The sequence below is a fragment of the Variovorax sp. Sphag1AA genome, from assembly GCF_014192575.1.
In the GTDB taxonomy this organism is placed as follows: Bacteria; Pseudomonadota; Gammaproteobacteria; order Burkholderiales; family Burkholderiaceae_C; genus Variovorax.
This window is the reverse complement of record NZ_JACHYC010000008.1, coordinates 227,913-337,687: the sequence shown is the minus strand read 5'-3', so window position 1 is coordinate 337,687 and position 109,775 is coordinate 227,913. Positions and strand designations below refer to the sequence as shown.

Genomic DNA, 109,775 nt, shown 5'->3' with positions numbered 1-109,775 from the left:
AAGTGAACCCGCGCAACGCGGTAACCTGCAGCGGCGGGTAGTGGCTGGCGAGCGCTTTCACCGATGCGTCCATGCAGGCGAACATGGCGCAGGCGGCGAGCATTGCGGAGATGCTGCGCAGGTTGCCGGGGTGGGTCATCAGGTATCGGCCCGGAGGCGGTAGGTCCATCGGTACGGGCGACACGTACAACTTGACGCCCTGCTCGACCTAGGTTGACGAGAGCGGGCGAGGAAGCCCACGTTGATGTTCGTGCAAGGGAGAACATCTCGCCTGCGTTAGTGACTCTTGTGCGCGGACCGCTATTCTCGGGGCGCTCCCGATCTCGGCTGCCAGCCGCTGAACTTCGCGTCGGCGGGGTTGCCGCCGAAGGTGGCGGTAAGTTCGCGCGCGTAGAAGGAAGCTCCTTCTCCCAGTTCCTCAACGAGTTTGCGCAGTGCCGGCACTACCAGCTCGCTTGCGTTGAAGTGCTTCTGGTACAGCGAGCCGAGGTGTAGCACCTTTGAGCCCAGGCGATAGCATCCGTCCGCGTCGCGAAGGACGTACCCGAACTTTTCAAGCGACTTGATCAAGCGCAGCAGCGTGCTCTTGTAGAAGCCGGTGCGTTTGGACAAGTCGGCGAGCGTGGTCTTCTCTTCTGTCAGGGCGTCGAGAATCGTCAAGGCGCGATCGACCGCCGCCACGCCGGTTTCATCATTCATGCGTTCCTCCAAGGTTGACATCGCGTTCTATCTGCATCGCAAAAAGCACTATTTATTCCAGTGGGCGTCTATTGTCTTCCGCGTTTGGGAATTCATATGGTCATGCGCGACGCCATCGGCAACTTGAGGACTTGGCGACGCAGCCACAGCGCGAAGTCCCAATCGACCCCATCACGCGGTCGCGCGACACATGACAAATCGCGCAGCCAGCCGGAACAGGGGCGATCCAAAGAGTCACGCCTTGCGTATAGGCAGCATGGCAAGCCTTTCATCCGCGTTGATCAACTGGGCCGAGCAAGGCTGGGTGTCCGATCAAGTGGCTCGCGCCGGCATCCGCAGGCTGATCCGTTCGCGGCTCGCTGAGGTGCAAAGGGGTGCGACGGATGAGGCGGATCGAACCCAGCACTTCGTCGAGCGCATGCGAACCGCCGCACTCGCGCTATTGCCGGAAAGGGCCAACGAGCAGCATTACGAACTGCCGCCGGAGTTCTTCGCCACCGTCCTCGGTCCTCACCGCAAATACAGCAGCGCCTACTGGCCGCAGGGGACTACAACGTTGTCGAACGCAGAGCAAGCCGCGCTCGCGCAGACCTGCGAACGCGCGCAGCTGGCCGATGGTCAGAACGTGCTTGAACTCGGCTGCGGATGGGGATCACTGACGCTCTGGATGGCCGCGGCGTATCCACGAAGCACAGTCACGGCGCTGTCCAACTCCTGTTCCCAGCGCCGCTTCCTCGAAGCCGAGGCAGGCCGTCGGGGGCTCGACAACGTTCGCGTCATCACCTGCGACATCAATGAGTTCGACACCGCGGAGCGCTTCGATCGCGTGGTCTCGGTCGAGATGTTCGAGCACCTGCGCAACTGGCCTCGCGCCTTCGCGCAGGTCGCGCGCTGGTTGGATCCAGGTGGAAAGTTCTTCCTGCATGTGTTCGCGCACAGGTCGGTGCCGTACGCATTTGTCGAGCGTGACGCCAGCGACTGGATGAGCCAGCATTTCTTCTCCGGCGGGATGATGCCGAGCGACGATCTCGCGCTGCACTGCCAGGACGACCTGCGGCTCGTGCAGCGCTGGCGGTGGGACGGAACGCACTACCAGCGCACCGCCGAGGAATGGCTGAGCAGAATGGATGCCAACCGCGCCGAGCTGCAACCGCTGTTCTGCGCCATCTACGGAAGTGCCGCCGCTGTGTGGTGGATGCGTTGGCGACTCTTCTTCATGGCGGTAGCGGAGCTGTTCGGCTTCGATCGTGGCCAGCAGTGGTGGGTGAGCCACTATCTTTTCGAGAAGCGCGAATGAAGCTGCAGATCGCTCTCATAGCACTTGCGTTCTGCCTCGCCCTGGGCGTGCTCACATGGCTTTGCAGCCTGGTCCGCAAGGATGCCAGCCTCGCTGATCGCGCCTGGCCGGTTGCGGTCGGGGGTGCGGGCTTGATTCCGGTGTTCCTGCTACCGGGTGCGCCCACCCAACGGGCCATCGTCATGGCGCTGCTCGGCACCGCATGGGCCCTGCGATTGGGCGTCTATGTCACAGCGCGCAACTGGGGCCACGGTGAAGATCGCCGCTATCGCGACATGCGATTGCGCAATGAACCGGGCTTCGGCTGGAAGAGCCTCTATCTCGTGTTCGGACTCCAGGCCGTGCTCGCGTGGATCGTGGCGGCCCCCTTCCTCGCTGGCGCCGTGGGCGAGCACCCTTGGGGATGGCCCGACACCGTGGGCGCAGCACTCGCCGCCTTCGGCATTGCGTTCGAAGCGATCGGCGACGCGCAGCTCGCGCGCTTCAAGGCCGATCCCGAGCATCGCCGCCGAGTGATGGACCGCGGACTGTGGCGTTACACGCGGCACCCAAACTACTTCGGCGAATGCTGCGTCTGGTGGGGCCTGTGGCTGATGGCGGTGCACGGCGCTGGGTGGAGTGGGGCGTGGAGCATCGTGTCGCCTGTCGTGATGAGCCTGCTGCTGCTCAAGGTCTCGGGCGTCTCCCTGCTCGAAAAGGACATCGCGCAGCGCCGACCCGCGTACCGGGACTACATCGCGCGCACCAATGCCTTCCTGCCGTGGCCGCCGCGACGGACGGCTGGATGAACTGGAGATCGATGGCATGTCCGTCCGGCAGTTCTTCGTCGCCTATCTCGCCGCCGCCATGACCATGCTGGCGCTGGACGCGGTGTGGCTGACCGGCATGGCCAACCTGCTCTACCGCCCGCAAATCGGTCATCTGATGTCGGAGCGCTTCGCGCTCGCACCGGCGCTCGCTTTCTACGCCATCTACATCGCGGGCGTGGTGGTGTTCGCGGTGAGCCCGGCCGCGGTTCGGCGACGTGTGCGGCTGGCCTTCTGGCGGGGCGCCTTCCTGGGGCTGCTCGCGTACGCCACTTACGACCTCACCAACCAGGCGACCCTGAAGCAGTGGCCCTGGTTGCTGACCCTTGTCGATCTGGCGTGGGGCACTTTCCTTACTGCCGTGGCTTCCGCCGCCGGGTGCCGCGCAGCGATGGCTGCGGCGGCCGCGCCTCGTGGCGATGGGTGAGCCGCGCGCGCCCGGCCCCTACATGCCCATCAGCGTCCCGAGCGTTCGCGCGATCACGCCCTGGAACATCAGGCCGCCTTCGATGCTGGCCAGGCAGATGCATTCGCCGCTGACCTGCACTTCCGGCTGATGCAGTACCGTGCCGTCGGTTTCGTCGAAATCTCCGACGGCGAACAAGTCGCGCCCGTCGTGGAAGCGGCCATGCAGGACCTGCGTGAGTTCGCAGCCACCATGCGTGTGCATCGCGAGTTTCTTGCCCGCGCCCATGCGAAGCAGGAAGACCTTGGCCATCGGATCGGACGGCACTGACACGCGGCTCCATCGCATGCCGGGGCCGATCCAGCGCCAAGGCGTGGCGCTGCAAACGCTCAGCGCGTCCGGCCAACGCATGCCTTCGGGCGCGCTGGGAAGCCCGCCGCCGCGCTCTGCCGGTGCGGACTTCAGCGCAGGCGCTTCGATGGCGGCCATCGTCCTGGCCAGTGCGTCGGGAGCCAGCGCTTGCGGCTCCAGCGCATCGAGCAAAGCCCCGCCGGCGGCTTCGAGAACCAGCAGCCGATCGCGGCAATGCGCGCACGCCTCCAGATGACTCGTCACCAGCAGTGCGGCGCCTCCGGAAAGGCTGCCCGCGGCGAGGCCCAGCAGAAGGTTGTCGGCGGGATGGTGATGGATCATGGCTCGAGACCGTCGAGCAATCGACGCAGATGATGGACCGCCAGCCTCACGCGCGACTTGACGGTGCCCAGAGGGATGCCAAGCTCGCTCGCGATGCGCGCGTGCGGCCGTTCTTCGAAAAAGGAAAGGCGCAGGATCAGCGCCTGCTCCTCCGGCAAGCGCGCCAGCGCCATGCGCACGCGCGACTCGCGTTCGTGCGCGAGGACCTGCTCGTCGAGCGCGGGGGATGTGTCGGGATGCGCTTCGGAGTCGTCATGCAGGTCGACGACCACCGGATGATCGTGTCGCCGGAAGTAGTCCACCCGCACGTTGCGGGCAATCGTGAAGATCCAGGTGGACAGGCCGGCGCGATCAGGGTCGAAGCTCGTGGCCTTGCGCCACACGTTGACCATGGTTTCCTGCGCCAGCTCTTCAGCCAGCGCGTCGCTGGTGCCGCAGCGGATCAGGTAGGACTTGATCCTCGGTGCGAAATGCTTGAACAGCGCGGCGAAGGCCTGCCGGTCGGCATCCCTTGCCACGGCCAACGCCAGGCTGTTGAGTTCTTCGCTCGTCGGCATGTCCCCCCGCCGTGGATGCTTTGGCACGATCGACAGCCAGGGCGAGCGCTGGGCTGCCGGAATCGGTGGCTGGTGAACCCTGTCCATGCGGCTCTTACGTGCCGCGCGGGCGATTAGATCACAGGGTTCACAGCAAGGGATCCAAACGCTGAGCGGCTGCGTACAAGCCAACATGCCCCTAGCTGCCGACACTGACAAGCGCCACCGGACCCGGGCAACGCCGCCGCTCGATGTGGCCGTGATCGGAAGTGGCATTTCCGGCTTGTCGGCAGCCTGGCTGCTGTCGCAACGCCATCGGGTCACCGTGTTCGAGGCCGACCGCCGCGCCGGGGGGCACAGCAATACGGTCGACGTACCGGGGGCGAACGGTGCGCCGGTGCCGGTCGACACCGGCTTCATCGTCTACAACGAGGCGGCCTATCCGAACCTGACCGCCCTGTTCGCGCACCTGGGCGTGGAGACCGACGCTTCGGACATGTCCTTCGGCGTTAGCCTCGACCGTGGCGCGCTGGAGTATTCGGGCACCGATCTGCGCGGGCTCTTCGCGCAGCGCCGCAACCTGGTCAACCTGCGCTTCTGGTCGATGTTGCGCGACCTGGTGCGCTTCTATCGGCAAGCGCCGGCCGACGCCGGCGGCGTGGGGCTGATGCCGCTCGATCTGTACCTGGACTTGCGAGGCTACGGGCGTGCGTTCCGCGAGGACCATCTCTATCCGATGGCCGCCGCCATCTGGTCGACCCCGGCTGCCCGCATCGGCCAGTACCCGACCGAATCCTTCATTCGCTTCTGCGAGAACCATCAACTCCTCAGTTTCGGCAACAGGCCTTCATGGCGCACGGTGCGCGGCGGAAGCCGGCGCTACGTCGAGAAGCTGATGCAAGCTGTCGGAAGCCGGCTTCGCCTCGCGAGCGCGGCGCTGGAGGTGCGCCCCGCGCAAGATGGCGTCTGGGTCCACACCGAAGGGCGCGGCCAGGCCGAGCGCTTCGATGAGGTGGTGATCGCGACACACGCCGACCAGGCCCTGCGCCTGTTGCTCGACGCGAGTCCCCTTGAGGCGAGATTGCTCGGCGCATTCCGGTACAGCCGCAACCACGCCGTACTGCACACCGACCCGACGCTCATGCCTCGCCGCGCCCGCGTATGGTCCAGCTGGAACTACACCGCCGATCGAGGGGACGCGAAGGGGCCTTGCGTCACCTACTGGATGAACAGGCTTCAGCGTCTGCCGGGCGTGTCACCGCTGTTCCTCTCGCTCAACCCTTTTCGCGAGCCGGACCCGCGCAGTGTGATCCGCAGCGAGCTGTACGAACACCCGCTCTTCGATGCCGCCGCGATTCGCGCACAGCGCGAACTCTGGTCGCTGCAGGGCCGCCGGCGTCTCTGGTTCTGCGGCGCGTACTTCGGCGCCGGCTTTCATGAAGACGGATTGCAGGCCGGGCTCGCTGTCGCCGAAGCACTGGGAGGCGTGCGCCGGCCATGGGACGTGGCAGCCGAGTCGGGACGCATCCACCTGCGAGCGCCACTGGCGACGGCCTCATGAGCACTCGCTCGGCCTTCTATGCCGGCAGCGTCGCGCACTGGCGCGTGCGTCCCGCATCGCACCGCTTGCGCTACCGCGTCTTCTGGCTGCTGGTGGATCTCGACGAGCTGCCGAGTCTTGCGCAACGTCTGCGCCTGCTTTCCGTGGACCGCTTCAACATCTTCAGCCTGCATTCGCGCGACCACGGTGCCGGCGACGGGCGCACATTGCGCGACCACATCGAGCGCCAGCTGCGTGCCGCGCAGCTTCCCACTGGCGGCACGATCCAGTTGCTGTGCATGCCCCGTGTTCTCGGGTATGTGTTCAATCCCCTGAGCGTGTATCTCTGTCGTGGTCCGCAAGGAGAACTGCAGGCCGTCGTCTATGAAGTCAACAACACCTTCGGTGAGCGGCACAGCTATCTCATCGAGGTCCCGCTTGCAGCCCGTTACGAGAAGCGCATCACGCAGCATTGCGCCAAGCAACTTCATGTGTCGCCCTTTCTCGACCTCGACATGCGCTATCGCTTCGACATCGAGCCGCCCGGCCCCGACAGGGAAGGGTTGAAGCTCGCGATCACGGCAAGCGATGCCCAGGGGCCCATGCTCGTCGCACACATGGAGGCCCAACGCCGGCCACTGACCGACCGGGTCCTGGCGTTCGCGTTCTTCACCTATCCGCTGCTCACGCTCAAGGTCGTGGCGGCGATCCACTGGGAGGCGCTCCTGCTGTGGCTCAAGGGCATCCGCCTGCGGCCACATCCCGGCGATGCCGTTGCCGAGGTCTCCATCACCAGGAACAAGGACTCGTGATGACGTCATCCGAGCCATCGAAGGCAACTCCCGCGACGCCCGCAACGCTCGAGCCTCGGTCTGGTGGCCTCGTCGGTTCGGCAATGCAACCGCTGCGGCGGCTTGTGGAACGCTTGATGAAGCGGATGCACGCAGGTGCAATGACGGTCGAGCTGCCAGACGGGAGCCGCATCGAGGGCCGCGGCATGCTCGCAGGCCCGCATGTCACTGTGGTGTTGCATCGGTGGCGCCCGTTGCTGCGACTGGTGCTGCAAGGCGACATCGGTTTCGCGAGGTCCTATCGCGACGCAGACTGGTCGACCCCGGACCTCACGGCCCTGCTGCTGCTGGCCCTGCGCAATGAGTCGCACTGGATGGCTGCGATCAGGGGATCGAAGGCGATGCGTGGCATCGATCGCCTGCGGCATCTCATGCGCCGCAATACGCGTCGGGGAAGCCGCGAGAACATTTCCTTCCACTACGACCTGGGCAACGAGTTCTATGCGCAGTGGCTCGATCCCGAGCTGATCTATTCCAGCGCGCTGTGGCGCTCCGGCGCCGAATCGCTCGAGGAGGCCCAGGCGAACAAGCTTGCGCGCATCGTCGAACTGCTGGATCTCCCAGCGGACGCCTCCGTGCTGGAGATCGGATGCGGCTGGGGCGCGCTGGCAGTCGCACTCGCACGGGATCGCCGAGCGCACGTGACCGGGCTGACGCTTTCAACCGAACAACTCGCGCACGCCCGACTGCGTGCCACCAAAGAGGGCGTGCAGTCACTGTTGGACTTGCGGTTGCAGGACTATCGCGATGTGCGCGGGACCTACGACCGCATTGTTTCCGTCGAAATGCTGGAGGCGGTCGGCGAGCACTTCTGGCCCGGCTATTTCGACACGCTGCGCCGGCGATTAAAGCCGGCTGGCCTCGCGGTGCTGCAGGTCATCACTATCGACGACACGCAGTTCGCGCACTACCGCGAGAGCGCCGACTTCATCCAGCGGCTGATCTTCCCAGGGGGCATGCTCCCATCATGGGGCGCTCTGCAAGCGCAGGCCCTGCGTGCGGGCTTTGCAATCGAGCGGGTGGAGTCGTTCGGAGAGAGCTACGCGACGACGCTCGTGCATTGGCGGCAGCGTTTCATCCATGCCTGGCCAGCGATCGAAGCAATGGGGTTCGATGCGCGATTTCGCAGGCTCTGGGAGTACTACCTCTGCTATTGCGAAGCCGGCTTTCGCGCTGGTCGCGTCGATGTGGGGCTCTTCACCTTGCGACATCGCGATCCAGGGTAGCGCGCGCCAGATCAGACCTTTGCGCGTCCCTTCAAGCCCTTTGAAGCGCTCGTGTAACCACCCCCACCGCCATCCACGAAATGCACGTGAAGACTGTCGGAGGGCGACAACACCAGGCACGTCATCAGCGCGGTATCCGAGCAGTGCATCCCGTAACGCAGGCCACCCGCCTGCGCCCTTTCGGACAGATAGCGTTGAACGTCACCGACGCAGGCATTCGGGCAGTCGATCACCAGACAGAGCGTCTCGTCGTGCTTGCAGAAATCGGTGTTCGTGACGATCTCGCGGCGATAGCGTTCCGGGTCAAAGTTTCCGATCGGCTTGCCGCGAGCCAGCACAAGGCGGGCCAGGAGCGTCTCCGCCAGCACGCGCGCGGTCCATGCAATCAGGGAGCCGCCGCGGCGGCGCGCCCGTGCCTCCAACATGAAACCTTTAGGCGGCCAGCGCGCCCGCAAGGTGGCCAGGCTGACAGGGTTCGCCTGCGTCTCCGGACCGGCAATCCGCATGATCTCGGCGTGTATCGCGCCAAGATCATCCGACCCGCAAACGATCAACGTCAGGATCGTTCCGCGGCTCGAATGCAGCGTGTCCCAGCGACACGACAAGCCTTCGAGGTTGACTGGCTGCCCGTCGTCCAGCGCTTCCGGGATGACGCAAAGCTGGGTCAGTTCGCTGTTCCCGCGTCCCTTCACGGCAGCGTCGAGCAGTCCGACGCCGCCACCCAGGAACACGCCGAAGCTGTTTCCGGGCGTCGGCTCGAACCTGCCAACCCGAACGTCGCACCCAAAGCGTCGCAAGATCTCCACCGATACCAGGCCCACGCGCAAACTGAGGCCGAAGTCTCGCGCAGCCTGCCGCCGAACGCGTGCAAGCTCGACACGGGCCTCCTCGATCTTTGTCGGAGGAACGAGCACGACCGCGCCATCCCCGCCGAAAAGAAACGGAATTCGGAGAGGCGCGCAAAGGTTGCGTAGACCCGCGATGCCCATGGCGGCCACGAAGTTCACCGACTTGTGAAGCCCCTTTTCGACGGCGACGGTGGAATCGACGACATCGGTCACCACGAGCGCCCAGTCATCAGGCGCAGGCCGGTATTGGTGCGGGTCGAAGGTATTCCTCGCACTCTCGAGCAGGGGCAACTCCGCAAAGAAGTTTGCGGAGACGTTCGCTTGATCCGCAACGTTGGCGTTCATGTGGATGCCTCGAAGCCACTGCCGAGTGCGGCCCCGCACAGGTCCAGCACATTTGCGCCAGTAGATGCATCGGTGCGGCGCTCAAGACGGTGCCGATGCACCGTGATCGCGAGTTCCATTGAACCCGTGCCGACTTCCAGCGCCAGCAAATGCCCGCCGTGCGCGGCGAAGCTGCTGTCGCAAGCCACCGCATGCAGATGGGGCAGGGGCTCGCCGTCCTTCCAGGCGAGGCTTCCGACGAGGCTGCCGATCTCGACGTTGTCGAAGCGGCGCGGGTTGAACCTGCGCTGCTGCGCATCCCAGAAGCCGAAGGTTGCATGGCCGAAGCCGAGGCCGACGAGGCTCGCGCTCGGGATGTTCATGCTCCGCGTCAGGTCGACCAGGTTCGCGAAGACGTCGTCCCCCTGGCGAAGCACCATGAGGTAGCCGCTGTCGGTGGCCATGAAGCGGGTGGCGTCGGGTGCGGTCATTGGATCGTCTCCTGGGTGCGGAAAGGCTGATATCTCGTTTTGAGTCTATGACGCATCGCCGCCATTTCCTACTCTTGCGCCATCGCGTCGCAGGGTGCGACACGAAAACAGATCAGGAGACAGCGATGCCTTTGTTTCTCAACGAAGTCTGGCTCGGGGACATCAAGCCCGAGGTCATGGAGGAGGCGGTGGCCTTCTTCGGCAATCTGAGTGTCGGCACCAAGCCCGACAACCTTCCGCCCGACCTGCGCATGGTCGCGGGCCCGTGGCTCTCGGCGGAGGAGGCGAAGGTGATGTTCATCTTCGAGATCGACGACCCGTCGACCATGTTCGATGCCTACGCCGAGCGTGTGGTGAGTGGGCTCTTCGCCCGACGCAAGCTCACGCTGCTTTCCGGGTGGGACCAGATGAAGGCCTACACCGATCGCGTGACGACGGCCTGAACACCAAACAGAGACAAGGAGAAACCGAAATGCCCAAGTTCTTCAACGAAGTGTGGCTGCGCGACATGTCGCCCCGGACGATGCAAGGCGTCGTCGATTTCCTCGGCAAGCTGCGCGTCGGCGTGAAGCCGCACAACCTGCCCGGCGACCTCAAGCTGCTGGCGGGCCCATGGCTTTCGAACGAAGAGGCGAAGGTGTACTTCGTCTTCGAGATCGACGACCCGACTGAGACCTTCGAGGCTTTCGCTGAGCGCGTGGCCGACGGACTCTTCCTCAAGCGGCGGCTGACGCTGATCCAGGACTGGGACGGCGCGAGGAGCTTCTCGAAGTACCTCAGCAACCGCAAGACGGCGACTGTCTAGTCCGAGAGAAGAACGCACAAGAGACCGGCAAGAGACCAACGACAGGAGACAAATCATGAGTGGATTCGATAAAGGGCGCCGCCTGGTGCTCGGGCGAGGTGTTGCCATCGCGGCCGCGACAGCGGCGCCGGCGTTGATGCTGAGTACACCGGCGCGCTCGGCGGGGCAGACCTTCAACTACAAGCTGGGCATCGCGCTGGCGCCCACCCATCCGACTACCGCGAACCTGACGGCGGCCGCCGCCGAGATCGGCCGCGCGTCCAGTGGCAGGCTCAATATCCAGGTGTTCCCCAACAGCCAGTTGGGCAGCGACACCGACATGATCTCGCAGGTGCGTTCGGGTGCGATCGACTTCGTGAGTACCGCGGGCCTCATCTGGGGCACGCTGGTGCCGGCGGCATCGATCAGCGGCGTCGGATTCGCATTCCCGAGCTACGACCATGTCTGGAAAGCGATGGACGGCGATCTCGGCGCGCACATCCGTGCCGCCTTCGCGAAGGTCAACCTGATTCCCCAGTCGAAGATCTGGGACCACGGCTTCCGCCAGGTGACCAGCAGCAGCCGGCAGATCCAGTCGCCGCAGGACCTGAGCGGCTTCAAGATCCGCGTGCCGCTCAGTCCCGCGCTCACTTCGCTGTTCAAGGCCTTTGGCGCCGCGCCGGCCGGCATCAACATGGCGGAGACCTACACCGCGCTGCAGACCCGTGTGGTCGACGGCCAGGAGAACCCACTGACCATCCTGGAGACGCAGCGGCTCTACGAGGTGCAGAAGTACTGCTCGCTGACCTCGCATGTGTGGGACGGCTTCTGGCTCGTCGGCAACCTCCGCACCTGGAATGCGCTGCCCGAGGACCTGCGCCAGATCGCATCGACGACCTTCGATGCCTACGCCGTCAAGCAGCGCCAGGCGGTCGATGCGCTGAACACTCGCCTGCGCGATGAGCTCAAGGGCCGCGGCATGGTGTTCAACCAGCCCGAGCTCGACGGCTTCCGCGCCTACCTGAGCAAGGCGGGCTTCTACAGCGACTGGAAGAAGAAGTTCCCGGCGGAAACCTGGGCCCTGCTCGAGAAGTACGCGGGCCAACTCGCGTAGCCCTCTTCATCCATTTCCTCAAGTGATCGATTCGGTCTCCGGCTCCGTGCCGGCGACCGCGGCAGAACTCACTCACGACTTTTAAGGAGACATCATGAAAGCATTCGTTCGACTCGCAACCTTCGGCGCTTTGGCCTTGGCCATCACTTCGGTCACGCCGGCTGCAGTGGCGCAAGACCTCAAGGGCAAGTACATGAAGACGCCTACCGGCTACCTCATGGTGCTTCGCCGGGGCGACAACGTCCTGCAAAACCTCGAGCAGCTCGCGCAGGCGGAGAAGATCCCGAGCGCCAGCTTCACCGGCATCGGCTTCATGTCGGAAGCCACCTTCGGCTTCTACGACTTCGCCCGCAAGCAGTTCGACCCCAAGACCTTCCGCAATGTCGAGATGGCGAACATGACGGGCTCGATCGCGTGGAAGGAGGGCAAGCCCTCGATCCATGCGCACGGCACGGTGACCGACGGTACCTTCAACGGCGCGGGCGGTCATCTGCTGGGGCTCACGGTCGGCACCGGCTCGTGCGAAGTCACGGTGGTCGTGCACCCGGAGCGGCTGGAGCGCTTCGTCGATCCGGAAATCCAGGCCAACGTCCTCGGCCTGCCGCAGCCGCAGTGAAGGAGCGCGGCCATGTCTACGCATGCGGTCGAGATTCATCGGCGGCTCGTCGATACGCCTGAAGCGGGCGCGCCCGCGGGGGTTCTTCAACTGGCCGACAAGGCGCTGGGCATGCTGTGCGAAGTGCCGGCGGCCCTGCTCGTGCTCGCGGAAATCGTCGTGCTCTTCAGCGGCGTCGTCAGCCGCTACCTGCTGCACAGCCCGCTGGTGTGGGCCGACGAACTGGCATCGCTCCTCTTCATCTGGCTCATCATGTTCGGTGCCGCGGTCGCGTTCAGGCGTGGCAGCCACATGCGGATGACTGCCCTGGTGGACAAGGCGCAGCCGGCCACGCGCAACTTCCTCGAACTCGTCGCGACTGTCGCTGCGATGACCTGGCTTGCCCTGGTGGCGCATCCGGCGTTCGAGTTCGCGAGCGAAGAAGCCATGGTCACCATGCCCGCACTCGATATCTCCAACGCCTGGCGCGCGGCGGCGCTGCCGGTCGGCATCGGGTTGATCCTGCTGATGAGCGTGGTGCGGCTGCTCGCCACGTCCAGCCGCCGCATGGCGCTGGCCGCGGTGCTCGTCTGCGGCGCGATCGTGGGCGGGCTGGTAGCGCTGCAGCCCATGCTGCAGGGGCTCGGCAATGCAAACCTGCTGGTGTTCTTCGTGGTGATCGTCGGGTTGCTGGTGTTTGCCGGCGTGCCGATCGCGTTCTCGTTCGGCCTTGCCACCTTCGGGTATCTCGCGCTGACCACGTCGACGCCGACCATGGTGATCGTCGGTCGCATGGATGAAGGCATGTCGCACCTGATCCTTCTTTCAGTGCCGCTCTTCGTGTTCCTCGGCGTGCTGATCGAGATGACGTCGATGGCGCGGGCGATGGTGCAGTTTCTCGCCAACCTGCTGGGGCATGTGCGCGGCGGCCTCTCGTACGTGCTGATCGGCGCGATGTACCTCGTGTCGGGCATCTCGGGTTCCAAGGCGGCCGACATGGCTGCGGTGGCGCCGGTGCTCTTCCCCGAGATGAAGGAGCGCGGCGCGAAGGACGGCGAGATGGTCGCGCTTCTGTCCGCGACCGGTGCGCAGACCGAGACCATCCCGCCGAGCCTGGTGCTCATCACGATCGGCTCGGTGATGGGGATCTCGATCGCGGATCTGTTCACTGGTGGATTGCTTCCGGGCGTGGTGCTCGCGGCCATGCTCGGTCTCGTGGTGTGGTGGCGCGCCCGAAAGGCTGGCGGGCCGACCGTGGCACGGGTGCAGTGGCGCACCGTGGGCAAGAGCTTCGTCGTCGCGCTGCCGGCACTCGCACTGCCTTTCGTGATCCGCGCCGCTGTGGTGGAGGGCGTCGCGACCGCGACCGAGGTCTCGACCATCGGCATCGTCTACGCGGTTTTGGCAGGCCTGCTTGTGTATCGCAAGTTCGACCTCCGCCGCGTGTGGCCGGCATTGATCGAAACGGCGGCGCTGTCCGGCGCGATCCTGCTCATCATCGGCACGGCGACCGGCATGGCCTGGGCGCTGACGCAGTCCGGCTTCTCGAGCGACCTCGCGGCCGCGATGGCAGCGCTGCCGGGAGGCGCGATCGGCTTCATGGCGGTCTCGATCCTGGCCTTCGTCCTTCTGGGCAGTGTGCTCGAAGGCATACCCGCCATCGTGCTCTTCGGGCCGCTGCTGTTCCCGATCGCGCGCCAGCTCGGCATCCACGACGTTCACTACGCGATGGTGGTCGTGCTGGCGATGGGCATCGGCCTCTTCGCGCCGCCTTTCGGCGTGGGCTACTACGCAGCCTGCGCGATCAGCCGCACCAGCCCGAGCGAAGGCGTGCGGCACATCTGGCTCTACATGGCTTCGCTGTTCATCGGCACGGTGCTGGTGGCGGCGGTGCCGTGGATCTCCATCGGTTTTCTCAACAGGTAACGCTCCCATGAAATTCACAGCCTTCGTCGAATACAACCGCGAGCCCGAGCGGATCGCGGCAACGCGGCCCGCGCACCGGGCCTATCTGCAGGATCTGCTGCAGCAGGGGCGGCTGGTGCTGGCCGGCCCGTTCGCGGACGGCAGCGGTGCGCTGTTCGTCTACGACGTTCCCAACGAGGACGAGGCCACGAAGCTGGCCGCCAACGATCCGTTCGCCAAGGCATCGCTGTTCCGCAAGGTCGTCATGAAGCCGTGGACTCCGGTGTTCTCGAATCCCCTCCATCTGACACCGGCGCTGTGAGGCTCGCATGAACACATCGACGATCGAACGCATGGCTGCCGCGCTGCGAACTGCGGCGCAGGAAGGCCGGCCGATTTCACCGCTGCGCGACGAGTTGGCTGCGATGGGTGTGGACGGCGCCTATGCAGTGCAGGATCTCAACACCGCCTTCCATCTCGAATCCGGCCGCCGTCTCACCGGCCGCAAGATCGGCCTCACCTCGAAGTCGGTGCAGCAGCAACTCGGCGTCGATGCGCCGGACTTCGGCATGCTGTTTGCCGACATGGAGCTTGCGCCGGACGAGGCCATCGCCGTCGGCCGCGTGCCGCAGCCGAAGGTCGAAGCCGAAGTGGCAGTGGTGCTCGAACGCGACTTGAAGGGCGAGCAGATCACGCTGTCGCAACTGATGTCTGCCGTGGCCTATGTGCTGCCGGCGGTCGAGATCGTCGGCAGCCGCATCCGCGACTGGGACATCCGTCTGCTCGACACCATCGCGGACAACGCTTCGTCGGGCCTCTATGCATTGGGCACTTCGCCGAAGAAGCTCTCGGAAGTGGACCTGCGCACCTGCGGGATGCTCATGGAGCGCAAGGGCGAGGTCGTCTCGCTCGGCGTAGGAGCAGCGTGCCTCGGGCACCCGCTCAATGCGGCGCTGTGGCTCGCCCGCAAGATGGCCGAGGTCGGTCGTCCGCTGCAGGCCGGCGACGTGATCATGACCGGTGCGCTCGGCCCGATGGTCGCGGTCTCGCCCGGCGACGTCATCGACACCACCATTGCCGGACTGGGCGCCGTGAAGACGGCGTTCGCTGCGGCTTGAATGAGGAACACCCCAATGTCCAGCAAGAAGACCAAGGCCGCGATCATCGGCAGCGGCAATATCGGCACCGATCTCATGATCAAGATCCTGCGGCACGGCAAGCATGTGGAGCTTGCCGCGATGGTCGGGATCGACGCGGCCTCTGAAGGCCTTGCAAGAGCGCAGCGCCTCGGTGTCGCGACGACGCATGAGGGCGTCGAGGGCCTCGCGCGGCTGGCTGCGTTCGGCGACATCGAGCTCGTGTTCGATGCCACCAGTGCATCGGCGCACGTCTTCAATGACCGCTACCTGCGCGAACGCAAGGCCGATCTGCGCATGGTCGACCTGACGCCCGCGGCCATCGGCCCGTACTGCGTGCCGGTCGTCAACGGGGACGAATGCCTGGACGAGCTCAACGTCAACATGGTGACCTGCGGCGGGCAGGCAACGATCCCGATCGTCGCCGCTGTCTCGCGCGTGGCGAAGGTGCGCTATGCGGAAATCGTCGCGAGCATTTCGAGCCGCTCGGCGGGCCCGGGCACGCGGGCCAACATCGACGAGTTCACCGAAACCACCTCCAGAGCCATTCAAACGGTGGGCGGTGCGGAAAGCGGCAAGGCGATCATCGTGCTCAATCCGGCGGAGCCGCCGTTGATGATGCGCGACACCGTCTACACGCTGAGCGAGATCGCCAGCGAGTCGCTGATCGCCGAATCGGTGAAGAAGATGGTCGACGCCGTGCAGCGCTACGTGCCCGGCTATCGGCTGAAGCAGGACGTGCAGTTCGATCGCGTGCAGGGCCTGAACATCCCGGGCATTGGCCTTGTCGATGGCCTGAAGACCACGGTGCTGCTGGAAGTGGAGGGCGCAGCCCACTACTTGCCGTCGTACGCGGGTAACCTGGACATCATGACCAGTGCCGCGCTCTCGACCGCCGAGCGCATCGCCGAACGAATCAACTCGGGAATGTCCCAGGCGGCCGAGCCCGCCCTCTGAAGGAGACGAACGTGAACGGCAAGAAGATCTATGTTTCGGACGTGACGCTGCGCGACGGCAGCCATGCGATCCGTCACCAGTACAGCATCGAACAGGTCCGCACCATCGCGAAGGCGCTGGACGCGGCCGGCGTGGACTCGATCGAGGTCGCGCATGGCGACGGCCTGCGTGGATCGAGCTTCAACTACGGATTCGGCGCGCACACCGACGTGGCGTGGATCGAAGCTGCCGCCGAGTCGGTGAAGCACGCGAAGATCACCACGCTGCTGCTTCCGGGCATCGGCACGGTGCACGACCTGAAGGAAGCGCATGCGGCAGGTGCGCGCATCGTGCGCGTCGCCACGCATTGCACCGAGGCCGATGTCAGCCGGCAGCACATCGAGACCGCGCGCCAGCTCGGCATGGAGGCGGTGGGCTTCCTGATGATGAGCCACATGACCACGCCTCAGAAGCTGGCCGAGCAGGCGCGGCTCATGGAGAGCTACGGTGCGACCTGCTGCTACGTGGTCGACTCCGGTGGGGCACTTGGCATGGAAGACGTGCGCCATCGCATCCGCGCTTTCCGCGACACGCTTCGTGCAGAGACGCAGATCGGCATCCACGCGCACCACAACCTCTCGCTGGGCGTGGCGAACTCGATCGTGGCGGTGGAAGAGGGTTGCGACCGTGTCGATGCCAGCCTCGCCGGCATGGGCGCGGGCGCCGGCAACGCGCCGCTGGAGGTGTTCATCGCCGCCGCGGACCGGCTCGGCTGGAACCACGGTTGCGACCTGTTCGCGCTGATGAATGCGGCCGAGGACATCGTGCGGCCCTTGCAGGACCGCCCGGTGCGGGTCGATCGCGAAACGCTGGCGCTGGGCTATGCGGGTGTGTATTCGAGCTTCCTGAGGCACTCGGAAGTGGCCGCGGCCAAGTACGGCATTCCCGCGGTCGACATCCTCGTCGAGCTCGGCAAGCGGCGGATGGTGGGCGGCCAGGAGGACATGATCGTCGACGTGGCGCTCGACCTGCTCAACCGGCGCGCGTCAGCTTCCGTATGAGGTCGATGACCGTGCGGCTGGCCTGCGTCAGCGGCCGCTGTGCACTGGTCGCGAGCACCAGCGTGCGGGTCAGCTCGGGGTCGACGATGCGGCTGATGGCGATGCGGCCGAGCTTCATGTCGACCTCCACCGCCTGCCGCGTCAGAAAGCTGTAGGCGGCGCCGCTCGCCACGATCTCGCGCATCGCAGTGAGCGAATCGACCTCGATCTCGGTGTTCAGCGATACGTCCGCCTTGCGGGCTGCATCCAGCAGCATCATGTACAAGCCGTCGGGCGCGCCCGGCAGCACGAGGGGCAGGCGCGATGCATCGGCGAAGCGGCATTCCGGTTTCGACACTTGCGGATCACCTGCGCGGCCGACGAGGTACAGCTCGTTGGTGACCAGCGGCTCGTCGGTCTTGTGGATGTTGTCCCCGTAGCGCGAGAACACGCCGACGTCGGCGCGGCCGGTGGCGAGCGCGTCCTCGATGTTGCCTGCGAAGCCTTCCATCAGCCGCAGGTCGATCTTCGGGAAGTCGGCCCGCACGCGCTGGAAGAGCGGACCCACCAGCGTGTGCGTGATCGACGCCTGCACCGCGAGCCGCACAGGCCCGCTGGGCACATCGGAGCGGTCGCGGATGTCGCTCTTCAGTTGCTCGAACTCGCTGAGCAGCGCGCGCACCCTCGGCATGATCGACTGGCCGAACTCGGTCAGCACCACGCCGCGCCCGGTGCGGTAGAAGAGCTTGGCGCCGAACTCGTCTTCCAGTGCCGCGATGTGCTTGCTCAGCGCGGACTGGGCAATGCCGCGCGACGCGCAGACCTTGCTCAGGCTGCCCGCCTCGACGATGTCCACCAGCAGTTGCAGGCGCTTGAGGTCCATGGGGGTGCGTCAGTGCGCGATCAGTCCCACTGCGGCGCGATGCCTTCGGGGCTCGCGAGGCGCTCGTTTCGATCCAGCGCGGCGATGGCGGCCATGTCTTCGTCGCTGAGACGGAGTTCCGCAGCCTTCAGGTTGCTCTGCAGGTTCTCGCGCCGCGTCGAGGAAGGGATGACCGAATAGCCCTGTTGCAGTGCCCAGGCCAGGGCGACCTGCGCAGGCGTGGCCTTGTGGCGTTCGGCGATGGTCTTCAGCACCGGGTCTTGCACCGCCTTGCCGTAGGCGAGCGTCATGTACGAGGTGAGGTGAACACCTTGTTCGCGCGCGAAGGCGGCGAGCTTGCGGTTCTGCAGGTAGGGGCTGATCTCGACCTGGTTGGTAGCAATCTGCTCGCGCCCGGCCAGCGCGATCGCTTCGCGCAGCAGCGGGATGGTGAAGTTCGACACGCCGATCTGCCGGGTCAGGCCCTGGGCCTTTGCTTCAGACAGGGCCTGCAGCGTCTCGGCCAGCGGCACCGCGCCGCCGGGCGAGGGCCAGTGGATCAGGGTCAGGTCCACATGGTCGGTGCGCAGCTTCGCGAGGCTTTCGCGCAGGCTCGGAATCAACTTGGCCGGTGAGAGGTTGTCGATCCAGATCTTGGTGGTGAGGAACAGCGACGAGCGCGGCACGCCGGATTCGGCAATCGCCTGGCCGATGTCGGCCTCGTTGCCATAGATCTGGGCGGTGTCGATCGCGCGGTAGCCGACATCCAGCGCATTGCGCACGGAATCGATGACGGTCTGGCCTTTCAGGCGGAAGGTGCCGAGGCCGAAAGAGGGAATGCTCATGGGAACTCCGGTAAAGCAGCGAGTCTCGCGGTTTTCGCCATTGAGAAAAAGTCACCTATAAAGCAAACACATTTGATCTGAAATCAACAATGAAGACCACCCTCGATGAACTTCAGGCGCTGGTGTCGGTAGTGGACACCGGCGCCCTCTCGCGGGCCGCCGAGCAGCTTGGCATGACCGTCTCGGCCGTCAGCCGCACTCTCGCGCGGCTGGAAGAAAAGCTGCAGGCCACCCTCCTGCGCCGCACCACGAGGCGCCTGGAGCTGACCGACGAGGGCGAGGCCTTTCTCGCACGGGCGCGCCAGATTCTGGCCAGCGTGGATGCAGCAGAGGAAGACATGGCGATGCGCCGCGAGCGGCCTGCAGGGCGCCTGCGGGTCGATGCGGCCTCACCCTTCATGCTGCATGCGGTGGTGCCGCTGGTGGCCGGCTACCGGGCGCGCTATCCGGAAGTGGTGCTGGAACTCAACAGCAACGACGGCCTCATCGACCTGCTGGAACATCGCACCGACGTCGCGATCCGCATCGGGCGCCTCAAGGATTCGACCCTGCACGCGCGGCCCATCGGCAGCAGCCGCCTGCGCGTGCTGGCTTCACCGGACTACCTCGAACGGGTGGGGCGGCCACGCACCGTTGCAGACCTGCGCCGGCATTGCCTGCTGGGCTTCACGCAGCCCGCATCTCTCAATGAATGGCCGCTGGCGGACAAGGACAAGCTGCCCTTGCACATCAAGCCTGACGTTGCCGCATCCAGCGGCGAGACGCTGCGGAAGCTGGCGCTCGAAGGCGTGGGCATCGCTTGCCTCGCGGACTACATGACGCATCGCGATCGGGCCGAAGGGAAACTCGTGCCGCTGTTCGCAGCCCGCACGCTGGATGTCCGGCAGCCGATCAACGCGGTGTACTACCGCAATACAGCGCTGACCGCGCGCATCGCCTCATTTGTGGACTATCTCGCCGAACAGTGGAATGCGGGGACGGGCGGGTGCGGTTGATGCGCGAAGCGCGAGCGCTCTCCGGCGCTGCGCGCCCACCACGGTCACCGCCGCACAGCACACGAGATTGAGCATGGCGATGGACGTGAAGAACAAGTCGTGGATGACGATGGAACCGTAGGCCACGGCGGTGGCGTTGGCCACGACCCATGATCCCCAGGTCAGCAGGGAAATGTCGCGTGCGCCGTCCGTGCTGCGCCAGACCGCCATCAATTGGGGCACATAGGTGACGACGCGCGCGGCGTTGGTCAGGATGTAGAGCCACGCGATCATCGAGTCTGCTGGCAAGGAGGTGGGGACGGTGAGCAAGGTCATAGGTTCCGGGGATTCAGCTTCCCCGCAAGACTAGGCGAGTTGCGTTCTCGTCGCGTCATATGAACCGATGACTGGTACGCAGAGCACCTCCAATGGCTCCGACCGGCCCCTGACGCTGATGACCTCGGCCACGCCCAGCGCCTGCGCCGCGCCGGCCTGTTCCGCGGCAAAGAGCGATACGACCAGCCGTGCGGCGGCATGCTTCGAATAGTCCTGCAGCCGGCTCGCGGTGTTCACCACTTCGCCGACGGCGGTGAAGGTCGTCGTATCCATGTAGCCGACCTCGCCGACGGCAGCACGCCCGGCATGCAGGCCCATGCCGAAGTCCAGCCGATTGCCGAACTGGCTCTCGAAGCCGATGCGCCATTCGTCCAGCCGTCGGCTGATCAACTCGGTCGCGCTGAGGGCCTGGCGACAGGCTGTCTGCAGGTCGACATCGAGGCCGAAGATGGCCATGACGCTGTCGCCGATGAACTGGTTCGGCAAGCCGCCACTCTCGCGAACCGCCTCGCCGACGATCGCGAAGTAGTGGTCGAGGACGTAGGTGAGGTCGGCGGGCCACTGCCGCTCGGAAAGCCCGGACCACCGCCGCAGGTCGACGAAGAGGATGGCAACGTCGCGTTCCGAACGCGAGTGCGACGCCGGAATCCCGCGACGAATTCCCGACGGAGCGGCGAACAGGGGCGTGACGGTCAGGTCGCCCTGCGGACGCAGCTGGCAGGCAAGGCGGACATCGGCAGGAGCATTCACACGGGCGAGCGTGTGCAGCTCTTCCCGTCCGGCGTCGCCGATGTGTTCCGCGGGCCCGCTCACGCGGATGCGGCAGGTCGAGCAGCGTGCTCGCCCGCCGCAGCTCGACATGTGTGCGATGCCGTGCGCGCGGCTCGCTTCGAGCACGGTCCAGCCCCGCGGTACCCGTATCTCGCGATCCGGGTAGCGGAGAGTGACCCAGGTTCGGCCGGCGCCTCGGGCGACGAACGCATGGTAAAGCTGACGGGCCGCAAGCAGCGCCAGCAGCGCCGCGCCATAGATCCATGCAAAGCGCTCTCGCGCGGCATCGATGGCCGTCGACTGGGCGAGCGAGAGCGATCGCGCCGACTCCGGTCGCAGCCCGATCCATTGCAGTTCACGCCCCATCGAAAGGAAGCCGAGAGCAGCCAGGACCGGCAACAGCACCGCCAGCGCAAACCACAGGTAGAAGGTGCGGCGATAGCCCGCCCGCGCGCGCAATGCGAGGTGCAGGCCAAGGCAGCCATGCAGCCACACGGCAACCAGCATGGACAGCTGGAAGCTCGCACCCGCGGGAGTCCAGAGGCCGCCCACGACACGTGCATAGGAGCCATCGATCCCGAAGACTTCATAGGCCCATCGCATCGCCGTCAGATGGCTGGCAAGAAGAAGCGGCAGCGAGAAACCCAGCACCAGCCGCAGCGCTTCGATGAACGGCATGCGCAAGCTGCGGCGTTCCCACAGTGCGATGGCTGCCAGGGTGATGTGCGTGATGGCGGCCCCGTACAGCAGGACCGTTCCCGGCGCGCTGTGCCAGAACGCGCGAAATCCGCCCAGTACCGTCTCGGCGGTTCCGAGCGACACCAGCCCCAGCGCGTGGTTGGTGAGGTGCAGGGCGGCATAGGCCATCAGGACGAGCCCGCTCGTCCATCGCAGATCGCGCCTGGAAGGAAATGTCGACAGAAAGCGGGAACGGCCGTCCATGAATACGCTCAGAAGGGGTTCGAGCATAAGCCTGACCCTTCCCGCATGTTCATGACCGATACCGATCGCTCCACCCTCGCGCTGCGCCGCATATCCCTGCTCCAGGACCTGCCCGAGGAGCGTCTCGATGCGGTGGCCAGGCAATGTGTCTGGAAGACCATCGATGCGCAACAGCTCCTCATGGCACGCGACGATGACCGCCAGGAGGTGTACTTCCTGGTCTCGGGCTCGGTGCGCGTGACGACCTATTCGGTGCAGGGCCGCCAGGTGACCTTCCGCGATTGCGTTGCAGGCGCTGTGATCGGCGACCTTGCCGCGATCGACGGGCTGCCCCGTTCCGCGGACGTCATGACGCTCGAAGCAAGCGTGGTCGCGAGCCTCGACCGCAACACTTTCCTGAAGCTCTTGCGCGCGGAGCCTCAGCTCGCGGAACGCATGATGAAGCGGCTCGCCTTGCTGGTGCGCCAACTGACGGAGCGCGTGGTCGATGTGAGCACGCTGGGCGTGCAGGGTCGCCTGCACCTCGAATTGGTCCGGCTGGCCCGGCTGGCAGGCGTGACGGACAACGTCGCGAGGCTCGCGCCGGCGCCGCGGCATGCCGCGCTGGCCAGCCAGATCAGCACGACGCGCGAACAGGTCACGCGCGAACTCAACGCGCTGGTACGCAGCGGCATCCTCATCAAGGAGCTGAACGCGCTGGTGATCGCGGACATGGCGCGCCTCACCGCGCAAGCGGCGCCTGCGCGGGAGGGCGCGGGCTAGTGTCGCGGGCTAGTGTCGCGGGCTCAGTTGAAGCGGCCTGTCTTGCCTCCGGCACTCAGGCTCCCGGCGCCCAGCAACATCACGGCCAGTGCGCCGAACAGATAGAGACCCTGCAGTTCGAGCGCCCAGCCGCCTTGCTTCGTAAGGGAGAACAGGCTGCCCATATGCACGAGGGCGAAGGCCACCAGCATGTTGAAAGACACAACGGCTGCGGCTGCGCGCGTACCGAGACCGATGATCATCATCACCGGAGCGATCACTTCACCGATGTAGACGAGATAGCCAAGCGCGCCCGGCAGGCCGGCGCGTTCCAGCATCGTCACGACGAAGCCGGGGCCGGTGGACAACTTGTCGATCCCGTGAAGCAGCACCAGAAATGCCACGGCGACGCGGAGCAGCAACTTGCCGGCATCTTCGAGTCGGGCGGAGGTGTCTGGCGCGAGGATGCCAACGGGGCCGTTGGCGCTGGCAAGAGAAAGCTTCTTCACTGTCGATATTCCTGAGTCGTATTGGAAAAACAGCGAGCTTAGAAAGGCGCATCGCGATGCGCAGTGCGTTTTGGCACAGGTTTGAGGATTTAGCGTCGCCCAATGAGCCCGTGGGCTTCGGAACCCCTTCGTCAAACCAATCGCTTGCAGTGCTCTTCAAGGCACTCACGAAATGCCGTCGCACCAGGGGACAGCGAACGCGCAGCGCGAATCGCCAGTTCGATCTGTCGGTAGACCACGGGCTTGTGCAACACCCGAAAGCGCACTCGGCTCGATCGCATCAACTGCCCCACATAGGCCGGCACCACCGTCACGCCCAGTCCTGCTTCGGCCAGGCCCACGGCGGTTCCGATGTGCCCGACCTCGAAGCGCGGGGTGATGGCGACGCCCGTCTCATGCAGATAGGGATCGACCAGTGCGCGATAGCCGCTGTGGTGTGACATCGCGATCATGGGCAGCTGCTGGAGATCGGCCCATGTGACGTCCTTTCGCCGTCGCGCGAGCGGCCAGGTGGCGGGCACCATGACGCCCATGCGGTGCTTCAGCATCGGAACACGCTGCAAGTCTGCATCCAGCTGGGGAAAGACGCCGAGGCCGAAGTCAGCGTCGCCCGACTGGACCATTCGCACGATCTGGTCCGTCGGCAGATCGGCCAGGTGCACCGTGACGCCGGGGTAGCGCTCCTGGAAGCTGGCGATCACGCGCGGCAGGTAGGTCGCCGACAGGAACGGCGTGGCCGCGATGGTGACCCGGCCGCGCCGGCGCGACACCAGATCCTGCGCATTGGTCACGACCTGTTCGACGTCGCCGAGGATGCGCTCCGCACTGCGCAGCAGTTCGCTGCCGGCCTCGGTGACCGCGATCTGCCGCGTGGTGCGGTCCACGAGTTGCAGGCCCAGTTGCGTTTCGAGCTCGCGGATCAGGAGGCTCGTCGCCGATTGGGTCAGGTGCAGCTTGCGGGCCGCCGCGGTAAAGCCGCCCGACCGCACGACCTCGACGAATGCGCGGAGCTGCCGCAGGGTGATGTTCATGCGGCGGCAGTATAGGTTTCACCCCGCGGTGGACGCGATCAGAACGCGTGGCGAATGCCGAGGTCGTAGCCCGTGGAGTCCTCGTTGACCGCACCCGGCACGGTACTGGAGACGGACAGCTTGGCGCCGTTCTTGTTGCGGATGCGCGCGACAGTGGCGTAGAGCGCCGTGCGCTTCGACAGGTTGTGCACGTAGCCCAGCGCGATGTTGCTGGCCTCCGGGCGGCCGGGCCAGTCGACCCGCACACTCGAATACGCCGCCTTGATCTCGCCGACCCCGACCGGGATCGACACGCCCAGCGTGTAGCCCTTGCTCGTGTTCTCCGTGGTCGCGGTGTCGTAGGTCTCGTGCGAGTACTCGCCCATCACCATCACAGGCCCGAGGTCGTAGGAGCCGCCGAGGTTCACGCTCGTGACATCGGGCACCGAGGCGGTCGCCGGATTGGCGCCATTCACCTTCCCGGCGGCCAGCGCGACGTTGACCGGCCCGTTGCGATAGCCGACGCGGCCGCCGTAGTAGCGACCCTGGCGGTTTCCCGGGTCCGACTGTTCATCGAGTGCGTACTGCACTTGCCCATACACCCCGCCGAGATTGGGCGGGAGGAAGTAGGCAATGCTGTTGTTCGTGCGGAAGTAGGTCGGGTTGTTTGCCGCGCGGGTGGCGGTGAAGGGCGCGCGGCCCGCAGCAGTGCTGCTCATGCGCTGCAGCGACACGACGTGCGTGCCCACGCCGACGGCGCCGAACGGATCGAACCAGTCGTTGAAATAGGTGGGCGTGTAGTCGCGGCCGAGGCGAATCTCGCCCCAGCGATCTGCAAGGCTGACCGTCGAACGCCGGGAGAACGAGAAGCCGCTGCTGCCGTTGCCATCGTCGAGCGAAAGCGGCGCTTCGAGCCAGAAGGATGCGCTCATGCCGCCCCCCAGATCCTCCGTGCCGCGAAACCCGAGGCGGCTGTTGCTGTTGCCTGAACTCGACAATGCGGTCTGGCTGCGAGGCCCGCTTGAGTAGTGGCTCACGGCCACGTCCGCGACACCGAAGATGGTCACGGAGGATTGCGCCGTGGCGGCACCGGCGGCCGCCGCAACAGCCAGGGCGATGGTCAGCTTTTTCATGGGTAGGTAGTTCCCTCGTCGTTGTTGATGGAGTGCTTGTTCTTCAGAGGTTGAAGAACGACTTGGCGTTGGACCGGAAGATCTGCTCGCGGGCCGTGCCGTCGAGGAAACCGCATGAGCGCACCAGCCCGCCGGGCTCCTGCTCGCCAAGAGGAAAGGGCGCGTCCGTGCCCAGCATCACGCGGTCATGGCCCAGCACGTCGGTCAGCAGGCGCAGTGCGCCGGCATCGAACACGGCGCTGTCGGTGTGGAGACGCCGCGCATAGGAGGAAGGAAGCTCGGGGCAGTCCTGGCGAACGATGTCGCGGTGCTTCCATGCGTTGTCGACACGGCCCAGCGTGTAGGCGAAGCTTCCGCCGCCATGCGCGAAGCAGATCTTCAGCGACTGGGGAATGCGCTCGAGCGCGCCCGAGAGAATCAGCGAGAGCATGCCCAGCTGCGTTTCGGCAGGCATGGCCACCAGCCAGGGCAGCATCCATTTGCGCATGCGACCCTCGCTGCCCATCATGTCCCACGGGTGAACGAAGACAGGCACTCCCCGCTCGGCGCAGAAGCACAGGAAGTCGACCATGTCCGGATGGTCGAGATCCTTCTCGCCGATGTGGTTGCCGATCTGCACGCCGACGCACCCGGCCTTCATGGCGCGCTCGGTCTCCGCGCACGCAAGTCGGATGTCCTGCATGGGCACCTGCGCCATCGCCTTGAGCCGGGTCGGATGCGCGGCGCAGAACTGCAGTGCCTTCTCGTTCATGCGCGAGGACCACTCGGCCGCGGCGTGCGCGTCCCACGCGTAGCCGAACATCACCGGCGTGGCGCAGATGATCTGCAGCTCGATGCCCGCTGCGTCGAGTTCGCGAACGCGCGTGTCCGGGTCCCAGAGTGCGTCGTGCACAGGCCGGAAAGGCCGCTCACCCACCATGATCTGGCCCGATCGACTTTCGGCGCCGATCTGCAGCCATGGCGCCCGTTCAGCCTGCACGCCACGCGCCTCTTCCCGGCTGATCGTCGGGAAGAAGTGCGAGTGGATGTCGATCATGCGGCGCTCCTTGCCGCGTCGTAGCGTCGATGCCAGGCCTGGTAGTCGCGGCCGGGGTGGATCTCGCCGCAGTGGCTGCAGCGCCTTGCCTCGTCACTGCTCGCATAGAAGCGCTCGTAGAGCGGTGGCAGGTCGTTGACGATGCTCTCCAGCAGCACCTCGTGGCGCTGGATCACATGGCCGCAGTTCGCGCAGCTCCACTGGAACGCATCGACTTCGCCCTTCGGCCGCCGGCGCTCGATGACCAGGCAGAGGCTTCCGGCTTCCGGCCGCTGGGGCGAGTGCAGCGTGTGAGGTGGCATCAGGAAGATGTCGCCTTCCTTGAGGTCCACGCGGTCGTAGCGTCCGTCCGCCCACATCAGGAGGTGGGCGTTGCCCTTGAACTGGTAGAAGAATTCTTCCACCGGGTCGTCGTGGAAATCGCTGCGTCCGTTGGGGCCACCGACCACGGTGACCATGAAGTCGCTGTCCTGCCAGATCTGCTGGTTGCCGACAGGCGGCTTCAGCCGATGGGCGTTGTCGCCCAGCCAGCGTTGGAAGTTGAGCGGGGGTCCGTACTTGTACATGGTGCTTCCTCGGGTGATGTCAGCTGCTCGCGGCCAAGGGCCGATAGGCCACGGCCTTGATCTCGATCAGCAGGTGGGGATGGGGCAGTTGATGGACTGCCACGGTGGTGCGCGTTGGCCCGTCGTAGTCGAAGTACTCGGCCCACGCTTCGTTGTAGCCACCGAAGTCGTTCATGTTGACCAGGAAGACTTGCGTCTCCACGAGGTCGGAAAGACCGGCGCCTTCGCTGGCCAGGATGTCGCGGATGTTCTCGATCACCGCGCGTGTCTGGGCGCGAATGTCGAGTTGGGTCACGCCCATCTCGTCGACTTGCACGCCGACGAAGCTGTTGTCCGGCCGCCGCGAACTCGTGCCCGAGACGAACAGGAAATCGCCCGCGCGCTTGACGTGCGGAAACCGCCCGCGCGGCCGGGCCTTGCCTGCGACAACGCTCATGCCGCTCCCCCTGAAGCGACGAAGGCCACGCTGCCGAGCGATGCGCTGCCGGTGCCGATGCGGCATTCGACATGCACGCCACTCTGCAGGGCTTCGGCAGCGGTCGCCGCGCCGGCCATGATGAGCGACCCGGCGGGCAGGCTCATCCCGGCGCCATGCAGCAGGCGAGATGCCTGGACGATCGAGCGCATCGGTTGGCCGAGGATCGCGCGGGTGGAGCCCACCTGCACATCGCGGCCGTCGAACTGCAGGCGGACGCCGGCATTGCCCAGCGCTTCGAAACTGCGCGACCAGCTGCCCACCACCAGTCCTGCCGACGAACAGTTGTCCGCCACCACGTCCTCGAGGCTGAACCTGAAGTTGCGATAGCGCGAATCGATGATCTCCATCGCCGGCGCCACCGCCTCGATGAAGTCCGCCGCTTCGAGCGAAGTCAGTGGCCCATCGATCGCCCTGCGCGTAAGGAAGCACACTTCGGGTTCGACACGCGGATGGATGTAGCGGCCGAGGTCGACCACACCACCGTCCTCTTCGATCATCCCGTCGGTGAGCAGCCCCCAGATCAGGCTGTCGATGCCCATCTGGACCATCTTGGCGCGGCTCGTGAAGCCGAGCTTGATGCCCTTCAGCACCTCACCCCGCGAGATGCGATGCGCGATGGAGGCGCGCTGGATGTCGTAGGCCTGCGCCAGCGTGAAGTGCTCCGCGGGAAACTGCTCGATCGCCTCGCGACCGAAGGCGGCGCTGTCGAGCAGCGCGGCTGCGTCGTCAATGAGGCTCATGCGGCCTCCTTGCCGGCTTTCGCCAGAAGGTCCAGCGCGACGTCGACGATCATGTCTTCCTGTCCGCCCACCATCCGGCGCCTGCCCAGCTCCACCAGGATGTCGAAGGCCGACAGGCCGTAACGCTTCGCCGCGGCTTCGCTGTGCAGCAGGAAGCTCGAATACACGCCCGCGTAGCCGAGTGCCAGCGTCTCGCGGTCGACGCGCACCGGCCGCACCTGCAGCGGTCGCACGATGTCCTCGGCCGCGTCGATCAGCTTGCGGACGTCGCAACCGTGATCGAGGCCCATCCTGTCCACCGCCGCGATGAACACCTCCAGCGGCGCATTGCCGGCGCCGGCGCCCATGCCGGTCAGGCTCGCATCCACGCGATCGCAACCATGTTCGAGCGCCACCATGCTGTTGGCCACGCCCAGGCTCAGGTTGTGGTGCGCGTGGATGCCGGTCTGCGTCTCGGGCTTCAGAACATCCTTCAATGCCTTGAAGCGATCCGCCACGTCGTACATGTTCATCGCGCCGCCGGAGTCGACCACGTAGACGCACTGGGCACCGTAGCTCTCCATCAGCCGCGCCTGCTCTGCCAGGCCCTGCGGCGTGTTCATGTGGCTCATCATCAGGAAGCCCACGGTGTCCATGCCGAGCTTGCGCGCGTGCTCGATGTGCTGGCGCGAGATGTCGGCCTCCGTGCAGTGGGTGGCCACACGCACCACGCGGGCGCCGGCGTCATAGGCTGCGCGCAAGTCGTGCAGCGTGCCGATGCCGGGCAACAGCAGCGTCGCGACCTTCGCACGCTGCACTGTGCCGGCCACGGCCGCGATCCACTCCAGGTCGCTGTGCGCACCGAAGCCGTAGTTGAAGCTCGAACCGCTCAATCCGTCGCCGTGCGCGACCTCGATGCTGTCGACGCCCGCCTCGTCCAGTGCCTTGGCGATGCGTGCCGCGTCCGCGAGCGAGTACTGGTGGCGCACGGCGTGCATGCCGTCGCGCAGGGTCACGTCAGAGACGTAGATCTTCTTCGTGCGCTTCATGCGCTCCTCCTCTGCGCACCCAGACGGCGCTCGGCCATCCGCTCGCCAGTGGCGAGAGCAGCGCTCGTCATGATGTCGAGATTGCCCGCATAGGCAGGCAGGTAGTGGGCCGCGCCCTCGACTTCGAGAAACACCGACACCTTCAGGCCCTGGTCGATGCGCTCGAATTGCGTGCGCTGCTTGAGCCGGTAGCCCGGCACGTAGGCCGAGACCTCCTTGACCATCTGCACGACCGAGGCCTCGATGGCTTCCGGGTCGGCGCCCAGGTCCGCGAGGCAATACACGGTGTCGCGCATGACCAGCGGCGGTTCGGCGGGGTTCAGCACGATGATCGCCTTGCCGCGCGCGGCACCGCCGACTTCGACGATCGCCTTCGAGGTCGTCTCGGTGAACTCGTCGATGTTGGCGCGCGTGCCCGGTCCTGCCGACTTGCTCGCGATGGAGGCGACGATCTCAGCGTAATGCACCGGCGCGATCCGCGAGACCGCACGGACGATCGGAATCGTCGCCTGGCCGCCGCAGGTCACCATGTTCACGTTGGGTGCGTCCAGATGCGCATCGAGGTTCACGACCGGAACCACGTACGGCCCGAGCGCCGCGGGGGTGAGATCGATCACCTGCTTGCCGTGCTGCCGGAGCAGCGCGTCGTGGGCCACATGCGCGCCTGCGCTCGTCGCATCGAACACGATGCCGATGTCGTCGAAGCAGGGCAGCCCGAGGAGGCCTTCGATGCCGTCCGACGTCACCGCCAGTCCCAGCCGCTGCGCACGTGCGAGGCCGTCCGATTGCGGATCGATGCCCACCATCGCGTCCATCGAAAGATGGCTTGCGTGGCGCAGCGCCTTGATCATCAGGTCGGTGCCGATGTTGCCGCTGCCGATGATGGCGGCCGACACCTTTCGCGCGCCGCTCATCGTGCTTCTCCCGCTTCGCCGAACACTGCGCTGACGGAACCGAGTCCTTCGATCGAGGCGCTGAACACGTCATTGGGTTGCGCAACAACCATCGGCCCGAGCGCGCCGGTCATCAACACATCGCCGGCCTTGAGCGGCGTGCCGAGGCGCGCCAGGGTGTCGGCCAGCCACACCGCGGCGTTCAGCGGATTGCCGAGGCAAGCTGCGCCGGCGCCCACCGACACCTGATCGCCACGCCGTTCCATCGCCATGCCGCAACCAGCCAGATCCAGACGCGAGAGACGCACCGGTCGGGTGCCGAGCACGAACAGGCCGGACGATGCGTTGTCCGCCACCGTGTCGGCCAGGCGGATGTCCCAGTTCGCGATGCGGCTGCCGACGACCTCGATCGCCGGCAGCGCATACGCAGTTGCCGAGATCACGTCGGCGACCGTGTGCTTCTCGTGCGCCAGGTCGCGTTCGAGGACGAGGGCGATCTCTGCTTCCACCTTGGGTTGCATCAGGCGCGACCACGCAATCTCCTCGCCGTCGCCAACCGCCATGTCGGCAAAGAGCGCGCCGAAGTCGGGCGAGTCCACGCCGAGCTGACGCTGCACTGCGAGCGAAGTCAGGCCGATCTTTCGCCCCACCAGCCGACCGCCCGCGTCGAGACGGCGTTGCGTGTTCGTCTGTTGGATTGCGTAGGCCGCGGACAGCAGGTCGCCGCTTTCGGCAAACTGCCCGATCCGGTCGCGCACCGGCGCGATGGGTTGGCCGGATCGCTCGGCCTCCCGGAGTTCGTCGGCAATCAATGCCAGACGCAGGTTCATGTCGTTTCCTTGAAGTGTTGAATGCGGCACGCTCAGACCTTGATGCAGACGTTGGTCGTCTCGGAATAGAAGTCGAGCGAATAGCGGCCACCTTCGCGGCCGATGCCGGAAAGTCGGGTGCCGCCGAAAGGGGTGCGAAGGTCGCGCGAGAACCAAGTGTTGACCCAAACGATTCCCACGCTGAGCCGCGGCGTCACGCGGTGCGCGCGAGAAAGATTGGTGGTCCACACCGAACTGGCGAGGCCGTAGGCGGTGTCGTTGACGCGGCGGATGACTTCGTCCTCGCTGTCGAACGGCGAGATGTGGCACACCGGCCCGAAGACTTCCTCGATCATGCAACGCGCGGTGTCTGGCAAGCCGGTCCAGATCGTCGGCTGCACGAAGGCGCCGTCGTCGCGTTCGTCGCCGAAGACCGGCACACCGCCCCCGGTAACGACCGTCGCGCCTTCCTCCACTGCGAGCCGGTAGTAAGACAACACCTTCTCGCGGTGCTCCCGCGAAATCAGCGAGCCCATGAAGACACCGGGTTCGTCGGGCCAACCGATCTTCAGCGCCTCGGTCCTCGCCTTCATGGCCGCGATGAAACGATCGAAGATGGGACGCTCCACGTACACGCGCTCGGAGCAGAGGCACACCTGCCCTGAATTGGTGAAGGACGAGCGGATGACGCCTTCGACTGCGGCGTCGAAGTCCGCGTCCGCGAACACGACCGCGGCGTTCTTGCCGCCGAGCTCGAAGGAGATGTCCTTCACACCATCCGCGGCCGCCTTCATGATCGCGGCGCCGGTGCGCGATTCGCCGGTGAACGTCACCGCATCGATGCCGGGATGCCGCGTGAGCGCCTCGCCGGCCGAGCCCGGCCCGAAGCCGTGCACGACGTTGAACACGCCGGCTGGCACGCCAGCTTCGTGAAAGACCTCCGCCAGCAGCGTGGCGGACGAGGGCGTCTCCTCCGAGGGCTTGCACACGATCGCGTTGCCGCAGATGAGCACGGGCGCCGCCTTCCACGTCAACGACAGCAGCGGAAGGTTCCACGGCGAAATGCTTGCAACCACGCCAAGGGGCTTGCGCAGCGTGTGGTTCAGCAGCTTCGTTCCGTCGGGCAGGAAGGTCTCGAAGTAGTCGCCGTGCGCGACCTTGCCCAGATCGGCGAAGGTCCTGAAGTTCGCGATGCCGCGATAGACGTCGAGTGAGCGGGCCTGTTCGAGCGGGCGGCCCGTGTCCGCGATCTCGGCAGCGAGGAACTCGTCGAAGCGGCGCTCGATGCCATCGGCCACCGCATGCAGCACCTTCGCGCGCTCCTGCACATTGGTGCGTCCCCATGCGCCTTCGACTGCACGGCGTGCGCTGCGCACTGCGCGATCGACCAGCGCTTCATCGGCTTCGTGCACCTTCGCGAGTACGCGGCCGTTCAGGGGGCTGACGTTGTCGAAGGTCTTGCTGCTCTCGACGAACTCACCGTCGACATAGTTGCGAAGGCCACTCAGAGTGGGCGGAAGCGAGAAGACGGATGACACGGTGACAAACCCCAACTTGTGATGCGGCGGGAGTCTAGAGATCCGACCTATTCTTGAATAATGAGAAGTTGGGCGTGATGTATAGCCATGTGGAATACATGACGTGACTCACTTCCGTCGCGGGCCGAGGGCCTCCGCGGCCTCTTCGACCGCCGAGAGAAAACGGCGCGTTGCGGGCGTCGGCTCGAGGTCCGCACGGATCGTGTAGCCCACTCCGCCGAAGGTTCCCAGACCCTCCATGGGTAGCACTGCAAGCAATCCGGACTTCGCGAATCGCATCGCGGCCGACTGCGGCATCAGCGCGACCATCGATCCCGCGCGAAGCAACTCCAGGTTGGTCAGAATGGAGATCGACTCCACCGGCTGACGCGGCAGAGACAGCCCCTGCTGCTCGAAGAAATGCCTGACGGCACCGTAGGCCACCGAGTCGGAGGTGGGCACGATCCACTCCTGCTCCTGCAGATCCGCCGCCTGGATCTTGCGGCGCCGTGCGAGCGGATGCTGCACGCCGACGACGACGCGCAAGGCCTCGTCGTACAGCGGCACATGGGTGAGGCGAGCGCGGTCGGCTTCGTGCAGGCCCGCGGAAGATGCACCGGGTAGAGCGCCGACGACGACGTCGAGTTCGCCGCGTGCCAGGGCCGGAAACAACGCCGAGTTGGGTCCGACTCGCACCGTGACCGCGACATCGGGCGCCGCCTGCCTGAGCCGGGTGATTGCCTGCGGCAGGAGGGTCGCTGATGCCGCGATCAGCGTACCGACGATCACATGGCCGGAGACGCCCGTCTGCGAGGCGTTGAGGTCTTCCGCCAGGTAGCGCAACTCCGCCAGCATGGACTTCGCATGTCGCTCGAACAGGCCGCCGAAGTCGGTCAGCGCGACGCCGTATTTGCTCCGCACGAAGAGTGCGCCACCGAGTTGTTCTTCGATTTCGTGGACGGCCTTGCTGACTGCCGGCTGCGTCATCGCGAGCTCGCGAGAGGCGGCGAGGATGGAACCCGCCTCCACGACCTTCTCGAAGATGAGCAACTGCTGAAAGCGAAGACGACGGGCGATGGACTGGCGCGAGTGCCGTGTGGTGCGAGTCAAGAGAGCTCCCGAGGTGGCGGCGGTGCGCCGCAGCGGCGGGATTCTAAGAATGAGATCGCTGATTCTTCGATGATTTCAACTTATGGATCTATGAGATTAAATCGTTTGCTCAATGGATCGCCTGCGGTTGAAATCCATGCCGACCCACACCAGGAGAATTGAAGATGCGATCCATTTCCCGCCGCTTGCTCGTCAGTTCGACGATTGCATGCGCAGCCCTCTTTTCCGTCGGCGTCCAGGCGCAGGCTCAAACCCAGGCGAAGGTGCAGTCGGCGCAACTCGCAGAGCTGCTGAGCAAGCAGGCCATCACCGAGCTGCTCTACAAGTACCCGCGTGCGCTGGACCGGCTGGACCGCGAACTGCTGATGTCGATCGGACATCCCGACGCCAAGGTCGAATTCGGCAAGTCGGTGTTCCCCAACTGGGCCGCTTACACCGACTTCATGATGAAGGCCCACGGCGAGATGGAGGGCAACAACCACCGCATCACCAACATCCTCATCGAGGTCAAGGGCGACACCGCGGTCAGCGAGTCGACTGGCACCGCCACGCTGCTGGTCAAGAAGGAAGGCCGCGACGATGTGTACGAAGAGCGCTGGATGCATTCGCGCTACCTGGACAAATGGTCGCGTCGCAACGGCAAGTGGGGACTCGACAGCCGCCAGACGGTGATGGACTACCGCCGCGTGCTCGACGTGCCGGCCGCCATCGTGAAGAGTGGCTACGTGATGGGCGCACGCACGGGTCGCGACGATCCTTCGTACAAGCTGTTCGGCAGCCACTGAGGTAGCGCAGGAATGAACAGAGCAAGATGGCAACCGAACTGCGGCCACCTGGGTTGCAGCTCCCGTCGCGGGTTCCTTCGCTCGCTCGCCGCGCTCGGCGCGACCGCTGCCGTGCCCGGCGCCGGTGCGCTCGCACAGGCGGTTCAATCCGCACAGCCAGCGCCGGCGGTCAATGTCCCGCGCATCGACTTCCATCACCATTTCTTTTCGCCGGCGTGGGTCAAGCTCGTCGAGTCGAAGAATTCGGTGAAGCCGGTGCTCGGCTTCGAGCAGTTCAAGACCTACACGGTGGCGCAGGACATCGAGTCGATGGACCGCGGCAATGTCGAGAAGGCGTTCCTCTCGGTCACGCAGCCGGGCGTCTGGTTCGGCGACGTGGCCGAGACGCGCAAGGCGGCGCGCGAGCTCAATGAATATGCCGCGCGCCTCAAGTCCGACTACAAGGGGCGCTATGGCCACTTCGCGGTCTTGCCGCTGCCGGACGTGGAAGGCACGCTGCGCGAGATCGAATACGCGTTCGACACCCTGAAGGCGGACGGCGTCGGCCTGCTGTCGAGCTATGACGACAAGTGGCTGGGCGACAAGTCCTTCGCGCCGGTCTGGGAAGAGCTCAACCGTCGCAAGGCGATCGTCTACACGCACGCCACGGCACCCAACTGCTGCTCGTGGGACTTCCAGCCGGGCATCCTGCCGACCTTCGTCGAGCTGGGTTCCGACATGGCGCGCGCGATGGTGAGCCTGATCCACAACGGCACCGCCAAGGCGACGCCGGATGTGCGCTACATCTGGTCGCACGGCGGCGGCAGCATCTGGGCGCAGCGCTACCTGGTGGGCGAGACCACCGAGAGTCTCGCGCGCAAGGCGCCGGCCGACTCGCGGCTGCATCACTTCCGCCGCTTCTACTACGACACCGCCGCGGCGGCGGATGCGGTGCACATCGGCATCCTGAAGATGATCGTGCCGACGTCGCAGATCGTGTTCGGGTCAGACTATCCGTGGGTCGAGCCGCACCGCATCTCGGCCGGGCTGCAAACTTCGGGGCTGACGCCGGAAGAGCTGCGCGCGGTCTACCGCGACAACGCATTCCAGCTGATGCCGCAACTGCGCGGTTGAATATCTCTCTCTTGTTTCCTTGGGCTTATCGATGAAGTTGTTCAGGTTTCTCGCGGCGTTGTGCCTGTCGCTGCCGATGGGAGTCTTCGCGCAGGGCTTTCCGAGCCAGACCGTGAAGATCGTGGTCCCCTATGCGCCGGGCGGCGGGGTGGATGTGCTTGCCCGCACGCTGGCCGACAGGCTGCAGAAGAAGTGGGGCAAGCCGGTGATCGTCGACAACAAGGCGGGCGCCTCCACCATCATCGGCGCGTCCGCGGTGGCGAAGGCGCCTGCGGACGGCCACACGCTGCTGCTGACCAGCGAGGCCACGATCACCAGCAATCCGTTCCTGTCCCAGTCGCTGCCGTACGACCCGGTGCGCGGCCTCGCGCCCATCTCGCGGCTCGTGAGCCTGCCGCAGATGGTGATCGCCAATCCCTCGGTGTCGGCGAACACGATGGACGAGCTGGTGGCGCTGGCCAAATCGAAGCCGAACGGCCTGAGCTATGCGTCGTACGGCTCGGGCAGCCTGCCGCATCTGCTCTTCGAAGGGCTCAGGCACCGCAGCCACATCGACCTCAACCATGTGCCGTACAAAGGCATCTCGCCGGCGGTGCTCGCCGTGCTGTCCGGCGAGGTCGACCTGACGCTGGCCGGCGTTCCAGGCGCGCAGATGCACATCGCGACGGGCAAGTTGAAGCCGATCGCGGTGGGGCGCGCGGAACGTCTTCCGAGCCTGCCGAACGTGCCCACGCTGAAGGAGGCGGGTTACGCCGACATCGACCCGCACGAATCGTGGTTCGGCCTCTTCGCCACCGGCGGCACGCCGCCTGCCATCGTGCAGAAGATCTACGCCGACGTTGCTGCGATCACTGCGGACCCCGCGTTCCGCGAGACGCAGGTGACGGCCCGCGGATTCGACCCCGTGTTCTCGACGCCCGACGACTTCGCGAAGTTCATCCAGGCGGACATGGCCCAGAAGGAACGTCTGATCCGCATCTCCGGAGCAAAAGCGGAATGAGCACGGGCAGCGAGCTCGTCATCCGCGGCGGACACGTGCTCACCATGGATCCGGTGCTCGGCGACATGCCGTGCGCGGATGTGCTGGTGCGCGACGGCCAGATCGCGGCGATCGGCCCTGATCTCAAGGCGGACGGCGCCAGGGAAGTGGACGCGCGCGGCATGATCGTCATGCCGGGCTTCGTCGACACGCACTGGCATCTGTGGAACAGCTCGCTGCGCGCGCTCGTCCGGGGCGACGATGCGGTGCGCGGCTACTTCCCGGTCACGCTGGGCATCGGGCCGCTCTTCACGCCCGAGGACAGCTACCGTTCCGTGCGCCTGGGGCTTGCGGAGGGCATCGCCTCCGGCATCACGACGGTGAACAACTGGTCGCACAACACGCGGAGCCCGGCGCATGCGGATGCCGAGATCCGCGCGATGAACGACATGGGCGTGCGCGGCAGGTTCTCGTACGGCTGGGCACAGGAGAGTCCGCTCGACCGGCCGATGGATCTAAATGACCTCGCTCGCGTGCAGCGCGGCGGCCTGCCCGAGGGCGATCTGCTGACGCTCGGCGCGGCGGTGCGCACACCGGTGTCCAACCCGCGCGGCGTGGTTCCCATCGACGTCGTGGCGGCGGAGATCGAGGGCATCCGCGAGCTCGGGCTGCCTGTCACGATGCATGCGCGGCCCGGCGTGGTGTCGGTGCTCGACCAGCACGGCCTGCTGGGGTCCGACCTGCAGCTCGTGCATCCGCAGGGCATATCGCCCGACGAATGCGTGCGGCTCGCCGAAAGCGGCACCTCGATGACCTGTTCGCCGGTCATCGAAGTCCACTATGCGCAGGCGACGCGTGGCGAAATCCAGTTCCAGGAGCTTCTCGAAGCCAGGGTGCGGCAGAGCCTGTCGGTCGACAGCTCGGCGGCGTCGGCCAATGCGGACTTCTTCAGCTGCATGCGTGCACTGCTGTGGTCGCACAAGCAGCGCTTCGGTGCGCGCATCCCGCTGTCGCCGAAGCGGCTGCTCGAGCTGGCCACGATCGACGGCGCTCACGATCTCGGCATCGCGGACCGCGTCGGATCACTGGTGACCGGCAAGCGGGCGGACATCATCGTCGTGCGCACCGGGGACCCGAACATGGCGCCCGTCGTCGATCCCGCCTATTCGCTGGTGTATTCGGCACAGCCCGCCAACATCGACACCGTGATGGTCGACGGGCGGATCCTCCTGCGGCATGGCCGATTCATCGCGTGCGACCACGAACGGATCGTGCACGAGGCATGCGACTCCGTGCGCACATTGTCTGCACGCGCGCCGCGGCACCTTTGCGTGGATGCGTGCTGCTGCTGATGCGGCCGCGTCCGACTTCTTCCTCAGCAACGCGACCTGAACCGTCGCATCCCCACCGGAGATCTTCGATGAAGCTATTGGCCTCTTTCGCCGCGAGTGCGGCTGCGTTGACGTTTGCCACGTCCGCCCTGGCGGCGGACTACATGGAGCAGGGAGAGCGGATCAAGGGCCGCTCCTATTCGCCGGCGGTGATCACCGAAGGCGGGCGCGTCGTCTGGCTCGCCGGCGAGACCACCACGACCGACCTGACCGGCAAGGACATCAAGGGTGACTTCGAGGCGCAGGCGCGAACGGTCTTTGCGCTGATCGACCAGACGCTGAAGCGGGCCGGCGGCAGCCTGCAGGACGTGGTCACGATGACGGTGTTCATGACCGATGCCCGCAACGGCGCCACCTTCTCGAAGGTGCGCAGCGAGATGTTCCCCAACCGCAATTTCCCGGCGAGCGCGCAGATCACGGTGTCGAACCTCGCCGTGCCGGGCATGCAGATCGAGATCCAGGCGACGGCCGTCATCGGAGACAAGTGCTCCAAGACGAGCCCCTGCATTCCGCACTGAGGCCACCCTGATCGAGCCCCCGGGCTCGAGTCCCGATCGGCGGGTTGAGCGAATATATGTTCGCCAATAACCAAAAGGCACTAAGATCGCCGCCGTGAAACCCAAGGACGACGAAAAGCTCCGCGCCATCGCCGAAGCCACGTTCACGCTGGTCGAACAGACCGGCCTGAGCGGGCTGACCATGGCCGCCATTGCGCGCGAAGCGGGCCTGGCCACGGGCACGCTGTACGTCTACTTCAAGTCGAAAGAAGAATTGATGGTCGCGCTCTACGAGCAGGCCAAGACGACCACCGCCGCCATGCTCATGCACGGCGATGACCCGAAAGCGCCGTTTCGCAGCCGCTTCCGGCACATGTGGATGAACTGGCTCGAACACCGCCTGACGCACTATGCGCAGGTGGTCTTTCTCGAGCAGTACTACAACTCGCCCTGGTTCAGCGAAGAGAGCCGCAATCTCTCCGCCCGGCTCATCAAGGACTGGGTCGACCTGATCGAATCGGCCAAGGCGCACCAGATCCTGAAGGACGTGCCCACGGTTCTGTTGACCAACAGCTTTGGCGGCTCGGTGCGCGAGACCGCCAACCTGCTTCGTTCTGGTGCGCTGGCGCGCACGGACGAGAACCTCGCGATGGCCTTCGGCCTCTGCTGGGACGGTATCAAGGCCTGAGTCGCTTGACCTGGCCTGCGCACAGGTCTATCGTTTCGCCGAATCAATATTCATCGAAGACGAGAAAGCCCCACCATGACTACCCTTCGCATCAACGGCAAGGACCTGCAGGTCGACGCCGATCCCTCCACCCCCATCCTCTGGGCCTTGCGCGACACGCTGGGCATGACCGGCACCAAGTTCGGTTGTGGCGCTGCGCTCTGCGGGGCCTGCACGGTGCATCTCAACGGCCAGGCGATCCGCTCGTGCGTGACGCCGATCTCCGCCGCGGCGGGCCAGAAGATCACCACCATCGAAGCAGTCACCGATGGCAGCGACAAGGTCGGCAAGGCGGTGCATGAAGCCTGGGTCAAGCATGACGTGGCGCAGTGCGGCTACTGCCAGAGCGGCCAGATCATGTCGGCCACCGCCTTCCTGAAGACCGTCACGCCCGGAAAGCTGCCTAGCGAGGCCGAGATCGATTCAGCCATGGCCGGCAACATCTGCCGCTGTGGCACCTACGTGCGCATCCGCGCCGCCGTCGCCGACGCCGCCAAGGCGCTGGCTTGAACGAGGAGATCACCATGAACTTCGATCAAGCCACTTTCGAGCTGCCCGCCAACCTCCGCGCGCTGATGACGCGCGACGAGAACACCACCGAACCCAATGGCCTGCCTCGTCGCAGCTTCCTGAAGCTCGCGGCGGTGGGCGGCTTCGCGCTCGGTGTCTTTCCGATGGGCGCGCTCGCGCAGGACACGAGCGCGGCACCCGCCAGGCCGGCAGGCCTGAAACCGTTCCAGCAGCCGGCGGCCTTCGTGCGCATCGACCGCGACGGCACGACCACCATCACCATCAACCGGCTCGACTTCGGGCAGGGCGTGCAGACCGGGCTGCCGATGATCCTGGCTGAAGAACTCGACGCCGACTGGTCCAAGGTCCGAAGCGTTCACGGCACCAACGATCCCGCCTATGTCGACCCTGCGTTCGGCATGCACATCACGGGCGGCTCGGGTTCCATCAAGAACTCGTACATGCAATACCGCGAACTCGGCGCTCGCACCCGCGCCATGCTGGTCAGCGCGGCAGCGGCACAGTGGAAGGTGGATGCCTCGACGCTGCAAACGCGCAATGGCGTCGTGATCGGCCCCGGCGGCAAGCAACTGGGCTACGGCGAGCTCGCCGAAGCGGCGATGAAGCTGCCGGTGCCCGAGAACGTCAAGCTCAAGGACCCGAAGGACTTCCGCCTAATCGGCAAACCCACCGGCCGGCTCGACGCGCAGGCCAAGTCCAGCGGCCACCAGGACTACGGCATCGACATGCGCCTGCCTGGCATGCTGACCGCCGTCGTGTCTCATCCGCCAGTGTTCGGCGCCAAGCTCAAGTCGGTGGACGACAGCGCCGCGAAGGCGATCAAGGGCGTGAAGGCCGTTGTGCGCGTACAGCTTGACCGCGGCGCGGAAGGCGTGGCGGTGGTCGCCGACGGCTACTGGGCCGCCAAGCAGGGCCGCGACGCGGTCAAGCTCGATTGGGACACCAGCGGCGTCGAGAAGGTCGACAGCGAAAAGCAGCTCGCGCAATACCGCGAGCTCGCGACGAAGCCGGGCAATCGCAAGTACGACGCCGATGTCTCGAAGCTCGGCGGAGCCCCGCACAAGATCGAGGCCGAGTTCGTCTTCCCGTATCTCGCGCACGCGCCGATGGAGCCGCTCAACTGCACCGTCAGCCTCGCGGGAGGCAAGGCCGAAGTCTGGACGGGCACGCAGATGCCGGGCATCGATGGCATGGCAGCCGCCAAGGTGCTGGGTGTGCCGCCCGAGAACGTCAAGGTCCACGCGCTGATGGCGGGCGGCGGCTTCGGCCGTCGAGGCTTGCTGACCAGCGACTTCGTGGCCGAGGCCTGTGGCGTCGTCAAGGCCGCGCAGGCTGCGGGCATCGCAGCGCCGATCCGCACGCTGTGGAGCCGCGAGGACGACATCAAGGGCGGCTACTACCGCCCGATGCATCTGCACACCGCGAAGATCGGTTTCGACGCGCAGGGCAAGGTCACAGCCTGGGACCACGTCATCGTGGGTCAGTCGCTGCTGATGGGCAGCATGTTCGAGCCGATGATGGTCAAGGACGGCATCGACGCCACTGCAGTCGAAGGCATGAAGGAGCCCTACGACGTGCCGATGCGGCTCACGGTGCATCACCCCAAGCTCAACGTGCCGGTTCTCTGGTGGCGCAGCGTGGGCTCGACCCACACTGCGTTCGTCATGGAAACGCTGCTCGACGAAATCGCCCGCACCACCAGGCAGGACCCGGTCGCCTATCGCATGAAGCTCATTGGTGACCAGCACCCGCGCCACAAGGCGGCACTGCAACTCGCGGTGGACAAGTCCGGCTACGGCAAGAAGAAGCTCGACGCAGGTCGGGCCTGGGGCGTGGCGGTACACGAGTCCTTCAATTCCGTGGTGGCGTATGTCGTCGAAGCCTCGGTGAAGGACGGCACGCCCACGCTGCACAACGTGACGGCTGGCGTGCATTGCAATCTCGCGGTCAACCCGAAGAGCGTCGAAGCACAAGTGCAGGGTGGCGCGGTGATGGGGATGTCGATGTGCCTGCCCGGCGCCGCGATCACGCTGAAAGACGGCGTCGTGCAGCAGAGCAACTTCAGCGACTTCGTGGTGCCACGAATCACCGACGCGCCACAGATTGCCGTCTACATCGTGCCGAGTGCCGATGCGCCCACTGGCATGGGCGAACCGGGGCTGCCTCCGCTGGCGCCCGCCTTTGCGAATGCGGTGGCGGCGATCACGGGGAAGCCGGTGCGGGCGTTGCCTTTCAAGCTGGCTTGAGCCCGGTCCGTCGCATCAGCGCCCTGATGCGAACTGATACCCGACGCGCCGCGTCGGTGTCAGAGCCCCGAACGTGGGCCACGCAAGCAGGACGCCTTGCTGTCCGAGCGTGCGCTGGAAGTCGCGAAGGCTTTCCTTGTCGGCGCGCACGGACCGCAAGGGCTGGCTGCGCGCCAGCGCGAACGCAGCGAGCGCGCCGGCGGCTTCGCCGATGCTCCACTCGGTCGCGTGTTCGCGATACGCGCCATTGGTGATGCGCGTGGTTCCCAGGTTCTTGCAGGCCGGCAGAAGGTTCTCGACCCGCACCGGCAGCAGTGCACCGAGCGGAATCTGGAAAGGAAACGAGTCGATGTCGACGGTGTTGCGTCCGCGCGTGCTGGGATGCAGGTCGATCCGGTAGGCGCCGATGCCCACGCTGTCCTCGAAAGACTCGGCCGCATCGGATCCGGGGCGCGCCGCGACGCCGATGTGCTGCTCTAGCACCGTGAACTCCGCGCGAATGCGTCGACCTTCGCGGTAGTAGGCCTGCTTGGCGAGGCCATCGGACGTCCCCAGTACATCGCCGCGCAGCCGGAGCCCCGGATAACCATGGCCGCCGTCGTGGCGCGGCGCCTCGGTCTGCATCCAGTAGAAGAAGGCCAGGCTCAGATCCCGAGCATCGTTCAAGGCCCGCGCCTGCTCCTCTGGCGAAACACCGACCACAGGCCTTTCCCAGTAGTCCATCTGGGGCCAGTTCGCCAGCGTGATGTCGCTTGCGTAGCTGCCCGGCCGGAAGTTCTGCCGATATGCAATGCGCCGCGCATGCCAGAGGTCGTACAGCGATTCGGTGTCGGTCGGGCCCACGAACAGCGGCCGCTCCCTCGGCTCGTGCGTCACGAAGTCGCTCAGCGTCCAGCTCAGTTGAGGGCCGGGCCAGCAATCGAGCTGGAGCGTCCTGAGCCGGTCATAGTCGCGCGGCTTCTCGATCGTGTGGTCCTCATCCGGCAGGTAGTCCGCGGCGAGGCACCAGGTAATGGCTTGCTGGTCGAAAGGATCGGCTTCGGGCAGTGCGTGCAGCTCGCTCGTCTGGGATTGCGCCTCCGCACCGAAGACATGCTCGACGCCGGCCATTTCGAGGAGATCGCCGATTTCGGTGGCATCGATGAAGATCCGCGCGGTCAGGACCTTTTCGACGTTGGCATCGAGGTCGAGCAGGTACACCGCCCGCACGTTGTCTGCGTGGCTCTCGGCCTTCAATGTCCGATGCCGCCTGAGCACGCGAACCATGCCCGAGGCGATGTGGGGCGCCAGCAGTTCGTCGATGACCTTCACTGCAACCCACGGCTCATGACACAGCGAGCTGACATTCCCCTGGCCCGGATTGAGCCGCACGCGCGCCTGCGCAGCGTCCGTCAGCGGCAGATGCCTGCGGTAGTAGGCACGGATGGCCGCGCGGAAGTCGGCGTAGCTTTGCGATGCGGTGAGATGCTCGATCCACGGGTGCTCATCGGGCGGCACGCCTTGCGACGTCAGTTGGCCGCCGAGCCAGTCCAGCTCTTCCACCAGCACCACCGTGCTTCCCAACCTTGCCGCTGCCAGAGCCGCAGAAACGCCGCCCAGTCCGCCGCCGATGATCGCGACGTCCGTCGAGAGTTCGCTGTTTGCCATGCGTCGACTCAATCCGCCTTGATGCCCAGCTTGCGGATGGCGTCGCCATAGCGCTGCGTGTCGCTGGCGATGAGCTTGCCGAAGTCCGAAGGGCTCCCCGTGCCGGCTTCGACGCCGATGCCTTGCAGCCGGGCCTTGGTGTCGGGGTCGTTGAGCAAGGCATTGATGTCCTTGTTCAGCCGGGCAATCACGGGCTGCGGCGTACCGGCTGGGGCCAGAACGCCGAACCAGCCAGTCACCTCGAAGCCTGCGATGCCTTGTTCGGCGACCGTGGGCACATCCGGCAGCACGCTGGATCGCGACTTGGTCGTGACGGCGATCGGGACCAGCTTTCCGGCCTTGATGTGCGGCAGCGCGCTCGAAGGAATGTCGAAACCCAGGTCGACTTCGCCGGAGAGCAGGGCTGTCAGTGCCGGGCCCGATCCCTTGTACGGAACCATGACCATGTCGACCTTGGCCTCGTTCTTCAGGAACTCGGCCGCGAGGCTCGTGGTCGTCGCGCCGCCGCCACCCGCCGCGTAGTTGAGCTTTCCGGGGTTCTTGCGCGCGGCATCGATCACGTCCTTCAACTTCCTGAAAGGCGCGCTTGCCGGTGCCACGATCACCACCGGCGAGGCGCCGAGTTTCGCGACGGGCTCGAAGCTCTTCTGCGGGTCATAGCTGAGCTTGGGATAGAGCGCACCGCTGCCCGCGTGCCCGCTGGTGACCAGCAGCAGGGTGTAGCCGTCCGGCTTGGACGCGGCGACGGCTGCGGTCGCGATCGTTGCGCCGGCACCGGGCTTGTTGTCCACGACGACAGGCTGGCCGAGCGAATCGCCGAGCTTCTGTGCAACCAGGCGCGCGAGGATGTCGGCAGACCCGCCGGGCGCGAAGCCGACGACCAGCGTGACAGGTCGGGTGGGATAGGACTGCGCCTGGGCGATGGAAAGAGCGAGTGCAGTCCCTGCAATCAGGAGTGCCTTGAACAGGGGTCGGAAGGTCTGGCGCATGAGTTTGTCTCTTGTATGTCTGATGAGGTTCTTGAATCCTAGAAACGTGTGCAGCAGGGGTCCAATACCAATGCGACCCGGGGCTATAACACGGTGTTCTAGACTCCCGCGATGAATCTCCGGCAGATCGAAGTTTTTCGCGCGGTCATGTCGACCGGATCCACGACCAATGCGGCCAGGCTGCTGCATGTCTCCCAGCCGGGAATCAGCCGGCTCATCAGGCATCTCGAAATCCAGCTGGGCGTACCGCTCTTCGAGCGGCGCAATGCACGCCTCCTCCCGACGCCGGAGGCGCACGCCCTGCACGCGGAGGTCGAGAAGGTCTACCGCGGCGTTCAGCATGTCCAGAACGTCGCGACGCATCTTCGCTTTGGCGATCACGGAACGCTTCGGGTGCTCTCCAGCGCCAACACCGGACTCCAGCTGGTGCCCCGCGCCACCGCGAGGCTGCTGCAACGCTTCGCGCATGCCAAGGTCTTCTTCGAGTCGCTGCCTACGCGCGAGATCGTCCAAACGCTGGTGGCGGAAGAGGCGGACGTGGCGATCTCCAGTGCGCCGCTGGACCACCCCGTGCTCGATGTGCGTGAGATCGGTCGCTGGAGCCTGCTCTGTGCGGTGCCGAAGGACCACCCCTTGCTCGCGGCCAGCAAGTTCGACCTTGCGAATGCGTTGCGGCAACGCCTGATCGTCTACAGCCCGGAGGCGCCACAGAGTCGCGTCATCGACGCATGGCTCGCGAAGTTCGGCATTGCGCGCCAGGTGGCGGTGGAGGTCCGGTCAGGCTATGCGGCTTGCGCCATGGCGGCCAGCGGCGCGGGCGTTGCGTTCGTCGACGAGTTCTCCGCCCGCGCGCATCGCTCGCGAGACCTCGCGCTCATCCGAATCCCCAAGGCGCCGAGCTTTGCGATCTACAGCGTCACCAACGTCAACCGGCCCACGTCCCAACTCGGTCAGACTTTCATCGAGCTTGCGAAGCACGAGCTCGATCACATCCGAAGAAGTCCCCTGTAGGGATCGGCACGATGCCTTGGCCGTCCAAGCTGGCAGACTCGGCCCATGGACACTGTCGAGACCGTGCTGCTGGTACTTCTTTTCGGGGCCCTGACGGGCATCGCGGCCCGCTACCTGAGGGCCATACCGCTTCCATTGATCCAGATCGCGCTCGGTGCAGCCCTGTCGTGGCCGCAACAGGGGCTGCACATTGCCTTCGATCCGGAACTGTTCCTGGCGCTCTTCATTCCGCCGCTTCTGTTCGCGGACGGCTGGCGCATTCCCAAGCGTGAGTTCTTTGCGCTGGCCGGGCCGATCCTGCGGCTCGCGCTCGGCCTGGTTCTCTTTACCGTGCTGGGCCTCGGCTACCTGGTCCACTGGATCATCCCGGACATCCCCCTGAGCGTCGCCTTTGCATTGGCTGCAGTGGTGTCTCCGACGGACGCCGTCGCGGTTTCGGCGATCACGCGCAACCTGGGCATGCCCGCGAGGTCCATGCTCGTGCTGGAAGGCGAGTCGCTGCTCAACGATGCCTCCGGCCTCGTGGCGCTGAAATTCGCCGTGGCTGCCACGCTGACTGGGGTGTTCTCGTGGGGCGAAGTGGCGCGCGAGTTCCTTTGGGTGGCCGCAGGCGGGCTCGGGCTGGGGGCGCTGGTCGGCTGGGGCTTCGCTGCGACGCGCGACGCCGTCACGCGGCGTGTCGGCGATGTGGCGGCCACGCAGATGGTCCTGCTGCTGGTGCTGCTGCCCTTCGCGGCCTATCTGCTCGGCGAGCGCCTCGGCGTGTCGGGCATCCTGGCTGCGGTCGCCGCGGGCTTCACCACCAACTTCGCCGACCTGCGGCGCAGTGAATTCATCGCCGAGCGCATGCAGACCGAAGGCACGTGGACCGTGGTCGAGTCGGCGTTCAACGGCGCGGTGTTCCTGTTGCTGGGCTTGCAACTGCCGTCGATCGTCGGCTCCACGCTGATCGAGGCGGCGGGCCGGTGGTGGGTGCCTGCCGCGCAGGTGGTGGCGATCAGCGCAGCGCTGCTCGGCCTGCGCTGGCTGTGGCTCACGCTCGGGGTCAAGCGCAGCCTGCATCGTGCGCATGAGCGCGGCCATATTGCCGAGCGGCCGACGTCGCTGCTGACCCTTGCACAGACGCTCGCCGGCATCCGGGGTGCCGTCACGCTCGCCGGCGCGTTGTCGATACCGCTGCAGATGCCCGGCGGCGCGCCGTTTCCGGGGCGGGACCTGCTGGTCTTCCTGGCCACAGGCACCATCCTCTTCACATTGATCGTCGGCAGCATCGGCCTGCCGCTCGTCCTTCGGCGGCTGCCGCCGGCTGGCGAGCCGGTCTTCGTGCGCGAGGAGCGGAGCGCGCGCTTGGCCGCCTGTCGCGCCGCGATCGCCCATCTGGCGCTTGCGCCCAAGGCGCGCCACGCGAGCACGGATGCGAACTGGCTTTCACAACACCAGGAGGCCGTGGGGCGTCTCACGCAGGACTATCGCAAGCGCATCGATCTGCTGGAAGAACCGGCCGATTCGGCCACGCCCGAGGCGCAGGCCGAGTCGGCCGAAGCAGTGCGCCAGCGGCGGCAGCGGTATCTGGTCGAGATGGAGCTTCGGCTGGAGGCACTGCACGTCGAGCGCAATGTGCTGTACGCCGAGCGTCAGGCGCAACGGATCAACGACCAATCGCTTCGCGCGCTGGTGGCCGAGCTCGACCTGTCGGAGGTGTCGCTGCGCAAACGTCTGGTCGTGGCACGCCGCACTGCGAGCACCACATCCGTCCACTAGGCACCGCAACTGCCGGCCTTCGGCGTGCGTAGCAGCGGCACGCCGGCGCCGACTCCGGTGGGCTTGCCCTCGTCGACGGCAAGTACTCCGTTCACCAGCACTGCAACCACGCGTTCCGACAGAAGCGTGGGCTGCGTGTAGGTGGCCTTCGCCGCATAGCGCGTTGGGTCGAACACCACCACGTCGGCGTAGTAGCCGGGGCGAAGGTGGCCGCGCTGCACGAGACCGAGCGTGTCGGCCGTCAGCGCCGAACTGCTGTTGATGAATTGCGCCATCGAAATCACGTGCTCCTTCACGACGTATTGCGCGTACTTCTGCGCGAAGGTGCCATAGGCGCGCGGGTGACCGGGCGACGAGTCGGACGAGGTCATGACCCATGGGCGCTTCATGAACGCGCGAACGTCGTCGTCGCTCTGGTTGAACGATGCAATCAGCAGGTCGCCGTCGCGCAGCACGGCGATGGCCGCGTCGACCGGGTCAGCGTTCGAGGCTTTGCCGGTCGACGCCGAGCGCCTTGATGTGCGCGACATGCACCGGCAACTTCGCCTCGTGGCCGATGCGGATGACCTCGTCGATCGAGCCCTTGAGCCCGATGTTGTACATGGACTCGTCGCGGATGTGGCTGTCGTAGATGCCACCGTGCCGCGCTGCGACCTTGGCGAGCTCGATGACCTCTTCGGTCTTCGAGTAGTTCTGCGGCGGATAGAAAAGGCCGGTCGACAGGCCCAGCGCGCCCTCGCACATCGCCTGGCTCACGTGATGCTTCATCACCTCGAGCTGCGCGGGCGTCGGCGCCTGGTTGGCCTCGCCGAGCTGGTCGATGCGCACGGGGCCGAATCCCACGTACATCGCGACGTTGGTGCCGATGGGCGCAGCACGCAGGCGTTGTGCCTGCGCTGCGATGTCGAAGCCGCCGAAGCCGTCGTTGCCAATCACCGACGTGGTCACGCCCTGTGTCACGAACGGGATGTTGAGGCGCTTCTTGGGGTCCTTGGAATGCAGGTCGACATCGGCATGCGTGTGGGCGTCGATGAAACCCGGCGCCACCACCATGCCCGTGGCGTCGATGGTGCGCCTGGCGCTGAACTGCGCGGGCGCGGCCTTGCCCGCGAACACGATGCGGTCGCCCATGATGCCCACGTCGCCCACCACGGGCGTCTGGGCGTCGCCCGTGTAGATCGTGCCACCGCGCAGCAGCAGGTCGAGTTGGACGGGTGCGTCAGTGGCGGCGTGAAGCGAGGGAGAGAACGCTGCCAGCACGGCCAGCAGGAGAGAGGATTGATGCATCGGGCAGATGAGCAGGAAATGGAGCGATGAGTCTGGAGCCGAACCTTGATGCCTGCCAATGCCTTTTGGGCGGTGCGCCATGACGGGAAGGCATGGCCGAGGGCAGGTGCCTCGCCTTCGGGTTCGCCCGCTCCAGCACCTGCCCCAGGGTCTGCAGAATCACGCAGCGCGCCAACGGACTGACGACTTGCCACTCACGCAAAACGAGGAGATTGCATGACCACGCTGACCGACTTCACCGCAGTCCTTGCCCATTGGGAGGCGCAGCGACCCGATGCGACGGCGATCACCTTCGGTGGAACGAGGCGGACCTGGCGCGAACTGGCTGCGCGAGTCCGCCAGAATGCCGCGGCCCAGCAGGCGGCGGGGCTGCGTCCCGGCGACCGGATCGCCGTGGTCGACTTCAACCATCCGTCGTGCCTCGAACTCACACTGGCCTGCGCGCAGGTCGGCACGGCCAACGCCATCGTCAATTTCAGGCTTGCGCCGCCCGAGATGGTCTATGTCATCAACGACGCACAGGCCCGCCTCCTCTTCGTCGGACCGGAGTTCGCAGGCGCTGTCGAACAGCTTCGCGCGCAACTGCCGACCGTCGAGCGAGTCATCCGCATCGGCGGCCCCGACGATGAATACGAGGCATGGCTTGCGGCACAAGAGCCCGACCCGAAGCCCTTTTCCCCCCAGCCCGACGACTGCTTCGTGCAGCTCTACACCTCGGGCACGACCGGCTTTCCGAAGGGCGCGATGCTCACGCATCGAGGCATGCTCGCGCACGCGCGCGATGTCGCGCTCGACCAGGAAATGGGCCCCGACGCAAAGGCCCAGGTCGCGATGCCGCTGTATCACGTCGGCGGTACGAGCTACTCGCTGGTGGTGATGAGCCAGGGTGCGCAGATCGCGATGCTGCGGCTACCCGATCCGGCGGCGGTGCTGGAGATGCTCGAAGCCGAGAAGATCACGCACACCTTCCTGGTACCCGCGCTCTTGGCCATGGTCAACAAAGTCCCAGGTGCCGCCGATCGCGACTATTCGGCCTTGAAGCGACTGTCCTATGGCGCCTCGCCGATGCCGCTGCCGGTGATGCGCGCCTCGCTCGCGCTTTTCCCCGGCGTGATGCAGCAGGTCTACGGCATGACCGAGGAATGTGGCGTGGTGAGCGTGCTCGGTGTGGCGGACCACATGGACCCGTCGGTGGCCCACCGGCTGGTGTCGGCGGGCAAGGCGATCCACGGTGTGGAAATCAAGATCTGTGAGCCCGGCACCGGTGAGCCCGTGCCGACGGGGCAGCCCGGCGAGATCTGGATTCGAAGCGAGCAACGCATGGGTGGCTACTGGCACAAGCCTGAAGCGACGGCCGCTGCTTTCACGAGTGATGGCTGGCTGCGCTCAGGCGACGGTGGCCATATCGACGCAGACGGCTACCTCTACGTCACGGACCGCATCAAGGACATGATCATCAGCGGTGGGGAGAACATCTATCCGGCCGAGATCGAGCGGGTGCTGGTCGAGCATCCCAGCATCGACGACGTCGCCGTGATTGGCGTGCCGGACGAGAAGTGGGGCGAGGTCCCCAAGGCGGTGATCGTCGCCGTGCCCGACCGTGCCATCGACGCCGAAGAGATCCTTGCGTACTGCCGGGAGCGCCTGGCTCCATTCAAGTGCCCGAAGTCCGTCGACGTCGTTGCTGCGCTCCCGCGGAACCCGACCGGCAAGATCCTGAAGAAGGATCTGCGCAAGCCCTACTGGGAAGGGCGAGAGCGCCAGATCGTCTGAGGTCGGGGACGACGCGCGTCAGCGGCCCACGTTGGCGCCTCGAGTTGCCTGCGCGGTTTGTGCCGCGGCGGCCAGGCGCCGCTGCCGCTCCGGGTACCAGCCGGTGAACCAGATCGCAAAGGCCAACGCGCCCACCGACACGGCGATGCCGATCCACAGTGGCACCTCGGGCATGTGCGCCATCACATGGTCCGCAGCGGTGAGTATGAGGAAGGCCAGTGCCCATACGCCCGTCAGGATCTGGTTGAAGCGCAGGAACTGCGGCTTGGCGGCGATCTCAGGGCTGACGCGTTCGCGCGCATATTGCAGCGTGAAGGGCTGGCGGATCAGCATCGAGAAGGCCACGATGAGGAACAGGCCGCCGTCCACCCAGAAGCGCACTTCTGCAATGCCCCATGCACCGCCGCGTGACCAGGCAATGAGCGCCAGGCCGCCGAAGAGAAGGGCGGTGCCGACTTCGAGGATCTTGATGCTGCGCTTGTGCCGCACGACGTCGTTGAGCAACTGGGCGATCGCCACCAGTGCGGCTGCCGCGAGCGCAAGCATCACCGGAACGTTGCGAGAAAGTACTGCGAAGGCAATGAAGGGCGCGAAGGCCAGCAGGATCTGCATCAGTCGTCTCCAAGGTTGAGCGCGGCACCGGGGATCCAGCTGCCGTGAAAGCCGCCCGGCACACGGTGCGAGAGTTGCACGGTGGCCACCGGGCCCGATGCGATGTCCTGGGCGTCCAGTACCAGCAGATCGCTGCGGCCTTCCTGCATGCGCGCAGCGACGGCCAGCACCCAGCCTTCGCCTTCGGGAGCGTCGGCATCGCGCGGCACGAACACGGGCTCCGACAGCCGGTCGCCTTGCGGCACGTGGTAGACCGCGCGGCGCCCTTGAATCGTGTCGTGGTGTGCGACGCCGTCGTAGCTCGGCTGCGTGGCGCCTTCGCGCTGGCAGGCGTACCAGCCATGGCGGTGCGCGCGTCCGGTAAAGCGGTCGTCCATGCGCGGGAATTCGCCCAGCAGGTCGTCCAGCGGCTCCTGCCGGAAGGTGTTGCTCGTGCCGTCCAGGTCGAAAGTCCAGCGCACCAGGCGCGCCATCGAGCGCAGCGTATCGGTGGGGCGGCCATCGGCAAAGGGGAACAGCGGCGGTTGCTCGAACTGCAGCACGTCGGCCTTCAACAGACGGTGGCCTTGCGCGTCGCGCTCTTCCCACGCGTTCATGAAATGGAAGATGTAGCAAGCCTTGCCCTCGAACCAGCGGATGTCGCTGGCCGGTGCGTTGCGCGGCAGGATGCCTACGCGCGCCCCGAGCTCCGGCTCCCAGGCAAACGGCGGCCGGCCGCTGCTTGCGCGCTCCATGCTGCCTGTGAGGGGCAGAACCGGAAACACCATGTGGTGCTCGGTGATGGCGAAGTCGTGAACCATGCTGGAGAAGGGCGCGATGAACCGGTCGAAGCGCGTGACCTCGCCGGCGGCGTTCATGGTGCCGAAAGAGATGTCGGGCGTGAAGTAGCCACCGGCGCCATAGCCGAAGAACAGCATCTCGCCGGTGGCCGGGTCCACATGCGGATGCGCCGTGAACGGGCCCTTCAGCTTGCCGCCGAAGTCCGCGCTTCCCAGCGTTCGCAGCGTGGCGGCGTCGATCTCGATGGGCAGATGGGCCTCTTCCAGCGCGAAGAGCCGCCCGGCGTGGCCGATGACGTGCGTGTTGCCGGTGCCGTTGTCCTCGGCAGGCAGGGCAGGGTCTTCGGGGTTGATGGGGCGCCCTGCGGCGTTGTAGAGGCGGCGGCCGGCGGCATGCTCGGCCTGCCAGGCATTGGTGCGTATCCAGCGGTTGCGGTAGCTTGCCCGGCCTTCGTGCAGCGTGAACGCGTGCAGCATGCCGTCGCCGAAGAACAGGTGGGCGTTCTCCAACGGGAACTGGGGATTGGGCCCGGTGCGGTAGAGCGTCCCCTGGAGGCCCTCGGGCAGTTCGCCCAGCACCGGGAGGAAAGCGGCATCGGCCTCGAAGGAGATCGGGTTGAAGTAGCTGGAGCGCTTGGTCGGAGTGGGGGCGGAGCTCATGAGGATGGTCTCTCCAAACATATTGACAGCGTCAAGTTGAACGGATTGGACGCCCGATCGAGCGGCGAGTCAAGATAAATTTACAATGACAACATTTTTCGCAGCAAACGCATCCGAGCCCCTGAATGAGCAAGAACGTCGCCCCCAAGGCAGCCGCACGCCCCCGCGTCCGGAAGAAGTCCGAAGGGACGCCCTACCACCATGGCGCGCTGCATGCGGCCCTGCTCGCAGCCGCACAGGACATCCTGGAAAGCCAGGGCCTCGCAGCGCTCACCCTGCGTGCGGCAGCCCGCGCGGCTGGCGTATCGCATGCGGCGCCGAAGAATCACTTTGGCGACCTGACGGGCCTGTTGAGCGACCTCGCCGCAGTAGGCTTTCGCGAGTTCACTGAAGCGCTACGCGTCGCGGGCGAAGGGGCTGGCTCGCCGGAGCAACGCTTCGACGCCATCGGTGAAGCCTATGTGCGCTTCGCGCGCGAACGCACTGCGATGTTCCTGCTCATGTTCCGCAGCGAGCGCCTGGACATGCAGAGGCCTCAACTGCGCGAGGCCGTGGAAGCATCGCGCGCCATGCTGGGTGGCGCCACGGCCCGGCGCATGGGGCGTGACCCCGCGCAGCCGCCCAATTCGGCCCAACTGGGGCGCATGGTGGGCGCGTGGTCACTGGTGCATGGCTTTGCCATGCTGCTGATCGATGGCCGGCTCGAGAAGGTGCTGTCGCAGCACGAAGGCGGGCCGGACTGGCAAGCGCTGCTTCGTGACGTGCTCACCCCGCCGGGGCGCGCAGGCACAGGGAACTGAACCTGCGAGCTTTAGGTGGTCATTGCGCCGGCGTGAGCTTGAAGATCTGGTTGCCGTTGGACGCGCCGACGTAGATGGTGCCGTCGGCGGCCACCGCCACGCCGATCGGAAAGTTGAACGTCAGCGCCGTGCCGGTGCTGTCGCGCAATGTGTTGATCTCGCCCGCAGGCGTGACCACGCGAGCCACGCCATCCCAGGCGTGCGTCAGGAACACGTTGTCGTGCGCATCCACCGTCACGCCGTAGGAATAGCCGAGCTTGGCCGACGAGGCGGCCGTGCCGTCAACCACACCAGCGCCCGCGTTGCCGTTGGCGCAATCGCCCAGCAGCGTGCTCACCTTGGCGCTGGCCACGTCGATCTTGCGCAGGCATGGGCTGTCGGTGTCTGTGTCGTAGAGCGTGCTTCCGTCGCGGCTGATCGCCAGGCCCTGCGGCCGAGCGAACTCTGCGGCCGTTCCGACGCCATCGAGGTACGCCTGCACGCCATCACCAGAGAACGTGCTCGCAGTGCCATCGGCCGCGACTTTGCGCACGCGCTTGTTCTCCAGGTCGGCGACGAACAGATTGCCCGTGGCGTCCACAGCGATGCCGGCCGGGGTGTTGAACAACGGCGTGGCCGGGCTGTCGGCGTAGCCGCTGGTGCCGCTGCCCACCCAGGTGCTGAAGGTCGTCGCGCCGGCGGCGATCTTGTTGATGCGGTGCTGGTCACTCACGTACAGGGTTCCATCGGCCGCCAGTGCCAGGCCGAACGGCGCGTTCATGGTCAGCCCCGGGGTCACTTCGGCGCCGCTGCCGCTGGCCGTGTCGATCTTGTAGATCGAACCGTTGCCACCCATCGCCACGTAGAGGTTCGTGCCGCTTGCATCCAGCGCGAGTTGATAGGGGTGGCTGTAGGTCACCCCCGTCGTTGCCAATGCAGTGGCGACCCAGGGCTTGATGGTCAGCGTGGCCGCATTGCTTGTCACGCTGCCGCCGGCGCCCGTCACTCGCACGCGCAGTTGCTGGCCGCTATCGGACACCTGGTTGGCGGCTGTGGTGTAGCTGTCGTGAGTGGCGTCGGCGATGTCGACCCAGTTGGCGCCGCCATCAACGCTGCGCTGCCACTGATAGGCCGTCGCCCCTGTGGCCTGAACCGCCAGCGTGGCGGGCAGGCCCTGGCCGATGGTGGCGGCGGCCGGCTGCTTGGCGATGGTCGGCGCGGTGGCGGCGCTGCTTTGCGTGGACGGTGAAGCCTGAGACCCTTGTGCAGTGGATGAGGATGCAGGCGATGACACGGGGAAGTAGCCGCTGTTCCCACCGCCGCAAGCCGCCAGCGTCAGGTTGAGTGCAATCAAGGCGGGACGACTGATCTTCATGTTGGAGCCTCCTTTGTCCATGTGAATGAGAAGGCTCCAAAGGTAGGTGAAGCGACCCGCGTGGGCCAGTGCCGAAAGTCATCCTCGCGTGGCGCGAGACAACGGCAATCAGGAGAGCGTGTGCGCGTGTGCCTGGTCGCGCAACGTAAGCGCGGCAAGGGCCTGCAGCAGCCTGTCGGCAGCCACCGGCTTGAACAGCACGCGCAGGCCCGAGTCGTGCATCTGCTGTTGCCGCTGCGGCGCTGTTTCGCCGGTGATCAACAGCACGGGCAGGCCGGGGCCGAAGCGCGTGCGCAACCGCTGCGCGGCGGCCAATCCGTCGGCGCCGTCGGCCAGCCGCACATCGCACAGCAGCGCTTCGATGGATGCACCGCCTTGCGTGGACTGCACCAGCACCGCTTCTGCTTCGGCTTCGCTGGCCACTGCGTGAACAGCCACGCCGTGGGCCTGCAGCAACTCGGTCACGGCCTGGCGGATCGCTGTTTCATCATCTATCACCAGCACGCGTCGCGGCAAAGGCAACGCACTGCCTGAGTGTGCCGCGGCCGGCAGGGCGCCGAGGGCCGACACGGCCGGCAGCACCAGACGAAAGCGGCTGCCGCGACCCGGACGCGAATGCACATGCAGTGGATGCGCCAGCAGGCGCGACAGCCGCTGCACGATGGACAGGCCGATGCCCAGCCCCTGCGCGCGGTCGCGGCCCGGATTTCCGATCTGATAGAACTCGTCGAAGATGTGACCGAGGTGCTCGTTCGCCATGCCGATGCCGGTGTCGTGCACGTCGATCCATACCAGCGAGCCACGCGTACGCGCGGCGACGACCACGCCGCCGCGTGGCGTGTACTTGAGCGCGTTGTCCACCAGGTTGGACAGCAGGCGCTGCAGCAGCCGCGGATCGCTCAGCACCCAGCATGGCGTGGCGCGCAGCCGCAGTTGCAGGTCCCGGTCGGCGGCCTGTGCCGCGAACACATGGTTGAGCGAGAGGAACAGCGGATTGAGCGCCACCGGCTGGATCTCCGACGTCACTTCGCCTGCGTCGAGGCGCGAGATGTCCAGCAGCGTATCGAGCGACTGGCCGAGTGCGCCGACCGCATCCATCAGTCGCGCAGCGTGTTGTCCTTCTTCGCGGCCCTGCAGCTCCTTCTCGAGCACGGCACCGAACAGTGCGATGGCGTGGAGAGGTTGGCGCAGGTCGTGGCTTGCTGCGGCAAGAAAACGCGTCTTCTCCTCGCTGGCACGCTGGGTGGCGGCAATCTGTCGGCTCAGTTGCTCGGCCAGTGCCTCTTTTTCGAAGCGCATGGTCAGCGACGCGGTCAGCAGCCGGTGATGCTGCAGCGCGAACGTGATGATGACGCCCATGTACAGCAGGCAGCCGACGGCCAGGAACAGGTGCGTGCTGTCGCCGCGCCAGGCCAGCGCCACGGTCAGGCTGCTCATGCTTGGCACGATGAAGCGCGGGATGTTGCGCTTGAGAACGGCCAGCGACAGGGCACCGCCGGCACACCAGCCCATCATCATGACGATCAGCATGACCCACGGACCGAGTTGCCGCCCGGGGGGAATGCAGAGCCAGGGCGCCAACGCCCAGACGCTGGAGCGCAGCAGGACGTTGCGAGCGTTGAAACGTGCCCAGTACTCGGGGTGGTCCGCCGCATCGGGACTGCGCTGATAGCGCCGGTAGGCGCGCCGCAGGGTCAGCGCCAGATGCAGCGCCATCCACAGCAGCACTTGCCAGCGCCACGTTGCGAAGAATAGGCCGATGCCCAGCGCCTGTGCGGTGAGGAGGTCCGCGAGATAGGCCGCCGGCGCGCTGGCGTGGACCGCTGCCACCTGCTCGCGCAGCACGCGCTGGGCCAACTCGGGCGGCGGCGCGTCACTCATCGTGGCTGACGGTGACTCATCTCAAGCCGCTGATCAGTTGGGCTCGCGAGCGCATGCCGAACAGCAGCAGCAGGGTGGACACATGGTTCTTCACCGTGCCCTCGCTCAAGTGCGACAGCTGCGCGATCTCCTTGTTCGACTTGCCGGCCAGCAGCCAGTCGAGGATCTCCACCTGGCGCGGGGTCAGTTGCTGCGCGGACGTTGCAGCCGCCGCACGGTCGTTGGCCGGGGCTTCGGGCGTCCACGCCGGCGGCCCATCCGGCGACCCGGCCAGGTCGTGGTCGCGCACGTAGCGCAGTACCTCGCCCAGATGGCCGGACTTGTGCAGGAAGGCCTGCGCGCCCAGCGTCAGCGCACCTTGCATCAACGCGGGGCTGCCCGTGCCCGAGAGCACGATCACGCGCGAGTGTGGAAAGGCTCGCCTGAAGCGCACCAGGGCGTCGAGGCCCTGGGCATCGGGCAGGTCGAGATCGAGCAATACGAGGTGAAGGGACGCGGCATGGACAGCGTAGAGCTCCAGCGCGTCGGCCAGGCTGCGTGCTTCGTACACCGGCATGCTGCCGCTCTGGGCTTGCAGCAGCGCGCGCAGGCCCAGACGCACCAGATCGTGGTCGTCCACCACCAGGATGCCCGGCGTGGCATGCGGCAGAGGTGTGACAGCAGCCATGGCGGCCATCTTAGGCGGACGGCCGGGGGGCTGGGAAGTGACCAAAGTCATGGGGCCCCAGTCTTGCGGGGCGTGGACTAAGTCTTCACTGCTGCCGCGCATTGATCGCGCGATAGACCTCCGCCTCGATCTCGATGAGCGCCTTCTGGCCGCGCTCGCGAGGCCGCCCGACCGTGATGTCGAAGATCTGGTGGATGCGGCCCGGCCGCGGCGACAGCAGCACCACGCGGTCGGCCAGGAACACCGCCTCGCCGACGTCATGCGTCACGAACACGATGGTGCGCCGTTCGCGCTCCCACAGGCGCAAAAGGTCCTCCTGCAGCGCGACGCGCGTCAGGTGATCGACGGCGCCGAAGGGTTCGTCCATCAGCAGCACCTCGGGTTCGTTGGCAAGCGCACGCGCAATGCCCGCGCGCTGCCGCATGCCGCCCGAGAGCTGGTGTGGATAGGCATCCTCGAAGCCGGCCAGCCCCACGCGGGCGAGGCTTGCGACTGCGCGCGCGCGGCGTTCGCGGCGACGGAGGCCGCGCAACTCGGGCCCGAACCCGACGTTCTCCGCGATCGTGCGCCACGGCATCAGCGCCGGGTCCTGAAACACGAGGCCCCTGCGCGGATCGGTGCCCTGGATCGGCCGTCCATCGAAAAGCGCCTTGCCGCTGCTCGGCCGTTCGAGCCCGGCGAGGATGTCGAGCAGCGTGCTCTTGCCGCAGCCGCTCGCACCAAGCAGGCAGACGAACTCGCCAGCGCGCACCCGCAGGTCGACGCCCTGCAGTGCGGTGACTGGCGTCGGTCCGTCGAAGACCTTGCCCAGCGACTCGAGAACGAAATCGGCCATCGATGGAACGGAGCTCAGGGCTTCGGTGGCTTGGGGATGAACGCGAGGTTCACGAACTTCGCGGCGTCGTAGATCTCCTTCTGGAAACCCAGTGCCTGCTGGATCTGCTGCGTCTCGCGGATCTCGTCGAGCGACACCGTCGGGTCGTTGGCCCAGATCGGCAGTTCGCGCTGCACCGCGGCGTCGGCGACCTTCGGGTCGACGCCGAGCCGCTTGGCATAGAAGGCCTTGTACTCGTCGAGGTTCGCCTTCGCGTATTCGTTCGAGCGGAAGTAGGCACGCAGGAACTTCTCGACAACCTGCGGCGAGTTGGCAATGAACTGGTTGTTCGCGACGATCACGCCGGTGTGAAAGCGCGGCAGGTAGTCGTAGCCCGCCGCGAGCACCTTGCCCTTGCCGGTCTGCTCGGCGAGCGATGCGAAAGGCTCGTGGATGATCGTGGCGCTGACCGACCCGTTCTCGACCGTCGCAAGTGCCGCCGCGTTGACCCCGTTGGCAACGAAGGAGACGCTGTCGAGTGGCACGCCTTCCTTCGAAAGGATCGTGCGCGCATACACGTCGAGCCCGGTGCCGAACGCGGCAGAGCCGACTGTCTTGCCCTTGAGCGCCGCAACCGACGGCACATCCGGCGCACCGACGAGATAGAACGGCCCGACGTGCCGGAACATCGACGCGACGATCGTGAGCGGTGCGCCCTTGCCCGCCGCGACGATCGCGCCGGTGGTGTTCCAGTCGGCCACATCGATGTCACCGCTCGCGAGGCCCGCGACCGCGTCCTGCGTGGTGATGAATTCGAGCGCGAGTCCTTCGTCCTTGAAGAAGCCCTTCTCGATGCCGAGCTGCACGCCGAGGCCGGTGACGCCCGGATAGCCCGCATAGCGCACCTTCTGCGCTGCCGCTTCGGCTGCCGGGGCCGGCGCCGCGGCGACGCGAGGTTCAGGCTCCTGGCGCGAGCACGCCGCGAGGAGCGCCACGCCGATCGCCAGCGCGGCGAGGCTCGCGCGACGCAACCCGTGCGCGCGCGGAATGGGAGTGAGCGAAAAGAGAGAGGTCATGGATCGATCCGAAAGGAGAACGAAAGAACGCGAAGGGCGCGCGGCGATTCAGGCGGCCCGCCAGCGCAGGAAAACCATCCGCTCGAGCAGATCGAGCGCGGCGATCATCGCCACCGCGAGCAGCGTGACCAGCGCGATCAGCGCGAAGGTCTCGGCGGTATCGAGTGAGGCGGTGGAGCGCGTGATCAGGTTGCCGAGGCCTTCCTTGGACGACAGCATCTCGGCGAACAGCGCGCCGAGCAGCCCCACCGAGGCCGAGACACGCAGCGCGGCAAAGATGGTTGGCATCGCCGAAGGCAGGATCACCTTGAACACCGTCTGCAGCGTGCTCGCCCGAAAGGCCCGGGCCACCTTGAGATGCTCGCGCCGCGTCTGCTTGATGCCTGCGACCGTGCTGTAGACGATCTGGAACACCGCGAAGAGGAAGACGATCGCGACCTTGTGCGTGAAGCCGATGCCCAGCCAGAGCGCCAGCAGCGGCACGATGGCCACCTTGGGCACCGACATCAGCGCGCCGATGAAAGGATGCGCGAAGCGCTCCGCCGACGGCACGAGCACGAGCAGCACACCGAGGCCGATCCCGCCGAAGACCGCCGCCGCATAGCCCACCGCGAACTCGGCCAGCGTGACCGCTGTGTGATGCAGCAGGCGGCCCTGCGCGAGCAGCGGCCCGAAGCTCTCGACGATCGCCGTTGGCGCGGGCAGATAGAGCGCGTTGACCGTGTTGGAGCGCACGGCCCATTCCCAGGCCAGCAGCAGTACGAGCACGGTCAGCCCCTGCGCCAGCGGGATGGCTGGCAGAGCGCGGAGGCGCCGCGCTGGCACCGCCTCAGACGACACGATGATGCGTCTCGGTGATGCGGCCGTGCTCGGCCTGCGCGGCTGCACCGGTGCCCTCAAAGCGGCTCGCAGGTCGCGCGCCTATGCCGAAGTGCGCGCCGAAGGTGTCGCCTTCGTAGTCTTCGCGGAACAGCCCGCGTGCGCGCAGGATCGGCAGCACCAGCCCGATGAAGTCGTCGAGCCCGCCCGGCAGGTGCGGCGGGCAGACGTTGAAACCATCGGCTGCGCCGTTCTCGAACCAGTGCTGGATGGTGTCCGCGACTTCCTCGGCGCTGCCGATGGCCAGGAAGTGACCTCGGCCGCGTGCGATCGAATATTCGAAGACATGGCGAACCGTCGGCCGGTCCGTCCGATTGAGCTTGCGCGCCTGCGTGATGAAGAGCCGCGCGAGCGCGAACGAGGCATCGGTCTCGTCGAAGGCTGGGAAAGGGTCGTCGCCGCCGAGGCCGGTGAGCGGGATGTGCAGGTCCCGCTCGAGCGCCGCGATGTCGAGCTTTGCTGCGATCAACCCGCTGAGCCGCTGGTAGAGCGCATAGGCCTCGTCGCTGGTGCGGCCGACGTAGGGCACGAGGCCGGGCAGGATCGAGACGTCCTCGGCGCGGCGGCCGTTGGCGATCGCGCCGGCCTTGATCTCCGCATAGAAGGACTGGGCCGCCTCGAAGGTCGGCACGCCCGCGAAGACCACGGTGGACCGCGCGGCGCCGAATGCGCGCGAACGTGCGGAGGTGCCGGCGTTGACGAGCGGGATCTGCCCCTGCGGTGGCCGCGCGACGTTGAGCGGCCCCTTGACCTGGAAGAAATTCCCCTCGTGCTCGATCGTGTGCAGCTTGCGCGGATCGACGAGCAACCCGGCCTCCTGGTCGCCGATCAGTGCGTCGTCCTCCCACGAATCCCAGAGCTTCGAGACCACCTCGACCAGTTCTTCGGCGTAATCGTAGCGGCGACTGTTTTCCCAATGGTGGTCGCGGCCGAAGTTCTTCGCGGCGCGTTCGTCGGCCCCGGTCACGACGTTCCATGCCAGTCGCCCGCGACTCAGGTGGTCGAGCGAGGCGGTCTGGCGTGCGATGTGATAGGGGTCGGCGTAGGTCGTGTTCGCGGTCGCGATGAGGCCGATGCGCTGCGTCTGCGCGGCCACGTAGCCCATCATCGTGAAAGGCTCGAGCCGTACCGTCTGCGACGGAAACACGTACTGCTGCTCGGCGCTGGTCGCGAGCGCATCGCCGAGGAAGAAGAAGTCGAACTTGGCGTCCTCGGCCTTGCGCGCGATCGACGCGATGAACGCCGGATCATGCGAAGCCTGCGGGCTCACGCCCGGAAGGCGCCACGCGCCCGGGTGATAGCCGATGGAGAACAGGAAGATGCCGAAGTGAAGCTGGCGCGCAGGAGAAGGGTCGATGGGCATCCGGGAGACAGGCAGACGAGGCGGTGAAGACGAGGCGCCTAGTCTGGCCGCAAGCGTGGTTTCCCGAAACTCGAAAACCGGCTTAGCTTATGCGTCCTGTGTTGCGGCGCGCCCACGACGTGATCGGACCGATGGTGCCGTTCAGTCAGCGCGCACTGGAAGCCACGGACGCATTCGCAACGACCGGCTTCCCCGCCACGTCGTAGGCCGTCCAGTAGTTCTCCAACCCCTGCTTCTTGAGCGCCGCGCGAAGGTATCGGGGCTCGAACCAGTCATCCACCGTCACGCTGCGACGGATGAGCTTGAGCTTCAGCGCGTCTTCGACCACGGCCTTGTAGCGGCCGAGCACGAAGGCGTCGAGCAGAGGGGAGTTGCGCGCCGCCAGCGACTGGCCATCGAACTCCGCCTGCCACGACGCGACCGGCGTGCCGCTCTTGGCCCAGATCTCGAAGAGCGCCGCGCGGTTGTTCTCGTCGGATGCCCAGCGCGCCGCACGCACGAACGCGTCGACCACGCGCTGGACCTCTGCCGGGTTGGCCTGTTCGAAATCGCCGCGCACCACGAGTGCCGCCTGGCGTGTGAGCGACGGATCCTTGCCCTGCGTCGAATAGACCACGCGCACCAGTCCCTGGTCCCGCACCTTGAACCATTCGTAGCCGCCGAAAGCAGCGTCCACGCCGTCGGAGACCAGCGCGGCCTGCGCACTGCCGGTATCCAGATGCACGCCCTTGATGTCGCGCTCGGCCAGGCCGTTGGCCGCCAGCACGTTGATCGCGACCAGATGGCCATTGGTGCCGCGGAAGATGGCAACCCGGCGGTCCTTCAGGTCCTTGATCTCATGAATGCCGGACTTCGGCGGCACGACGACGTACAGGTTGTTCCGGGTGCCGCTGGCAAGGAGCAGCCGGGTGTTCAGCCCGTTGGCGCGACCGACCAGCGAGGGGAGATCGCCCTGGTAGGCGAAGTCGATCTGCTTGTTCGAGAGCGCTTCGTTGACTGCCGGACCTGCTCCCTTGAAGAAGACCCACTCGATCCGCGTGCCGGAGCCCTTGAACTCGTCTTCCAGCAACCGCTGGTTCTGCGCCACTCCGCCGGGTGAGCCACCCCAGGTGACCGGATCGCCGCCGCCGGCCGTGGCAATGCCGATGCGGATGACATCGGGCGCCGCATATGCGGGCAGCGCGCCGAACAGGCAGGCAGCGGCCAGGGCCGCGCCCCGGCGCAGGAATGCGAAACGTGAGATGCGCATCGAAGAGTCCTTGCGAAATTGCGGATCAGGCATCCGACACCTTGCCCAGTTGGCGGCCGACTTCGGTGCCCTCGAAGAAGCGCGGATTGGCCTCGGTGTAGAAGCGCAGCGGATTGCCGAACACGAATGCGCGGAAGTCCTGCCGCGAGATGACGCCCTGTTCGACCAGGTCCCATGTCTCGGCCAAGGGCTCGGTGAACTCCGGTACGTCCCAATGGCCGACGTCGGAAGACCAGATCGCATTGACCGTCACGCCGCCCGGATGCACGCGATGGTTGAAGGCGGCGGCGACGGTGCGGTCGTCCGCCTCCGAGCCGAAGAAGAAGGGGTCGACCCAGCGCGCGCGAATGTCATCCACCTTCTCGATGCCGGCCAGCGCGAAGTCGTCGATCTCGTCGGCGCGGGGCTCGCGGCTGTGCGGCAGCGCGGAGATGCCGAGGCTATCGCGCACCAGCGTCGACTTGTCGACGGACCGGCCCTGGAGCAGCTCGCCGCCGTGCTGCTCGAACAGTGCAGCGAGCAGCTCGACGTCGACCTCGGACGGGTCGTAGTTGCGCACGGCTTCGCGGTTGCGCTTTTCCCATCGGTCCACCAGGTGGGTGTAGACATGGGAACCCCAGTCCGCACCGCCTTCCAGCAAGCCCACGCGCAGACCCGGGAAGCGGCGCGTCACGCCGCCGAAGAACAGCGCCTTCGCGAAGGCTTGCGATCCATCGGCGAAGTGGCCGATGTGGTTGAACATGTAGTTGCTGATCGAGTGCCGTCCGGTCCAGCCCTGGCTGCCGTAGTGCGTGGTCACGGGCACGCCGAGCTCGACCACCTTGGCCCAGAACGGGTCGTAGTCATGCGGGCTGTCGATGCCGTAGAAATCGATGTAGCCAACATGCTTTGCGATCTCCGGATGCTGGTCCTTGGGGTACTTCTCGGCAATCGCCGGGATGGGCCGGCGCACGCCACCGGGGATGTTGATCACCTTCAGCCCCAGCGTCTTGACGGCGAACTCCAGCTCCTCGATGGCTTCCTGCGGCGTGTGCATCGGGATGCCGGCCACCGGCGTGAGGCGGTCCGCGTAGTGTCTGTACTGGTCGGCATGGAAGTGGTTCAGTGCGCGGTGCAGCGGCTGGCGGTAGTCCGTGCCCGCGGCGGCCGGCGAAAGCACATCGTTGGGGAACAGCACGGAATAGTCCGAGCCCTGCTCGGCGAGCCGTTCGTACAGCAGCGCGGGGATGGTGTAGGTCGCGAGGTCGTAGGTGTTGCGCGTCACGCGGGCCCACCACGGCGAGCGCAGCGTGCGATGGTGCTGGCGCTCGGCGGGTGTCTGCTGGTACCAGTCCTTGCCGGCGCTGTCGCGGGTCGCGAAACGTCCGCCCAGCGCCTTGCGAAGCGCATCGACGAGCTTCGGTCCGCCGTACTGCGCGATGTAGTCCTCCAGCACCGGCGCGTAGTCGTTGACGTGCACGTCGGTGTCGATCACGGGATGGTCCAGCTGCGCCTTCAGGGCGGCGGAGCGGGAGGCTTTCAGTGGGTTGATGCGAGTGTTCACGCGAAGGCTCCTGTCGTTTGTGCGAACTCTGGAGCGGGCACGTTAGAGCCGACCGGTGATCACGCCAAAGAAGGGTTTCGCATTTGCTTCGGTGCTCCGCGGCTTTGCGGAACCCGGACGGGACGGTCACTCATCCATTTGCTTATTCGCATTGTCGATTTCATCCCGGCGACGTTGCTTGGTATCGTCGCTGTCTGAACTCAAGGAGATAACCATGCGCCGTCACTTCATCGCCGCCGCGCTCGCAACCGTCGCGCTGCTGCCTTCGCTCAGCGCCCATGCCGACCAGCTTGCAGACATCAAGAAGCGCGGCGAACTCGTGGTCGGCGTGCTCGGCACCGATGAGCCCGCTACCTTCGTCGATCCCAAGACCCGCCAGATCGTCGGCTACGAAGTCGACCTGGTGAACGCGATCGCGGAGAAGATCGGCGTGAAGCCGAAGCTCAAGCAGATCGCGGTGGCCGCGCGCATTCCCGAATTGCAGCAGGGCCACGTCGACCTCGTCGCCGCCGGCCTCACGCACAACAAGGAACGCGAATCGCAGATCGACTTTTCGCTGACCACCTTCGTCACCGGCCAGAAGGCCCTCGTCAAGAAGGACAGCGGCATCACCGAAGTGCCGCAACTGGCCGGCAAGAAGGTGCTGACGATCCGTGGCGGAACGCAGGAGCCCAACCTGCGCAAGGCCGTGCCGGGGGTGGACGTGGTCACGTTCGACACCAGCCAGCAGGCCTTCCAGGCACTCCAGCAGGGCAAGGGCGTGGGCTATGTCGATGACGAAGCCGCGCTGCTGCGCAGCTACGCGAAGCTGGGTCCGCAGAAGGCGCAATACACGGTGCTCAAGCAGAACCTCAGCACCGAGTCGCTGGCGATCGGCATCAAGAAGGGCGAAACCGCGCTGAAGGCCGTGGTGGACGACACGCTGCGCGACCTCGAGAAGTCCGGTCAGGCCGAGAAGATCTTCGTCAAGTGGTATGGCCCCGAAACGGCCTCTGGCTTCCAGAGCCGCGACTTCCGGTTCGAGACCGACAAGATCACCGAGTGACCCCGGCCGGGCGAGACCCCGGCGCGCGTACGATGGCACACCCCGCGCGCGGAGCGAACCGCGCGCCATCCGTCACATTCCATTGTTCGACTACTCACTGCTCCTGAGCGGCCGCTACCACGACATGCTGGTCGCGGGCCTGTGGCTGTCGCTGCAACTCCTGGTGGCCTCGCTGATCCTTGCACTGCCGATCGCAGTCGTCGTGGCATTGCTGCGCCTGTCGTCCGTGCGCTGGCTCCAGCGGCTGGGCTTCGCCTATGTGGAAGTGATCCGCAACATCCCGCTGCTGGCCCACATGCTGTTCTGGTACTTCGGCGCGCCGGAGCTCCTGCCGACTGCATTCAAGGAATGGCTGTATGCGCGCAACATCGAGGCGGTGAGCGCGGTGATCGCGCTGGCCCTGTACAGCGCGGCCTACATGGCCGAGGACATTCGCAGCGGCATCCGCGCCATTCCGGCGGTGCAGTTCGAAGCCGGCCGCGCGCTGGGTTTCGGCTTCATCGCCACGATGCGGCGCGTGGTGCTGCCGCAGGCCCTGCGGGTCACCGTGCCGCCCCTGATCTCCCAGACGCTCAATCTGTGGAAGAACACCTCGATCGCCACGGTGATTGGTGTCGCCGAACTCATGTACCAGGCCGGGCAAGTGGAAAGCGCGAGCTTCCGCAGCTTCGAATCCTTTGCGTTTGCGAGCGCGGCCTACCTCAGCGTGTCGCTGCTGATCACCGCATTGGCCGGCTGGTATCAGCATCGCTTCCCGGTGCGCGTGACATGACGGGAGCGGCAGGTCATGCTTGAACTGATCCAGACCTATTGGCTCTACTTCCTGGTCGGACAGTACCCGAACGGGCCGCTCGGCGGACTGGTGCTCACGGTGCTGCTTGCCACTTGCGGACTCGTGCTTGCGCTGCCGCTGGGCATCGCGTTCGGCCTGGCACGGTTGAGCCCGTGGCGCTGGCTGCGATGGCCGGTCACGGGCCTGGTCTATGTGGTGCGAGGCGTGCCGCTGCTGATGGTGATCTTCTGGGCCTACTTCTTCCTGCCCAGCGTGACCGGCGTCAAGACCGATCAGTTCACCACCATGCTCATCGCACTCGTCGTGTTCGACGCGGCCTATCTTGCGGAGATCGTGCGTGCCGGCGTGCGAGGCCTGCCGCGCGGCCAGGCCGAGGCGGCGCGCGCGCTGGGCCTGGACTACGGCCGGTCGATGCGGCTGGTGCTGCTGCCGCAGGCGCTGCGCAGCATGCTGCCCTCGCTGGTGAACCAGTTCGTCTCCACCATCAAGGAAACCTCGCTGGGCTACATCATCGGGCTCGCGGAGGTGTCCTTCATCGCCACGCAGATCAATACCCAGGTCTTCACGCGGCCCGCCGAGGTCTACAGCATCCTGGGGCTGACGTATTTCCTGATGTGCTTCGGCCTGTCGCGCTTCGCCTTCTGGCTGGAGCGTCGCCTGGCCCGGCGCAGCATTCCGACGGCCGCAGCGCGGCAGGTGTCTTCATGATCGAGCTTCAGAACGTCAACAAGTGGTATGGGGCGTACCACGCGCTGGTCGATGTCAGCGAGACCGTGCGCGCCGGCGAGGTCGTCGTGGTGTGCGGTCCCTCCGGGTCCGGCAAGTCGACGCTGATCCGCACGCTCAACCGGCTGGAGCCGATCCAGTCCGGACACATCCTCATCGATGGAAAGGACATCCATGCGCCGGGCACGGACGTGAATGCCTTCCGCTCGAGGATCGGCTTCGTGTTCCAGCAGTTCAACCTGTTTCCTCATCTGACGGTGCTGGGCAACTGCACGATGGCCCCGATGCAGCTGCGTGGCCTGTCGCGCGCACAGGCTGAAGAACGCGCGCTTGCGCTGCTCGACCGTGTCGGCCTGGCCGCCAAGGCGCATGCGTGGCCTTCGGAGCTCTCGGGCGGCCAGCAGCAGCGGGTGGCCATCGCCCGAGCGCTCGCGATGCAACCGCCGCTGATGCTGTTCGACGAACCCACGAGTGCGCTCGACCCCGAAATGGTCGGCGAAGTGCTGCTGGTGATGCGCGACCTGGCGGACGACGGCATGACCATGGTGTGCGTCACGCACGAGATGGGATTCGCCCGTGAGGTCGCGGACCGCGTCTTCTTCATGGATCAGGGCCGCGTCCTCGAACGGGCGACGCCCGAGGAGTTCTTCAACCATCCGCAGCACCCGCGAACCCGGCAGTTTCTTTCGGACATCCGCTCGCCCTTCCGCGAGGCCTGAGGCGAGAGGATGCCGGCTACCAGTGTGGATGCACCGGCTCGAACACCGGCCTGAAAAGAAAGCGGCGCGCGATCTCGCCATAGCCTCGATAGTAGAAGTGCCCGTTGGCAGCGAGCACTGCGGCGCGATGCTGCCTGAAGTGCAGCGGGATCTCGTACCACGGCATCGTCGGCGCGCGGTGATGAATGTGGTGCAGGTTGTTGAACAGGTACAGGACGCCGAACACGAGGTTGGATTCGACGATCGCCACGCGCGCATGCGGCATCTCGCTCCAGCGGTGTTCGGTAAAGCTGCGTAGCGTGCCGAGCATCATGCCGGGATAGACGAAGCACAGCACGTAGGTGACCGGCGACATGCCGCGAACCTCGATGACGTAGAAGAGCACGAGCACGACGCCGGCAGTGTGCAGAAGCCAGATCCGCACGTGCGTGAAGTCATGTGCAATCAGGCGTGCCGCCTCGCAGCGCGCCATCTTGAGCAGCAGCAGCCAGGGGCCGACCACCATGCGGAAAGCCAGCGTCTGGTTGGTGCCGTGGATCCAGCGTTGCAACGGGCCGTAGCCCTGCCAGTCCGGCGCGGAGTGGTAGGCGCTTTCGCTGTCCTTGCGCGGATGGGTCAGGTGGAAATTGACGTGATGCTCACTGTGGCTGCGCTTGAAGAGCCGGTAGGGCAGCCAGAGATTGAGAGGCGGCCAGACGACCGCTTCGCGCAGCCAGCGTGGCAGCCTGCGCATCGCGTGGATGCTCTCATGCTGCAGCGACGCATGCAGTTGCGCGAGATAGCCGCCGAGCAGAAAGAGCAGCCACGCCGGCACCGCCCGGTGCCACCAGACCAGTCCGGCCCACGCCGCGTAACAGGCGAGCGCGAGCACCAGCGTGGGAACTTCGTAGTGCCGCCACCAGGTGGCGCGCGTCGGGCGATGGGGAAGAGGGCGGTGGATCGTCATGGCACGCGTCATCGAGGTGCCGTGCCGATGCTAGGAAAAAGAGCCGCGCCGACATGCGCCCATTGCGCACATGGATATGCGCAATGCGTCGTTGCCGGCCGCCCGACCCCACCCTAGAGTGGCTGGAATTCGCTTCCGGACCCTCGACGTTGCGTGCTGATACGACCGTTTCCCCCGATGCGTTGCGCAGCGCGTTGCTGGGCAGCGGGGAGCTTGCGCTGCTCGATGTGCGCGAGGCGCGCTGGTTCTGCGACGCGCACCTCAATCTCGCCCGCTTGGCACCGTTGTCCACGCTGGAGCTGCAGATTGGCGAGTTCGTGCCTCGGCGCACCACCGACATCGTGGTCTATGACGAAGACGACGCTGCGCACGGTCCGGCCGCGCGAGCCGCAGCGCTGCTCAGGCGGTTGGGCTATGCGCGCGTCCGGCGTCTCGCGGGCGGCCTGAACGCATGGCGCGCTGAAGGCCTGCCGCTCATCGACGGCTATGCGACGCTGGTCAAGGCCTTCGGCGATCTTGCTCGCCAGCACTACGGAACGCCAACCCTCTCGCTGGCGGAGTTCGAACAACGACGACGCGCGGGGCGTCCCACCACGCTGATCGACGCCAGACCGCGCGAGGAGTTCGAGTTCCTTTCGATCGAGGGTGCGCGCAACTATCCCGGCACCGAACTGGCGCTGCGCGCGCTGCCGGCGCACGAGCCGGACCACCTGTGGGTGGTCAACTGCTTCAGCCGCACGCGCGGCATCATCGGCACCACCACGCTGCGCCTGCTGGCGTGCGGTGGTCGCACGGTGTTTCTCGAGGATGGCGTGATGGCCTGGGGCCTGCACGGCGGCGCGGTGGTGCAGAACGCGAACCCGGTGGACGACATCCCGCCCGAGTCGCCGGAAGTACTGCGAGCGCTCGCGGACCGCTTGATCGCACGCCACGGCCTGTCCGTCGTCGATAGCGAAGGTCTGGAGCGATTCAGGCGCGACGAGGATCGCAGCCTCTACGTGTTCGATCTGCGACCTGAGAGCGCGAAGACACCGGGCACAGGCGCGCGCAGCGTGCCCGGGGGCCAGCTGCTCATGCACTTCGAGAACTACGTCGGCACGCGCAACGCCCGGATCGCGCTCGTCGACGAGCCGCATGGGCTGCGCGCGGCCGTCACTGCCTTCTGGCTCGCCCAGCTCAACCAGTTCGAGGTCCATGTGCTGAGGGGCGACCTTCCCGCTTCGGGGGAGACGGCGCCGAGGCATGTCCCGGATGACAACGACCCGGGCCTGCTGCCTGAAGTGCTTGCAGATCGAATCGCGCGGGGCGAGGTCGACGTGATCGATGTCGGACCCAGCATTGACTACGAGAAAGGGCATCTGCCGCACGCGCATTTCCTGCTGCCTGCTTCGCTCGATCCGCTCGAACCGCTGCTTCGTCAGGGCCGTGCCGTCGTCTTCGTGTCACCGGATGGTGCCGCGTCGCGTCTTGCCACTCGGGACGCAAGGCTGCGCTGGCCCGGCGCGACGTTCGACTGGTTGCGCGGCGGCAAGGCGGCGTGGGTTGCGGAAGGCCATGCGCTGCAGACGTCCTATGGGCCGGCGCAGTTGCTGACACCCTTCGATGACGACTGGGGCTCGGTGATGCGCGTCTTCGGCCCCCGACGCGACGAGGTGTGGGCCGACTATCTCGAATGGGAGCGCGGCCTCTCGCGCCGCGTGATCGCGGACCCGACGGTGAACTTCCGCTTCTTCGACATCACCGTCGACGCAAGGACGTAGCGACGCTAGTCGATCCCGGACTGCGTCGCCGCGAGCTGCCCGAGCCCTGGCGCGAAGAGATCGGCGAAGGCGTACGCATATTGACGCAGAGGCCCGCCGCGGCGCACTGCGAGTTGGGTGTCGTTGGCACCGAAGAGGTGTTTCGCATCGAGTGCGCGTAGCCGCGTGTCGCGCCTGGAATCGAATGCGATGTCGGCAATGACGCCCACCCCCATGCCGAGTTCGACGTACCGCTTGATCACGTCGGCATCCATGGCCGTGAGCACGATCTCGGGCTTCAACCCGTGCGCCGCAAAGACTTCGTCGATGCGCGAGCGGCCGGTGAGGCCGCTGTCGTAGGTGATGAGCGGATGTCGTGCGAGCCGTTCGATGGTGAGCGGCGCCTCCCGCAGCAGCGAGTGCCCCTCCCGCACGATCGCGAGATGCCCCCATTCACGACAAGAGAAGACGGCGAGTTGCGGATGGTCCGTCGGGAGATCGGTCGCGATCCCGAGATCGACCTCGCCCTCGAGCAGCATCTGGGCGATCTGGCGCGGCGATCCCTGATGCAGGTGCAGCCGCACCTCGGGAAAGAAGCCTCTGAACCGCTGCACCGCATCGGGCAGTGCGTAGCGCGCTTGCGCGTGCGTCGCCGCGATCGACAGCAGCCCATCCTGCCTTGCAAGAAACGCCTGGCCGGCCTGCTGGAGATCGAGTCCGCTGTCGAGCACGCGCTCGATGATCGGAAGGAGGTGGTCGCCGGGCAGCGTCAGGCCGACGAGCCGCTTGCCCGAGCGGGTGAAGAGCGTGATGCCGAGTTCCTGTTCGAGGTCCCGGATCTGGCGGCTGACGCCCGATTGCGATGCCTGCAGGACCACGGCGGCGTCCGTGAGGCTGAAGTCGCAGCGAACGGTCTCGCGGACCGCGCGCAGTTGCTGGAAGTTCATGTTTCACACGCTGTCCGTGCCCGCGGCGGCTGCCTTCAGGCCGTTCCGATGCGGTAGGCCGTCGGCTGCGCGGTGCCGTTCACCGCAAACGCGCCAACCTGCCTTTCGCGGTAGACCCGCGGGTTGTGCGATGTGATGGTCCGGGCGTTCCGCCAGTAGCGGTCCAGCCCGTTCGTGCGCAGTGTTGCAGAGGCTCCCAGGGCGTCGAAGAGTTCGGTGCTTGCCTTCAAGACGAGATCCGTGACCACCGAGACCGCCTGGTCCACTTCGAGCGGTGCTGCGCGCGTAGCGGCCGCTCGCGCCTGCTCTCCGGCGCTCGTGCTGCGGAGCGCGACATCCGCGCGCTGAAGCGCGCCCGCCGCATGCAGTGCGACAGCGCCCGCCGCATAGGCGGCACTGCGCACGCGGCCCACGACCTGGAGGATCTGCGGATCGTCGCTCACACGTGCGGCATTGCCGTGGCTGTAGGTGCGGTCGCGTTCGCGCACCCGTGTGGTCAGGTCGTCCGCGAGCGCACGCCCGATGCCTGCGAGCGATGCGATATGCACCAGCTGGTAGAAGGGCGCCGCATAGGCAAAGCGGTTGTCGCTGGGATTGATCCAGTCCTGTTCGACGGGGACGTCGGTGAAAGTGGCCGTTCCGCTCGCAGTGAGCGACTGGCCGAATCCGCTCCAGTCGTCCACCACTTCGACCCCAGGGGCGGTGCGCGGAACGGCGACGAACACGCTCGCGTCGCCGTCGCCGCTCGCAGCGGTGTTGATCCAGTCCGCGAAAAGCGAACCGGTGGTGTAGAACTTCCTGCCCTGGAGCCGCAAGCCGTTGCCGGTCCGCTCCAGGCGGGTCGAGAACGCTCCCACCTTCGCATCGCCGGTCTCCGAGAAGCCCGATCCGATGAGATCGCCGCGTGCAAGCCGGTCCAGCCAGCGATGCCGCCAGTCTGCCTCCGTGGAATGAAGCACGTCTTCGCTGAAGCCGAAGTGCGCGCGCAATGCGTTGACGATGTTCGTGTCGGCGGCGGCGAGTTCGATGAGCAGGGCGAAGAACTCCGTCAGCGTGGCATCGCGCCCACCGTACTCGGCGGGCAAGCGAAGGCGCGTAAAGCCAGCTTCGCGTAGCCAGCCGATCTCCTCATGCGGCAGGCGACGTTGCAGGTCGCGTTCCACCGCGTCTGCGCGGATGCGCTCGATGACAGGGCGAAAGTCGCGCGCGAGTTCTTCATAGCGCGCGCTCGGTGGCGCGCCCCAGGGGTGGTCGAGAGTCGATGTGGGTTCGGTCATGTTCAGGCGGCAAGCCGGTCTTCGTCCTTGATGGTGCTTGCGCTCTTCGGATGCCCGGGCTTGCGCAGCCCGAGGTGTTCGCGCAGCGTGTGTCCGCTGTATTCGTTGCGGAAGAGGCCGCGGCGGCGCAGCTCGGGCAGCACGAGTTCGATGAAGTCGTCGAGCCCGCCCGGGAACCACGGCGCCATGATGTTGAAGCCGTCGGCCGCACCTTCCTCGAACCACTGCTGGAGCTGGTCCGCGATCTGCTGTGGCGTGCCGACCACCTGCTGGTGGCCGCGTGCGCCCGCGATGCGCAGGTAGAGCTGGCGGATGGTGAGCCCCTCGCGCCGCGCGAGGTCGACCAGCAGTTGCTGGCGGCTCTTGGGGCCGTTGGTCTCCGGCAGTTCGGGCACGGGTCCATCGACCGGGTGACCCGAGAGATCGATGTCCCCCAGCACGGTCGACAGCAAGGCGAGGCCGACGACCGGGTCCACCAGTGATTGCAGCTGCTCGAACTTCTCTTCCGCTTCAGACTGCGTGCGGCCCACGACCGGGAAGATGCCCGGCATGATCTTCACTTCGTCGCGCCGGCGTCCGTGGCGGGCCAGTCGGCCGCCGATGTCGGCGGCGAATGCCTTCGCCTCCTCGAAGGTCTGGTGCGCAACGAAGATGACTTCCGCCGTGCGGGCCGCGAGTTCCTTGCCTGCGTCGGAAGCGCCCGCCTGTACCACCACCGGCCGCCCCTGCGGCGAGCGATTGACGTTGAGCGGGCCGTGGACCTGGAAGTGCGTGCCCTTGTGGCCGAGCACGTGCAGCTTTTCGGTGTCGAGATAGATGCCGCTCTGCTTGTCGCGCACGAAGCTGTCTTCCTCCCAGCTGTCCCACAGGCCGGTCACCACGTCGTGGAACTCGGCCGCGCGTTCATAGCGCAGCGCATGCGCGAAGTGCGATTCGCGGTTGAAGTTGAGCGCCTCGGCGCCGCCGCTGGAGGTCACCAGGTTCCAGCCGGAGCGACCACCGCTGATCTGATCGAGCGATGCGAACTTGCGCGCCACGTTGAAGGGCTCGTTGAACGATGTCGACACCGTGGCGATGAGGCCGATGCGTTCCGTCACCGCCGCGAGTGCTGCAAGCAGCGTCAGCGGCTCGAAGTGATCGGAGCGCGCGGTGCGCGCGAGCGACGGAAGATGTGTGCTGCGCACGCCCACCGCGTCGGCGAGGAAGACCGCATCGAACTTCGCGGCCTCGGCCTTGCGCGCCAATGCCACGTAGTGGCGGAAGTTGCTGCCGGCATCGGCCTGCGCGTCGGGGTGGCGCCACCCGGCGATGTGGTGGCCGGTCTGCATCAGGAAAGCGCCCAGACTGAACTGGCGTTGGGAAGAACTCATGAGGGACTCACGCTCGAAAGAAGGGCGGATTCTGTGGATCGCACGATGGCCGCGCCAACGAAGAAAAGCGCACTTGCATATGCAGCGGACGCGACGCGGCCAAGCTCGCCGCGCGACTATGCAAATGCGCAAAACGTTGGGACGGCGCGCGCCTTGAGTCTGAAAATCGTGCAGCTCTTCATCTCGCTTGCATCTCCCATGTCCCAACAAGTTCTCAAGGTGGTCGCCCTCTCCGGCGGACTGCAACGCCCCTCCCGCACGCTCGCGCTCGTCGAGGAATTGGTCGAAGGCCTGTCGCAGGCGCTGCCCGTGCAGGCGCGCGTCGTCGAACTCGGCGAGCTGGTGCCCCACTTCGGGTCGGTGCTCTATCGCAAACAACTTCCCGAGCAGGTCGAGGATGCACTCCAGGCCATCGAATCCGCCGACCTGATCGTGGCCGCCAGCCCGGTGTTCAGGGGCGCCTACAGCGGCCTCTTCAAGCACCTGCTGGATTTCGTGCACCAGGACGCGCTGGTCGACAAGCTGGTGCTGCTTGCCGCCACCGGCGGAAGCGAGCGCCACGCGCTGGTGATCGACCATCAGCTGCGGCCGCTGTTCAGCTTCTTCCAGTCGCGCACGCTGCCGATCGGCGTGTATGCGACGGACACCGACTTCAGCAACTACGCGGTGAGCAGCGAAGCCCTGCGCGCGCGGATCACGCTGGCGGTGGAACGTGCGATTCCGCCCCTGCGGCAGATCGCAAGCGCACGCGCCGCCACCGCTGCACGCGCGCCGCTGCTCGCGTTGGCCTGAAGACTCGCCCGCCTCAGCCCTGAGGCACTTCCACTTCGCTGCGCGGCCTGCTCTCGAAAGTGGGCAAGGCCGCCGCGAGCGCCGCCGAATAGGGATGCGCGGGATGGTCGAACACCTGCGCGGTGCGACCACTTTCGACGACGCGGCCATGGCGCATCACCAGTACGCGCTGGCACAGTAGCCGCACCACCTGCAGGTCGTGCGAGACGAAGAGATAGCCCATGCCGCTGTCGCGCCGGAGTTCGTCGAGTAGTTGCAGGATGCCGATCTGCACCGACACATCCAGCGCGCTCGTGGGCTCGTCGAGGATCAGCAAGGCGGGTTCCAGCGCAAGCGCACGTGCGATGCCAACACGCGCAGCCTGGCCGCCCGAGAGCTGGTGCGGATAGTGGTCCAGCAGCGAGCGAGGCAGCCGCGCCCGCTCGGCGGCACGATGCACGCGCTGCTGCAATGCCGGGCCGCGCAGACCCGCGATCACGCGCAACGGCGCGGCAATGGCGTCGAAGGCGCGGGCCCGCGGGTCGAGGCTGTCGACCGGATCCTGGAACACCATCTGGATGCGCGCCCGCCACGGCGCGCGCGCCGCATGGCGCGCAGGCGTGCGCGCGATGTCTTCGCCTTCGAACAGGATCTCGCCCCGGTCCGGGTCGGCGAGTCGGGCAACCAGGCTGGCTGTCGTGGATTTGCCCGAGCCCGATTCGCCGACGAGGCCAAGCGCTTCGCCGTGCGCGAGTTCGAAGCTCACGTCATCGACGGCGAGCAGTTCCTGCGACTGACGTCGCCATGGCAGAGACCAACCGCGAGCCGCAGCAGGAAGCGCAAAGGCCTTGCGCAGACCGCGCACCCGAAGGAGTGGGACGGACGGGCTCACAGCGGATTCCAGCAGGCGACGCGGTGTCCCGGCCCTGTCGATGAAAGCACCGGCATGCGCTCGCAGGCGCGCTCGATCCGGCGCGTGCAGCGTTCGGCGAAGCGACAGGCAGGCAGGTCGCCCCGGCCGAGGTCGGGCACCTCACCGGGCACGGCCTCCAGCGCCGCAAGCGGCAGCCCGTGTCGCGGCGTGGCCTGGATCAGATGTTGCGAATAGGGATGCGAGGGCGCACCGAACAAGGCGCCGACAGGTGCATCCTCGACCAGATGGCCCGCGTGCATCACCGCCACGCGCTGGCAGCGGCCCGAGGCCAGTGCGAGGTCGTGTGTGATGAGCAGCGTCGCCATGCCACGCTGGCGCGCCTGCGCCGCGATCAGGTCCATCACCGCGGCCTGCGTGCTCACGTCGAGGCCGGTTGTCGGCTCGTCGGCGATCAGCAGCGCCGGCTCGCCCGAAAGGGCCAGCGCGATCATGACCCGCTGGCACATGCCGCCCGACAGCTCCCACGGGTACGCATGCCGGCGCGATTCCGGTCGATCAATGCCGACCTGCGCCAGCAGTTCGACGGCACGTTCTCTTGCCTGACGCGCGGGCCTCGGGCGTCGTGCCTGGAGTGCATCCTCGATCTGGCGGCCGACGCGGCGAATGGGGTTGAGCGACCGGCGGGGGTTCTGGAACACGATCCCGAGCAACTCGCGCCGCGCCTTCTCCAACGTGGAAGTGGATGCGCCGGCCAACTCGATGCCCGCGAGCCGCACGCTTCCGCGCATCAGTTCGGCGGCAGGGTCGAGAAGGCCCGCGATCGCCAGTGCCGTGACGGACTTGCCTGAGCCCGATTCGCCCACGAGGGCCAGCGTCTGTCCGGCGTCGAGGTCGAAGGAAACACCTTCGAGCGCATGCACCGGGGTGCGCCCCCGCCGATGAAAGCGCAGGCTCAGGTCACGAACCTGCAGCAGCGCGCCGCTCATGTGCGCCTCCGCGGATCGAGCAGGTCGCGAAGGGCGTCGCCCGCGAGCGTGAAGGCATACACGGCAAGAAAGAGTGCCAGCCCGGGGAACAGTGCGACCCACCACTGCCCGGTCAGGATGAACTGCGCGCCTTCGTTCACCAGCACGCCCCATTCGGGCGTCGGTGGGCGCACGCCGAGGCCGATGAACGAGAGCCCGGCGCCATTCAGGATCGCCCAGCCGAGGTTCATCGACATCTGCACGGCGAGCATCGGAAGTGCATTGGGGAACAGCACGGTGAAGAGGATGCGTCCTTCGCCGGCACCGCCCAGCCGCGCGGCTTGCACGTAGGTGGCGCTCCGGCGAACGGCCACTTCCGCACGCGAGAGCCGGATGTAGAACGGCAGATTGATCAGTGCCGTGGCCCAGATGACGCTGCTCACTGAATTGCCGAGCGCCGCGACGAGCGCCATCGCAACCACGAAGAGCGGGAAGGCCATCATCACGTCGACCACGCGGCCCACCCAGCGGTCGAGCGCGCCTCCAACGAAGCCGCATGCAGCGCCGGTGAGGTTGCCGACGAGGGCAGACAGCAGCACGGCGGAGAAGGCGATGCCCATGTCGAGCGGCGCGGCCGCGAGCACGCGACTGAACACGTCGCGCCCCAGTTGATCGGTGCCGAACCAGTGCGTGGCCGAGGGCGGCTGCAGGCCGAGAGTCACGTCGGTGGCGAGCGGGTCGTGGGGCGCGAGCGCTGGCCCGATGATCGCCAAGGCCAGCAGCAGTGCCGCCGGCGCGAGTGGAAGCCATCGACTTCGAGTCGTCATGCGCTGCCCCGGGTTCGCGGATCGGCCAGCTGGCCGAGCAGGTCGACGAGCAGATTGACCAGCGAGAACACCACAGCCACCAGCAGCACGAAGCCCTGCACCGGCGCGTGGTCGGCGCTCATCAGCGCGTCCAGCGCGTAGCTGCCGATGCCGGGCCACGCGAAGAGCTTCTCGATGACCACGTTGGCGCCCAGCATGTACGAGAACACCAGTCCCATCGTCGTGAGCACCGGCAGGAGCGCATTGCGCAGCGCATAGGTCAGCAGCGCCTGCCGGTGCGGCAGGCCCAGCGCGCGTGCGGTCCGCATGAAGTCGCTGCCGAGGACCGCGAGCATCGACGATCGTGTGATCCGCGCGAGGGGCGCCACCGAGAAGAGCGCCATCGAGACGGCGGGCAACAGCAGGTGCGAAAGCGCGGATCGCCATGCGGCACCGTCGCCCGCCAACGCGGCATCGATCAGCAGGAAGCCGGTGTGCACCGGCGGCGGCGCCAGCATCGGATCGAGCCGGCCCACGGGCTCGGCCGCCCATCCGAGGGAGAAGTAGAGAACGTAGATCAGCAGCAGCCCGACGACGAAGGTCGGCGCGCAACTACCGGCGGTGCAGACGGCGCGGCAGACGTGGTCCATCGCGCCACCGGGCTTCAATGCGGCGGCGATGCCCAACGGAAGCCCGATCGCCAGCGCGAGCGCGAATGCGAAGAGGCTCAACTCCATCGAAGCAGGGAGCCTCTGCAGCAGGTCCGCGACGACCGGCTGGCCGGTCGTGAAGGACTGCCCCCAGTCGCCATGCGCGAGCCGGCTCAGGTAGTCGAGCAGTTGAAGATGCAGCGGAAGGTCCAGCCCGAGCTGCTGGCGCAGTGCCGCGATGTCTTCCGCGCTCGCCTGCCCGGACGCGAGAAAGGCGGCCGCATCGCCGGGCAGCACCCGCGTGAGCAAGAAGGTGAAGACGGCCGCGCCGAAAAGGATCGGCAAGGTGGCGAGGACGCGGCGCAGGATCGGCATTCGCGGGAGCGGGCAGCCTCTACCCGCGCGTCAGCGGGCGGAAGTCCACCTGGCCATGGATGTAGTAGGTGAAGTTCGCCAGATCGGGCTGGAGCGCGACGTCGAACGACGGCAGCCACAGCGGCACGATCGGCACTTCGCGGAACACGATCTGGATGGCTTTGCGGATCGCCGCGTCGTACTTCGCCTTGTCGGTTTCCCAGCGGGCCGCCTCCACGAGCGTGCCGAGCTCGGCGTTGTCGAACGCGCCGAAGTTCCAGCGCCAGTCGCCCTGGAAGAAGATCCGGAAGAAGTAGTCCGGATCGTTGAACCACGCGGACGAGCTGTCGATGTAGAAGGGCAGCTTCCGGTCGGTCTGCAGGGTGCCCCACTGCGCGCCGGGCACTTTCTCGATGGTCACTTCGATGCCCACGCGGCGCAGGGCCTCCTGCACGAGCAGCGCGGCCGGCTCCCCGATGGTGGCATCGCCGACGTTGTAGCTGAAGGTCGTCTTGAAGCCGTTGGCGTAGCCTGCCTGTGCCAGCAGCTCGCGCGCTTTCTGGAGTTGCGTCTCGTAGGGATAGGGTTGCGGAAACGTCGACGTGGACGGCGTGGCGGATGCGGCGCCGAACAGCGGCTGTCCGTGGCCGAGGCTCGCGCCGCGGAAAAGGCTGGTGTAGGGCAGCGCCCAGGCAACAGCCTGCCTCACCCGCACATCGTCGAAAGGCTTGCTGCGCGTGTTGAAGGCAATGAAGCGGAAGGAATTGGTCACCGGGATCGAATGCACCCGTACCGACTTGCTCTCGCTCAGCGCATCGATGTCCTTCGGCGGCAGTTGCAGCGCCACGTCGGCATCGCCGCGCTGCAGTGCGGCCGAACGCGTGGCGGGCGTGGGAACGGTCTGGAAGAGGGCGCGCTTCACGTACGGCAACGGGCCGCTCTTCCACTCGTCGAAGCGCACGTAGACGATCTGCTGGCCCGGTGTCCAAGATTCGACCTTGTAGGCGCCGCCGCCAGCGGCGTTGTTGCGCACCCATTGCGCGCCCCACGGGTCCTGCGGCGTGGCGTGCTTCTTTACCAGTTCGGCGTTGAGGACGGACGCGAACGTGAGCGCCAGGTTGGGCAGCGTATAGCGGTCCGCGCGCGGCAGCGTGATGCGCAGCGTGTGCGCGTCCACCACCGTGAACTGAGATGGGTCGGTCAGCGATCCCGTCGAGAGCTGGCGCTTGGATGCCGGCAGGCTCACCGCACGGTCGAGCGACCACTTCACGTCCGCCGCCGTCACCGGTGCGCCGTCATGGAAGGTGGCATCGCGCCGCAGATGGAAGGTGAGCACGCGTCCGCAATCGGAAACTTCGAAGCGCTCCGCCAGTTCGCCCTTGAAGCGCCCGTAGTCGTAGCGGCGGATGCCCGACGGCAGCTTCACGCTGTCGAAGTTGATGAGCCGGTCGTAGATGTTGGTGAAGGTGCCAAGCGATTCGCGGCTCACGCCCTCGCCGTGCGGGTCGCGTGAGTTGGGTGCGCCTTCGGCCAGTACGCGCACCGTTTCCTGCCGCGTCTGCGCATGGGCCAATGGTGCGGCAAGAGGCAGTGCGGACAGGAAGCCGGCTCCGGAACCTGCCTGCAGCAGATGGCGTCGTGTGATTGAACTCATGGGCGTTTGAATGAAGGAGTCAGAGCGATGCATGGCGGCGCGGCTGCGCGTCGTTGAGCCAGTGGTTTCCGACCGCGTGGTACTTCCAGCGCAGCGGGTCGTGCACGGTGTGCGTGCGCGCGTTGCGCCAGTGGCGGTCCAGCGCGTGCGACTCGAGCGTCGACTGCGTGCCGGCAAGCTCGATGAGCACGCTGGCTGCATCGATGGAGAGCGTGGTCGTGAGCACCTTGGCCTCGGCGACCGCGATCGAGGCTTCGGTGACGCGTCGCGCGCTGGCTTCCGACGCATCGCTGTCGCGCGAGGCATCGAGGAAGCGCGCGGCGCGCTCCTGCAGGGCCTCGGCCGCGTGCAGCCGGATCACCAGTTCGCCAATCCTGTGCAGTGTCAGCGGATCTTGCGAGGCACGGTCGACGCCGCTGTCGGCCCACGGGCGTGCACGCTCGCGAACCCAGTGCCGCAGGTCGGCGAGCGCGGCGCGCGCGATGCCGAGGTCGATGGCCGAGTGCAGCAGTTGCGCAAACGCGCCGTGGATCGTCGGCGGTTCGAACAGCCGATGACGGGCCACCACCTGCAGCGGCTGCACCGAGACGTTGTCCGCGAGCACCGTGCCGCTGGCGGTGGTGCGCTGGCCGAAGCCGCTCCAGTCGTCCTGCACCGTGAGGCCGGGCGCGGTGCGGTCGACATAGACCAGCACCTGCCGTTCATCGTCGTCCAGCGCAGCCACCGGCACCCAGTGCGCGAAGAGTGCGCCCGTCGAATAGGCCTTGCGGCCGTTGAGCCGCAGGCCGAGCGGGGTGCGCGTGAGGCGGGTCTTGATGGTCTTGCTGTTGGGCGTGCCGGTCTCCGAGACCGCATTGCCGAAGCGCTTTCCGTTCAGTGCCTGCGAGAAGAAGAAGTGCTGCTGCTCGCGCGTGCCGACGAGGCGGATCGCATCGACGAGGCAGAAGTGGTTCTGCGGGATCTGCCCTAGCGAAGGGTCTGCTTCCGAGACGATCGCCGTCACTTCCGACAGCGTGGCGTGCGACACCTCGGCACCGCCGAACTCGCGCGGCACGGTGATGGCCCACAGGCCGCTGCGTGAGAAGCGCTCGACTTCCTCGGCGGGCAGTCGGCGGTGCCGGTCGCGATCGATTGCACCGGCGGCGAAATCCGCCGCGAGCGCGCGTGCGACTTCGATCGCGTGGCCGTCGTCGCGGATGCGTTCGGCGGTTTCGGAAAAGGCTGGCAGAGCGGACAAGATGGGACTCCTGGAGCAGACGGAATGCGAAGGCCGCCACGCCGCACCCGCGTGCGAGGCCGGCAGGCGCGAGCGGCCGGGGCCGAAGAGCTTTTCGCGCAAGGTGCCGTCGGCGTAGCGCTGCTTGAAACGGCCGCGGGACTGCAGTTCGGGCACCACGAGCCGGCCGAAGTCCTCGAAGCATTCGGGCGTGACGGTGCGCACGAGGTTGAAGCCGTCCACGCCGGACTCGTCGGCCCAACGCAACAGTTCATCGGCCACGCGAGAAGGCGAGCCGACGATGGGATCGAAGCGGCCACCCAGCCGCATGCCATCGAGAAGCCGTCGCACGGTCCATGCGCCGGCGGCATCCCCGGCGACGACCGCGTCATGCGCGGAGCGGATGCCGTCGCCGCGACCGGCGCGGATCGGCTCGTCCGGCTCGTAGCGCGAGAAGTCGATACCCGTTGCCGCAGCGAACTGGGCGAGTGCCGCCTGCGGTTGCGCATAGCGCGCGTATTCGTCCGCCTTGTCGCGCGCCTCGGCGTCGGTGGCGGCGACGATCACCTCGATGCTCGTAAGGATGCGGGCTGCTTCGGGTGCACGGCCCGCTTCGACCAGGCGACTGCGTAGGCGCTTCACCAGCGCAGCGGTGGCGGCCGGGCCTTGGTTGGGCAGGAAGATGCACTCCGCGTGCTTCACCGCGAAGTCGGTGCCACGCTCGGAGGCGCCGGCCTGATAGAGCACCGGCGTGCGTTGTGGCGATGGCGCGCTCAGGTGAACGCCATCCACGCGATACCACGGCCCTTCATGCCGGATGCGACGCACGCGCGACGGATCGGTGTAGACGCCAGCTTCGGCATCGGCGCGCACTGCGTTGTCGTCCCAGCTCGCTTCCCAGAGCTTGTAGACCGCATCCATGAAATCGTCGGCGCGCGCGTAGCGTTCGTCATGGCTGGTCTGTGCCGACTGGCCCGCCGCGCGGGCAGCGCTGTCGAGGAAGCCGGTCACGATGTTCCATCCGAGGCGTCCGCCGCTCAGGTGGTCCAGCGTCGACATGCGCCGCGCGAAAAGATGCGGCTGCTCGTTGCCGATGTTGACCGTCACACCGAAGCCCAGGTGTTGCGTCACGGCGGCCATCGCCGGGACCAGCGGCAGGGGGTCGTTGATGGGCAACTGGATCGCGTGCCGGAGTGCCGCATCCGCACTGCCGCCATAGACGTCGTACACGCCGGTCACGTCAGCGAGAAAGAGCCCGTCGAAGAGGCCCGCTTCCAGCGTGCGCGCCAGCGATTGCCAGTAGCCGATGTGGTGATAGTGGCGCGACCGGTCGCGCGGATGCCGCCACAGGCCATGGGCCAGGTGGCCCACGGTGTTCATCTCGAAGGCGTTGAGCAGCAGTTCGGAGCGTGACAAGGGGCGCGGCCTCAGAAGGGCCGGCTGCCCGCGAGGCTGATGCGCTTCAGGCGCCGGCGCAGGGCAGGGTCGAACGCAGTGCGGCTGTGCAGCGTGGCCTGGTTGTCCCAGTAGACGATGTCGCCCACCTTCCAGCGATGCGTGTAGGCAAAGCGCGGTTCGAGCAGATGCTCGCGCAGGCGCGCGATGAGCGCTGCGCCGCGTGCCGGGTCGTAGCCGACGATCTCCACCTCGGTCGCCTCGCCCAGGTACAGCAGGCGCTTGCCGCTGTCCGGATGCGTGCGCACCAGTGGATGCGCGACCCACGGCGTGAGCGGCTCGATGTCCGGCGTGCGGTAGCGCGGCACACCCTGCACACCGGGCAGCGGATGGCGCTTGCGGAGGAAAGGGTTGTAGGTGATGAGTTGCAGGCCGTCGATCTCGCGCCGGGTGGCTTCGTCGAGGGCCTCATAGGCCGCGACGAGGTTGAACCAGGTTGTGTCGCCGCCCGCGGCAGGAATCTCCAGTGCATGGAGCAGCGAACCGGACGAGGGCTGCGGCGTCCAGTGGTGATCGGCATGGGCCGTCAGCTCGGCGTTGCCCAGGAGGCCGTCTTCCACATTCGACACCAGCACGATGTCGGGCGCGGCGCCGTAGGGGTCGGAGCCCAGCACGGGCGCATTGCGCGGTGGCGAGAAGATCGTGCCGAAGTAGCTGCTGAACTGCAGGAAGTCCTCGTCATCGGGCTGCTGGCCGCGAAAGAGAAGGATGTGATGGTCCTGAAGCGCGACCTTGAGCGCATGGATCTGGGCGCCGGTCGGCGCGCGGCGCACGTCGAATCCTTCGACCAACGCGCCGAGCGCTGCGTCGAGCGGAGAGATGCGGAACGGGGAGGCTGAAGAGGAGGAGGCCACGGCGCTTGGCCGTTCGGCGACAGAAAGACTCATGGCTGGCGCGATAACGAAGTGAAGCTCGGCATCGTAGGAAGCGGCGGTGCTTTCGCTAAGGAAGGAATGCGAGCGACGAAATGCGCGATGCAAATATGGGGAGCGATGCCGCGGCCCAGCGCATAAATGAAAAAGTAGTTTGGAATTCACTTTTCAGTCGTTTGAGAAACAAGGTTGCTCTCCTAAGGTGCTGGCTATCGCCATCTGAACTAGCCAGAACAAAGGAAAGACACCATGTCCGTCGACATCGAAGGAGCGCTCGCGCAACAGCTCCATCCCGCGCTCGAGCAGGCGCAATCGCAGGCCGCCGAGGCCAACCTTCCCTATGCCGGGGGCGTGACGCCGCCGGTGGCCTGGGATCTGGTGCAGCAGAACCGCGCACTGCTGGTCGACGTCCGGTCGGCGGAAGAGCGCAAGTTCGTCGGTCACATCGAAGGCAGCCTGCATGTGGCATGGGCCACCGGCACTTCGCTCACCCGCAACCCGCGCTTCGTGCGCGAGCTGGAAGCCAAGGTCGGCGGCAAGGATGCGGTGGTGCTGCTCCTGTGCCGCAGCGGCAAACGATCGGCGCTGGCAGCCGAGGCGGCGGCCAAGGCGGGCTTCCTTCATGTGTTCAACGTGCTCGAAGGCTTCGAGGGCGAACTCGACGCGAAGCAGCAGCGCGGGCATTCCGATGGTTGGCGCTTCCACGGCCTGCCGTGGGTGCAGGACTGAACAGACGCGCGATGACTGCGTTCGTCGTGGAAGGCGTGGTGCGTGAGCTGCACGCGCTGCGCAATGAATGGCGCGACCTGCAGAAGCGTTCGCGTGAACCGGGCAGCCGCGAGTTCCCGTCGCGCGATGCGCTGGCTGGGATCGTCGAGCAGCTCAAGGCGGTGCTGTTCCCGATGCGGCTCGGTCCGCCCGAGCTTCGTCGCGAGAGCGAGGACTTCTATGTCGGCTACACGCTAGACGCCGCGCTGGAGGCACTGCTGGCGCAGGCGCGGTTGGAGATCGCGTATGTCGGGCGGCATGAGAGCCCGTCGGCCGAGTCGGTGCACGCGCGTGCCGAAGGCGCCGTGCGCGAGTTCGCCTCGGCGCTGCCCGGCATCCGCAGGTTGCTGGATTCGGATGTGCTCGCGGCATTTCATGGCGATCCGGCAGCGCGCAGCGTTGACGAGGTGCTGCTCTGCTATCCGGGTGTGCTTGCGCTGATCCACCACCGGCTCGCACACCAGCTCTACTGCCTCGGGCTGCCGCTGCTGGCGCGCATCGTGGCCGAGCTTGCGCATGGTGCGACGGGCATCGACATCCATCCGGGCGCGAAGATCGGCGCGGGTTTCTTCATCGACCACGGCACGGGCGTCGTGATCGGAGAAACGGCCGTGATCGGTGAGCGCGTGCGCGTCTACCAGGCCGTGACGCTGGGTGCCAAACGCTTCCCCACCGATGCCGAAGGCAACGTGCACAAGGGCCTGCCGCGGCACCCGATCGTCGAGGACGACGTGGTCATCTACGCCGGCGCGACCATCCTCGGGCGCGTGACCATCGGCCATGGCGCCGTGATCGGCGGCAACGTCTGGGTCACCGAGGACGTGGCTGCGGGCGCCAGCATCAGCCAGGCCAGGGCGCGCAGCGCGGGCGCCTCATGACGGCGAGTACCGACGTCGCGGATGAACTGATCGAGTTGTTCGGCCTGACGGTGCGGCAGTTGCGCGAGGCCGAGGGCTGGTCGCAGGACGAACTGGCAGCGCGCTCTCTGCTCAACCGCAGCTACGTCGGCGAGATCGAGCGCGGGCGGGTCGTTGCATCCCTCATGACCGCCCAGAAACTGGCTCTGGCCTTCCAGCTCAGTCTCGCGATGCTGCTCGTGCGTTGCGAGCAGACGGGCCAGCGCCGCGTGGTGCAGCGCATCAATTTGGCGGCTATAGCCAGTTGATGAGTGGCGATGAGCAGCACGACACTGCCGCCCATCCCTTCTGTTTTCCTTCCTCATCCTTCCTGAACAACGGAGTTTCTGAATGACTGCAACCGTGGGCGGTACCACCGCACTGGGCGACAACGCCGCCAGACAGCTAGCCAATGCCACCAAGACCGTCCCACAGCTGGAGACGATCAGCCCGCGCTGGCTGACCCACCTGCTGCAGTGGGTGCCGGTGGAGGCGGGCATCTACCGGTTGAACAAGGTCAAGAACCCGGATTCGATCAAGGTCACCTGCACCGCCAAGGAGCAGGAGAACCAGCTCCCGCGCACCTTCGTGGACTACGAGGAGAAGCCGCACGAATACTTCCTCAATGCGGTTTCCACGGTGCTGGACGTTCACACGCGCGTGTCGGACCTCTACAGCAGCCCGCACGACCAGATCAAGGAACAGCTTCGCCTGACGATCGAGACGATCAAGGAGAACCAGGAAAGCGAGCTGATCAACAACCCCGACTACGGCCTGCTCGCGCAGGTGACGGACGAGCAGCGCATCTTCCCGCTGACTGGCGCGCCCACGCCTGACGATCTCGACGAGCTGCTGACCAAGGTCTGGAAGGAGCCGGCCTTCTTCCTCACGCATCCGCTGGCCATTGCCGCCTTCGGTCGCGAGGCCACGCGCCGCGGCACGCCACCGCCGACGGTGAGCCTCTTCGGCTCGCAGTTCATCACCTGGCGCGGCATCCCGCTGATCCCGTCGAACAAGGTGCCGGTGGCCGACGGCAAGACCAAGATCCTGCTGCTGCGCGTAGGCGACAAGCGCCAGGGCGTGGTGGGTCTCTACCAGCCGGGGCTTCCGGGCGAGCAGGGGCCGGGCCTGTCGGTGCGCTTCATGGGCATCAACAACCACGCGATCGCGTCGTACCTGATTTCCCTGTACTGCTCGCTGGCGGTGCTCACCACCGATGCGCTTGCCGTGCTCGACGACGTGGAGATCAACCGCTACCACGACTACTCCGCACTGGACACCTACAAGTAAGCGCGGGGCCTCGGCATCATGACCGCAGTTCCCTCCACTTTCGAGGCGCCCATCGACCCGGCCCTGCTGGCGCAGATGGCCAACGCGCTGTTCTCCGCGCGCCCGCCGTCATCGGTGCCCAGCCTGCCGCTGACACCACCGGGCGTGCAGGCGCCCGTCAACATCGCCCCGCCGGGCTCGCCGCTGGCCAGTCCGGCGGGGCTCGGCCCTTCGGTGCCCGGCACGCCGATTCCGCAGGGGCAGGTGCCCGGCACCAACGTGCTGCCTGCCTCGCCGACGCCGGTGCTCTCGCTGGCGCATCGGGCACCCGCGTTGGCGCCGCATGCGGTGGCCGGCAACGGCGTTCCCGACAACGTCTACGCCGCGGTGCCCGGCTATGAGCCACGCTTCGGCAGCATGCAGGGTGTGCCCGGTGCGCAGGATGCGGGCGCCGAGCGCACCGCGCCGGTCGCCGCCGTCACACCGCACACGCCTTACTACTTCCTCGAAAGCGGCCACGGCCATCCTTCTCCGGGCGGCGCGCCGCTGCCCGCGGGCGATCCGCTGGACGCGCTCGCGCACCAGCCCTTCGCCACGCCGGAGCCGCCGCGCGCTGTGCAGGCCGCGCCCGTGGGTACGCTGCCTTCGACGCAACCGTCCGCGGACCCGAGGTTCTACTTCGTCGATGCGGTGGTCCTGCCGAGCGGCTATGTCACGCCTGCCAAGCCATCGCCTCATGGCGATGCGCCTCTGGGTGCGCAGGAACGTCATCCGCCTTTCGACGTGCATGCGGTGCGGCGCGACTTTCCGATCCTGTCCGAGCGGGTGAACGGCCGTCCTCTCGCATGGCTGGACAACGCCGCGACGACGCACAAGCCGCGTTCCGTCATCGAGCGTCTTTCGTACTTCTACGAGCACGAGAACTCGAACATCCACCGCGCCGCGCATGAGCTCGCGGCGCGTGCGACCGACGCCTACGAGGCGGCACGCGAAAAGGTGCGCGCCTTTCTCAACGCGCCGGACGTGAACGAGGTGATCTTCGTGCGCGGCACCACCGAGGCCATCAACCTGGTGGCCAAGAGCTGGGGCTGGCAGCACGTGGGCGAGGGCGACGAGATCATCGTGAGCCACCTGGAGCACCACGCGAACATCGTGCCGTGGCAGCAGCTCGCGGCGGCCAAGGGTGCGCGGCTGCGCGTGATCCCTGTCGACGACTCGGGCCAGGTGTTGCTGGACGAATACCGCAAGCTTTTGAACGACCGGACGAAGATCGTGTCGGTCACGCAGGTCTCCAATGCGCTCGGCACGGTCGTGCCGGTCAAGGAGATCGTCGAGCTCGCGCATCGCGCAGGCGCCCGCGCGCTGGTCGATGGTGCGCAGTCGGTCTCGCACATGCGGGTGGACGTGCAGGACATCGGCGCCGACTTCTTCGTGTTTTCGGGCCACAAGGTGTTCGGCCCCACTGGCATCGGCGCGCTGTGGGGCAAGCGCGAGGTGCTGGAAGACATGCCGCCCTGGCAGGGCGGCGGCAACATGATTGCCGACGTCACCTTCGAGAAGACGGTGTTCCAGCCGCTGCCCAACACCTTCGAGGCGGGCACCGGCAACATCGCCGACGCGGTGGGCCTCGGCGCGGCGATCGACTACGTCAGCCGCATCGGCATGGAGAACATCGCTCGTTATGAGCACGATCTGTTGTGCCACGGCATGCGGCTGCTGGGTGGCATCGAAGGGGTGCGCCTCATCGGCACCGCAGCCGACAAGGCCAGCGTGATGTCCTTCGTGCTCGCAGGCTATGACACCGACGAAGTGGGGCGCGCGCTGAACGAGGAAGGCATCGCGGTGCGCACCGGCCACCACTGCGCACAGCCCATCCTGCGCCGCTTCGGCGTGGAAACCACGGTGCGGCCATCGCTTGCCTTCTACAACACCTTCGAGGAAGTGGACCGGCTGGTGGCTGTGGTGCGGCGGCTCGCATCGTTGCGGCGCGCGTGATTCAACGGGCGAATCTTCAAACTCGCATTCCTTCTTTGTCGGATGCGGCGGTGGTCTTCAGAATTGCAGCCATGAAGACGATCGAAGACCTCCCGCTGTCAGAGCGCGCTCGCCGCGTCGTGGCGCTGACTGCATCCGCCTGGCAGGTGGCGCCGCTTTCCGCCCACGCGGCTGCGCGGCAGGCGCCGCGCGGCTACGTTCCCCTGAGAGTCGCGCGCCGCATGCGCGCGGCGATCACCGCGACCGCCTTCGCCCATTCGTGGTGAGGCGGGCATCAACATCCCAAGATCAGATGACGACACTGCAATCCATTCCCGACGCCGCGCTCGACCAGCTTTTCAGGAAGGCGCGCACCGTGCATGCCTTCAAGCCGGTCCCGATCACCGACGAGACGATCCGTGCGCTTTACGACCTCGTGAAGTGGGGCCCCACGGCTTTCAACGCACAACCTGCGCGCTTCGTCTTCGTGCGCAGCCAGGAAGCGAGGGAGCGGCTCAAGCCGGCGCTCTCGTCGGGCAACACCGCGCAGACGCTGGCCGCCGGCGCGACCGTGATCGTGGCGCACGACACGCGCTTCCACGACCATCTGCCCAGCCAGTTTCCGGCCTACGACGCCAAGCCGCTCTTCGACGGCAACGCCGACCTGGCGTCGGCCACTGCGTTCCGCAACGGTAGCCTGCAGGGGGCTTACCTGATCCTCGCGGCACGCGCGCTGGGGCTCGATGCGGGTCCGCAATCCGGCTTCAACGCCGCGCTGGTGGACAAGGAGTTCTTCCCTGATGGCCGCTGGCGCACCAACTTCCTCGTGAACCTCGGCGTGGCCGATCATGCCGGCACCTTCGAGCGCGGGCCGCGCCTCCCGTTCGACGAAGCCGTGCGCATCGTCTGAGCTCAGCGCGCTGCGAAGAACCGGTTGTCCGGACGGGGCAACCCCAGGTTCTCGCGCAGCGTGCGGCCTTCGTACTCGCGGCGGAAGATGCCGCGCCGCTGCAGCTCCGGGACCACCTTCTCCACGAACGCATCGAGCCCGCCGGGCAGCCACGGGAACATGATGTTGAAGCCGTCCGAAGCCTCGGACTCCAGCCATTCCTGCATCTCGTCCGCGATGGTGCTCGCGGTGCCGACGAAGGCCAGTCCGCCGTAGCCGCCGAGCCGCTGCGCAAGCTGGCGCACGGTGAGCCCTTCGCGTCGTGCCAGCGCAATGACGCGCTCGCGGCTGCTCTTGCTTGCGTTGGTTTCCGGCACGTCGGGTAGCGGCGCATCGGGATCGAATGTCGATGCGTCATGCCCGAGCGCGACGGAGAGCGAGGCAATCGCGCTTTCGTAGTGGACGAGGCTGTCGAGCCTTGCGCGGATGGCGCGGGCTTCATCGACGGTGTCGCCCACCACCACGAAGGCGGCCGGCAGGATCTTGAGGTGGTCGCGATCGCGGCCCAGCGCGGAGAGGCGCCCTTTCACGTCGGCATAGAAGCGACGGCCTTCTTCGATGGTGCCTTGCGCCGCGAAGATCACTTCGGCCGTTTCCGCCGCAAGCTGCCGCCCTGCCTCTGAAGCGCCGGCCTGCACGATCACCGGCCAGCCCTGCACCGGCCGGGCAATGTGCAGCGGGCCGCGCACCGACAGGTACTTGCCCTTGTGATCGAGGGTGTGCAGCCGCGAGGGATCGAAGTAGATGCCTGCCTCCGCGTCGCGGACGAACGCGTCGTCGGCCCAGCTGTCCCACAGGCCGGTGACCACGTCATGGAACTCGCGTGCGCGTGCGTAGCGCTCGTCGTGCTCCATGTGATCCTCGAGCCCGAAGTTGAGCGCTGCATCGGGGTTCGACGTGGTCACGATGTTCCAGCCGGCGCGGCCGTTGCTCAGGTGGTCGAGCGAAGCGAATCGCCGTGCGATGTGGAAAGGTTCGTCGAAGGTGGTCGAAGCGGTCGCGACCAGTCCGATGTGCTCCGTGGCCTGGCTCAACGCCGACAGCAGCGTGAAGGGCTCGAACGACGTGGCGGTGTGGCTGCGCTTGAGCGCATCCATCGGCATGTTCAGCAACGCAAGATGGTCCGCCATGAAGAAGGCGTCGAAGCGCGCGCGCTCCAGCGTTTGCGCGAAGCGCCTGAGATGCGAGAAGTTGAAGTTGGCATCCGCGAAGGCCCCGGGGTAGCGCCATGCGCCGGTGTGGATGCTGACGGGGCGCATGAAAGCGCCCAGCTTGAGTTGGCGTGCAGAGGTCATGGTGTGTCGATGTTTGCGCGTGTTGTACGGCACGCGGGCGTGGCAACCAAGGACAGATTGCTTCCTTGCATATGCGCGCACGGCGAGCTTGGTTGATTGCGCTATATCGATCTGAGATATCGGTCGTTCGGTTTTGAAGGCTTCGTTCGGACAATCGTTCTCGTCCATCGGCGACCAGCCGCGAGAGCCCGAGAGAGAACGCTACATGTCATCCATCACCGCCAGTGGCATCGGCCATGCGCCCGCGGAACCCGCCTCCCGTTCTACTGCCACAACCGCGCCGTGGCGCCGCTGGGCGCAGCGCTGGATCGCGTGGCCTTTTCCGCTGCTGATTCTTCTGCTCTGGTATCTCGGCGCCGAATACGAGTGGATCGCGCCGCAGGTTCTCCCATCGCCGGCGGCGGTCTGGGCAACGCTCGTCGATCTGTTCCGCACCGGCGAGATCTGGGGGCATCTGCAGGTCAGCCTGCTGCGCGTCTTCGGCGGGTTCGCGCTGGGGCTCGCAGTGGGCGGTGCGCTCGGCATTGCCATGGGGTTGTCGCCCGTCTTCAAGGACTACGTCTATCCGCTCTTCAAGGCCTTCAGTCAGGTGCCGGTGCTGGGCTGGTTGCCGCTTCTCATGCTCCTGGTGGGCATCGACGAGGCATTGAAGATCATCCTCATCGCGAAAGCGGCGCTGGTACCCATCGCCCTCAACACCTACAAGGGCATCCAGGGCGTGCCGACGCGCTACATCGAAGTGGCGCGCGTGCTGCGATTCACGCGCTGGCAACTGCTCACCAAGGTGGTCTTTCCGTCGGCCTTCGCGCCTATCTGGAACGGCGTGCGCTATGGGTTCACGCATGCATGGCTGGCGCTGGTGGTCGTCGAGCTGCTGGCTTCCAGCGAAGGGATCGGCTTCCTCATCGTCTACGGCCGCCAGCTCTTCCAGCTCGACGTGGTGCTCGCCGCCGTCGTGGTGGTGGGCTTCGTTGGCTTCGTGCTCGACAAGGCGCTGGCGCTGATCGAGGTGCGTCTGACGCGCTGGCGTCGGGCCGGATTCTGAAAGGCCGGCGATGAGTGAAGCTGGAACGCGTCCGCATCCGGTGCCGAAGGCACTGCGCGGCTGGGTGCTGCCGCTCGGGCTGGTCCTCCTGTGGTGGGCCGCGACCCGCTTCGGCTGGAGCACTTCGCCGCTGCTGGTGTCGCCCGGGGCGGTATGGGAACGCGCCGTGCAATACACCGCGAGCGGCGAACTGCGCGTGGCGCTGGGGTCGAGCTTGTGGCGCAATCTCGCGGGCTTCGCGATCGGTGCATCGGGCGGGCTCGTCTTCGGCGCCGCGCTCGGCTTCTCGCGTCTCTTCGAACGGGCCGTGGGGCCGAGCTTCCACACGCTCAAGCAGATCTCGCTGTTCGCGTGGATTCCGCTGATCTCGGTGTGGTTCGGCCTTGGCGATGCCGCGAAGGTCGCCTTCCTGTCGCTCGCCGCCTTCTTCCCGGTCGTGCTCAACACCTTCGAGGGCATCCGCAGCGTGCCGCGCGAATTCATCGAGGTGGCGCGCGTCCTGCGGTTCAGCCGCCGGCAGATGTTGACGCGCGTGGTGCTGCCGAGTGCGTCGCCTTCGATCTTCGCGGGCATCCATCTCGCACTCATCTATGCATGGCTCGCGACGCTCGGCGCGGAGTACCTGCTGGTCGCCGGCAAGGGCATCGGCAACACCATGATCGACGGCCGCGAGCACTTCCAGATGGACCTGGTGATCTTCGGCGTGATCGTCGTCGGACTGGTGGGCTTCACGCTCAACTGGATCGCCACCCGCATCGAGAACCGGCTGCTGGCATGGCGCGGCCGTTCTGTCGCACAGTTTTGAGGAACCACATCGACATGGCCAACAACGCGGGGACGCTCGACATCCGGCACCTGAACAAGCAATACACCGTGGAGGGCGAAGCGCTGCCGGTGCTGAACGACATCTCGCTGCGCATCGAGCCGGGCGAATTCGTGAGCATCGTCGGCACCAGCGGCTGCGGCAAGTCGACGCTGCTGCGGCTCGTCGTCGGGCTGGAAGACGACTACGAGGGCGAGATCCTGCTCGACGGCAAGCGCATCGTGGGCACGAGCCTGGACCGCGGGATCGTCTTCCAGGAGCACCGCCTCTTTCCATGGCTCACCGTGGAGGACAACATCGCGCTCGGCCTGCTCAATGCGTCGCTGACGGAAGGCCAGAAGCGCATGCAGGTGCGCGAGCACATCGAGCTGGTCGGCCTGCAGGGCTTCGAGAAGGCGTGGCCGCACCAGCTCTCAGGCGGCATGGCGCAACGGGTGGCGATCGCGCGGGCGCTGGTCAACCGGCCCGAGATCCTGCTGCTCGACGAGCCCTTCGGTGCGCTCGACGCCATGACGCGAGCCCACTTGCAGCAGGAACTTCTGCGCATCTGGCAGGCCGAGGGCATCACCACGATCCTGGTCACCCACGATGTCGAAGAGGCAGTGTTCCTCGGCGACAAGGTGGTCGTGATGGAGCCGCGGCCGGGCCGCATCCGGCGCGTGGTGCCAGTGCCGCTTTCGCATCCACGCCAGCGCAGCACGCAGGCTTTCGCCGAGATCAAGGACAGCGTGCTCGCCGAGTTCGGCGCCGAGACGCCTGCGCTGCTGGCTGCCTGATTTCATCGTTTCTTTGTTCCGCAGGTATTGCATGACACGACGTTTGCTCTCCATCGGCCGCCGGCCGCTTCTGGCTTCCGCACTGGCCTTCACCGCACTGCTGGGCGCAGGCGCCGCAACTGCCGCCGATCTTCCGAAAGTGATCCGCCTCGCCGCGCCCGAGCAAGGCAGCGCGGGCAAGTCCTTTGCGGGCGCGGGCCCGGTGTCGCTGGTGTATGCGCAGAAGGCGCTCGAATCCGAGTTCGAGAAGGACGGCGTGAAGATCGAATGGAAGTTCTTCAAGGGTGCCGGCCCCGCGATCAATGAAGCGCTCGCCACCGGCCAGCTCGACGTGGTCTTCCTCGGCGACCTGGCGGGCGTCATCGGGCGCGCGAGCGGTCTCAAGACGCGGCTGGTCGCCTCGGGCGGACGCGGCAGCAACAGCTACCTCGCGACCGCGCTGGGCTCGAACATCCAGAGCTTCAAGGACCTGAAAGGCAAGCGCGTCGCGGTGCTGCGCGGAACCGCTTATCAGCTGTCGTTCAACCGCCTGCTCGAAGACCAGGGGCTGACTGAGAAGGATGTGCGCTTCACCAATCTCGACTGGCCGACCTCCAAGGCGGCGGTCGCGAGCAAGGACATCGACGCGACTTTCGGCGGGTCGGACCTTCAGTTGCTGAAGCTCGCGGGCACCGCGGAGATCCCGGTGAGCACGCGCAACAAGGGGCCGATCTACGGCATCAATTCCGGCGTGATCGCCACCGACGACTTCGCGAAGCAACACCCTGAAGCGCTCACGCGACTCATCAAGGTGATCGTGAAGCAGGCCCAGGTGGCTTCGGATGACTCGAAGCGCGATGCGCTGTTCAACCGCTTCCACGAAATCAGCGGCTTGCCGGTGGTCCTCTTCTCCAGCGACTTCGAAGGCACATCGCTCAAGGAGCGCTACTCGCCGCTGCTCGACGACGGCTTCGTGTCCCACTACACCGACGTGATCGACGGCGCGAAGAAGATCGGGATCATCCGCCAGACCTTCGATGCGAAGACCTGGGCCGATCCGAGCTTCCTGAACCGCGCACTCAAGGAACTGCAGCTGGAGACCTTCTGGGCGCCGACGAACTCGGCCGGTCTGGTCGCCATCAGGCCATGAGTGCCGTCTTCACCGACTGGCCGGGCGCGCAGGCGCTGACAGCCGTGCAGGCCCAGCTCAACTACCTGAAGCCCGGCACGTCGCGGCCGGTCAGCTACACCTTCGAGCCGCCCGAGGGCGTGCCGTGGACCACCGGCGAGAACGAGCCGCGGCGTGTCCAGATTCGCGACGGCAGGCCTTTCGCCGCGCTGGGCGAGCTGTCGCTCGACCGCAGCGGCTTCGAGCTTGTCGCTCATCGCAGCGAGGTGAGGAACTTCTCGGACGACGCTGCCGTTCGCAGCGTGTACTACCCCGAGAGCGAGCAACTGCTGCTCGCGGCAACGGGCGCGGAGAAGGTCGTGGTGTTCGATCACACGCTGCGCGACAGCGCGCAAGGCTCGCGTGCGACGGCCGCACTGCGAGAGCCGGTGCGCCGCGTGCACAACGACCAGACCTTCGTGTCGGGGCCGCGCCGCGTGCGCGACCACCTGCCGGCCGAAGAAGCGGAGACGCGCCTGCGCAATCGCTTCGCGATCATCAATCTCTGGCGGCCACTCGCCACGGTCGAGCAGTGGCCGTTGGCGCTCTGCGATGCGCGTTCGATCGTCCCCGGCGATCTGGTGCCGAGCGACCTGGTCTACCGCGACAAGGTCGGCGAAACCTACTCGTTCCTGCACAACCCGAACCATCGCTGGTATTGGTTCCCGCGCCTGCGTCCGGACGAGGCGCTGCTGCTCAAGATCTACGACTCGCGCGACGACGGCACCGCGCGGCTGACCGCGCACACCGCCTTCGAGCTTCCTGTCGACTCCGGTTCCGGTGCCGTGCCAGCGCCCCGGCGCAGCATCGAGCTGCGGGCGCTGGTCTTCTGGCCCGCCGAGTGAATGCCCTTCAGGGCAGCGTTCGCACGTTGGCCCTGATGGGGCCACCCCGGCGCAGCGTGTTGTAGATCGGGCAGGCGCCCGTGAAGGCATCGACCAAAGCCTGCGCGACCGTCAGTTCGACTCCACCGATCGCGAAGTCGAGCCGGATCTCGCGATAGCGCGTGCCGTCGTCCGGATCGCGCTCGAAGCGCACTTCCACTTCGGTGCGCGTCAGCCAGACCTCGCGCGCGAGGGCCTCCTTCTGCACGAGTGCCAGTCCGCACGAAGCCAGCGAAGAGAGCAACAGCTCGCCCGCCTGCACCGCTTCGCCGGGTCCGCCGGCGGAGGCTTTCGCATCGGAGACGAAGTGGTTGTGCCGCGCGCTGACGAGGAACCGGCCCGATGTGTCCAGCGCCTTCGCATGAATGGCGACGACTTCGCCGTGGGTTGTGGCGGGCGGTGCGTTCGGATCGATCACGGCGCTCATTGGGTAACCTCCGCGCTTCGCGCTGCGGTGCGAGCGCCTTCGGGCGGCCGGGCGGCGCTCATGCAGCCTCCCGCAGAGCGCTCGCCGCCGCCCGTTCACGCCATGCGTCGACACCAGGCCGTTCGAGCCCGAGGTTCTCGCGCAGGTTGCGCCCCTCGTACGCCGTGCGATAGAGGCCGCGCTTCTGAAGCTCGGGCACCACGAGGCGCACGAAGTCTTCGAAGCCACCCGGCTGGAAGGGCGCGCTGATCATGAAGCCGTCGCATGCGCCGCCGCGGAACCAGCGCTCCAGTCCGTCGGCCACCTTGTCCGGCGTGCCGATCAGGTCGCCTTCGTAGCGGCTGCCGTAGCGCTTGCCCAGGTCGCGCAGCGTGAGCCGGTCGCGGTCGGTGGCTTCGCGCACTTCCTGGTAGTGGCCCTGCACGCCGGGCACGTCGATGTCGGGGAGCTCGGCATCGAGCGGATAGGCCGACAGGTCCACGTCGAGGTGATACGACAGCGTGGACAGTCCCGCATGCGGATCGACCAGTGCGCGCAACGCGCGGTCCTTCTCTTCGGCGATCGCCTGCGTCTCGCCGACGAGCGGCGTGGCGGCTGGCAGCACCTTGAGCGAATCGGGATCGCGGCCGTGCGAGCGCGCGCGGTCCTTGATCTCCTTGTAGAACGCCTTCGCGCTGTCGAAGGAATCGTGGCTCACGAAGATCGCGTCGGCCCAGCGTGCCGCAAAGTCGCGGCCGCGGTCCGAGGCACCGGCCTGCAGGATCACCGGGTAGCCCTGCGGCGGTCGCGCCACGTTGAGCGGACCGCGCACGTTGAACCACTCGCCTTCGTGATCGATGTACCGGACCTTCTTCGGATCGGCGAAGAGCGGTGTCTGACGGTCATACACCAGCGCGTCGTCTTCCCAGCTGTCCCACAGCTTGAACACCACTTCGAGGAATTCATCGGCGCGGTCGTAGCGCTTGTTGCGCGGCACCTGCTGCTTCTTCGAGAAGTTGCGCGCCTCGGCATCCTGGAACGACGTGACCACGTTCCACGCCGCGCGGCCCGCGCTCAGGTGGTCGAGCGTGGCGAAAGAGCGCGCGACCTCGAAGGGTTCGTAGTGGCTCGTCGAGCGCGTGGAGGCCAGCCCCAGGTGCTTCGTCGCCGCGGCCATGATCGACAGCACCACGACCGGGTCGAGACGCAGCGAACCGAGCGCACCGTAGCGCAACTGCGTGTCGTTGCTCCCCTGGTAGCGATCCGGCACCGCGAGGATGTCGGCGAAGAAGGCGAGATCGAAAAGCCCGCGCTCCAGCGTGCGCGCGATGCCCTGGTAGTAGTCCGCGTCGAGCCAGCCCGACTCGGACGCCGGATAGCGCCAGCCGCCCGGACGGCCCGGGCCCGCGGTCACGAATGCGGCGAGATGGATCTTCTTGTCTTGTGTCTTCGTCATGGTTCAGGCTCCCAGTTCGGCAGCGACCTGCTTGCGATAGGCATCGAATTTCGGATCGAGCAGGAAGCTGCGTACGTCGGTCCGGTTCGGCAGCACGCCGAGTGCATGGAAGTTGTCCGCAAGGTCCTGCGTGGAGGCCGCGGCGGCCTCGTCGATGGGGCGCAGCGCGGTCGCGCCCGAGTCCGACAGGCGCTGGTCGACGATGAGCTGGCGGTACACCTTCTGTTCGGTGCTGCCGGCCTCGAAGCCGCCCTGCGCGGCCCACGAGGCCACGGTGTCGTCCGGGTGCGCGACGATGTACTGCTGGGTCTCGCGGATCAGGCGCACGAGCTTCGCGGCTGCCTGCGGATTCTTTTCGGCAAAGCCGGTGCGTGCCACGTAGAAGGCCCAGTCGTAGGTCTTCACGGCCGGCAGCGTGCGCGCCTTGTCGCCGAGCTTGGCCAGGGCGAGCGCGCTCGCGGGCTGCCAGTGGATCCACGCATCGATGCTGCCTTGCGCGAAGGCGGTGTACGCATCGGCGCCGCTGAGGCTGACGGCTTCGACGTCCGAGAGGCGAAGGCCCGCGCTGTCGAGGTACTTGATGAGGCTGTAGGTGCCGGTGGTGCCGTTCTGGTGAGCGACCTTGCGCCCCTTGAGATCGGCCGCGCTGCGGATTGGCGAGTCCGCCCGCACCAGCACGTCGACCTCGTCGGCCGGGAGCGGATAAGCGGCAAGCGGCACGATCGGCACGCCCGCGGCCACCGCATTGACCACGGCCGTGGCTGTGGCAAAGCTGAAGTCGACACCGCCGGCCTTGATGCCTTCCATCACGGGCAGCGATGCGGTGAAGCCGGGTTGCCACACGACCTTGGCACCGATTTCGTCTTCCAGCTTGCGCCCGCCGTCGCCCGCGCGCAGCGATGCGAACACGCCGGTCCGGCCGTCACCAATGATCGCGATGGTGAGCTGCGGTTGAGCCGCTGCCGAAGGCGCAGCGGGTGCGGCAGGCGTTGTCGAAGCCGTCGTCGATGCGCCTTCCTTGCTGCATCCCGCAAGCCACAGCGCGCCGGCGGTGCCGAGCAATGCGGAACCTGCCTGCGTGAGAAAACGCCGCCGCGCACCGGGGACGTGAATATCGGAAGGGTTCATGGAAAGCGGTCCTTGGATGAAGAAAGAGAAATGAGAGATAGGAGGGCGCGTCTCAGCGCGCAGCCTCGGCGGCAAGCAGTCCGTCGAGCAGCTCCTCCTTGAGTGCCGCCAGCACCGGATCGCCGCGATGCCGTGGCCGTTCGAGCCCGATCGCAAGGTCGCGGGCCACGCGGCCTTCGCGCATCAGCAGCACGCGGTCGGACAGCATCAATGCTTCCTCGACGTCATGCGTGACCAGCAGCACGGTGCGCGGGCGGCGTGCGAGCAGTTGCTCCAGCAGCAGTTGCATTGCCGCGCGCGTGATGGCGTCGAGCGCGCCGAAGGGCTCGTCGAGCAGCAGCAGTTCGGGCTCGTGGATCAGCGCACGGGCGAGCGCCACGCGCTGCCGTTGGCCACCGGAGAGCACCACCGGGTAGTCGCTCTCGCGCCCTGCGAGTCCGACTGCCGCGAGCAGCGCGCGCGCTTCCGCGTCGCGCCCGCGCAGGCCCAGCGTCACATTGCGCAGCACCGTGCGCCAGGGCATCAGCCGGTCTTCCTGGAACATCATGCGGATGTCGGGCTGCGGCGCGCGGGAGTGCAGGTCGATGCGTCCGTCGCTCGGCGGCTCCAGTCCCGCCACCAGCCGCAGCAGCGTCGACTTGCCGACGCCGCTCGGTCCGATCAGCGAGACGAACTGTCCCGCGGGGATGTCGAGATCGATGTCCTTGAGCACATGGCGTTGGCCGAATCGTTTGCCGACACCTTGCAGCACCAGCCGTTCGTGATCGCTTGCACTCATGCTGCGGCTCCCTTCGCATAGTTGGGGTGCCAGCGCAGGAGGCGGCGCTCGATCGCGCGTGTCAATGCATCGGCGAGCCAACCGGCGATGGCATACAGCGCGATCGCCAGCAGGATGATGTCGGTGCGCAACAGCTCACGTGCGTTCTGCACGAGGTAGCCGATGCCGTCGCGCGAGGCGATCGTTTCCCCGACCACCAGCGTCAGCCAAGCGACGCCCAGCGCGTAGCGGATGCCGGTGAGGATCGCGGGCAAGGCCGCAGGGAACACCACGGTTGCGACGAGGCCGAGCGGACCCAGCCCGTAGGAGCGGCCGAGTTCCACCAGCTTCGGATCCACGTTGCGGATGCCGCTCACCGTGTTGATGTAGACCGGGAACAGCGAGCCCATCGCGACCAGCAGCACACGCGGCTCTTCGCCGATGCCGAACCACAGGATCATCAGCGGCACCAGCGCAAGGTGCGGAATGGTGCGCACCATCTGCAGCGAGCGGTCCAGCACATCGTGCGCGAGCGTCGAAAGGCCGACGATGAAGCCGAGCGCCAACCCAGCGACGGCACCGGAGAAGAAGCCGATCGCCACGCGTCGCAGACTCACGAGGATGTCGCGCTGCAGTTCGCCGCGCTGCGCAAGCGCCCATGCGGCACGCACCACATCCAGGGGCGCGGGGAGGACCGATGCCGGCAGACGGCCCGTGCTGCTGAGGAACTGCCACGCGGCGATGAGCAGCACCGGCAGCAGCCACGGCAGGACCGTCGAGCGCCACCACGGCCGCGAGTTGCCTCCACGCGCGATGCCACGCTGAGTGGCGTCGGCAATGCGTCTCGTGCGGAGCGGTCGATCCGGCGAAGCGGGATCGGTATGCGAAGTCGCGGAAGGCCGTGGATCGGAGGGCGCGGAGGAAGATGCGGAAGCGGGAGGAAGAACGGCGCTCATGGGAAGGAAACGTGATGCGTCTCTCGCGGCGGGCGCAGGAGACGAGTCCGAATCTAGACGCGCAGGCTTTCGCCGCGAACGAATGTCCGCGTATATCGATCTTCGGTTTGCTTCTTTGCCCGCTGCGGCTAGACGCCGCGCGGTGCGCGCGCCGCGCTCGGCGGGTGGCCGATGACGCGCTTGAAGGCGCGGCTGAACGATGCCTCGGAGTCATAGCCGAGCCGGTCGGCCGCGACCGCGATGCGCATCCCCTCCTGCGCGATCCATCGCCGTGCCTGGAATATCTTCACCTTGGCGACGTAGCGCGCCGGGCTTTCGCCGAGCGTCCGCGTGAAGGCATCCGCGAAGGTGGAGCGCGATGCGCCCATCAGTTGCGCAAGCTCCGGCACGCGCCAGTCGCGCTCCGGATCCTTGTGGATGGCCGCGATGACCTTGCCGATCTTCGGGCAGTGCACTGCGGCGATCCAGCCAGTCGAGTCGCTGCAGCCGCACTCGACCCAGGCGCGGATGATGCTCGCGGCCAGCACGTCGGCCAGGCGCGCGAGAACACCGCAGGCGCCGATGCGGTCGAGCGCGACTTCGCGCTCCATGGCCTCGAGCAGCGCCGGCACCGTCGGGTCGCGCCGTGCGAGTTCGCCCGCGCGCATCACGTCCGGCATCATCGCCAGCAGCGGATGGAGCGGGTCGAGGTTGAAGCGCATCGCGCCGCAGAACATCACGTTCGAAGGCGTTGCGTCGATCGAATCGTTCGAGACCTTCGTATCGCCGCACCCGCGCACGAGGTAGATGTTCTCGGACACCGCGATGCGCGACAACGAATCGATGTCGACGCATGGCACATCGGGCGCACTCGCCAGCACATGAAAGCTGCCGCGCGGCAGCAGCACCGCGTCGCCTGGGTTGAGCTGCACCCATTCGGTCGCCGGCGTGCGCAGCCAGCAACTGCCGCTGGCGACGAAATGGAAGCGCGCTTCGCGCTGCGCGGGATACGCGATCGCCCACGGCGACTGCATCACGCAGCGGCCATACTCGACACCGTCGAGACGCAGCCCGAGCAGCACCTGGGTCAGGGTGTCGTGCCCCTGGCGGTCTTCGGGGGTTGCTTTCACGTCTGGCGTGGCGTCGGACAAAAGGTCAAGCAATTCGGCTCTCCCGGCATGGAAACGCCGGATTCTTGGCCATAGGCTAAAGGCCTTGCTTCACTACGGCATCTCGACGCCGCTTTTCAACGTGACTTCCGCCTGCAGCACCTGCCCACCCGATCCCGACCGCGCGCCCACCCCGAAAGCGCCGGCTGAAAACGCCGCGGAGGCGCACTGGCCCGCCGTGGCTGCCCTCGCGCTCGGTGTCTTCGGCCTCGTGACCGCCGAGTTCCTGCCCGCAAGCTTGCTGACCGCCATGGCGGCCGATCTGCGCGTCACCGAAGGGGCAGCCGGCCAGACCGTGACGGCGACCGCGCTCGTCGGCGCGATTGCCGCGCCTTCGATGCCCTTGCTGACGCGTCGCTTTGATCGTCGCGCCGTGATGCTCGTGCTGACGGTCGTCCTCGTGGTGTCGAACGTACTCGCCGTGACGGCCGACAGCCTGGCCGGATTGCTCTTCGCGCGCGTGCTGCTCGGCGTGGCGCTCGGCGGGTTCTGGTCGATGGCGGGAGCGCTCGCGCTGCGACTCGTGCCGGAGCGCCTCTTTGCGCGTGCGATGTCGCTGATCCTCACGGGCGTCTCGGTCGCGACCGTCTGCGCCGCGCCGGTCGGGGCATGGATGGGCGAGCTTTGGGGATGGCGCAGCGCATTCGTCGCGGCTGGCGTGGTCAGTGTGATCACGCTCGTGGCGCAGCTCTTCACGCTCCCTGCACTGCCATCGCGTGACAACCCGGACCTGCGTGTGCTCGGCGAACTGCTCACGCGACCCGGCGTGCGCGTTGCGCTGCTCGCGGTGCTCCTGGTGATCTCGGGCCACTTCGCGGGCTTCACCTACATCCGGCCGCTGATGGAGAACGTCACGCACCTGTCGGTCGGCGCGGTGTCGGCGATCCTGCTCGGCTACGGCATCGGCGGGTTCTTCGGCAACCTTGCGGGTGGCTACATCGCCGAGCGCAGCGAGCGCCGCGCAATCGTGCTCGGAGGTGCGCTGATCGCCGCACTGGCCGCAAGCCTCGTGCTGGCGGGCGGATCGGCGGTGGTCACGGCCGTTGCGGTCGTGCTCTGGGGATTTGCTTTCGGGGCCTTTCCGGTCGGCTTCCAGACGTGGATCGTGCGCGTCGCGCCGGACCATGCCGAAGGCGCGGGCGGACTCCTGGTCGCGGCCTTCCAGATCGCGATCGCAAGCGGGGCGATCGGCGGCGGCCTGCTCGTGGATCGCATCGGCGCACTGGGCGGGCCGGTGTTCGCGCTCGCGGCGATGACGCTCGGCACGCTGCTCACGTTGCGCCATGGCCCTCGGAGGCGTTCGACGTGACTGGCGCTACTCAGGAATGGCAGACCAGCCCGTCCTTGAGCAGCCCGATCTCGAAAAGCAGGTTACCGACCCGCGCGCTGCGCGCCTGTTGCTGTTCACCATCGACACGCCATTCGCGCATCGCGGCGGTGAGCCAGTCGCGCGATCGCGTATCGCCGGAGGCCATGCGGATCGTGGCGTCGGATCCTGGCGCGAGGCCGCGCGCGATGGTGCGGTAGAAGCGCCACTCCTCGTTGCGGAGCAACCGCTCGAGCACATCGCCGTGATCGACGAGTGCCTGGCACTCGCCAGCCATGAAGGCCGACGCGGCATGCACGGAAGACGGATAGGTTTGCGGTCGCGCACCGTAGCGTTCGGCAAGCGTGGCCGAGTAGCCCGTTCCTTGCGCCACGCAGATCGGCGCACCGCGCAGGTCGTCGGTGCCCTGCAGCTTTCCGGCGCGAAGCGCCACCAGTGTGCCGGAGTCGCTGTCATAGCTGCCTTCCGCCGCGGTAGTGCCCGCGTCGGGTGACCCTTCCGATGCGCCGGCTATGACCAGGTCCACACGGCCGGTGCGCAAGGCCGCATCCTGTTCCGCAGGCGCAAGACCCACCAGTTCGAGGCGAAGCGCGAGGCGTTCGGTCATCCGGCGAGCGAGGGCGACGTCGTAGCTGTCAGGCTCGGCTGGCGCGAGCGCACCCGGTGGCGCAGGGCGTGGGTAGCTGCGCACTCCGACGATCAGCACGCCGCGCTGTGTCGCGCGCTCGAGGATGGGTCCGCGCGGCAGTTCAGCAGGCGACGGCGCAGGCAGCAAGGCGTGCGCCAGCCCCGAGACAGCCGGATGGCCTGCGAATGCAATGGCTGCCAGCACGCACGCCGATGCGCCAACGGCGGCCACCGTCGCGCGGACTCCAAGGACTGGTGCGTCAATCATCGAGGCTCAATCCCTTGCGCCAGCGCAGCAGGCGCCGCTCCAGCAGGGCCAAGAGATAGTTGAGAAGCAGCCCGACCACCGCGAGCATCAGGATGCCGGCGTACATGGTCGGGATCTGGAAGGTCTCCTGCGAATTGAGCGTGAGGAAGCCCAGTCCCGAGTGGGCACCGATCATCTCGGCGGCGACGAGCGCGGTGATGCAGTAGGCACCTGCAAGGCGGATGCCGGTGAAGATCGACGGCGAAGCCGCGGGCAACACCACCTTGAAGAAGATGAACCGGCGCGTGGCGCCCATCGAGCGTGCGGAGTTGATCAGCAAACGGTCGACCTGCTTCACGCCGCTGATCGTGCTGAGCAGCACCGGCCAGAAAGAGGCCCAGAAGATGATCGCCACTTTCGACAGTTCGCCGATGCCGAGGAACAGGATGAAGACCGGGAAGAGGGCGAAGGCCGAGGTCTGGCGGAAGAGCTGCAGGACCGGGTCGAGCAGGTATTCGAGACGGCGCACCGCACCCATCAGCAACCCGAGCAGCACGCCCGCGCCAATGGCCAGCAGCAGGCCCCACAGCGAGCGTTGAAGGCTCGCGGCAATGTGCTTCCACAGCAGGTTCTGCTCGGCGAGCTGCGCGATGCTGGCGATCACCGACGAGGGCGGGCTGAGATAGGCTTCGCTGACGATGCCGCTGCGAGGCAGCAGCTCCCACAGCACCAGGAAGAGCAGCAGTCCCAGGCCGCGCTCCGCCAGTTTCGCGAACGGCTGCAGCCATGTACGCCATGGCCACGCCCGTCGATGCGCACGCAGCGCGGGTTCGAGCGAGACACCGTTGTCTTGCAGATTCGCGCTCATGGTGCGGCCTCCTCGAGCGCGGAGACTGGCGCAAGCTCCTTGCGCTCGGCCGGGTTGGCGGTGGCGCCAAGGGGCGCGACGCCGAACTGCACCTCGTCCTTGAGCACGTCCCATGCGCGCTGGCGCAGGTTCGCGAACTCGGGCGTGTTGCGCAGCTCGGCCGAACGGGGCCGCGCGAGCGGGATGTCGATGATCTGCTTGATGCGGCCGGGCCGCTGCGTCATCACGGCGACGCGATCGGACAGGTAGATGGCCTCGTCGAGGCTGTGCGTGATGAACACGATGGTCTTGCGATCGTGCTCCCAGAGGCGAAGCAGCTCGCCTTGCAGGATCTCGCGCGTCTGCGCATCCAGCGCCGCGAAGGGCTCGTCCATGAGCAGCACGTCGGGCCGGTAGGCGAGCGAACGCGCGAGCGCCACGCGCTGCTTCATGCCGCCCGAGAGCTCATGCGGATAGCGGTCGGCAAAGCCGTGCAGCCCCACGAGTTCGAGGTACTCGTTCGCGATGCGGCGCCGCGCGACCCTGTCGATGCCGCGGATCTCGAGACCGACCGCGATGTTGTCGAGCACTGTGCGCCACGGGAACAGTGCATAGCCCTGGAACACCACGCCCTGGTTCCGGTTGATGCCTGCGAGCGTGCGGCCATCGACCGTGATCGTGCCCCCGGTGTTCGGCGTCAGGCCGGCCAGGATGCCGAGGAAGGTCGACTTGCCGCAGCCCGAAGGCCCGAGCACGGAGAGGAACTCGCCCTCGCGCACGTCGAGGTCGAAGTGCTCGAGCACGCGAATGCGCTCGCCGGCGCCGCGCGCCGCGTAGTCCATGCGCAGCTCGCGCGCCGAAATCTTGATCGTCATTCGCGTGTCCGGGAGGCGGCCTCAGGCCTTCGGGCGCGAGGTTTGCGCGAAGGGATTGAATTCGTTGGTGTAGACCTGCTTCACCTCGACCTTGCCGGCGGCGAGCTTGCCTTCGGACTGCAGGATGTCGATGTAGTACTGGATGGGCGGCTCCGTCACGACGAGGTCGTCGATGTAGGCAAAGCGGTCCACGTTCTCCAGCGCCATGTTGATGCGCTTGGAGACGATCCGGCGTGCATCTTCAGGATGCGCGTTGACCCAGTTGGCTGCCTTGGCCAGCGCCGTCACCACGTCGCGCGTGCCTTCGGGCTGCTCGCGGACGAAGCGGCCGTGCGCGCTGTAGGGCGCCATGCCGCCCAGGCCGCCGTCGAGGTCGTAGTCGCTCCACAGGCGCACCAGTTGCTGCGCGTTGTCGGCCCGCCCCGAGAAGGGCGCGTGAATGATCGCGAGATCGGTGTTGCCGGTCACCAGCGTCTGCTCGGCCTGCTCGTCGGGCACCACCAGGAAGTTGATCTTGGTCACGTCGACGCCCTTTTCGCGCAGGAACTTCTTCGTGACGAACTCGGCGCACGCACCGAAGCTGTTGAAGCCGATGGTCTTGCCTTCGAGGTCCTTCGGCGCGCGAATGCCCGAGTCCTTGCGGACGAAGTACTTCATGTGCGGCGCTTCCTGCAGCGTCTTGCCGCCTGCGGCCACCACCTTGAGATCGGCGCCCGATGCAATGGCCGAGATCACCAGCGGCACCATGCGCGAGCCGAAGTCGATCTCGCCCGTGCCCACCAGCGGAATGATCTGCGGCGCGGCGATCTTGCCGACGTACTGCGGGCGCGTGTTGGTGCCGTCGAAGTAGCCGAGCTCGTCGGCCAGGTAGATGAGATCGAAGGAAGGGTTGTCCGGGTACTTGAAGGCGACCTTGTCGCCCGCATTGCGCACCACGGACGGACCGCCCGCGGCTGACGTGGCCGATGCGGCCTTGTCCTCGCGCGAGCATCCGCCCAGCGCCAGTGCGAGTCCGCCGGCGGTACTGGCCAGTCCGAAGGCGGCAAGGGTCTTGAGCGCACTGCGGCGCGGCGCGGGAGAGGGCGTGGATGCGGTCATGGCGTGTGATGGGATGAAACCGATGAATCGTAGAAATGGCGACCTGCATGCTCAACGAAGAATTGCGAGCATGCATATGCGCCGTCGCTACTGCGATGCCGCGCCCGACGGCGTGATGTTGCCGACGAAGTCGGTGAGGTAGAGGTCGCTGGCCTTGACGGCTTCTTTCAATACGCCAGCGGCGAGCAGCTCGTCGAAGTTGGCCTGTTGTTCCGTCAGGAATCGGTCGTCGATCTTCTGCAGCGCCTTGGCACCGCGACCGAAAGTCGTCTTGATGGCCGATTCGCTGAACTGGATCTTCGGCGCGACGATGCGCGCCTGCTCGTCGGGATGCGCCTGCGCCCATGCGATCGTGTCGGCCAGCACCTGGACGAAGGCGGCCAGCGCCTCCTTCTTCTCCTCGACGGCCTTCTTCCGGGCGACGTAGGGGTAGAGGTTCTGGATCCGCTGGGCCTTTCCGTCGGCGATGAGACGGGCGCCGGTCTTCTCGACGACGTCGGCCATGTTGGGGTCGATGGTGTAGTAGCCCTCGACCTGGCCCGTCTGGAATGCCTTGACCGCGGCAGGGCCGGCGAGCTCGACGAACTTGAAGTCGGACTCCTGCAGTCCGGCATCGGCGATCTGGTGCTTGACGCCTAGGTAGGTGTTGGTCGACTTGAGGAACAGCAGCTGCTTGCCCCTCAGGTCGGCGAACTTCTGATAGGGGCTGTCCTTGGAGACGAGAAGGCCCGTGTTGCCTGCGTTGGGCTGCGTCACCGCGATCACCTTGACGTCGCCCTTGCTCGCCGCGAACGACTGCGCGGCACCCACGTCACCGATCTCGGTGATGTCGAGCTGCCCGCCATTGAAGGCGGTGAGCATGTCCACGAAGTTGGGAAAGTACTTGTATTCGATCTTCACGCCGGGCGTCTGCACATCCTTCGCCCACAGCGTGCTCAGGTAGCCGAAGTTGCGCGGGACGCCCACGACCAGCGTCACCGGATTCGCGGGATCGAGCTTGCTCGCGGTGGGCGTCGGGGCTGCGTCCTTGCCGCATGCGGCGAGTGAACCCGCAAGGGCGACGGAGAGCAGCGCGTAGGTGGTTCGGCGGGCGGCTGGGGAAAAGATGGCCATGTCAGGAGTCCTGGGAATTGAAACGGGTCGATGCGGAAGCGCGGCTCTTCACGCGTGGTGCGACCTCGGCGGCAAAGCGTTCGAGTTCGGCTTCCAGTGGCTGGAACTGCAGCATGAAGAGTTCGATGCCTGCTTCGGCGAAGGCGTCGATGCGGGCGGCTACCTCGTCGTAGCTTCCGACGAGGCCGGCGAGCGTGCCGCCGTTGGTGCCGACCTTCTTGCGGTCGGCGCTGACCTTGAACATGGCCACTTCCGGGTCGACGCCCCGCACGACGGCAGAGCGGTCGTCGAGATCGGCCAGCGCCTGCAGGCGCTCGTATTCGGCGCGGGCCTCGGAGGCGGTTTCCCTCGCGATGACGAAGGCCGCCAACCCGAAGCGCAGAGGCTTGCCCTTTCGCGGCCTGCGACGCAGATCGTTGACCAGCGCGCCGGTCTCGGGCAGCGGACGGCCGTTGATGAAGAAGACATCGGCGCTTGCCGCCGCAAGCTGGCGGGCCGGTTCCGACTCTCCTCCCAGGTAGATCGCGGGGCGGCGTCCTTCGCGCGGGCCGGGCGCGAGTCGCAATCGCTCGATCGAGAAGCGTTCGCCGGCATGGTCGATCGTGTCGCCCGACCAGAGCCGGGTCACGATGTCGAGCCATTCGGCAGAGTACGCGTAGCGTGAGTCGTGGGGCGGCATCTCGATGCCGAGATGCGCCATCTCCGGGCGGAACCACGCGCTGACGAGGTTGATGGCGAAGCGGCCACCGCTGATGTCGTGGATGCCCAATGCCATCTTGGCGAGCACGCCGGGATGAAACAGCAGCGGCTTGACGGCGGCGATGAGCTCGATGCGCCGGGTCGCCTCCGCGATGCCCGCCGCAGCGGTCCATGTCTCGAGGATCGCCCCGTCCGTCAGGGACGGACTGACGATGTGCTGCGCGAGCAGCGCCGAGTCGAAGCCGAGCGCCTCCGCACGCACGATCAGGTCGCGGCTGCGCCTGTAGCTTGCATCGGGCGGATCGTCGGGATGCTGGTAGCTGCCCCAGGCGCCGTAGACGGGCGCCCAGACGCCGAAGCGGGTGGTGGTCATGAAGTCCTTTCGTGTGCACTGACCACGGCGTCGAGTTCGAGCACGCCAAGGTCCGCGAGGATGCGCTGGCGCGCGGCCTCGAATCGTTCGTCGATGCGCGCGCGGGGGCGCGGCAGATCGACCGCGAACAGGTCCGCGACCCGCCCGTTGTCCAGCACGGCGACGCGATCGGCCAGGAGGACGGCTTCTTCGACGTCGTGCGTGACGAGGACGACCGCGAAGCCCTTGTTCCGCCACAGGCCGTTGACCAGCGCATGCATGCGAAGGCGGGTCAACGCGTCCAGCGCGCCGAAGGGCTCGTCGAGCAGGAGCACGGCCGGCTCCCGGATGAGCGAGCGGGCAAGGGCGGCACGCTGGGCCTCGCCGCCCGACAGCGTTCGCGGCCAGGCGTCGGCGTGGCCGGCAAGGTCGACCGCGGCCAGCGCTTCGAGCGCCTGCGTGCGCAGCAGCGGGCGCGGGCCGCCGAGGCCGAACACCACGTTCTCCCAGACGCGTGCCCAGGGCAGCAGACGTGCATCCTGGAAGCCGAAGGCCACGGTGCCATCGACATGCAGATCGCCGGTGTAGCCGGCGTCGAGCCCGCCGATGGCGCGCAGCAGCGTGCTCTTGCCGCACCCGCTCTTGCCGACGATGGCAAGGAACTCGCCCGGCTCGATCGTGAGGTGAATGTCCCGAAGGACGGTCCTGCCGTCGAAGCTGCGACCGACACCGCGCGCGGTGACGGCGGCCTTCGCCCGGCTCTGGGTGGATGCGTTCATGCGGAGACGAAGTCCTTGCGCCAGCCCAGCGTCTGCCATTCGATCAGCCGCACCGCCGCCTCCAGCAGCAGGCCGAGCAGGGCATAGATCACCAGTCCGAGCACGATCACGTCGGTCTGCAGGAACTGCTGGCCCTGCTGGATGAGATAGCCCACGCCGGCGTCCGCGTTGACCGCTTCCGTGACCACCAGTGACAGCCATGCAATGCCGAGCGCATAGCGAAGGCCGACGAGAAACGAGGGCCACGCGCCCGGCAGGATCACCCAGCGCAGGAGGCCCCAGCGGTTCACGCCGCAGACCTTCGTCAGTTCGGCGAAGCGCGGATCGACTGCGCGGATTCCCTTGTGCAGGTTGAGGTAGACCGGAAAGATCACGCCGATGACCACCAGCCCCACCTTGATGCCCTCGCCGATGCCGAGCCACACGATGAGCAAGGGCAACAGCCCGAGGAAGGGCAGGGCGCGCAGCATCTGCAGTGGTGCATCGACGATTTCTTCGCCTACGCGCGAGAGGCCGGCGACGACGCCCAGCACGGTCCCGATCGAAACGCCGATGGCGAGCCCGATGCTGACCCGGCGCAGCGACACGAGGATGCCGGGCAACAGCTCGCCGGACCGCCAGAGCTTCACGGCCGCTTGCCACACTTCGGCAGGAGAGGCGAGCGTCTGCACGTTGACCCAGCCGGCCCAGGAAGCGGCCTGCCAGATCGCGACGATGAACGCGACGACAAGGGTTCGACGCGCGGGCCCTGCGAACTTGCCGAGACGCTGAAGACCAGAGGACGACGTGCTGTGCGCGCGAGAAGCCTTGGCAGGAGTGCCAATCGCTGCTGCGGTCATGCCTTGGCCTCACGCGGCACGAGGCTGGGCTGCACGGCCCCTGCTTGGTCGAGCGGTATCGCGGCCTCGCGGAAGCCCGCGATGGGCAGGTCGGCGCTGAAGATCGGAAGGTCGGAGCCGAACAGCAGGCGGTCTGCCCCGAACGTGCGGGCAGCCAGAGCGATGGCGCCGGCGC

General features: G+C 66.6%; 112 protein-coding genes and 1 pseudogene (2 of these 113 cut by a window edge). 48 read left to right on the top strand and 65 right to left on the bottom strand.

Annotated elements, in window-relative coordinates:
- Window positions 1-139, bottom strand: partial view of a DMT family transporter gene (locus FHW64_RS29645; RefSeq protein ID WP_184532038.1) — the 5' end (the start) only. The gene continues 737 nt to the left of window position 1, outside the view; the window shows 139 of its 876 coding nt (coding positions 1-139); the start codon lies at window positions 137-139; its stop codon lies off the left edge, out of view.
- Window positions 140-300: 161 nt separating this feature from the next.
- The gene (locus tag FHW64_RS29640; protein WP_184532036.1) at window positions 301-699 is read right to left on the bottom strand and encodes a helix-turn-helix domain-containing protein; all 399 of its coding nucleotides are present in this window, start codon (window positions 697-699) and stop codon (window positions 301-303) included.
- Window positions 700-955: 256 nt separating this feature from the next.
- Here FHW64_RS29640 and FHW64_RS29635 point away from each other — a divergent pair, with 256 nt between their 5' ends.
- Genes FHW64_RS29635 through FHW64_RS29625 form a run of 3 tightly spaced genes read left to right on the top strand, consistent with a single transcriptional unit; the run spans window position 956 to window position 3,229 of the window.
- Window positions 956-1,996 (top strand): cyclopropane-fatty-acyl-phospholipid synthase family protein, encoded by a 1,041-nt coding sequence (locus FHW64_RS29635; RefSeq protein WP_184532034.1) that lies wholly within the window; start codon window positions 956-958, stop codon window positions 1,994-1,996.
- On the top strand, window positions 1,993-2,784 hold the full coding sequence (locus FHW64_RS29630) for a DUF1295 domain-containing protein (RefSeq protein WP_184532032.1): 792 nt from the start codon (window positions 1,993-1,995) through the stop codon (window positions 2,782-2,784). The genes FHW64_RS29635 and FHW64_RS29630 overlap by 4 nt, the downstream gene beginning before the upstream one ends.
- Window positions 2,744-3,229, top strand: a complete 486-nt coding sequence (locus FHW64_RS29625; RefSeq protein WP_260306462.1) for a DUF2177 family protein — start codon at window positions 2,744-2,746, stop codon at window positions 3,227-3,229. The genes FHW64_RS29630 and FHW64_RS29625 overlap by 41 nt, the downstream gene beginning before the upstream one ends.
- A gap of 18 nt (window positions 3,230-3,247) precedes the next feature.
- Here the strand turns inward: FHW64_RS29625 and FHW64_RS29620 are convergent, their stop codons facing one another.
- Window positions 3,248-3,901, bottom strand: coding sequence for a ChrR family anti-sigma-E factor (locus FHW64_RS29620; RefSeq protein ID WP_184532028.1), 654 nt, complete (start codon window positions 3,899-3,901; stop codon window positions 3,248-3,250).
- Window positions 3,898-4,458, bottom strand: coding sequence for a sigma-70 family RNA polymerase sigma factor (locus FHW64_RS29615; RefSeq protein WP_221210543.1), 561 nt, complete (start codon window positions 4,456-4,458; stop codon window positions 3,898-3,900). Before FHW64_RS29615 ends, FHW64_RS29620 begins: the two co-directional genes overlap by 4 nt.
- A gap of 172 nt (window positions 4,459-4,630) precedes the next feature.
- Here FHW64_RS29615 and FHW64_RS29610 point away from each other — a divergent pair, with 172 nt between their 5' ends.
- The 3 genes from FHW64_RS29610 (at window position 4,631) to FHW64_RS29600 (ending at window position 8,054) form a co-directional block, all read left to right on the top strand.
- Window positions 4,631-5,998: an NAD(P)/FAD-dependent oxidoreductase gene (locus tag FHW64_RS29610; protein ID WP_184532024.1), complete on the top strand. Its 1,368-nt coding sequence runs from the start codon at window positions 4,631-4,633 to the stop codon at window positions 5,996-5,998.
- Complete coding sequence (locus FHW64_RS29605; RefSeq protein WP_184532022.1) at window positions 5,995-6,789, top strand: DUF1365 domain-containing protein; 795 nt, start codon at window positions 5,995-5,997, stop codon at window positions 6,787-6,789. The genes FHW64_RS29610 and FHW64_RS29605 overlap by 4 nt, the downstream gene beginning before the upstream one ends.
- A 116-nt stretch (window positions 6,790-6,905) precedes the next feature.
- Window positions 6,906-8,054 (top strand): cyclopropane-fatty-acyl-phospholipid synthase family protein, encoded by a 1,149-nt coding sequence (locus FHW64_RS29600; RefSeq protein ID WP_260306461.1) that lies wholly within the window; start codon window positions 6,906-6,908, stop codon window positions 8,052-8,054.
- A gap of 11 nt (window positions 8,055-8,065) precedes the next feature.
- Here the strand turns inward: FHW64_RS29600 and FHW64_RS29595 are convergent, their stop codons facing one another.
- Both FHW64_RS29595 and FHW64_RS29590 read right to left on the bottom strand, forming a co-directional pair.
- Window positions 8,066-9,247, bottom strand: a complete 1,182-nt coding sequence (locus FHW64_RS29595) for a DUF3095 family protein (RefSeq protein WP_184532018.1) — start codon at window positions 9,245-9,247, stop codon at window positions 8,066-8,068.
- Window positions 9,244-9,717: a PPC domain-containing DNA-binding protein gene (locus tag FHW64_RS29590; protein WP_221210542.1), complete on the bottom strand. Its 474-nt coding sequence runs from the start codon at window positions 9,715-9,717 to the stop codon at window positions 9,244-9,246. The genes FHW64_RS29595 and FHW64_RS29590 overlap by 4 nt, the downstream gene beginning before the upstream one ends.
- Before the next feature lie 125 nt (window positions 9,718-9,842).
- Between FHW64_RS29590 and FHW64_RS29585 the strand changes: the two genes are divergently transcribed.
- The 9 genes from FHW64_RS29585 (at window position 9,843) to dmpG (FHW64_RS29545) (ending at window position 17,248) form a co-directional block, all read left to right on the top strand.
- Window positions 9,843-10,160 carry a hypothetical protein gene (locus tag FHW64_RS29585; RefSeq protein ID WP_184532016.1) on the top strand — a complete coding sequence of 106 codons (318 nt, stop codon included), beginning with the start codon at window positions 9,843-9,845 and terminating at the stop codon, window positions 10,158-10,160.
- 29 nt (window positions 10,161-10,189) lie between these two features.
- Window positions 10,190-10,522 carry a hypothetical protein gene (locus FHW64_RS29580; protein WP_184532014.1) on the top strand — a complete coding sequence of 111 codons (333 nt, stop codon included), beginning with the start codon at window positions 10,190-10,192 and terminating at the stop codon, window positions 10,520-10,522.
- A 55-nt stretch (window positions 10,523-10,577) separates the two neighbouring features.
- A complete protein-coding gene (locus tag FHW64_RS29575; protein ID WP_184532012.1) occupies window positions 10,578-11,615 on the top strand; it encodes a TRAP transporter substrate-binding protein in 1,038 nt (345 codons plus the stop codon).
- 94 nt (window positions 11,616-11,709) lie between these two features.
- Window positions 11,710-12,231 carry a PPC domain-containing DNA-binding protein gene (locus tag FHW64_RS29570; RefSeq protein ID WP_184532010.1) on the top strand — a complete coding sequence of 174 codons (522 nt, stop codon included), beginning with the start codon at window positions 11,710-11,712 and terminating at the stop codon, window positions 12,229-12,231.
- A gap of 12 nt (window positions 12,232-12,243) precedes the next feature.
- The gene (locus tag FHW64_RS29565) at window positions 12,244-14,136 is read left to right on the top strand and encodes a TRAP transporter large permease subunit (protein ID WP_184532008.1); all 1,893 of its coding nucleotides are present in this window, start codon (window positions 12,244-12,246) and stop codon (window positions 14,134-14,136) included.
- A gap of 7 nt (window positions 14,137-14,143) precedes the next feature.
- Complete coding sequence (locus tag FHW64_RS29560; protein WP_184532006.1) at window positions 14,144-14,437, top strand: YciI family protein; 294 nt, start codon at window positions 14,144-14,146, stop codon at window positions 14,435-14,437.
- Between the two features lie 7 nt (window positions 14,438-14,444).
- Window positions 14,445-15,233 carry a 2-keto-4-pentenoate hydratase gene (mhpD, locus tag FHW64_RS29555; RefSeq protein WP_184532004.1) on the top strand — a complete coding sequence of 263 codons (789 nt, stop codon included), beginning with the start codon at window positions 14,445-14,447 and terminating at the stop codon, window positions 15,231-15,233.
- Between the two features lie 15 nt (window positions 15,234-15,248).
- Window positions 15,249-16,208 (top strand): acetaldehyde dehydrogenase (acetylating), encoded by a 960-nt coding sequence (locus FHW64_RS29550; RefSeq protein WP_184532002.1) that lies wholly within the window; start codon window positions 15,249-15,251, stop codon window positions 16,206-16,208.
- An 11-nt stretch (window positions 16,209-16,219) separates the two neighbouring features.
- Entirely contained in the window at window positions 16,220-17,248 is a 1,029-nt protein-coding gene (gene dmpG, locus FHW64_RS29545) for a 4-hydroxy-2-oxovalerate aldolase (protein ID WP_184532000.1), read from the top strand.
- Here the strand turns inward: dmpG (FHW64_RS29545) and FHW64_RS29540 are convergent.
- On the bottom strand, window positions 17,220-18,110 hold the full coding sequence (locus tag FHW64_RS29540) for a LysR family transcriptional regulator (RefSeq protein ID WP_184531998.1): 891 nt from the start codon (window positions 18,108-18,110) through the stop codon (window positions 17,220-17,222). The two genes, dmpG (FHW64_RS29545) and FHW64_RS29540, sit on opposite strands and share 29 nt — an antisense overlap.
- Window positions 18,111-18,130: 20 nt before the next feature.
- The gene (gene dkgB, locus FHW64_RS29535) at window positions 18,131-18,934 is read right to left on the bottom strand and encodes a 2,5-didehydrogluconate reductase DkgB (protein ID WP_184531996.1); all 804 of its coding nucleotides are present in this window, start codon (window positions 18,932-18,934) and stop codon (window positions 18,131-18,133) included.
- Between the two features lie 89 nt (window positions 18,935-19,023).
- Here dkgB and FHW64_RS29530 point away from each other — a divergent pair, with 89 nt between their 5' ends.
- Window positions 19,024-19,929, top strand: a complete 906-nt coding sequence (locus FHW64_RS29530; RefSeq protein ID WP_184531994.1) for a LysR family transcriptional regulator — start codon at window positions 19,024-19,026, stop codon at window positions 19,927-19,929.
- On the opposite strand, the gene FHW64_RS29525 is transcribed toward FHW64_RS29530, so the two are convergent.
- Together FHW64_RS29525 and FHW64_RS29520 are read right to left on the bottom strand one after the other, a co-directional pair.
- Window positions 19,873-20,244 carry a hypothetical protein gene (locus tag FHW64_RS29525; protein WP_184531992.1) on the bottom strand — a complete coding sequence of 124 codons (372 nt, stop codon included), beginning with the start codon at window positions 20,242-20,244 and terminating at the stop codon, window positions 19,873-19,875. The genes FHW64_RS29530 and FHW64_RS29525 overlap by 57 nt on opposite strands.
- A gap of 30 nt (window positions 20,245-20,274) precedes the next feature.
- Window positions 20,275-21,957, bottom strand: coding sequence for an adenylate/guanylate cyclase domain-containing protein (locus tag FHW64_RS29520; protein ID WP_184531990.1), 1,683 nt, complete (start codon window positions 21,955-21,957; stop codon window positions 20,275-20,277).
- A 51-nt stretch (window positions 21,958-22,008) separates the two neighbouring features.
- On the opposite strand from FHW64_RS29520, the gene FHW64_RS29515 reads away from it, so the two are divergent.
- The gene (locus tag FHW64_RS29515; RefSeq protein ID WP_260306460.1) at window positions 22,009-22,719 is read left to right on the top strand and encodes a Crp/Fnr family transcriptional regulator; all 711 of its coding nucleotides are present in this window, start codon (window positions 22,009-22,011) and stop codon (window positions 22,717-22,719) included.
- A gap of 23 nt (window positions 22,720-22,742) precedes the next feature.
- Here the strand turns inward: FHW64_RS29515 and FHW64_RS29510 are convergent, their stop codons facing one another.
- The 12 genes from FHW64_RS29510 to FHW64_RS29455 all read right to left on the bottom strand — a co-directional run bounded on the left by FHW64_RS29510 (window position 22,743) and on the right by FHW64_RS29455 (window position 33,527).
- Window positions 22,743-23,207 carry a DoxX family protein gene (locus FHW64_RS29510; RefSeq protein WP_184531986.1) on the bottom strand — a complete coding sequence of 155 codons (465 nt, stop codon included), beginning with the start codon at window positions 23,205-23,207 and terminating at the stop codon, window positions 22,743-22,745.
- A gap of 131 nt (window positions 23,208-23,338) precedes the next feature.
- The gene (locus tag FHW64_RS29505; protein ID WP_184531985.1) at window positions 23,339-24,238 is read right to left on the bottom strand and encodes a LysR family transcriptional regulator; all 900 of its coding nucleotides are present in this window, start codon (window positions 24,236-24,238) and stop codon (window positions 23,339-23,341) included.
- 38 nt (window positions 24,239-24,276) lie between these two features.
- Window positions 24,277-25,350 (bottom strand): porin, encoded by a 1,074-nt coding sequence (locus FHW64_RS29500; protein ID WP_184531983.1) that lies wholly within the window; start codon window positions 25,348-25,350, stop codon window positions 24,277-24,279.
- Window positions 25,351-25,393: 43 nt separating this feature from the next.
- Window positions 25,394-26,386, bottom strand: coding sequence for an amidohydrolase family protein (locus FHW64_RS29495; RefSeq protein ID WP_184531981.1), 993 nt, complete (start codon window positions 26,384-26,386; stop codon window positions 25,394-25,396).
- A complete protein-coding gene (locus FHW64_RS29490; RefSeq protein ID WP_184531979.1) occupies window positions 26,383-26,952 on the bottom strand; it encodes a 3-hydroxyanthranilate 3,4-dioxygenase in 570 nt (189 codons plus the stop codon). The genes FHW64_RS29495 and FHW64_RS29490 overlap by 4 nt, the downstream gene beginning before the upstream one ends.
- A 19-nt stretch (window positions 26,953-26,971) precedes the next feature.
- Window positions 26,972-27,388 carry a RidA family protein gene (locus FHW64_RS29485; protein WP_184531977.1) on the bottom strand — a complete coding sequence of 139 codons (417 nt, stop codon included), beginning with the start codon at window positions 27,386-27,388 and terminating at the stop codon, window positions 26,972-26,974.
- Complete coding sequence (locus FHW64_RS29480; RefSeq protein ID WP_184531975.1) at window positions 27,385-28,170, bottom strand: 2-keto-4-pentenoate hydratase; 786 nt, start codon at window positions 28,168-28,170, stop codon at window positions 27,385-27,387. The genes FHW64_RS29485 and FHW64_RS29480 overlap by 4 nt, the downstream gene beginning before the upstream one ends.
- Window positions 28,167-29,198: a 4-hydroxy-2-oxovalerate aldolase gene (gene dmpG / locus FHW64_RS29475; RefSeq protein WP_184531968.1), complete on the bottom strand. Its 1,032-nt coding sequence runs from the start codon at window positions 29,196-29,198 to the stop codon at window positions 28,167-28,169. The genes FHW64_RS29480 and dmpG (FHW64_RS29475) overlap by 4 nt, the downstream gene beginning before the upstream one ends.
- Window positions 29,195-30,112 (bottom strand): acetaldehyde dehydrogenase (acetylating), encoded by a 918-nt coding sequence (locus FHW64_RS29470; protein WP_184531966.1) that lies wholly within the window; start codon window positions 30,110-30,112, stop codon window positions 29,195-29,197. The genes dmpG (FHW64_RS29475) and FHW64_RS29470 overlap by 4 nt, the downstream gene beginning before the upstream one ends.
- Complete coding sequence (gene mhpD, locus FHW64_RS29465; protein ID WP_184531964.1) at window positions 30,109-30,921, bottom strand: 2-keto-4-pentenoate hydratase; 813 nt, start codon at window positions 30,919-30,921, stop codon at window positions 30,109-30,111. The genes FHW64_RS29470 and mhpD (FHW64_RS29465) overlap by 4 nt, the downstream gene beginning before the upstream one ends.
- A 32-nt stretch (window positions 30,922-30,953) precedes the next feature.
- Window positions 30,954-32,438 carry a 2-hydroxymuconic semialdehyde dehydrogenase gene (locus tag FHW64_RS29460; protein WP_184531962.1) on the bottom strand — a complete coding sequence of 495 codons (1,485 nt, stop codon included), beginning with the start codon at window positions 32,436-32,438 and terminating at the stop codon, window positions 30,954-30,956.
- Window positions 32,439-32,546: 108 nt separating this feature from the next.
- Window positions 32,547-33,527, bottom strand: coding sequence for a LysR family transcriptional regulator (locus FHW64_RS29455; RefSeq protein ID WP_184531960.1), 981 nt, complete (start codon window positions 33,525-33,527; stop codon window positions 32,547-32,549).
- A gap of 164 nt (window positions 33,528-33,691) precedes the next feature.
- Between FHW64_RS29455 and FHW64_RS29450 the strand changes: the two genes are divergently transcribed.
- The 8 genes from FHW64_RS29450 to FHW64_RS29415 all read left to right on the top strand — a co-directional run bounded on the left by FHW64_RS29450 (window position 33,692) and on the right by FHW64_RS29415 (window position 41,796).
- On the top strand, window positions 33,692-34,312 hold the full coding sequence (locus FHW64_RS29450; RefSeq protein WP_184531958.1) for a nuclear transport factor 2 family protein: 621 nt from the start codon (window positions 33,692-33,694) through the stop codon (window positions 34,310-34,312).
- 12 nt (window positions 34,313-34,324) lie between these two features.
- Window positions 34,325-35,425 carry an amidohydrolase family protein gene (locus FHW64_RS29445; protein WP_184531956.1) on the top strand — a complete coding sequence of 367 codons (1,101 nt, stop codon included), beginning with the start codon at window positions 34,325-34,327 and terminating at the stop codon, window positions 35,423-35,425.
- Window positions 35,426-35,456: 31 nt separating this feature from the next.
- A complete protein-coding gene (locus tag FHW64_RS29440; RefSeq protein WP_184531954.1) occupies window positions 35,457-36,425 on the top strand; it encodes a tripartite tricarboxylate transporter substrate binding protein in 969 nt (322 codons plus the stop codon).
- A complete protein-coding gene (locus FHW64_RS29435) occupies window positions 36,422-37,756 on the top strand; it encodes an amidohydrolase family protein (RefSeq protein WP_184531952.1) in 1,335 nt (444 codons plus the stop codon). Before FHW64_RS29440 ends, FHW64_RS29435 begins: the two co-directional genes overlap by 4 nt.
- Before the next feature lie 68 nt (window positions 37,757-37,824).
- Window positions 37,825-38,313 (top strand): RidA family protein, encoded by a 489-nt coding sequence (locus FHW64_RS29430; protein ID WP_260306459.1) that lies wholly within the window; start codon window positions 37,825-37,827, stop codon window positions 38,311-38,313.
- Window positions 38,314-38,407: 94 nt separating this feature from the next.
- Complete coding sequence (locus FHW64_RS29425) at window positions 38,408-38,980, top strand: TetR/AcrR family transcriptional regulator (protein ID WP_184531945.1); 573 nt, start codon at window positions 38,408-38,410, stop codon at window positions 38,978-38,980.
- A gap of 75 nt (window positions 38,981-39,055) precedes the next feature.
- The gene (locus FHW64_RS29420; protein ID WP_184531943.1) at window positions 39,056-39,529 is read left to right on the top strand and encodes a (2Fe-2S)-binding protein; all 474 of its coding nucleotides are present in this window, start codon (window positions 39,056-39,058) and stop codon (window positions 39,527-39,529) included.
- A 65-nt stretch (window positions 39,530-39,594) separates the two neighbouring features.
- Window positions 39,595-41,796, top strand: coding sequence for a molybdopterin cofactor-binding domain-containing protein (locus tag FHW64_RS29415; protein WP_409350659.1), 2,202 nt, complete (start codon window positions 39,595-39,597; stop codon window positions 41,794-41,796).
- Window positions 41,797-41,811: 15 nt separating this feature from the next.
- Here the strand turns inward: FHW64_RS29415 and FHW64_RS29410 are convergent, their stop codons facing one another.
- Together FHW64_RS29410 and FHW64_RS29405 are read right to left on the bottom strand one after the other, a co-directional pair.
- Window positions 41,812-43,443 (bottom strand): FAD-dependent oxidoreductase, encoded by a 1,632-nt coding sequence (locus FHW64_RS29410; protein WP_184531939.1) that lies wholly within the window; start codon window positions 43,441-43,443, stop codon window positions 41,812-41,814.
- A gap of 8 nt (window positions 43,444-43,451) precedes the next feature.
- Window positions 43,452-44,432: a tripartite tricarboxylate transporter substrate binding protein gene (locus FHW64_RS29405; RefSeq protein ID WP_184531937.1), complete on the bottom strand. Its 981-nt coding sequence runs from the start codon at window positions 44,430-44,432 to the stop codon at window positions 43,452-43,454.
- Between the two features lie 111 nt (window positions 44,433-44,543).
- Between FHW64_RS29405 and FHW64_RS29400 the strand changes: the two genes are divergently transcribed.
- Window positions 44,544-45,443, top strand: coding sequence for a LysR family transcriptional regulator (locus tag FHW64_RS29400; protein ID WP_409350655.1), 900 nt, complete (start codon window positions 44,544-44,546; stop codon window positions 45,441-45,443).
- 45 nt (window positions 45,444-45,488) lie between these two features.
- Entirely contained in the window at window positions 45,489-47,204 is a 1,716-nt protein-coding gene (locus FHW64_RS29395) for a Na+/H+ antiporter (RefSeq protein ID WP_184531933.1), read from the top strand.
- On the opposite strand, the gene FHW64_RS34560 is transcribed toward FHW64_RS29395, so the two are convergent.
- Both FHW64_RS34560 and FHW64_RS34555 read right to left on the bottom strand, forming a co-directional pair.
- On the bottom strand, window positions 47,201-47,734 hold the full coding sequence (locus FHW64_RS34560) for an amidohydrolase family protein (RefSeq protein WP_260306458.1): 534 nt from the start codon (window positions 47,732-47,734) through the stop codon (window positions 47,201-47,203). The genes FHW64_RS29395 and FHW64_RS34560 overlap by 4 nt on opposite strands.
- Window positions 47,682-48,491 carry an amidohydrolase family protein gene (locus FHW64_RS34555; RefSeq protein ID WP_260306457.1) on the bottom strand — a complete coding sequence of 270 codons (810 nt, stop codon included), beginning with the start codon at window positions 48,489-48,491 and terminating at the stop codon, window positions 47,682-47,684. The genes FHW64_RS34560 and FHW64_RS34555 overlap by 53 nt, the downstream gene beginning before the upstream one ends.
- 216 nt (window positions 48,492-48,707) lie before the next feature.
- On the opposite strand from FHW64_RS34555, the gene FHW64_RS29385 reads away from it, so the two are divergent.
- Window positions 48,708-50,264, top strand: a complete 1,557-nt coding sequence (locus FHW64_RS29385) for a long-chain-fatty-acid--CoA ligase (RefSeq protein WP_184531931.1) — start codon at window positions 48,708-48,710, stop codon at window positions 50,262-50,264.
- 18 nt (window positions 50,265-50,282) lie between these two features.
- Here the strand turns inward: FHW64_RS29385 and FHW64_RS29380 are convergent, their stop codons facing one another.
- Window positions 50,283-50,876, bottom strand: coding sequence for a hypothetical protein (locus tag FHW64_RS29380; protein ID WP_184531929.1), 594 nt, complete (start codon window positions 50,874-50,876; stop codon window positions 50,283-50,285).
- Entirely contained in the window at window positions 50,876-52,315 is a 1,440-nt protein-coding gene (locus FHW64_RS29375) for a carotenoid oxygenase family protein (protein WP_184531927.1), read from the bottom strand. Before FHW64_RS29375 ends, FHW64_RS29380 begins: the two co-directional genes overlap by 1 nt.
- Before the next feature lie 125 nt (window positions 52,316-52,440).
- Here FHW64_RS29375 and FHW64_RS29370 point away from each other — a divergent pair, with 125 nt between their 5' ends.
- Window positions 52,441-53,115, top strand: coding sequence for a TetR-like C-terminal domain-containing protein (locus FHW64_RS29370; RefSeq protein ID WP_184531925.1), 675 nt, complete (start codon window positions 52,441-52,443; stop codon window positions 53,113-53,115).
- A 19-nt stretch (window positions 53,116-53,134) separates the two neighbouring features.
- On the opposite strand, the gene FHW64_RS29365 is transcribed toward FHW64_RS29370, so the two are convergent.
- From FHW64_RS29365 to FHW64_RS29325, 9 genes are all read right to left on the bottom strand, one after another.
- Window positions 53,135-54,469: a hypothetical protein gene (locus tag FHW64_RS29365; protein ID WP_184531923.1), complete on the bottom strand. Its 1,335-nt coding sequence runs from the start codon at window positions 54,467-54,469 to the stop codon at window positions 53,135-53,137.
- 108 nt (window positions 54,470-54,577) lie between these two features.
- Window positions 54,578-56,350 (bottom strand): hybrid sensor histidine kinase/response regulator, encoded by a 1,773-nt coding sequence (locus FHW64_RS29360; protein WP_184531922.1) that lies wholly within the window; start codon window positions 56,348-56,350, stop codon window positions 54,578-54,580.
- Window positions 56,351-56,366: 16 nt separating this feature from the next.
- The gene (locus FHW64_RS29355; RefSeq protein ID WP_260306456.1) at window positions 56,367-57,017 is read right to left on the bottom strand and encodes a response regulator transcription factor; all 651 of its coding nucleotides are present in this window, start codon (window positions 57,015-57,017) and stop codon (window positions 56,367-56,369) included.
- Between the two features lie 85 nt (window positions 57,018-57,102).
- The gene (locus tag FHW64_RS29350; protein ID WP_184531920.1) at window positions 57,103-57,852 is read right to left on the bottom strand and encodes an ABC transporter ATP-binding protein; all 750 of its coding nucleotides are present in this window, start codon (window positions 57,850-57,852) and stop codon (window positions 57,103-57,105) included.
- Between the two features lie 14 nt (window positions 57,853-57,866).
- Entirely contained in the window at window positions 57,867-58,907 is a 1,041-nt protein-coding gene (locus FHW64_RS29345; protein WP_184531918.1) for an ABC transporter substrate-binding protein, read from the bottom strand.
- A 48-nt stretch (window positions 58,908-58,955) separates the two neighbouring features.
- Complete coding sequence (locus tag FHW64_RS29340; RefSeq protein ID WP_221210541.1) at window positions 58,956-59,747, bottom strand: ABC transporter permease; 792 nt, start codon at window positions 59,745-59,747, stop codon at window positions 58,956-58,958.
- Window positions 59,737-61,149: an NtaA/DmoA family FMN-dependent monooxygenase gene (locus tag FHW64_RS29335; RefSeq protein ID WP_184531917.1), complete on the bottom strand. Its 1,413-nt coding sequence runs from the start codon at window positions 61,147-61,149 to the stop codon at window positions 59,737-59,739. Before FHW64_RS29335 ends, FHW64_RS29340 begins: the two co-directional genes overlap by 11 nt.
- A gap of 145 nt (window positions 61,150-61,294) precedes the next feature.
- The gene (locus FHW64_RS29330; RefSeq protein ID WP_184531908.1) at window positions 61,295-62,398 is read right to left on the bottom strand and encodes an ABC transporter substrate-binding protein; all 1,104 of its coding nucleotides are present in this window, start codon (window positions 62,396-62,398) and stop codon (window positions 61,295-61,297) included.
- 25 nt (window positions 62,399-62,423) lie between these two features.
- Window positions 62,424-63,941, bottom strand: a complete 1,518-nt coding sequence (locus FHW64_RS29325) for an amidohydrolase family protein (RefSeq protein WP_184531906.1) — start codon at window positions 63,939-63,941, stop codon at window positions 62,424-62,426.
- 214 nt (window positions 63,942-64,155) lie between these two features.
- Here FHW64_RS29325 and FHW64_RS29320 point away from each other — a divergent pair, with 214 nt between their 5' ends.
- The 4 genes from FHW64_RS29320 (at window position 64,156) to FHW64_RS29305 (ending at window position 67,224) form a co-directional block, all read left to right on the top strand.
- Window positions 64,156-64,986 (top strand): ABC transporter substrate-binding protein, encoded by an 831-nt coding sequence (locus tag FHW64_RS29320; protein WP_184531904.1) that lies wholly within the window; start codon window positions 64,156-64,158, stop codon window positions 64,984-64,986.
- Between the two features lie 76 nt (window positions 64,987-65,062).
- On the top strand, window positions 65,063-65,758 hold the full coding sequence (locus tag FHW64_RS29315; RefSeq protein WP_184532110.1) for an amino acid ABC transporter permease: 696 nt from the start codon (window positions 65,063-65,065) through the stop codon (window positions 65,756-65,758).
- 15 nt (window positions 65,759-65,773) lie between these two features.
- Window positions 65,774-66,487: an amino acid ABC transporter permease gene (locus tag FHW64_RS29310; protein WP_184531902.1), complete on the top strand. Its 714-nt coding sequence runs from the start codon at window positions 65,774-65,776 to the stop codon at window positions 66,485-66,487.
- Window positions 66,484-67,224: an amino acid ABC transporter ATP-binding protein gene (locus tag FHW64_RS29305; protein ID WP_184531900.1), complete on the top strand. Its 741-nt coding sequence runs from the start codon at window positions 66,484-66,486 to the stop codon at window positions 67,222-67,224. Before FHW64_RS29310 ends, FHW64_RS29305 begins: the two co-directional genes overlap by 4 nt.
- A gap of 16 nt (window positions 67,225-67,240) precedes the next feature.
- On the opposite strand, the gene FHW64_RS29300 is transcribed toward FHW64_RS29305, so the two are convergent.
- On the bottom strand, window positions 67,241-68,170 hold the full coding sequence (locus FHW64_RS29300) for a fatty acid desaturase (RefSeq protein ID WP_260306454.1): 930 nt from the start codon (window positions 68,168-68,170) through the stop codon (window positions 67,241-67,243).
- A 149-nt stretch (window positions 68,171-68,319) separates the two neighbouring features.
- Here FHW64_RS29300 and FHW64_RS29295 point away from each other — a divergent pair, with 149 nt between their 5' ends.
- Complete coding sequence (locus FHW64_RS29295) at window positions 68,320-69,930, top strand: rhodanese-like domain-containing protein (protein WP_260306453.1); 1,611 nt, start codon at window positions 68,320-68,322, stop codon at window positions 69,928-69,930.
- Window positions 69,931-69,935: 5 nt separating this feature from the next.
- Here the strand turns inward: FHW64_RS29295 and FHW64_RS29290 are convergent, their stop codons facing one another.
- Genes FHW64_RS29290 through FHW64_RS29280 form a run of 3 tightly spaced genes read right to left on the bottom strand, consistent with a single transcriptional unit; the run spans window position 69,936 to window position 73,503 of the window.
- Complete coding sequence (locus FHW64_RS29290) at window positions 69,936-70,856, bottom strand: LysR substrate-binding domain-containing protein (RefSeq protein WP_184531894.1); 921 nt, start codon at window positions 70,854-70,856, stop codon at window positions 69,936-69,938.
- Window positions 70,857-70,891: 35 nt separating this feature from the next.
- Complete coding sequence (locus tag FHW64_RS29285) at window positions 70,892-72,133, bottom strand: acyl-CoA dehydrogenase family protein (RefSeq protein ID WP_184531892.1); 1,242 nt, start codon at window positions 72,131-72,133, stop codon at window positions 70,892-70,894.
- A 2-nt stretch (window positions 72,134-72,135) separates the two neighbouring features.
- Window positions 72,136-73,503 (bottom strand): LLM class flavin-dependent oxidoreductase, encoded by a 1,368-nt coding sequence (locus FHW64_RS29280; RefSeq protein WP_184531890.1) that lies wholly within the window; start codon window positions 73,501-73,503, stop codon window positions 72,136-72,138.
- 198 nt (window positions 73,504-73,701) lie between these two features.
- Between FHW64_RS29280 and msuE the strand changes: the two genes are divergently transcribed.
- On the top strand, window positions 73,702-74,295 hold the full coding sequence (gene msuE / locus FHW64_RS29275) for an FMN reductase (RefSeq protein WP_184531888.1): 594 nt from the start codon (window positions 73,702-73,704) through the stop codon (window positions 74,293-74,295).
- Window positions 74,296-74,308: 13 nt separating this feature from the next.
- Here the strand turns inward: msuE and FHW64_RS29270 are convergent, their stop codons facing one another.
- From FHW64_RS29270 to FHW64_RS29235, 8 genes and pseudogenes are all read right to left on the bottom strand, one after another.
- Complete coding sequence (locus FHW64_RS29270) at window positions 74,309-75,166, bottom strand: ATP-binding cassette domain-containing protein (RefSeq protein ID WP_184531886.1); 858 nt, start codon at window positions 75,164-75,166, stop codon at window positions 74,309-74,311.
- Window positions 75,163-76,134, bottom strand: coding sequence for an ABC transporter ATP-binding protein (locus FHW64_RS29265; RefSeq protein ID WP_184531884.1), 972 nt, complete (start codon window positions 76,132-76,134; stop codon window positions 75,163-75,165). The genes FHW64_RS29270 and FHW64_RS29265 overlap by 4 nt, the downstream gene beginning before the upstream one ends.
- Window positions 76,131-76,940: an ABC transporter permease gene (locus FHW64_RS29260; RefSeq protein ID WP_184531882.1), complete on the bottom strand. Its 810-nt coding sequence runs from the start codon at window positions 76,938-76,940 to the stop codon at window positions 76,131-76,133. Before FHW64_RS29260 ends, FHW64_RS29265 begins: the two co-directional genes overlap by 4 nt.
- Complete coding sequence (locus FHW64_RS29255; RefSeq protein WP_184531881.1) at window positions 76,937-77,944, bottom strand: ABC transporter permease; 1,008 nt, start codon at window positions 77,942-77,944, stop codon at window positions 76,937-76,939. The genes FHW64_RS29260 and FHW64_RS29255 overlap by 4 nt, the downstream gene beginning before the upstream one ends.
- Before the next feature lie 19 nt (window positions 77,945-77,963).
- Complete coding sequence (locus tag FHW64_RS29250) at window positions 77,964-79,577, bottom strand: ABC transporter substrate-binding protein (RefSeq protein WP_184531879.1); 1,614 nt, start codon at window positions 79,575-79,577, stop codon at window positions 77,964-77,966.
- 19 nt (window positions 79,578-79,596) lie between these two features.
- Window positions 79,597-80,814: an SfnB family sulfur acquisition oxidoreductase gene (locus FHW64_RS29245; RefSeq protein ID WP_221210549.1), complete on the bottom strand. Its 1,218-nt coding sequence runs from the start codon at window positions 80,812-80,814 to the stop codon at window positions 79,597-79,599.
- 27 nt (window positions 80,815-80,841) lie between these two features.
- Window positions 80,842-82,209 (bottom strand): annotated as a pseudogene (locus tag FHW64_RS29240) (LLM class flavin-dependent oxidoreductase); the annotation flags it as partial.
- An 11-nt stretch (window positions 82,210-82,220) separates the two neighbouring features.
- Window positions 82,221-83,135, bottom strand: a complete 915-nt coding sequence (locus tag FHW64_RS29235; RefSeq protein ID WP_184531877.1) for a TauD/TfdA family dioxygenase — start codon at window positions 83,133-83,135, stop codon at window positions 82,221-82,223.
- Between the two features lie 234 nt (window positions 83,136-83,369).
- On the opposite strand from FHW64_RS29235, the gene FHW64_RS29230 reads away from it, so the two are divergent.
- From FHW64_RS29230 to FHW64_RS29200, 7 genes are all read left to right on the top strand, one after another.
- The gene (locus FHW64_RS29230; RefSeq protein ID WP_184531875.1) at window positions 83,370-83,849 is read left to right on the top strand and encodes a rhodanese-like domain-containing protein; all 480 of its coding nucleotides are present in this window, start codon (window positions 83,370-83,372) and stop codon (window positions 83,847-83,849) included.
- An 11-nt stretch (window positions 83,850-83,860) separates the two neighbouring features.
- On the top strand, window positions 83,861-84,766 hold the full coding sequence (gene epsC, locus FHW64_RS29225; RefSeq protein WP_184531873.1) for a serine O-acetyltransferase EpsC: 906 nt from the start codon (window positions 83,861-83,863) through the stop codon (window positions 84,764-84,766).
- Complete coding sequence (locus FHW64_RS29220; protein WP_184531871.1) at window positions 84,763-85,053, top strand: helix-turn-helix transcriptional regulator; 291 nt, start codon at window positions 84,763-84,765, stop codon at window positions 85,051-85,053. Before epsC ends, FHW64_RS29220 begins: the two co-directional genes overlap by 4 nt.
- Window positions 85,054-85,135: 82 nt before the next feature.
- The gene (locus FHW64_RS29215; protein WP_184531869.1) at window positions 85,136-86,074 is read left to right on the top strand and encodes a family 2A encapsulin nanocompartment shell protein; all 939 of its coding nucleotides are present in this window, start codon (window positions 85,136-85,138) and stop codon (window positions 86,072-86,074) included.
- Window positions 86,075-86,092: 18 nt separating this feature from the next.
- Complete coding sequence (locus tag FHW64_RS29210; RefSeq protein ID WP_184531867.1) at window positions 86,093-88,048, top strand: family 2A encapsulin nanocompartment cargo protein cysteine desulfurase; 1,956 nt, start codon at window positions 86,093-86,095, stop codon at window positions 88,046-88,048.
- Between the two features lie 71 nt (window positions 88,049-88,119).
- The gene (locus FHW64_RS29205) at window positions 88,120-88,314 is read left to right on the top strand and encodes a hypothetical protein (protein ID WP_184531865.1); all 195 of its coding nucleotides are present in this window, start codon (window positions 88,120-88,122) and stop codon (window positions 88,312-88,314) included.
- Between the two features lie 26 nt (window positions 88,315-88,340).
- Complete coding sequence (locus tag FHW64_RS29200; protein WP_184531863.1) at window positions 88,341-88,937, top strand: malonic semialdehyde reductase; 597 nt, start codon at window positions 88,341-88,343, stop codon at window positions 88,935-88,937.
- A 2-nt stretch (window positions 88,938-88,939) separates the two neighbouring features.
- Here the strand turns inward: FHW64_RS29200 and FHW64_RS29195 are convergent, their stop codons facing one another.
- Complete coding sequence (locus FHW64_RS29195) at window positions 88,940-90,271, bottom strand: LLM class flavin-dependent oxidoreductase (protein WP_184531861.1); 1,332 nt, start codon at window positions 90,269-90,271, stop codon at window positions 88,940-88,942.
- Between the two features lie 205 nt (window positions 90,272-90,476).
- Between FHW64_RS29195 and FHW64_RS29190 the strand changes: the two genes are divergently transcribed.
- Genes FHW64_RS29190 through FHW64_RS29170 form a run of 5 tightly spaced genes read left to right on the top strand, consistent with a single transcriptional unit; the run spans window position 90,477 to window position 94,907 of the window.
- Window positions 90,477-91,316: an ABC transporter permease gene (locus FHW64_RS29190; RefSeq protein ID WP_184531860.1), complete on the top strand. Its 840-nt coding sequence runs from the start codon at window positions 90,477-90,479 to the stop codon at window positions 91,314-91,316.
- Between the two features lie 10 nt (window positions 91,317-91,326).
- Entirely contained in the window at window positions 91,327-92,121 is a 795-nt protein-coding gene (locus FHW64_RS29185) for an ABC transporter permease (RefSeq protein WP_184531858.1), read from the top strand.
- A 14-nt stretch (window positions 92,122-92,135) separates the two neighbouring features.
- Window positions 92,136-92,915 (top strand): ABC transporter ATP-binding protein, encoded by a 780-nt coding sequence (locus FHW64_RS29180; RefSeq protein ID WP_184531856.1) that lies wholly within the window; start codon window positions 92,136-92,138, stop codon window positions 92,913-92,915.
- A 31-nt stretch (window positions 92,916-92,946) separates the two neighbouring features.
- Entirely contained in the window at window positions 92,947-94,044 is a 1,098-nt protein-coding gene (locus tag FHW64_RS29175; protein WP_184531854.1) for an ABC transporter substrate-binding protein, read from the top strand.
- Window positions 94,041-94,907: a CmcJ/NvfI family oxidoreductase gene (locus FHW64_RS29170; RefSeq protein WP_184531852.1), complete on the top strand. Its 867-nt coding sequence runs from the start codon at window positions 94,041-94,043 to the stop codon at window positions 94,905-94,907. Before FHW64_RS29175 ends, FHW64_RS29170 begins: the two co-directional genes overlap by 4 nt.
- A 7-nt stretch (window positions 94,908-94,914) precedes the next feature.
- Here the strand turns inward: FHW64_RS29170 and FHW64_RS29165 are convergent, their stop codons facing one another.
- The 6 genes from FHW64_RS29165 to FHW64_RS29140 all read right to left on the bottom strand — a co-directional run bounded on the left by FHW64_RS29165 (window position 94,915) and on the right by FHW64_RS29140 (window position 100,758).
- Window positions 94,915-95,373, bottom strand: a complete 459-nt coding sequence (locus FHW64_RS29165) for an OsmC family protein (RefSeq protein WP_184531850.1) — start codon at window positions 95,371-95,373, stop codon at window positions 94,915-94,917.
- Window positions 95,374-95,431: 58 nt separating this feature from the next.
- Window positions 95,432-96,808, bottom strand: a complete 1,377-nt coding sequence (locus tag FHW64_RS29160) for an LLM class flavin-dependent oxidoreductase (RefSeq protein WP_184531848.1) — start codon at window positions 96,806-96,808, stop codon at window positions 95,432-95,434.
- Window positions 96,809-96,811: 3 nt separating this feature from the next.
- Window positions 96,812-97,936 (bottom strand): ABC transporter substrate-binding protein, encoded by a 1,125-nt coding sequence (locus FHW64_RS29155; RefSeq protein ID WP_184531846.1) that lies wholly within the window; start codon window positions 97,934-97,936, stop codon window positions 96,812-96,814.
- A 52-nt stretch (window positions 97,937-97,988) separates the two neighbouring features.
- Window positions 97,989-98,714, bottom strand: coding sequence for an ABC transporter ATP-binding protein (locus FHW64_RS29150; protein ID WP_184531844.1), 726 nt, complete (start codon window positions 98,712-98,714; stop codon window positions 97,989-97,991).
- Window positions 98,711-99,649, bottom strand: a complete 939-nt coding sequence (locus FHW64_RS29145) for an ABC transporter permease subunit (RefSeq protein ID WP_184531842.1) — start codon at window positions 99,647-99,649, stop codon at window positions 98,711-98,713. Before FHW64_RS29145 ends, FHW64_RS29150 begins: the two co-directional genes overlap by 4 nt.
- Before the next feature lie 128 nt (window positions 99,650-99,777).
- Window positions 99,778-100,758, bottom strand: coding sequence for an AraC family transcriptional regulator (locus FHW64_RS29140; protein ID WP_311733394.1), 981 nt, complete (start codon window positions 100,756-100,758; stop codon window positions 99,778-99,780).
- Window positions 100,759-100,843: 85 nt separating this feature from the next.
- On the opposite strand from FHW64_RS29140, the gene FHW64_RS29135 reads away from it, so the two are divergent.
- A complete protein-coding gene (locus FHW64_RS29135) occupies window positions 100,844-102,106 on the top strand; it encodes an MFS transporter (RefSeq protein WP_221210540.1) in 1,263 nt (420 codons plus the stop codon).
- A gap of 10 nt (window positions 102,107-102,116) precedes the next feature.
- On the opposite strand, the gene FHW64_RS29130 is transcribed toward FHW64_RS29135, so the two are convergent.
- From FHW64_RS29130 to FHW64_RS29090, 9 genes are all read right to left on the bottom strand, one after another.
- Window positions 102,117-103,019, bottom strand: coding sequence for a transporter substrate-binding domain-containing protein (locus tag FHW64_RS29130; RefSeq protein WP_260306452.1), 903 nt, complete (start codon window positions 103,017-103,019; stop codon window positions 102,117-102,119).
- Window positions 103,012-103,866: an ABC transporter permease gene (locus FHW64_RS29125; RefSeq protein ID WP_184531840.1), complete on the bottom strand. Its 855-nt coding sequence runs from the start codon at window positions 103,864-103,866 to the stop codon at window positions 103,012-103,014. Before FHW64_RS29125 ends, FHW64_RS29130 begins: the two co-directional genes overlap by 8 nt.
- Window positions 103,863-104,720 (bottom strand): ABC transporter ATP-binding protein, encoded by an 858-nt coding sequence (locus FHW64_RS29120; protein WP_184531838.1) that lies wholly within the window; start codon window positions 104,718-104,720, stop codon window positions 103,863-103,865. The genes FHW64_RS29125 and FHW64_RS29120 overlap by 4 nt, the downstream gene beginning before the upstream one ends.
- Before the next feature lie 21 nt (window positions 104,721-104,741).
- The gene (locus FHW64_RS29115; protein ID WP_184531836.1) at window positions 104,742-105,818 is read right to left on the bottom strand and encodes an ABC transporter substrate-binding protein; all 1,077 of its coding nucleotides are present in this window, start codon (window positions 105,816-105,818) and stop codon (window positions 104,742-104,744) included.
- Window positions 105,819-105,905: 87 nt separating this feature from the next.
- Complete coding sequence (locus FHW64_RS29110) at window positions 105,906-106,931, bottom strand: ABC transporter substrate-binding protein (RefSeq protein ID WP_184531834.1); 1,026 nt, start codon at window positions 106,929-106,931, stop codon at window positions 105,906-105,908.
- Window position 106,932: 1 nt separating this feature from the next.
- Window positions 106,933-108,003 carry an LLM class flavin-dependent oxidoreductase gene (locus FHW64_RS29105; protein ID WP_184531832.1) on the bottom strand — a complete coding sequence of 357 codons (1,071 nt, stop codon included), beginning with the start codon at window positions 108,001-108,003 and terminating at the stop codon, window positions 106,933-106,935.
- Window positions 108,000-108,761 carry an ABC transporter ATP-binding protein gene (locus FHW64_RS29100; protein WP_184531829.1) on the bottom strand — a complete coding sequence of 254 codons (762 nt, stop codon included), beginning with the start codon at window positions 108,759-108,761 and terminating at the stop codon, window positions 108,000-108,002. Before FHW64_RS29100 ends, FHW64_RS29105 begins: the two co-directional genes overlap by 4 nt.
- Window positions 108,758-109,600, bottom strand: coding sequence for an ABC transporter permease (locus tag FHW64_RS29095; protein ID WP_184531827.1), 843 nt, complete (start codon window positions 109,598-109,600; stop codon window positions 108,758-108,760). Before FHW64_RS29095 ends, FHW64_RS29100 begins: the two co-directional genes overlap by 4 nt.
- Window positions 109,597-109,775 carry the end of an amidohydrolase family protein gene (locus FHW64_RS29090; protein WP_184531825.1) on the bottom strand. It continues 805 nt past the right edge of the window, so the window shows 179 of its 984 coding nt (coding positions 806-984); the start codon falls outside the window, past its right edge; its stop codon occupies window positions 109,597-109,599. Before FHW64_RS29090 ends, FHW64_RS29095 begins: the two co-directional genes overlap by 4 nt.

Excerpts from the sequence above, each read along its gene's own strand:
- FHW64_RS29640 (WP_184532036.1), bottom strand. The coding sequence starts at position 699 with ATGAATGATGAAACCGGCGTGGCGGCGGTCGATCGCGCCTTGACGATT.
- FHW64_RS29635 (WP_184532034.1), top strand. The coding sequence starts at position 956 with ATGGCAAGCCTTTCATCCGCGTTGATCAACTGGGCCGAGCAAGGCTGG.
- FHW64_RS29630 (WP_184532032.1), top strand. The coding sequence starts at position 1,993 with ATGAAGCTGCAGATCGCTCTCATAGCACTTGCGTTCTGCCTCGCCCTG.
- FHW64_RS29625 (WP_260306462.1), top strand. The coding sequence starts at position 2,744 with ATGCCTTCCTGCCGTGGCCGCCGCGACGGACGGCTGGATGAACTGGAG.
- FHW64_RS29620 (WP_184532028.1), bottom strand. The coding sequence starts at position 3,901 with ATGATCCATCACCATCCCGCCGACAACCTTCTGCTGGGCCTCGCCGCG.
- FHW64_RS29615 (WP_221210543.1), bottom strand. The coding sequence starts at position 4,458 with ATGCCGACGAGCGAAGAACTCAACAGCCTGGCGTTGGCCGTGGCAAGG.
- FHW64_RS29610 (WP_184532024.1), top strand. The coding sequence starts at position 4,631 with ATGCCCCTAGCTGCCGACACTGACAAGCGCCACCGGACCCGGGCAACG.
- FHW64_RS29605 (WP_184532022.1), top strand. The coding sequence starts at position 5,995 with ATGAGCACTCGCTCGGCCTTCTATGCCGGCAGCGTCGCGCACTGGCGC.
- FHW64_RS29600 (WP_260306461.1), top strand. The coding sequence starts at position 6,906 with ATGAAGCGGATGCACGCAGGTGCAATGACGGTCGAGCTGCCAGACGGG.
- FHW64_RS29595 (WP_184532018.1), bottom strand. The coding sequence starts at position 9,247 with ATGAACGCCAACGTTGCGGATCAAGCGAACGTCTCCGCAAACTTCTTT.
- FHW64_RS29590 (WP_221210542.1), bottom strand. The coding sequence starts at position 9,717 with ATGACCGCACCCGACGCCACCCGCTTCATGGCCACCGACAGCGGCTAC.
- FHW64_RS29585 (WP_184532016.1), top strand. The coding sequence starts at position 9,843 with ATGCCTTTGTTTCTCAACGAAGTCTGGCTCGGGGACATCAAGCCCGAG.
- FHW64_RS29580 (WP_184532014.1), top strand. The coding sequence starts at position 10,190 with ATGCCCAAGTTCTTCAACGAAGTGTGGCTGCGCGACATGTCGCCCCGG.
- FHW64_RS29575 (WP_184532012.1), top strand. The coding sequence starts at position 10,578 with ATGAGTGGATTCGATAAAGGGCGCCGCCTGGTGCTCGGGCGAGGTGTT.
- FHW64_RS29570 (WP_184532010.1), top strand. The coding sequence starts at position 11,710 with ATGAAAGCATTCGTTCGACTCGCAACCTTCGGCGCTTTGGCCTTGGCC.
- FHW64_RS29565 (WP_184532008.1), top strand. The coding sequence starts at position 12,244 with ATGTCTACGCATGCGGTCGAGATTCATCGGCGGCTCGTCGATACGCCT.
- FHW64_RS29560 (WP_184532006.1), top strand. The coding sequence starts at position 14,144 with ATGAAATTCACAGCCTTCGTCGAATACAACCGCGAGCCCGAGCGGATC.
- mhpD (WP_184532004.1), top strand. The coding sequence starts at position 14,445 with ATGAACACATCGACGATCGAACGCATGGCTGCCGCGCTGCGAACTGCG.
- FHW64_RS29550 (WP_184532002.1), top strand. The coding sequence starts at position 15,249 with ATGTCCAGCAAGAAGACCAAGGCCGCGATCATCGGCAGCGGCAATATC.
- FHW64_RS29540 (WP_184531998.1), bottom strand. The coding sequence starts at position 18,110 with ATGGACCTCAAGCGCCTGCAACTGCTGGTGGACATCGTCGAGGCGGGC.
- dkgB (WP_184531996.1), bottom strand. The coding sequence starts at position 18,934 with ATGAGCATTCCCTCTTTCGGCCTCGGCACCTTCCGCCTGAAAGGCCAG.
- FHW64_RS29530 (WP_184531994.1), top strand. The coding sequence starts at position 19,024 with ATGAAGACCACCCTCGATGAACTTCAGGCGCTGGTGTCGGTAGTGGAC.
- FHW64_RS29525 (WP_184531992.1), bottom strand. The coding sequence starts at position 20,244 with ATGACCTTGCTCACCGTCCCCACCTCCTTGCCAGCAGACTCGATGATC.
- FHW64_RS29520 (WP_184531990.1), bottom strand. The coding sequence starts at position 21,957 with ATGGACGGCCGTTCCCGCTTTCTGTCGACATTTCCTTCCAGGCGCGAT.
- FHW64_RS29515 (WP_260306460.1), top strand. The coding sequence starts at position 22,009 with ATGACCGATACCGATCGCTCCACCCTCGCGCTGCGCCGCATATCCCTG.
- FHW64_RS29505 (WP_184531985.1), bottom strand. The coding sequence starts at position 24,238 with ATGAACATCACCCTGCGGCAGCTCCGCGCATTCGTCGAGGTCGTGCGG.
- FHW64_RS29500 (WP_184531983.1), bottom strand. The coding sequence starts at position 25,350 with ATGAAAAAGCTGACCATCGCCCTGGCTGTTGCGGCGGCCGCCGGTGCC.
- FHW64_RS29495 (WP_184531981.1), bottom strand. The coding sequence starts at position 26,386 with ATGATCGACATCCACTCGCACTTCTTCCCGACGATCAGCCGGGAAGAG.
- FHW64_RS29490 (WP_184531979.1), bottom strand. The coding sequence starts at position 26,952 with ATGTACAAGTACGGACCCCCGCTCAACTTCCAACGCTGGCTGGGCGAC.
- FHW64_RS29485 (WP_184531977.1), bottom strand. The coding sequence starts at position 27,388 with ATGAGCGTTGTCGCAGGCAAGGCCCGGCCGCGCGGGCGGTTTCCGCAC.
- FHW64_RS29480 (WP_184531975.1), bottom strand. The coding sequence starts at position 28,170 with ATGAGCCTCATTGACGACGCAGCCGCGCTGCTCGACAGCGCCGCCTTC.
- dmpG (WP_184531968.1), bottom strand. The coding sequence starts at position 29,198 with ATGAAGCGCACGAAGAAGATCTACGTCTCTGACGTGACCCTGCGCGAC.
- FHW64_RS29470 (WP_184531966.1), bottom strand. The coding sequence starts at position 30,112 with ATGAGCGGCGCGCGAAAGGTGTCGGCCGCCATCATCGGCAGCGGCAAC.
- mhpD (WP_184531964.1), bottom strand. The coding sequence starts at position 30,921 with ATGAACCTGCGTCTGGCATTGATTGCCGACGAACTCCGGGAGGCCGAG.
- FHW64_RS29450 (WP_184531958.1), top strand. The coding sequence starts at position 33,692 with ATGCGATCCATTTCCCGCCGCTTGCTCGTCAGTTCGACGATTGCATGC.
- FHW64_RS29445 (WP_184531956.1), top strand. The coding sequence starts at position 34,325 with ATGAACAGAGCAAGATGGCAACCGAACTGCGGCCACCTGGGTTGCAGC.
- FHW64_RS29440 (WP_184531954.1), top strand. The coding sequence starts at position 35,457 with ATGAAGTTGTTCAGGTTTCTCGCGGCGTTGTGCCTGTCGCTGCCGATG.
- FHW64_RS29435 (WP_184531952.1), top strand. The coding sequence starts at position 36,422 with ATGAGCACGGGCAGCGAGCTCGTCATCCGCGGCGGACACGTGCTCACC.
- FHW64_RS29430 (WP_260306459.1), top strand. The coding sequence starts at position 37,825 with ATGAAGCTATTGGCCTCTTTCGCCGCGAGTGCGGCTGCGTTGACGTTT.
- FHW64_RS29420 (WP_184531943.1), top strand. The coding sequence starts at position 39,056 with ATGACTACCCTTCGCATCAACGGCAAGGACCTGCAGGTCGACGCCGAT.
- FHW64_RS29415 (WP_409350659.1), top strand. The coding sequence starts at position 39,595 with ATGACGCGCGACGAGAACACCACCGAACCCAATGGCCTGCCTCGTCGC.
- FHW64_RS29410 (WP_184531939.1), bottom strand. The coding sequence starts at position 43,443 with ATGGCAAACAGCGAACTCTCGACGGACGTCGCGATCATCGGCGGCGGA.
- FHW64_RS29405 (WP_184531937.1), bottom strand. The coding sequence starts at position 44,432 with ATGCGCCAGACCTTCCGACCCCTGTTCAAGGCACTCCTGATTGCAGGG.
- FHW64_RS29400 (WP_409350655.1), top strand. The coding sequence starts at position 44,544 with ATGAATCTCCGGCAGATCGAAGTTTTTCGCGCGGTCATGTCGACCGGA.
- FHW64_RS29395 (WP_184531933.1), top strand. The coding sequence starts at position 45,489 with ATGGACACTGTCGAGACCGTGCTGCTGGTACTTCTTTTCGGGGCCCTG.
- FHW64_RS34560 (WP_260306458.1), bottom strand. The coding sequence starts at position 47,734 with ATGTCGCGCACATCAAGGCGCTCGGCGTCGACCGGCAAAGCCTCGAAC.
- FHW64_RS34555 (WP_260306457.1), bottom strand. The coding sequence starts at position 48,491 with ATGCATCAATCCTCTCTCCTGCTGGCCGTGCTGGCAGCGTTCTCTCCC.
- FHW64_RS29385 (WP_184531931.1), top strand. The coding sequence starts at position 48,708 with ATGACCACGCTGACCGACTTCACCGCAGTCCTTGCCCATTGGGAGGCG.
- FHW64_RS29380 (WP_184531929.1), bottom strand. The coding sequence starts at position 50,876 with ATGCAGATCCTGCTGGCCTTCGCGCCCTTCATTGCCTTCGCAGTACTT.
- FHW64_RS29375 (WP_184531927.1), bottom strand. The coding sequence starts at position 52,315 with ATGAGCTCCGCCCCCACTCCGACCAAGCGCTCCAGCTACTTCAACCCG.
- FHW64_RS29370 (WP_184531925.1), top strand. The coding sequence starts at position 52,441 with ATGAGCAAGAACGTCGCCCCCAAGGCAGCCGCACGCCCCCGCGTCCGG.
- FHW64_RS29365 (WP_184531923.1), bottom strand. The coding sequence starts at position 54,469 with ATGAAGATCAGTCGTCCCGCCTTGATTGCACTCAACCTGACGCTGGCG.
- FHW64_RS29360 (WP_184531922.1), bottom strand. The coding sequence starts at position 56,350 with ATGAGTGACGCGCCGCCGCCCGAGTTGGCCCAGCGCGTGCTGCGCGAG.
- FHW64_RS29355 (WP_260306456.1), bottom strand. The coding sequence starts at position 57,017 with ATGGCTGCTGTCACACCTCTGCCGCATGCCACGCCGGGCATCCTGGTG.
- FHW64_RS29350 (WP_184531920.1), bottom strand. The coding sequence starts at position 57,852 with ATGGCCGATTTCGTTCTCGAGTCGCTGGGCAAGGTCTTCGACGGACCG.
- FHW64_RS29345 (WP_184531918.1), bottom strand. The coding sequence starts at position 58,907 with ATGACCTCTCTCTTTTCGCTCACTCCCATTCCGCGCGCGCACGGGTTG.
- FHW64_RS29335 (WP_184531917.1), bottom strand. The coding sequence starts at position 61,149 with ATGCCCATCGACCCTTCTCCTGCGCGCCAGCTTCACTTCGGCATCTTC.
- FHW64_RS29330 (WP_184531908.1), bottom strand. The coding sequence starts at position 62,398 with ATGCGCATCTCACGTTTCGCATTCCTGCGCCGGGGCGCGGCCCTGGCC.
- FHW64_RS29320 (WP_184531904.1), top strand. The coding sequence starts at position 64,156 with ATGCGCCGTCACTTCATCGCCGCCGCGCTCGCAACCGTCGCGCTGCTG.
- FHW64_RS29310 (WP_184531902.1), top strand. The coding sequence starts at position 65,774 with ATGCTTGAACTGATCCAGACCTATTGGCTCTACTTCCTGGTCGGACAG.
- FHW64_RS29305 (WP_184531900.1), top strand. The coding sequence starts at position 66,484 with ATGATCGAGCTTCAGAACGTCAACAAGTGGTATGGGGCGTACCACGCG.
- FHW64_RS29300 (WP_260306454.1), bottom strand. The coding sequence starts at position 68,170 with ATGACGATCCACCGCCCTCTTCCCCATCGCCCGACGCGCGCCACCTGG.
- FHW64_RS29290 (WP_184531894.1), bottom strand. The coding sequence starts at position 70,856 with ATGAACTTCCAGCAACTGCGCGCGGTCCGCGAGACCGTTCGCTGCGAC.
- FHW64_RS29285 (WP_184531892.1), bottom strand. The coding sequence starts at position 72,133 with ATGACCGAACCCACATCGACTCTCGACCACCCCTGGGGCGCGCCACCG.
- FHW64_RS29280 (WP_184531890.1), bottom strand. The coding sequence starts at position 73,503 with ATGAGTTCTTCCCAACGCCAGTTCAGTCTGGGCGCTTTCCTGATGCAG.
- msuE (WP_184531888.1), top strand. The coding sequence starts at position 73,702 with ATGTCCCAACAAGTTCTCAAGGTGGTCGCCCTCTCCGGCGGACTGCAA.
- FHW64_RS29265 (WP_184531884.1), bottom strand. The coding sequence starts at position 76,134 with ATGAGCGGCGCGCTGCTGCAGGTTCGTGACCTGAGCCTGCGCTTTCAT.
- FHW64_RS29260 (WP_184531882.1), bottom strand. The coding sequence starts at position 76,940 with ATGACGACTCGAAGTCGATGGCTTCCACTCGCGCCGGCGGCACTGCTG.
- FHW64_RS29255 (WP_184531881.1), bottom strand. The coding sequence starts at position 77,944 with ATGCCGATCCTGCGCCGCGTCCTCGCCACCTTGCCGATCCTTTTCGGC.
- FHW64_RS29250 (WP_184531879.1), bottom strand. The coding sequence starts at position 79,577 with ATGAGTTCAATCACACGACGCCATCTGCTGCAGGCAGGTTCCGGAGCC.
- FHW64_RS29235 (WP_184531877.1), bottom strand. The coding sequence starts at position 83,135 with ATGAGTCTTTCTGTCGCCGAACGGCCAAGCGCCGTGGCCTCCTCCTCT.
- FHW64_RS29230 (WP_184531875.1), top strand. The coding sequence starts at position 83,370 with ATGTCCGTCGACATCGAAGGAGCGCTCGCGCAACAGCTCCATCCCGCG.
- epsC (WP_184531873.1), top strand. The coding sequence starts at position 83,861 with ATGACTGCGTTCGTCGTGGAAGGCGTGGTGCGTGAGCTGCACGCGCTG.
- FHW64_RS29220 (WP_184531871.1), top strand. The coding sequence starts at position 84,763 with ATGACGGCGAGTACCGACGTCGCGGATGAACTGATCGAGTTGTTCGGC.
- FHW64_RS29215 (WP_184531869.1), top strand. The coding sequence starts at position 85,136 with ATGACTGCAACCGTGGGCGGTACCACCGCACTGGGCGACAACGCCGCC.
- FHW64_RS29210 (WP_184531867.1), top strand. The coding sequence starts at position 86,093 with ATGACCGCAGTTCCCTCCACTTTCGAGGCGCCCATCGACCCGGCCCTG.
- FHW64_RS29205 (WP_184531865.1), top strand. The coding sequence starts at position 88,120 with ATGAAGACGATCGAAGACCTCCCGCTGTCAGAGCGCGCTCGCCGCGTC.
- FHW64_RS29200 (WP_184531863.1), top strand. The coding sequence starts at position 88,341 with ATGACGACACTGCAATCCATTCCCGACGCCGCGCTCGACCAGCTTTTC.
- FHW64_RS29195 (WP_184531861.1), bottom strand. The coding sequence starts at position 90,271 with ATGACCTCTGCACGCCAACTCAAGCTGGGCGCTTTCATGCGCCCCGTC.
- FHW64_RS29190 (WP_184531860.1), top strand. The coding sequence starts at position 90,477 with ATGTCATCCATCACCGCCAGTGGCATCGGCCATGCGCCCGCGGAACCC.
- FHW64_RS29185 (WP_184531858.1), top strand. The coding sequence starts at position 91,327 with ATGAGTGAAGCTGGAACGCGTCCGCATCCGGTGCCGAAGGCACTGCGC.
- FHW64_RS29180 (WP_184531856.1), top strand. The coding sequence starts at position 92,136 with ATGGCCAACAACGCGGGGACGCTCGACATCCGGCACCTGAACAAGCAA.
- FHW64_RS29175 (WP_184531854.1), top strand. The coding sequence starts at position 92,947 with ATGACACGACGTTTGCTCTCCATCGGCCGCCGGCCGCTTCTGGCTTCC.
- FHW64_RS29170 (WP_184531852.1), top strand. The coding sequence starts at position 94,041 with ATGAGTGCCGTCTTCACCGACTGGCCGGGCGCGCAGGCGCTGACAGCC.
- FHW64_RS29165 (WP_184531850.1), bottom strand. The coding sequence starts at position 95,373 with ATGAGCGCCGTGATCGATCCGAACGCACCGCCCGCCACAACCCACGGC.
- FHW64_RS29160 (WP_184531848.1), bottom strand. The coding sequence starts at position 96,808 with ATGACGAAGACACAAGACAAGAAGATCCATCTCGCCGCATTCGTGACC.
- FHW64_RS29155 (WP_184531846.1), bottom strand. The coding sequence starts at position 97,936 with ATGAACCCTTCCGATATTCACGTCCCCGGTGCGCGGCGGCGTTTTCTC.
- FHW64_RS29150 (WP_184531844.1), bottom strand. The coding sequence starts at position 98,714 with ATGAGTGCAAGCGATCACGAACGGCTGGTGCTGCAAGGTGTCGGCAAA.
- FHW64_RS29145 (WP_184531842.1), bottom strand. The coding sequence starts at position 99,649 with ATGAGCGCCGTTCTTCCTCCCGCTTCCGCATCTTCCTCCGCGCCCTCC.
- FHW64_RS29130 (WP_260306452.1), bottom strand. The coding sequence starts at position 103,019 with ATGATTGACGCACCAGTCCTTGGAGTCCGCGCGACGGTGGCCGCCGTT.
- FHW64_RS29125 (WP_184531840.1), bottom strand. The coding sequence starts at position 103,866 with ATGAGCGCGAATCTGCAAGACAACGGTGTCTCGCTCGAACCCGCGCTG.
- FHW64_RS29120 (WP_184531838.1), bottom strand. The coding sequence starts at position 104,720 with ATGACGATCAAGATTTCGGCGCGCGAGCTGCGCATGGACTACGCGGCG.
- FHW64_RS29115 (WP_184531836.1), bottom strand. The coding sequence starts at position 105,818 with ATGACCGCATCCACGCCCTCTCCCGCGCCGCGCCGCAGTGCGCTCAAG.
- FHW64_RS29110 (WP_184531834.1), bottom strand. The coding sequence starts at position 106,931 with ATGGCCATCTTTTCCCCAGCCGCCCGCCGAACCACCTACGCGCTGCTC.
- FHW64_RS29105 (WP_184531832.1), bottom strand. The coding sequence starts at position 108,003 with ATGACCACCACCCGCTTCGGCGTCTGGGCGCCCGTCTACGGCGCCTGG.
- FHW64_RS29100 (WP_184531829.1), bottom strand. The coding sequence starts at position 108,761 with ATGAACGCATCCACCCAGAGCCGGGCGAAGGCCGCCGTCACCGCGCGC.
- FHW64_RS29095 (WP_184531827.1), bottom strand. The coding sequence starts at position 109,600 with ATGACCGCAGCAGCGATTGGCACTCCTGCCAAGGCTTCTCGCGCGCAC.